This is a genomic window from Christiangramia portivictoriae DSM 23547 (assembly GCF_000423045.1).
GTDB lineage: Bacteria > Bacteroidota > Bacteroidia > Flavobacteriales > Flavobacteriaceae > Christiangramia > Christiangramia portivictoriae.
Genome location: NZ_AUHF01000001.1, coordinates 288,357 through 403,699, shown reverse-complemented (window position 1 = coordinate 403,699; position 115,343 = coordinate 288,357). Strand labels below are relative to the sequence as shown.

Below are 115,343 nucleotides of genomic sequence, written 5' to 3'. Positions count from 1 at the left end.
ATTCCAGATCAAACCTATAAGTGTACCACCCGCTGTTCACAGGATCCGGACCCTGAGATACTGCAAAGAGCAATGCCGCCGGAGAACTGCTCGTACCTCTCGGCGTAAGGTCATCGCTAAACTGCATGACCACAAACCTGTCTGCAGATTCATCATAAAATACGATGGGATCTCCATCTGTCTCATCATTAAAAGCTCCTCCAATACTGGCTAGTGAAGAACCAGGTATTAAAACATTTCCCTGCTTATCCCAGATCGCAAATTCAGAATTCCAGGCATTCACATAATGATTTCGTCCTACGGCGCCCGTAGGATCTGAGGGCGTTGATCTTGTATCGGCTCCATCAAAAGTGAATAATGGCGCTTTTGCAGGAATCTCACCTTTTTTCTTCTGTACGGTGGGATCATCTTTTTTTGGCAATCCTTTTCCTGGTACGATCTTATTGATCCCTCTGTTTCTTGGATTATATAGCTTTTGCTCTTTGGTGGAAGGAATCAGTCGTTTCTTTGAAAGTGCTCCCGATTTAATTACGCTGGCAGAATCTATAAATGCGGGGCCCATTCTTTCTTTCTCCTGGGAAAAAATCTTCAGCTGAAAAAGAAATAAAAGAGGAAGTAATAGTATGTATTTTTTCATCGCGAATGCATCAACTTCAATAATGACTAAAAATAGACATTATCAGATTTAATCAATATAAAAAAGGCAATTAATCGCTTAATTGCCTTTATATCGGGACTATACCAGAATATGAAAGTTCCTATGCGAAATCTTTCATCCAGGTTTTGAAGTCGGTTTCTTTTCTAATTAATGCATCGAGTTCAGAGATTTTCACTCTTTTTTGCTCCATCGTATCGCGAAATCTCACAGTTACCGAATCATCTTCCAGTGAATCATGATCTACTGTGATGCAAAGCGGAGTTCCGGCAGCATCCTGTCTTCTATATCTACGGCCAATGGCATCCTTTTCATCGTACTGCACCCTGAAATCCCATTGTAGTTCATTAATGATCTTATTGGCAAGTTCAGGAAGGCCGTCCTTTTTCACCAGTGGTAATACTGCTGCTTTTGTAGGTGCCAGTACTGCTGGCAGCTTCAATACTGTACGGGTATTCCCGTCTTCCAGCTGCTCTTCCTTCAATGAAGAAGAAAGCACGGCAAGGAACATACGATCAAGACCTATCGAAGTTTCGATCACGTAAGGCACATAATTCTCTTTAAGTTCAGGATCATAGAACCTTAGCTTTTTACCGGAGTGTTCTTCGTGGGCTTTCAGGTCAAAATCTGTTCTTGAATGAATTCCTTCAAGTTCTTTAAATCCAAATGGAAAATCAAATTCTATGTCTGCAGCCGCGTTGGCGTAATGCGCTAATTTTTCATGATCATGGAATCGGTAGTTTTCCTCTCCCAATCCTAATGATCTATGCCAGTTCAATCGTACTTCTTTCCATTTCTCGTACCATTCAAGTTCTTCTCCCGGTCTTACGAAAAACTGCATCTCCATTTGTTCAAATTCCCTCATTCGGAAAATAAACTGCCTGGCAACGATCTCATTTCTGAAAGCTTTACCAATTTGAGCGATCCCGAATGGAATTTTCATTCTCCCTGTTTTCTGAACATTTAGAAAGTTTACAAATATACCCTGGGCAGTTTCAGGTCTCAAGTATAAATTGGTTGCAGAATCTGCTGAAGCTCCCAGTTTAGTTCCAAACATGAGATTGAACTGTCTAACTTCAGTCCAGTTCTTGGAACCGGTATCAGGATCTGCAATTTCAAGTTCTTCTATTAATTTTTTGACATCTGCAAGATCCTCATTGGTAAGCGAGCGAGCGAGTCTTTCCAGGATCTCTTTGCGATCACCCAGGTATCTTTGTACTCGTGGATTGGTTTGCTTATACATTTGTTCATCGAAATCTTCACCAAACCTTTTCTTAGCTTTTACGATCTCCTTTTCTGCCTTCTGAAGAAGCTTTTCAGCATAATCCTCTACCAGAACATCTGCACGATATCTTTTTTTAGAATCCTTATTATCAATAAGTGGATCATTAAAGGCATCTACGTGGCCGGAAGCCTCCCAGGTGGTGGGATGCATTAAAATAGCTGCATCTATCCCAACAATATTCTGGTGTAACTGTGTCATACTTCTCCACCAGTATTCCTTAATGTTTTTCTTCAGCTCTGCTCCATTCTGTCCATAATCGTATACAGCACTCAGCCCGTCATAGATCTCACTGGATTGAAAAATATACCCATACTCCTTGGCATGGGAAATCACGTTCTTAAAAAGGTCTTCTTGTTTTGCCATGGAGCAAAAATAAAAAAACCGCCCTGAATAAGCTTCAAGGCGGTCTGTATTTTATATATTAATCAACTATCTCAGGCTAAAACTTCCATTTGCCAGAAGTACAGCGTCATTATAGACATATACTTTGTAAGTTCCTTCCAGTAGTTTATCCTCATCTGTATTAGAGAGAATACAAACATCGAGTTCATCCTTTTCATAAAATACTTTTGAAGACGCACTGTACACCATGGCTCCACCTTCATGTTGAACTACAATCTGATCACCTACGAGTTCATTCTCAGGGTTGTAAACCTGAACGTACATGGTTTTCTCTCCTGTCTCAGCAAGATCATTGGCAGTTAGCGTAAAACATGTTCTTATCTGGTCAATACGTCCCGTTCTATCATTTTCCACCAGTTTACCGCTATTTCGTACAATCACACCTTCACCTTTTAAACCGGTTATTTTTAATCGTGCCGCCTTATCTACTTTTGTGGAAAGACTCTGGTTGGTATTTCGCAAAGAATCTGAAAATCTGGTTCTTTCCTGTAAAGCCACATTTGTACTATCCAGCGAAGTGCTTAGTTGCTGATTCTGGGCGCTCAAACTATCCACTACGCGGAACAACCTGTCTTTCTCCGCTTTTAAATTGCCAATCTCTCTTCTATATCTCGAGATCATCACCAGGTTTGCTTCATTATCTTTTACTGAGTCGAGTAATCTGGCAATACGATCTCTTGCATTCACCAGGTCTTGGTCCATCACCTCATTCTCATCGATCGCCTCATCATACCTAATGATAAGCTCATTCAATTCATCTTCGATTACTGTTTTTTCCTTCTGAAGGATCTCTTTATTCTCTTTTTCCTCGTTGTAGAATTTGATCGTATAAATACTAAGGGCTATAAGCGCTACGGCCAATACACCGGTAAGAACTTTTAATGCAGTATTGCTCTTATTTTCTGTCATTATGAATGAATTTAGTTTGTAAATTTATATGTTTAACCAAGTCTGGTACAAGCCATTAACAAATGTTTCACGATTTCCTCAATCTCCTTTATCCGCCTTCCTGTCACATCTGCGAGAAGGAGCTTTTAAAAAACGAGCAGATTCTTTGCACCAGCTGCCTGCATGATCTTCCGGTTACCAGATACCATTTATATAACGACAATCCGGTTCAAAAAATTTTCCAGGGCAGGGTAAAGATAGACAAAGCAACGGCATTATTGCATTTCAGAAAAAAATCTGGGGTACAGCAACTTATTCACGATCTAAAGTACCGAGGGCATCAGGAAATCGGAAAGTTTCTTGGTGCCTGGCTGGGCGAAGAACTATCGGGCATCCCTGCTTACAGGGAAATAGAACTTGTTCTTCCCGTTCCTTTGCATAAGTCGAGGTTAAAGGAACGAGGGTACAACCAGGTAGAAGCTTTTGGAATAGAGATCGCCGGAAAACTGGATGCTCAATACAGACCTGATCTTCTTTTAAAAGTAAATGCGATGCAAACTCAAACAAGCAAAGGCAGGATCTCCCGATGGGGCAAAATCGAACAAACGCTTGAAATTCATAGAACAGAAGAACTAAAAGGAAAGAAAGTGCTATTAGTAGATGATCTGGTGACCACAGGAGCGACACTCGAAGCCTGTGCCCATAAATTACTGGAAATCGAAAATATTAATATCTCTATCGCTACCATGGCAATTACCCACTAAGCATTACGTTGTAATTCAAAATAATTGTTTCTTTGCTAAAAGAATTCCTTTTTATTCATGAAGAAAAAAGTACCCGGTTTTATTCTAGTTTTGATACTTCTGTTCTCCACAGTACAGTGTGCAAAGAAAGGGATGCCCGAGGGCGGACCGGTAGATGAAGATCCACCAAAATTCTTAAGAGCAAATCCTGAAAATTTCACCACCAATTTCAACAAAGAGGAAATAAGAATTTACTTTGATGAGTATATTAAGCTGGACAAACCTTCTCAGCAGATCATTATTTCTCCTCCAATGGTCCCAAAACCTAATATCATGCCATTGGGAACCGCTCGAAAAGATATCAAAATAGAAATTACCGATACGCTGGAAGAAAACACGACGTATGCGATCAACTTCGGAAAATCGATCGTAGATAATAATGAGGGAAACCCGTATGAGTATTTCAAATATGTATTTTCAACAGGAGATTATATAGATTCACTGGCCATTTCAGGAACTGTTAAAGACGCTAAGCTGAAGGAACCTGCCGAAGTAATATCTATCATGCTTTATGAAGCTGACACTTCCTATACAGATTCCATAGTTTACAAAAAAACTCCTAGATATATCACCTACTCCCAGGACAGTACATTCAATTTCAGCCTGGAAAATCTGAAGGCTGGAACGTACAGAATGATCGCTTTAATGGATAGCAATGACAATTACCTTTATAATCCAAAAAAAGAAAAGATTGGTTTTGTAGAAGGCGATATCACAATTCCTACTGAAGAAACATTTGAACTCACAGTCTTTAAGGAACAATTGGAGTTTGAGCCTAAGAGACCCAGTCATTTTAAAGGAAACCAGCTCATCTTTGGATTTGAAGGCTATGCAGATCCAGATAGCATTACTATCGATTTGCTTTCTGCCAGGCCTGAAGGTTTTCGCTCTCGAATAATCAAAGACCCTGTAAAGGATACTTTGTATTACTGGTATAATACCAGCCCAGAACTTGATACCCTTATATTTGAAGTGAATTCTCCGGGAACAAGAGATACCCTGATCGCCAGAATGGGCAAACTCGAAAGAGACTCCCTGATGGTCACTACCGAAAATGGAGATTTGATCAAAGACTTTAAATTAAAAGCCAACACACCCATTACAGATTATGCGGCAACCCAGATAAGGATCATGGATATGGACTCTGTAGATGTTCCATTTCAAGCTGAATTTGATCCATTGCTGAATGAAGTACGATTGAAGTTTGAAAAAAAACCTTCAAACACTTACAACATTACCGCATTTCCAGGCGCGATCACAGATCTCTTCGAAGAAACCAATGACACGATTTACAAGAACATTACTACAAAAGATCTTTCAGCATTTGGAACTATGATCATCAATCTTCAGAATATCCAACAATTTCCGGTGATCGTACAACTAACTAATACCAAAGGTGAAGTCCTGGCGGAGCAATATTCAGAAGACCGATCAAATTTCACGTTCAATTATCTCAATCCAGGTGATATCCTGGTGCGTGTCATTTTCGATAGCAATGCAAATCGAAAGTGGGACACCGGTAATTTCCTGAAGAAGCTTCAGCCGGAAAGAATTCAGTATTTAAGAGATACGCTGGAAGTTCGTGCTAACTGGGATCAGCCTTATACGTTTATTCTAGACTAAAGGCATCACGATCCTGCAGGAACTTAAGTTTATCACGGGTTTCCATGAGCGCCTGTTTGGAAAGTTCGAATTCTTCCACGAATTCTTCAGCTCGATCCAGACCTGTTATCGCATTTCCTAAAACATCATAAGCGGCTGAATGTCCATTATATACATACCCGTCTCCATCTTCACCGGTCCTGTTTAGACCTATGCAATAACTCATGTTTTCTATCGCGCGCGCCTTCAGTAGCGCGTCCCAGGCATTCACACGCTTTTCCGGCCAGTTGGCAACGTAGATAAGTACATCATAATCTTCAGTATTTCTGGCCCAAACCGGGAATCTCAGATCGTAACAAACCAGCGGACAAATTTTCCAGCCTTTGTATTCCACGATTAATCGATCTTTTCCGGCAGTATACGTAAGATGTTCCTTTGCCAGAGTAAAGGTGTGTCTTTTGTCATAATTCTTGTAATTCCCATCAGGAAACACAAAAAAGAGTCGGTTATAATATGCACCATTTTCTTTGATGATCACACTTCCGGTGATTGCAGCATTTTTATGCTTAGCCGTTTTGATCATCCAATTCAGGGTCTTACCCTCTGTTTCTTCAGCCAGGTTTTCAGCATTCATACTAAAACCAGTGGTGAACATTTCGGGCAACACAATGAGTTCTGCCTTCTCACTGATCCCTTTGATCTTTTCTGAAAACATTTCCAGGTTTGCATCGATATGTTCCCATTCGAGTTCAGCCTGAATTATCGCGACATTTAATTTTTCATCCATACTCAAAAATATAAAATTCGTGTAAAGCTGTGCCAAAGCGGTGTTAAATCATTGTGCAGCACCCGCGTTATAAATAGTTTTAATCCACAAAAAAATCAAAATCATGAGTGTAGCAAATTTCTTTCAGAAGGATTCATATGTTTCTAACACAAGTCGAAGTGTAATTTCAGGTTTTATTGGTGGTCTTGCCGGGACAGCAGTAAAAACCCTTATCGAGCAGGTATTGCCCGTTAGAGAAATTGACCAGCAATCTTCCCAGATGAAAATCGTGGATGATCTTTCTATAAAAATTACGGGTAGCCCTGTAAGTACACATAATGAAGCACTGGCAGAGCAACTGGTGAATATTCCAATGGGTGGTTCCCTTGGTGCAGCTTATGGTTATGGTAAGAAAAATCGTTTTGGTCTTAAACCTATGGATGGGGTGATTTTTGGCGCCACAACATGGGCTTCCACTCACGAAACTTCGCTACCTATTCTTGGTCTTGAACCAAAACCAACAGATGTTCCAATTAGAATGCAGATCAACGAGCTTTTTGCGCATGTCGCTTTCGGTGTCACTACAGAACTCGTTAGACATTACATCGATAAACAAATGAGAGAGAGCAACTAAACCTCTAATTGCTTCAACATTCTTTTGATCCTATCCTCCAGCTTTTCTGAAGATAATTTTTCACGCATTCTGTCTGTGATAATAGGAAATGAGAAGGGTGTTGGTTTTGCACATTTTTTCCAGACGATCGTTTGCTTAGAAATTCTATCAAGGGAGATTCTTAATCTCCCTTCTTCCAGTTGATGTTCGAATGTCTCCCGAAAGGCTTGTTGATATAACAGGTTATCTTCCTCATAATCCCTGAAAACACTGAACAATAATTGAGAATTTGACTGCAGGTGTTTGCTCTTGATCAGTTTATTGGGATAACCTGTAAATACCAGTCCGGCAATCACAGCGATATCACGAAACTTTCTACGTGCCATTTCTGTAGCATTCAAACTTTTATACAGATCATCCATTAGATAGGCTGCAGAAAAAAGATTATTATCCAGTACCTGCTGCATATCGATCTCCTGGTCTGAAAGTAATTCGAACCCGTAATCATTGAAGGCGATCGAAAAACTGATGGGCACTAGTAAACTAATACGGTATGCCAGCAAACTCCCTAAAGCTTCGTGCACGAACCTGCCATCAAATGGATAGAAAACCGCATGGTAACCTTCCCTGGTTTTAAATGTTTCTATTAGGAATTCATCGGCCTTTGGAATGATCGAATCTCTTTGCTGTCTTTTAAAAATAGGTTTTAATGCTTCAAATTCCGGACTGGTTTTCTCGTCCTGTTCCAAAGCAGAAGCTTCATACATCTCATCCCGCAACAATTCGCTCATTTGAGCCGAGAATGTCATTCTTCCTCCCGACCAGCTGGGAACCTTCGCTGTCTTCTTTTTGGATTTCCTAACCAGCACCTGCATGTTCTTGATACGTACAAGCTCAAGGTTTCTGCCGGCAAAAGTGAAAACATCACCGGGTTTTAATTTGGAAATAAAGAACTCTTCCATAGTTCCTATATAGCCACCCTTGATATATTTTACGCTCAATACCGCATCGCTAACGATCGTTCCAATTTGAAGTCGGTGCCGCATGGCTACACCACGGTTGTTGATCTTAAACCTGCCGTCTTCCTCGATTTCCACTTTTTTATATTCATCGTAAGATTGCAGGCTCTGGCTACCTTTAGTAATAAAATTAAGGATCCAACGCCATTCATCTTCAGTAATTCCCTGGAAGCAAAATGTACTGGCTATTTCAGGAAAAATATCCCTGGGAAAAAATCCGTTGGAAACTGCCAGGGTGTTTAAATACTGTACCAGAACATCAAAACTCATGAGGTAAGGCACCCTATCTTCCACTGCCTTCTTAACCACCGCCTTTTGTAAAGCCGCAGCCTCGATCAATTCTATAGCATGAGTTGGCAGGAAATAGATCAAACTTACTTTTCCCGGCTGGTGGCCGCTTCTCCCCGCTCTCTGTAAAAATCTCGCTACACCTTTGGGGCCGCCAATTTGCACGATCGTTTCCACTGGGGCAAAGTCTACTCCAAGATCCAGACTGGAAGTGCAAACCACCGCCTTCAAACTTTCATTTCTTATCGCCTGCTCAACCCAGAGCCTTGTTTCTTTGTTGATACTACCGTGGTGCATGGCTACTTCCCCGGCAAATTCCGGATATTTACTTAACAATTTCTGAAACCAGAGCTCGCATTGTGAGCGTGTATTGGTAAATAACAACGTGGTTCGGGATTCTTTGATGATGGGCACTACATCATCCAGTAAATGCAGCCCTAAATGTCCACGCCAGGGGAATTTTTCCATTTTCTTCGGAATAATGGAGCGAACATCGATTTTCTTTTTTAAAAATGCTCTTACTAAAACCGAATTTTCTAATGCTGCAGAACCGGGTCCAAGCAGTACTTCTCTTGCCTGATCCAGATTTCCGATAGTTGCTGAAATTCCCCAGATCCTTAAATCACTAGAGATGCTTTTTAATCGGGAAAGAGCCAATTCTATCTGGACACCTCTTTTGGTCCCCAGCAGTTCGTGCCACTCATCGATTACGATGGCCTGCAGATCCCTGAACGTTTTATCATAGTTCTTTGAAGCCAACAGTAATTGCAGGCTTTCAGGAGTTGTAATGAGCAGATCTGGCATGGATCGTTTCTGGGCGGCTCTATCCTTCTGCGAAGTATCACCGGTCCTGATGCCTACCGTGAACTGTGTTCCCATTTCTTCCGCAAAGCGTGAAGCGGCCTGCTCGATCTCAACACTTAAAGCTCTAAGCGGGGTGATCCAGATCGCCTTTAAACCTTTCTTGTGCTTCGTTTTATAGTCTGGGTTTTTACGAATATACTCCAGTACTATTGGCACCCACAATGCGTAAGTTTTACCACTTCCGGTAGGCGCATTTAAGAGTCCGTTTTTCTTCTGAAGATAGGCGGTCCAGGTATCCTTCTGGAATTTAAAAGGTTTCCAGTCCTGTCCCGCAAACCAGTCGTCTGCCAGTCCTATGAGTTCTGCGGGCTTCATGATGGTATGAGCGCTTTTAGATCTTCGAGCGTATTGGCTTCCTCGATCTTTTTATCTAATCTCCAGCGAAGTATCCTGGGAAATCTGGTAGCAACGCCACTTTTATGTCTTTTGGATTCTGCAATTCCTTCAAAAGCAATTTCGAATACATAATGCGGAGTAACACTTCTAACCGGGCCAAAGCGGTCCAGCGTATTTCTTTTGATCCAGGCATCCAGCTTTCTAAATTCTTTATCGGTTAAACCAGAGTAAGCCTTTGCGAAAGTGACCAGCTCCTTTTTTTCGTCATCCCAAAGCCCGAATGTGTAATCTGTAAATAAATTACTTCGCCTTCCATGACCTCGCATAGCATAGGTAAGAACAGCATCTATGGTTAGAGGATCAACTTTCCATTTCCACCAGTCTCCTTTTTTTCTCCCTACGAGGTACGGAGAATCCAGTCTTTTCAGCATTAGTCCTTCCGACTTTACCTCTCTTGAATTTTCGCGCTCCACAGCGGCTTCTTCCCAGGTTTTAAACCGTATACTTTCAGAAAGATGCAGAGGCAGCTCTTCGCTTCGAACTTCGTGATATAGCTTTTCCAGGATCTCACGTCTTTCTCCAAAGGCGGTATTCCGAATATCTTCACCTTCCCATTCCAGAATATCATAAGCTTTTAGAATAACCGGTGTTTTTTCGAGTAGTTTCTTACTAACATTTTTTCGACCTATCCTGGTTTGAAGATCATTAAAAGTTCCAATCTCACCATCTGGAAATGGCAAAATTTCACCGTCGATTACCGTCCCATTGGGAACAACGCCAACCAGCGCTTCAAATTCAGGATATTTATCGGTTACCAGTTCCTCTCCACGCGACCATACAAATAACTGGTCATTTCTAATAATTACCTGCGAACGTATGCCATCCCATTTATGCTCGGCGCTCCATTCTGAAACATCTCCAAGTGCACCAGGTTCATCTTCAATTGCGTAAGCAAGATAGAATGGATAAGGTTTAGAAAGAAAATCTTCTTCATTTTCTTCCAGAATCAGCTTATTATAGGTGATTTTCGAAGGTTCCCAGTTCCCCATCAATTTAAATGCAAGAATATCTTCATCGATATCTGTAGCTTTTGCCAGCGCACGAGTCATTAATTTCTGACTCACTCCTATTCGAAAACTTCCGGTTATAAGTTTGGTAAATACAAAGCGTTCATAATAGTTGAGATTCAACCAATTATCAAAGAGGTATTCTTTCTTGACATCTTCAGGCTTCTTCTTTAATTCGAGAATTTCCTGTAAGAATTGATTCAGACTCTTTTCCGTAGAACTGTCACTCTTCGGAATCACAAGTGCAATGGTTTCAGCGAGATCTCCAACAATATGATAGGATTCTTCAAACAGCCAGAGCGGGATATTCGCTAATTCTGAAGCCCATTCCCGCATAAGTGTAGTATTTACAGGTCGTGGTGGTCTTCTATGACTCAGGATCGCAATGGTCCAGACCTTGTCCTTATCTTCAGCATTTTTAAAATACTCGGTAAGAGCTTCTACTTTGAGGGTAGTTTTATTGGTGCTGTCCAGTGTTTTGATCAAATCTGCAAATGCTCTCATTCTGAATCCTTTTCTTTATCGCTTTCCAGTTGCCCTGTTTCACTTTCATACTGAGTTTCTTCAGTTCGTGCGTCATAACCCTGTTCGCGAAGATATTTTGAAAATATATCTGTATATCCATGGGTACAGATCACTTTTTCGCAACCGGTTTCCTTGATAGACGATAGCAAACCCTGCCAGTCGCAGTGGTCACTCAGTACAAAACCTTTATCGATTGCTCTTCTCCTTCTGGCGCCACGAAAAGTCATCCATCCACTGGCTGATGCGGTGACATAAGGCACCATTTTCCTTATCCAAGTACTGCCATGGGCACTTCCCGGGGCTAGTACGATATTTCCTTTCAGGTCTGCTTTGGTAGTTTCCCTGGTCACTCTTGTCGTCTCATGAAAATCCATTTGTGCACGTAACACTTCAGTCATGTTCTCGATGGCTCCGTGTGTATAAATCTTTCCAATAGATGGATCCAGATGTTTCAATAATCGCTGGGCTTTTCCGAGGGAATAACCAAAGAGTACCGAAGTCCTCCCGTCGGCCTGGTTTTGTGCCCACCAGTTATTTATTTCAGTAAAAACCTGCGCCTGCGGAGTCCATTTAAAAGCGGGTAGTCCAAAGGTACATTCTGTAATGAAAGTATGGCATTTCACGGGCTCGTAAGGTACAGCCACACCATCATCCTCCGTCTTATAATCTCCGGTAAAAACCCAGACTTCACCTTTATATTCCACCCTTATCTGCGAAGAACCAATAATATGACCTGCCGGATGCAACGAAAATTTTACTCCGTTGATCGTAAAGCTCTCATTCCATTTTTTACCGGTCACATTTATTTCTCCAAGCCGGTGGCTAATAATGGGTACGTTGCTGTGATGGGTGATATATTTATTGTGACCATACCTGCTGTGATCTGCATGACCATGAGATATGATCGCCTTATCCACAGGTTTCCAGGGGTCCAGGTATACATCTGCGGCAGCGCAGTAAATTCCTTTGTCGTTAAAAGCCAGTAGCGGTGTTTCCATAAATTCTGAAGAAAATTGAATTTAAATAATACTGTATTCACACCGAAAGGATTAAGAAAAGATTAGCGAACCACAGACAAGAATAATGCTGGCTTTGCATAATTAAAGTGCGGGATAGTTTTATATTTGTAAGACTAAATCATAATACAAATGTCCTTTTCAGATTTATTTGGCTCAGGAGAGCATCTAAGAAACTTAAGTCATTTTGCATCGATCGTAAATCTTGCAGCCATTGATGGCGAGATTAACGATAGAGAAGAGAAATTACTTCAAAGATTTGCCCGTAAACTGGATATTAACGAAGAAGAATATGCCAAGGTGATCGAAAACCCAAAAGCATTTCCTCTTACCGGATCCAATAGTGTGGAAAGAAGATTAGAGCGGCTACACGATCTTTTCAAGATCATCTTTGCAGATAATGAGATCGACGAAGAAGAAACTGAACTTATCAAGCGCTACGCGATTGGTCTTGGTTTTTCCAGCCAGGCTTCTGAAGGTATTATCGAGCGTTCTATCCAGATCTTTAGCGGACAGTTAAATTTCGAAGATTACCGTTATTTGCTTGAAAAGGATAATGACTGAGACTGATCTTTAGTTTCTGCTTTGCGCATGAATTCTTCAGCTTTTTCTACCATTTTTTTGCTTCCGCAGAAGAAAGGTACGCGCTGATGTAGTTCGGTAGGCTTTATGTCCATAATTCTCTGGAAACCATCACTGGCCTTACCACCCGCCTGCTCTGTTAAATACGCGAATGGATTGCACTCGTAAAGCAGTCGTAATTTTCCATTATTGTTTTTTGAGCTTTTTGGATACATAAAGATCCCGCCTTTGATCATGTTGCGGTGAATGTCTGATACCATGGAACCAATGTACCTGGAAGTATAAGGGCGATCTCCCTGCTCCTCCTGGCAGTATTTGATATAATCCTTCACTCCCTGAGGAAAGTGAATATAATTGCCTTCGTTGATCGAATAGATCCTTCCATCTTCAGGAAATTTCATATCTGGATGCGAAAGATACCAGGATCCAAGTGCAGGATTCAAAGTAAACCCATTTACGCCATGCCCTGTAGTGTATACTAACATGGTTGAAGTTCCATAAATAATATATCCCGCCGCCACCTGCATATTGCCGGGCTGAAGAAAATCTTCTTTCTGAACCGGAGTGCCAATGGGTGTTACTCTCTGGTAAATAGAAAAAATGGTTCCTACAGAAACGTTTACGTCTATATTTGAGCTTCCATCCAGTGGATCCATCAATACGACATATTTATTCTTATGATCTCGTTTATGCCCTTCGATCCGGATAAAATCATCATTTTCTTCGGAAGCGATCCCACAAACGATCTCACGATTGGTTAAGGTCTGGATGAACTTATTATTTGCATAAACATCCAGCTTTTGCTGGTCTTCCCCCTGAATATTCGTCTCACCATAAGCGCCAATAATATCCACCAGTCCGGCTTTGTTCACCTCGTGGTTTACTACTTTGGCCGCTAGCCTAATGGAATTGATAAGTCTGGATAATTCTCCGGAAGAACCCGGGAAATCTGACTGGTTTTCAATGATAAATTCTCCGAGTGTTTGATTTGGCTTAGACATGAAGTTGCGTTTCTGGGCGCTAAAGTATTAAAATTTGATCTTACTATAACGATTTCGCTGGCAATGTTACTATTGTTTAAATTTGTATAAAAGTATTTATATGGAAATTAACATTAGAAAAGCGGAAGCCCGGGATATGCAGGACGTTCTTGGTCTTATCAGGGAACTCGCTGTTTTCGAAAAGGAGCCGGACGCCGTAATAATTACTGAAGAGGATCTTATAAGGGATGGTTTTGGTGAGCTGCCTTTGTTTACCTGCTTTGTGGCTGAAGTTGAAGGCAAGATCCATGGAATGGCACTTGTTTATTTCAGGTATTCCACCTGGAAAGGAAAAACTGTTCATCTTGAAGACCTGGTAGTTAGGGAGAGCTATAGAGGTAAAGGTCTGGGATCTGCTCTTTACAGCCGCGTGATCAAATTTGCTTCCGAAGAAAAAGTAAAAAGAATAGAATGGGTGGTACTAAACTGGAATACAAATGCTGCCGATTTCTATCGCAGAACTGGCGCCAATGTCATGCAGGACTGGGATACGGTACAAATGGATGCAGAAGGAATGCATGCCTATCTCCTAAATAAAAACATGCTTTAATACGGCTTTAATATACTTATCGTCTACAATCCCTATTTTTGAGAAAATTAGACTTATGGAATATACAATTAGAGAAGCCAGACGTGAAGACATGCGCGATGTTCTGGAACTTATAAAGGAACTAGCTGCACATGAAAATCATCTGGAAGACGTAGAGGTGGATGTTGCCGCCCTGGAAAAAGAGGGTTTTGAGCACGAAAACTTTAAATGTTTTGTTGCCGATGTATCTGGTAAGATTGAGGGTATGGCGCTGGTATATTTCAGGTTTTCTACCTGGAAAGGAAGAACTGTACATCTGGAAGATCTTATCGTTCGTGAAAGTATGCGTGGAACCGGTCTTGGCGGAGCTTTATACCAACAGGTCGTGAAATATGGCCATGATCATGGCGTTAAACGTATAGAATGGGTCGTTTCAGAAGGAAATAGAAATGCGATCGAATTTTATGAAAACACAGGTGCACAAATCAAGGAGAGCTGGAAAACAGTGCATATGGAAGAAAGTGGCATCCATAAAAATGTAAAAAAATAGTGATCAAAGTATTTAAGTTTGGAGGCGCTTCGGTAAAAAATGCGGAAGGCGTTCGTAATCTCCTGAAGGTTCTTAAAGTTACTGGAACTGCGGAAAAACTGATCGTCATTTCTGCGATGGGGAAAACCACGAATGCTCTGGAACTCGTTGTACAGGAGTATTTACAAAACTCCAAAATCAATAATATCCTGGAAGAAGTGAAAACTTATCATCTGGAGATCATGCAGGAGCTTTTTCCAGATACTAGAGCACACGTTTTTGCTAAAATTCAAAAGCTTTTTACCGAACTTGAGAACTTTTTAGAGCATAACAGGTCCACTCAGTATGATTTCGTGTACGATCAGGTTGTGAGCTTTGGAGAGCTGCTTTCAACCACGATCGTCAGCGAGTATCTTAATAGTATGCAGATCCCTTCACAGTGGCTGGATGCGAGACAATTCATTAAGACAGATAGTACTAACCGCGAGGCACAGGTAAACTGGAGATCAACTCAGGATCTTGTACTTGATCATATCGACACGGCCAAACTCAATATTACACAGGGTTTTATTGCTTCAGACGCGAACAATTTCACGACGACATTAGGCCGGGAAGGTTCAGATTATTCCGCTGCAATACTGGCTTACTGCCTTAATGCTGAAAATGTAACGATCTGGAAAGATGTGGCTGGTGTTTTAAATGCAGATCCACGGTACTTTTCCGAGACACATTTACTCAACCAGATCTCATATGAAGAAGCTATTGAACTGGCGTTTTATGGAGCTTCGGTCATTCATCCTAAAACACTTCAGCCATTACAGCGAAAGGAAATCCCGCTTTATGTTCGATCTTTTATAAATCCATCGGAAGAAGGTACTGCGGTTAGTAAAGGCAGAACTATTTTTCCTGAAGTGCCCTGCTTTATCGTTAAGAAGAACCAGGTCCTCATCTCACTGTCCTCTCTGGATTTCAGCTTTATGGTAGAAGAAAATATTTCAGAAATATTCAAACTTTTCCATAAGTACCAAATGAAGGTGGATCTTATTCAAAATTCAGCCATTAGTTTTAAAGTTTGCGTGGATAATAAATTCAATCAACTGGAAAAACTGATACAGCATCTTAAGGCGAGGTTCAAGGTGGATTATAAAACGGGTGTTTCTCTCTATACCATCAGGCATTTTGATGCTGAAGCGATCGCTAGCCTGGAAAAGGATAAAACCGTACTTTTAAAACAACTGACCCAAAACACCGTTCAACTGGTAGCAGAAGATTGATTTTAGGTCAGAAACTAACCAAACCAGGCAATTATGGGAATCGTAAGTGCAAGAGAAGTAGCCGAAGTGATGAACCTTCGGAAATTTGGCTTTATTGGAGACAGCATAGGCTGGCTAATCCTGAAGACTACGAAACTTTCCCGTATCAATCGTGAGTACGATCAACGAAAAAACCTTAATGGAATAGAATTTATAGACGCTATTCTTAATGAATTTGAGATCGATTTTGATATTCCAGAAAAAGATCTGAAACGAATTCCGAAGGACGGTGCATTTATTACTGTTTCCAATCACCCTCTTGGCGGTATCGATGGAATGATCCTGATGAAACTGGTGCTTCAAAAAAGACCTGATTACAAAGTAATTGCCAATTTTCTTCTACATCGTCTAGATCCACTTAAACCTTATATTCTACCGGTAAATCCTTTTGAAGATCATAAGGAGGCCAGGTCGAGTTTAGGGGGCATGAAAAAATCGATCGCACATCTCAAAGCCGGCAATGCTTTGGGAATTTTTCCTGCAGGGGAAGTTTCAACCAGCAAGGACAATCACCTGATCGTGGATAGACCCTGGGAACCTTCAGCCATGAAGCTTATCCAGAAATCGAAAGTCCCGGTGCTACCAATCTATTTTCATGCGAAAAACAGTTTGTTTTTTTACCGCCTGGCCAGTATGAGCGATGTGCTGCGTACCGCAAAGTTACCCAGTGAAATGCTTTCCCAGAAACGCAGGAAGATCAAGGTTAGAATTGGCCACCCAATTTCAGTAGAAGATCAAAAGGAACACACCAATCTGGAAGCCTATACCGCGTTTTTGCGCCGTAAAACATATATGCTTGCCAATGTTTTCGAAAAGAAAAAATTACTCTCGAAGCTTCCAAGGACATTGAAGATCCCCAGATCTCCAAAAGACGTCGCTGAAGAAACCAATTCTGCATTAATGATCAATGAGGTCGAGAATTGCCGTAAAATGGATAAACGACTTCTGCAGAGCAAAAACTATGAAGTATTCCTGGCCAAACGCGAAGTGATCCCAAATATTCTCAATGAAATTGGCAGACTGAGGGAAATCACCTTTCGGGAAGTAGGAGAAGGCACTAATAAAAGCGTAGATCTGGATAAATTTGACGATCATTACCATCACCTGTTTCTCTGGGATCGTGAAGCCGAAAAGATCGCCGGTGCGTACAGAATGGGAATGGGCAATGAAATCTTTGCTGCACACGGTATTGATGGTTTTTACCTGCAGGACCTGTTTGGTTTTGAACCAGAACTGTATAAGATGATGAGCGAGAGCATCGAAATGGGCCGGGCTTTTATTATTAAAGAATACCAGCTAAAACCAATGCCTTTATTCCTGCTCTGGAAAGGAATTGTGCATTGTACGCTACGTTTTCCTGAGCATAAATACCTTATTGGCGGAGTTACCATTAGCGACAAATTCAGTAATTTTTCAAAATCGCTGATGATCGAATTCATGAAGTCCAATTATTACGATCCTTATGTTGCACAGTATGTGCATCCAAAGAAAGAGTTTAAGGTAAAACTGGTAGACGCAGACAAAGACCTTGTATTTGACGAAAGCGAAGCAGACCTCAACAAATTTGATCGTATCATTGACGAGCTGGAACCCGAAAACTTAAGACTGCCGGTACTTATCAAGAAATATATAAAACAGAATGCCAAGGTAGTTGCCTTCAATGTAGATCCTTTGTTCAATGATGCGGTAGATGGCCTTATGTACATCAGGATCGCAGATCTGCCGGAGAGCACCGTGAGACCGGTTATGGAAGAGTTTCAGAAGGAACTTGAAGAACGAGCAGCAGCAGGCACAAATGAGCAATGAACCGCTGTTAAGATACTGTTATTCTGATGTTTTTACTGGATATTGGAATGCCTGATTCTTAACTTGCAGCTATAAAAGCTAACAACATGGAAAATATTTTAATAGCCGGTGCAACCGGTGCTACAGGAAAAAGAGTGATCGAAATCCTGAATAATTCTGAAAGTTTTAATCCGCTGGCACTTATTAGGAAAGAGGAGCAGAGACAGCAGTTCGAAGATATGGATGTGGAAGCCGTAATGGGAGATCTTGAAGGAGATGTAAGTCACACCATGAAAGGTATCGACAAGGTGATCTTCGCCGCAGGATCTGGTGGTGCGACCAGCGAGGAGAAAACAATCGCTGTAGACCAGGAAGGTGCCAAGAAACTTATAGATGCCGCTAAAAATTCAAGAGTTCAGAAGTTTGTGATGTTAAGCGCGATGGCTGCAGATGATCCTTCGAAAAATGAAGATCTGAAACATTACCTGGAAGCAAAAAAAGAAGCTGATGACTATCTTCGTGCAAGCGGGTTGAATTATACGATCGTTAGACCAGGTGCATTAACCGATGATATAGGACTGGCCAAGGTTGAAGTTGCAGAAGGTTCACTTGGAAAACGAGGTGAGATTTCCAGGGATGATGTGGCATTTCTATTGGTGATGTCACTGGCAGATCCTTTAGTAAAGAATATGACTTTTGAAGCGATCGAAGGACAACAGTCGATCAAAGAAGCTTTACTGGATCTTACCACCAAAGCTTAATAAAATATTGAATTCAGAAAAAAGCCATGCGATGCATGGCTTTTTTTATTGGTTATCTTTTGCTTTCTGATCCAGGAAAACCTGATCTACCGGCTCCCATAATTCAATTTTGTTTCCTTCCGGATCCAGGATCCATCCAAACTTACCATAATCATAGGTTTCCATTTCGCCTACAACTTCTACTCCTTCAGTTTTCAAAACCTTCAGTAATTCTTCCAGGTTTTCTACCCTGAAATTCATCATAAATTGTTTGTCCGAAGGCTTGAAATATTCAGTTTGATGATCCATCGGGCTCCATTGTGTTGAGCAATCATTCCCTTGTTGATCCTTCCACCAGAAAGTACAGCCATATTGATCTGTATCCAAACCCAGATGCTGATGGTACCAGCTCTTTGTAGCATCAGCATCTTTTGTTTTAAAAAAGAAACCTCCCAAACCTGTGACCCTGTTTTTCATAAGGCATTAATTTATATTGGTTGAAAGTGGTAAAGTAAAACGTCTACTGCTCTACTCGACCAAAACTTTCAATGATCTTATCTGCAATTACCGTTGCCAGTTTCTCGTGAGATTCCCGGGTCCATCCCGCTACATGCGGACTCAATAGTGTATGTGGCATGAACATAAGCTCTCTTAAAGCTTCCGGAATAGGATCTGCCGCACTTATGCTTACGTTCTTTTTATTACCAAAAAGACTTTCAAAGCTGGACTTCTCATATTCCAGTACATCCAGCCCTGCACCTAGAATTTTCCCTTCTTTCAAGGCTTCCACAAGATCTTCTGTTATCGCACTTTTCCCTCTGGCTGTATTGATAAACCAGAATGGCTTCTTAAAGTTAGCGATAAATTCCTTATTGATCATTTGATGGGTCTTCTCTGTCAATGGAGTATGCAAACTCACTACATCTGCTTTTTCAAAAAATTCATCGTAGGAAACCTGTCTTGCATTCTCATCTGCAATTCCCTCCTTCAGATCATAGAAAATAACGTCCACATCAAAACCTCTCAATTTTTTCGCAAAACTTTTTCCCATGTTTCCGTAGCCAATCAGGCCAACTGTTTTTCCATCAAGTTCCACACCGCGGTTTTCTTCCCGGTGCCAGAGACCTTCCCGAACTTCACGATCTGCTTTGTTGAGCCTGTTAAACAGGGATAACAGCATTCCAAGGGCGTGTTCTCCTACCGCATTGGCATTTCCTTCTGGCGCAGAGAAAAGTTTGATTCCGCGTTCCTGAGCATATTCCACGTCAATACTTTCGAGTCCGGCACCAACCCGGGCAATAAATTTTAAGTTAGGCGCAGCGTCCATGAATTCCCTGTCGATCTTAAACCGACTTCTTATCACGATACCGTCGTATAAATGTTGATTCTGAAGCGTTTCTTCCCGGCCTTGCTCAAAGCCTTCTATATTGTGATGACCGGCTTCAGCCAGTTTCTTCATTAATATGGGGTGATTGGTATCTGCGTGCAGGATATTCATGTCTTTCTTGTTTGAATTTAGCAATTTTCACACTTTCAGTGATCTACTGAAAATGCCTGCTGCAAAGTTAAGAATGATTTGGCAGAAGCCGTAAAATAGTGCTAGAATCCAAGGATCGCTTTGGCGATAAGAAAATAAGTAAGGATCCCGAAAACATCATTGCTTGTAGTAATAAATGGTCCGGTGGCAACAGCGGGATCGATATTGTTTTTATTCAGAATAATTGGGATGAATGTTCCAATTAAAGCCGCTAATACAATCACAGAGATCAGGGCCACGCCAATACTAATCGATTCCTGGATGCTGGTTCCAAAGAAATAGGAACTAATGGCGAAAACTATCAGTGCGATCGAAGTTCCATTGATAAGAGCCAGGCCAAATTCTTTAAGAAGCCGGGATAAAATATTGCCTCGCAAACTGTCATTCGCCAGTCCCTGTACGATGATCGCACTGGACTGTACTCCCACATTCCCGGCAGTTGCCTGGATAAGCGGCACAAATACAAGTAAATTTGGATAGGTGGTAAGTATGGTTTCAAACCCGGAAATGATACTGGCAGCCCCGAGACCACCGAACATCCCGATCATTAACCAGGGTAATCTCGCCCTTGTTTGCTTGAAAATGTTATCATCGGCCTCCACATCTTCAGAGATACCGGCGGCCATTTGATAATCTTTTTCAGCTTCTTCCCTTACGAAATCAAGAATATCATCTACCGTAATTCTCCCAACCAGCCTGCTCATTTCATCTACGACGGGAATCGCTTCCAGGTCATATTTTTGCATGATCCGCGCTACCTCGTCACCTTCAGTATGCACATTTACATAGTCTACCTGTGGAATATAAACATCGCTGATATTTGCATTGCTTGGTGCGGTTAGCAAATCCTTTAGGGACAGTCTACCCTTTAATTTATTTTTGGAATCAACGACATAAATGGAATGAACACGGGTGACGTTCTCTGCCTGTTTGCGCATCTCGGCCATACAGCCAGTCACACTCCAGTTTTCGTTCACCTTTACAAGTTCCTTTGCCATCAAACCCCCGGCAGAATCTTCGTCGTAACGCAGCAGTTCCACGATATGGTCTGCATGCTCTTCATCCTCAATTTCGGCGATTACATTTTGCTGAAGTTCCGGTGACAGTTCAGAAATAATATCTGCCGCGTCATCGGTATCCATTTCATTCAGCTCTGAGGCGATCTCACTGGGAGAAAGATTTTCAAGAATACGTTCCCGAACATTTTCTTCCAGCTCCATAAGAGCTTCAGCAGTTTTCTCACTATCCAGAAGCCTAACGATATAAGTGGCTTCTTCCAGGTTGATCTCGGTAAGAATTTCAGCAATATCAGCATGATGCACATCTTCAAGATGCAACAACAATTCCTCATCGTTTCCCTGTTCGATGAGGTACTGGATCTTGTCTATTAATTCTTCACTTATTTGAAACTGCATACGGCTCTATTTTTTGCGTCAGTTCAATAAACTGCTGGAAACCGAGTTGTTCCGGTCGAGAGCCAAATATAGTATCTTCCCTTAAATTATCTGGAAGATTAAGACTTTTTAAAGAATTACGAAGTGTTTTTCTACGCTGGTTAAAAGAGGTTTTCACCACGGTGAAAAACAGCTTTTCATTACAGGGAAGACTGTAATTTTCTTTGCGCTTTAAACGTAGCACTCCGCTATCTACTTTAGGAGGCGGATTAAAAACTGTTGGAGGTACGGTAAACAGGTATTCTGCTTCATAAAAGGCCTGTACCAGAACGCTTAGAATTCCATAAGCTTTGCTTCCTTCCTTTTCACAAATTCTTTTAGCGACTTCTTTCTGAAACATTCCAGAAAATTCAGGAATCTGGTCACGCATTTGCAAAACCTTGAAAACGATCTGTGTGGAAATATTATAGGGAAAATTACCAATTACAGCGAACTGTTCCTCTTTAAAAATGCTCCCTAGGTCATGTTTTAAAAAGTCCTTTTCATGAATTCGACCACGCAAATGCAGGTAATGACTTTCCAGATATTCCACACTTTCTGAATCGATTTCGATCACGTGAACTTCAGTATCCTTTTCAAGTAGATATTTTGTAAGCACACCCATCCCCGGTCCTATCTCCAAAGTTTTTTCATACCCGGAATATTGCAGAGTATCAGCGATCTTCCTGGCGATATTCTCATCTGTCAAAAAGTGCTGACCAAGATGTTTTTTAGCCCTTACATCTGTATTGGAATTCTGTCCTGGTGGCCTGTTATTTTTCATAGTTGATTATTCCTGTGAAGTATGTTCACCAATTATTTCAAGTTCAGTTCTAAAAGCCACAAATTTACCTTCGAAGGCTTTGGAACTTGCTCGCATTCTGGTGGCATCCTCATTGTAATAGCGCTCCAGCATTTCCTTACTTTCCGTAGTATACTGTACCGAATAGGTGATGCCACCCATAGGTTCCTGCACCATTACTTTGGTCATCAAGGCCTTGCTGAACTTTCCTGTTTTCAACATTTCCGGGATATGCTCTTTTTGCATCCACTCCATCCACTGGTCATGGATCTCTTCCTGTACGTTCAGGGTCACGTTATAAATAATCATGGGAAAATTTTAATTGATTTATTCCAGTACATCTCCACGAAGCTGCCGGTACTTTTTTCGGGCATCTGTAAAGTAGATACTGTTGGCAAAGTTAAAGATAATTTGCTCGTAAAGCGGCTTTGCTTTCTCTGGATGTTCAAGCTTGTTTACATAGAGCTCGGCCAAGAAATAATGCGCATTATCTGCCAGGATATCATCACCATAGGATTGTATGATCTGCAAATAATTATGTTCTGCCTCGTCATAGATCGATTCCTGTTCAAAAAGCTTTGCCTGTGAATACAATGCCTCATCCTCAATACTTTCACCTTTATGCGTTTCCAGGATGTTGTGGAGCATGGAGATCGCCTCCGGGTTTCGCTTTTGAAAAGCCAGCAGATCTGCCTTTGCATACTTTTTAAGTGCAGTTTGCGTACTATCTTCCTGGCTATTATCACTAATGAGCAGACTTAGTTCCATGGCATCATTGGCGATTAATTGAGAAGTGGATTTTTTAAGAATATCAAGCTGAGTTTTCGCCCATTCAAAATCACCCTTATAATAACTGGTTTTAGCCACCTTGAACCTGGCATCCTGCGCCATGACATCATTTTTCACCAGGTTTTGTATTTGTGAGTAATAGATTAGGGCCTGATCAAATTTTTCCTGAAGTACCAGGATGTCTGCCAGTGCCATTTTTACCTTGGCTTTTTCAAAATTCGATAACTGCAACTCCTGTGCATTGTCCAGCATACTAATCGCCTCCTCTTTTTTATCTCTACGGAAGGCTCTAAAGTTTGCCAGATCGATCTGAAGTTCCAGCGTTTCGTTAGTAACTCCATATTCTTCAAGCAATTGTTCAAATTCCGATTCCAGTTCATCCAAACCTGCTGAAGTTAGCGTTTCGGTTTTTAATTTCAACAATAAATGACGGGCCTGTAAATTGAAAGACGGAGAAGGCGATTCTGTGATCGCGTAGCCCAGGATTTCCTGCGCTTCCTCAAATTTCTTAGCATCCCTTGCCAGCAGTGCAAGATTTAGGATTCCCTGTAAGTTCTTTTCTCCTCTTTTATACATTGCGCGTTCCTGTATAAAAGCCTTGTCGTATTGCTTCTGCTGAACGAATAACCAGCTGAGCATTTGATTATATAATAAGCCTGGATCTTCTTGGGATCTCTTTAGTAGTAATTTTCTAAAATTATTATTGGCTTCCGCAGAAGGATCTTCCGTAATATATCTGCTGAATTCCCGGTTGGCCAGACTATAAAATTTAGAATCATCTTCTATGAGATCGAGGTAATTGGCAAACATTTTCTCAGTGTCTCCCTGTTCTCCGTAAATCCTGGCAAGTTGCAGATTAAAGTTCTGCGCGGGATTGATCTCCATGGCGCGTTCATAAGCTTTTACCGCGTAGTCCAGCAGGCTGTACTTCTCAAAACTACGTGCGATGGAATAGGCGTAATTGGGACGCGATTCCCCGGCCTGCAGCGCCTCCTGGTAAAATTGTTCTGCACGTTCCAGGTTTTGCTGTAATTCATAATTATGTCCAATATCAATAAGGATCGCCGGGTTATTCGCTGAAGCATTCATACGCTCCCGCAAAAGATCTTCCGCAGCTTTGAAATTTTCCAGTTGCTGATAGGAACTTACGAGACCGTTAAAAATGACGGGATTGGAAGGATTATCCTCGTAAATCTCCTTGTAAATTTCAACTGCTTTTTTGTATTCTCCCTGATCGAAGAAATTCCTGGCCAGTTGCTCAGATTGTGCAACCGTTACAGAGTCGGTAAGCAGGAAAAACATGATAAATAAAAAACAGCGCATATGTAAATATAAACATTTGTGCTGTTCCAGTATGGTGAGCCTCAGCTTAATCGATCAAATCGAAACCACAGTAGGGAACCAGGACTTCAGGAACTTTAATTCCGTTTTCAGTCTGGTAATTTTCAAGGATTCCCGCAAGTACTCTAGGCAAAGCAAGGGCACTACCATTTAAAGTATGGGCCAGTTCCTTTTGATTCTCTTTATTCTTGTAACGTAATTTGAGTCGGTTGGCCTGGAAAGTTTCAAAATTCGAAACCGAACTTATTTCCAGCCATCTATCCTGTGCTGTAGAGAAGACTTCAAAATCGTAAGTAAGCGCTGCCGTGAATCCAAGATCGCCACCACAAAGACGCAAAATTCGGTATGGAAGTTTTAGTTCTTTGAGCAGGTTTTTGATATGATCTACCATCCCATCCAAAGCTGTATAAGAGTTTTCCTGAGTTTCCACTCGTACGATCTCCACTTTATCAAATTGATGCAAACGATTTAACCCTCGAACATGTGCTCCATAAGACCCGGCTTCTCTTCTGAAACATGGCGTATAACCGGTACATTTGATTGGAAAATCCTTTTCGGTCATCAAATTATCACGAAACATGTTCGTCATAGGAACCTCAGCCGTTGGGATCAGGTAAAGATCATCTTCGGATACATGATACATCTGCCCTTCTTTATCTGGCAACTGTCCTGTTCCATAACCTGAAGCCTCATTGACCATAAGAGGCAATTGATATTCAGTATAACCTGCCTCAGTTGCTTTATCCAGGAACCAGGTGATAAGCGCACGCTGTAATCGTGCTCCTTTACCTTTATAAACCGGAAATCCTGCACCAGTAATCTTATTTCCCAGCTCGAAATCTATGATATCATATTTTTTTGCAAGTTCCCAGTGAGGCTGAGAGCCTTCAGCCAGTACCGGAATATCACCTTCCTTAAATACTTCTTCATTATCCTCCTCGGTTGCACCAGCTGGAACAGAAGGATGAGGAATGTTCGGGATCGTGTATAACAACTCCTGTAGTTGCGCGATCGTGCTATTTAGTTTTTCAGAAAGCTCCCTGGAGTCTTCCTTTAATTTTCCGGTCTTTTGCTTCAGGACGTTGGCCTTCTGCTGCTCTCCATTTTTGAACATAAGCCCAATTTCCTTTGAAAGCTTGTTGGAGGTCGCCAGGGTATCATCCAGTTGCGCCTGGGTGGACCTTCTGGTTTCGTCGAGATCAAGGATCTTATCGAATACCTGCTCAGCCTCAAAATTTCGCTTTTTGAGAGCCTGAATATATTCGTCTTTATGTTCTGCTATTTTGGAAACCTGTAACATAAGGCCGGAAAATTTTAAATGAATTTGAAATTTTTATAAGCTGCAAATGTAGCAAAAGTAGGTTAGAAAATTAGTCTTCACTGGAAGGTAAAATCCAGTCGTGATGACGAAAATGCTGCCATTCTTCAGCCGCCAGATCTACTTTTGGATCAATCAGTGTTTTGTAAGGCCCACGGTTTACCCTTATTTTTCCTTCAGTGTAAACTTCCACTTCCATGCCTTTATCAGCATATTCCTGCTCAAGCCTTTGAGCAAATTGCCAGATCATGTCTGGTTTGCTTGGTATGGCTCTTAGTTGTTTTGGTGATAAATAATCTTCTTTCTGAACGATAATAGTGTCGCTGGTTCCTTTTTCCACGACTTTAAAAGTGATTCTGCCTCCTTTACCCCGAAGCATCATTCGCCAGCTCAGGCGGTGACCTTCTTCGGTCCAGAGTACATCGTCCTGGAAAAACCAGTGTCGCAACGGCAGGGCGACCTGTATGGCGAACCAGACTGCCAAAGCACCAATAAAGATCTTATTCCAGGATGGCACATGGATTTCATCACCTGTATAAAATTTCTTCTTTCCACGCAAAAATACCTTATTGATAGCTTCCGAAGGAAAAAAGAAGATACAGAAGGCCAGCGACATATAGGGGAAAATACCAATATGAAAAATAAAGCTGTTGAAAAGATGGAAGAAAATAGCGGCTATAAATGCGGTCAATCTTGTTCTCTTCCAGAGAAGTAATGGGATTATCAAAAGATCGAACAGCAGCCCGAAATAAGTGATCGCATAGCGAATCCAGGATTGCTGAAGAAATTCCCCAACCAGCCAGTAATCTTTTTTGGAAGCCATAAGCATTGCCGGGAAACTACCATCCAGCCAGTCTGGATATAATTTCGCTATGGAAGCGTAGGTATACACGATCCATAACTGAAGTACAATGACCACCCAGACCCATCTGGGCATGGAAATCCTGCTAATTTCCGGTTTTCTCCATGCATCTATTGAAAACCAGCGATGTGCCGGTAACAGGCTCATGATAAAACAAAGAAGCATTAGCAGGTAGTAGTGATTATTGTACGAGGATTTCTGCATTAAATAGACCCCTGCCCACATGATCCCGTACAGTACCATGGACATGCGATATTTGAATCCCAGCATGACGAAAATGCCGAAAACACCCATGATCGCGTAATACCAGATCATTCCGTTGCCAGGTAGCGGCTGTAAAAATTCAAATCCTATAAAATTGAACGTAAACTCGGGCTCTATCATGGTACGACGAACCCAGCCTGTAAAAATGGCTCCAAAAGCCTCAATAGTGATCAATAATCCAAATAAAGCACGAAAAACAACGAGTGCTGAATTATCGACCTCTTTGAACAACCACCTATTCAGCATAATTATCCTTGATAAATTGACTTGAAAACGCCTGGTCCTGCTTCATCGCGACCTTTAATTCGTCTACTGAATTGAATTTCTTTTCATCGCGAATTCTTATCAGCATTTCTATGGCAAATTCTTTTCCGTAGAGATCGCGATCAAGATCAAAGAAATAAGTTTCGATGGTTTGCTCCTTACCTCCCACGGTGGGATTGGTCCCAATATTCATCATTCCGAATATAACATCCCCATCCAGAACAGATCTTACCACATAAACACCATTTTTAGGGATAAGTTTGTAGTCTTCAGAAATCTCAAGATTTGCGGTGGGATAGCCCAGATCTTTTCCAATTCCTCTTCCTCTAACCACGGTTCCTTTCAGGGTAAATTTGCTTTGAAGGTAAATATTGGCCTGTTCCACTCTTCCGTTCAGAAGAGCTTTTCGTATTTTAGTAGAACTAACTGCCACCTGCTCCACATCCTGCTGGGAGATCTCTTCCACTTCGAAACCAAATTCTTTTCCAAATTGCCTGAGATCGTTAATATCTGCAGTTCGATTACGTCCAAAGCGATGATCGTAGCCTATAATGATCTTTTTAGCGCGCAGTTTGTTTACGAGAATATCCCGTACAAATTCTAAAGCCGTCAATCTCGAAAACTGATGGGTAAACGGGTGAACAACCAGATGATCAATCCCGGTTTCATCTAATAATTGCCTGCGCTCCTCGATGGTATTGATCAATTTAATATCACTTTCTTTTTGCAATACCATTCTTGGATGAGGAAAAAAGGTAAGCACTACCGAGTCCAGGTTATTGGCCCTCGCAGCGTTCACCAGGCGATCTATGATCTTGCGATGTCCCGCATGAACCCCATCGAAGGTTCCTATGGTCACTACGGTTTGCCGTTCACTATGAAATGAGTTTGCACCTTTATGCTGTTCCAAATCCTGCTATTTTCCGTTAAATGAATTCATGGTATTGGAAACTCCTGCCGTTCCAAAGCTTAGTATTAACTCTGCGGAAGTTTTTAAACGTTCCGGCATCTTTTGAAGTTCATCCTCTTCCCATTCACCAAGTACATAATCTACCTGCTGTCCCTTGGCAAATTCATCACTGATTCCAAATCTAAAGCGATTGTACTTCGTTGTATTTAACTGTGCCTGTATATCCTTAAGACCATTATGGCCTCCATCACTGCCTTTGGTTTTAAGTCGTAAAGTTCCAAACGAAAGGTTGAGATCATCTGTCACGACAAGCAGATTCTCCAGGCTGATCTTTTCCTTCTGCATCCAGTAATTCACTGCTTTTCCGCTAAGATTCATGTATGTGCTGGGTTTGAGCAGCACAAAGGTTCTACCTTTATATTTAAAACTGGCCACATCGCCCAGTTTCTGCGTTTCAAAGCTCACCTCTTTTTCGCTGGCAAGTTCATCAAGGATCTTAAACCCTATGTTATGCCTGGTATTTTCGTATTTCAGACCAATGTTTCCAAGGCCTACGATCAAAAATTTCTTCATGGGATCTATTTGCTTCCCGGTCTCTTTCTTACGTAATATCCTTCCGAAGAATGAAAGCATCCAATTTAGTTTTCGTAAAGATAAAATTTATCAGCTACTTTGAAATTGTATTGCTAAAAACCGAATGATAAAATTCTGCCAATAAAAAAAGCATTCCAAAATGGAATGCTTTTCTATATGATTGAAAGTTAAGACTAGTTGTCTTCTCCTTCTTTTACTGCTGCCACATCATCAGTCTCTGTAGCTGGTACTTCGTCTGGAGCAACATCATCCTCATCATCATCGTCATCAAGAGCGACAATGTTACGAGATGTTCTTACCTGACAGATTACTGTGTTATCTGGATGCTGGATCACATAATCCTCACTAGTAACACCAGTTACGTAAAGTTTCTGACCGATCTTAAGTTTAGATACATTTGCAACAATGTAATCTGGAAGATCTCCTGGTAAACCTCTAACTTTAAGACGACGAAGGTTGTATCTTAGTACACCACCGTTCTTAACCCCTCTTGCAACACCTTCAGTGTGAACAGGAATTTCCATAGTAATTGGTTTATCATCGAAGATCTGGTAGAAATCGATATGAAGGATAGCGTCATTCACCGGGTGAAATTGAATATCCTGTAAAATTGCATCAAAAGATTTTCCGTCTTTCAATTTGATTTTAACTGTATGTACATCTGGAGTGTACACAAGGTCTTTGAATGAGATTTCCTCTGCTGCAAAGTGTAGTGGATCACCTTCTACGCCGTACAATACGCAAGGAACCTGTCCAGCATTACGTAGAGCCTTCGTTGCCTTCTTGCCTACGCTTTCTCTTTTAGATCCGTTGATCGTAATTGATTTCATTGTTGTAATTTAAAGTTATAACAAATGTCGTCGGGTCCGCTTTGGACTGCCTTCATTTGCCAAAATTTTGAGGTTGCAAAAGTAAAGCTTTTTCTGAATCTATAAAACTCTGATTGCTAAAATGTTCTGTATACTTCCCTGTTTTATTTTCAGATGGTTTACATCGCAGAACAGCTTTGAATTGTATAAATTGAAAACTCAAGTAATTCTGAAGTCTATGGAAAATCAAACAGCCGAGTCACATCCTAACAAACGAATCGCCGCGATCGATCTTGGAACCAACTCTTTTCATGCCGTGCTGGTAGACATTTATCCTGATGGTAGCTTTCGTACCATAGATAAACTCAAGGAAATGGTCATCCTCGCTGAAAAAGGCATGGAAAACAAATTGAGCGAAGAAGCCATGCAACGCGGCCTCGATGCCATGAAACGAATTAAATTTCTCTGCGACAGCATGCACGTGGAAGAGATTGTAGCATTTGCCACTTCAGCGATACGGGAAGCCACCAACGGCGGAGATTTTATCCAGCGCATGAAAGCCGAATCTGGGATAAAAGTACGCGCCATTTCAGGTGCGAAAGAAGCTGAACTTATTGGCCTGGCGGTCCAGCACAGCATTGCCCTTTCCGAAGAAATGGTTCTTATAGTGGATATTGGCGGGGGAAGCGTGGAATTCATTCTGGGCAATAATGAAAGATTTATCTATTCTCAAAGTCTGAAACTGGGCGTTGCGCGCATGGCAGCTCGATTTGTTTCCAGCGATCCCATTACCAAAGACGAGATCAAAGCATTGAAGAAACATTACAAACAGGAACTTTCGGAACTTTCAGAAATATTGAAGCAACAGGAGGTAAGAACAATGATTGGAAGTTCTGGCACCATGGAAAACATAGGTGCCATGATCGCCAGCAGGAATTCTCATACCGCCAGTATGAGCCTGAACGAACTTGTTTTTGATGTTTCAGAATTTAAAAAACTGTATAAAGATTTTATTCAGCTGGATTCAGAGCAACGGGAAGATATAAGTGAACTGGACGAAAAAAGAATAGCAATCATCAACCCGGGAATGGTACTGGTGAAATACCTAATCAGGGAATTTGATATGGAGGAAATTAAAATTTCAGAAGCTGCCCTAAGAGACGGCATGATCCTGGATTTTATTAAAAAGGAACGCCCTAAACTTGACCTCGTAGCCAATTATCCCGAACCTCGAAAACGTAGTGTTCATGAATTACTACGGAAATGTCACTGGATGGAAGATCATTCCCGGCACGTGGCTTCCATGAGTCTGCAGTTATTCGATGTTTTCCAGGGTGATCTCCAATTGAAGGAAACAGATCGTGAGCTACTGGAATATGCCGCCCTCATGCACGATATTGGTTATTATATTTCTTACCGAAAACATCACAAACACGCCTTATATATTATTAGACATGCAGACCTGCGTGGTTTTACTGAAGATGAGATCAACATCATGGCACATACCGCCCGTTATCACCGAAGAACTGTTCCTAAAAAGAGACATTATCTGTACAAGCAGTTATCAAAAAAACTACGCAAGAGGATCGAGAAATTAGCTGCTTTACTCCGACTCGCCGACGGCCTGGATCGCAGTCATTATCAAAACGTTCAGGAACTGGAGATCATCAAGGCTTCAGAGAAGATAAGATTACAAATTACCACCCTCGGGGATCCTGAGCTTGAAGTATGGGGAGGATTGAGGAAGGCAGATCTCCTGAAGGACATTACTGGAAAAGAGATCGAGATCATTACCATTCAGAATTCTTCGGCTTAAGAATAGCCATAAAAAACGCCGGCTAGAAACCGGCGTTCAAAATTTATAGTCAGTAGGAATTACATAATGAATTTTTCGCTGATGGATTTATTGTCATTTACACTTTTCATGACATCTGCAAAAAGATTTGCGCAACTTACCACCTTGATTTTCTTGCTTTCCTGTCTCAAAGGAATAGAATCTGTGACGATCAATTCCTCCAGTTTAGATTTTTCAACGCGATTATAAGCTTCTCCGGAAAGCACTGGATGTGTGCAAATCGCACGCACACTCAATGCACCACGTTCCATCATAAGATCTGCAGCTTTGGTCAATGTCCCCGCGGTATCCACCATGTCATCCACCAGAACCACATTCTTTCCGGTAACGTCTCCAATAAGCTCCATATGAGAGATGACATTGGCTTTTGCTCTTTGTTTGTAGCAAATCACCACATCGGTCTCCAAAGCTTTTGAATAAGCATAAGCTCTTTTGGAACCACCCATATCTGGAGATGCGATGGTAAGGTTGTCCAGACCGAGATTTTTTAAATAAGGAAGGAATACTGTGCTGGCATACAGATGATCCACTGGTTTTTCGAAAAATCCCTGGATCTGGTCTGCGTGAAGATCCATGGTTATGATCCTGGTCGCTCCGGCAGTTTCGAGAATACTTGCAATCATTTTTGCCGCAATTGGCACACGAGGTTTATCCTTGCGATCCTGTCTAGCCCACCCAAAGTAAGGCATCACCGCGGTAATATGTCTTGCAGAAGCGCGTTTTGCGGCGTCCAGCATTAAGAGCATTTCCATTAAATGGTCACTGCCCGGATGGGTAGAACCAATGATAAAAACCCTGCTCCCTCTAACAGATTCCTCGAAAGATGGCTGGAATTCCCCATCACTATATGTGGACGTGATCACATTTCCAAGATGAGTCCCATAATGATCGGCGATTTTCTCGGCCAGCTCCCGGCTTTGTGTACAGTTGAAGATTTTAGCTTCCGTAGTCGGCATTTGTTGTGTTGTTTAGTTGTGTATGTTATCGTGGCGTAAATTTAGAAAAACTTCTGCGCGAACAGGTCATAATTTTCAATCTGAATTTCAAAAATGTTTGACCGTATTTGAAAAGTCGATTTCAGCAGTCATAGCCGCCTTCCCCATTCGTCCATGTCGCGCAGGATTTTCTCCAGTGAATAGCCCTTTTCTGTTAATTGATATTCCACTTTTGGCGGCACCACCGGATAGACCTTCCTGGAAATAAGAAAATCCTGCTCCAGTTCACGTACTGTCTGCGTAAACATTTTATTGCTGATCTCAGGAATTCTGGATTTGAGAATTCCAGATCTTTCCGGTCCATCGAGCAAATGGAAAAGCACCAAAGGTTTCCATTTTGTACCAATTAGATTCATGGTCGCATTCAAAGGACAAATATTCTTGGACATAATTTTAGACATAAAACTCTGTAGATGTGCAATTTACTCTTTTAGTTACCTATACCACTTTAAGGTAACTTATTGTATACTAGGCAAATATACCTTAGTTTTGAGGCTCTAAAAATTATAATGATGAAAAAAGAAAACACTTATCCAAGATCATTTTCTCATATTGGAATTACCGTTCCAGACCTTCAAAAGGCTGTAGATTTTTACGCTCAAGTCATGGGATGGTATACGATCATGCCCCCTGCGATGGTAGAGAAAGATCCCGATACTGCTATTGGACAGATGTGTATCGATGTTTTTGGTGATGACTGGAATGAATTTGAGATCGCACATATGTCTACCTCAGATGGTGTGGGAATCGAGTTATTCTCATTTTCTAAAGGTAAAAAAGAAGCACCAGAATTCAACCCGTTTAATACCGGACTGTTTCACTTTTGCGTGCAGGATCCTGATATTGAAGGACTCATTGAAAAGATTGTAGCCAATGGCGGAAAACAGCGAATGCCAATTCGGGAGTATTATCCAGAAGACAAACCTTTTAAAATGTGTTATGTTGAAGATCCATTCGGGATCGTGTTCGAGATCTATACACACAGCTATGAGCTTACCTATTCCTCCGGGGCTTATTCCGAATAGTTGATGGAGCTATAATTTTATACCTTACAATCTGCTTAAACTTTTTAAAAATGTTTAACCGGGCTGTATTCAAGTATTATAAAGAGATTAATCTTTACAATGTGCCGCTGGCGATCTTTACGGGGATCGCTGCCGGACCTTTTTATGCATTGCTTATTTATTGCAGTTTTGGGATATTCGTAGGCATGCTCGCTTTCGATTATTTTAAAAAACACCAATACTATATGTTTGAAAACCTGGGGTACAGCAAATCATTCCTGTTAAGCCGGGTATTTGTTCTTCATGTCCTTGTTGCTGTTCTCTTCGGAATAATCCTGATATTATTTTGAAAGTTCTCAGCGTCCAGAATATCCAAAAAAGCTACGCAACCAGGATTCTGGATAACCTGGAGCTGCAATGGAAAACCGGTGAAATTATCGGAATCTTCGGTAGAAATGGAACTGGGAAATCTACTCTCCTAAAAATTCTCTTCGGAAAAATAAAACCTGAGCAGGGCAGTATTTATCTCAATGACCGGGAACTGACATCATCCTCCATCATTTCAGAAAAACTGGTCGCCTATTTACCTCAGGATAGTTTTCTTCCGAAGAATTCGAAAGTGCAGGATATCATTCCTTTTTTTCATCCGGCAGGAGAGGCGCAGGATCGTATATTCTACGCCAAAGGTGTTGGAGATTTTACCACAAAGAAAATCAAAGAACTGTCCCTTGGCCAGCGAAGGTATCTGGAATTACTTCTGATAGGCAATCTTGATCACCCGTTTTTACTGCTTGATGAACCATTTTCCATGGTAGAGCCTCTTTACAAGGAACATATCATGGATTTTTTAACCAGTCTAAAAGGTACGAAAGGGATCATCATCACAGATCATTACTACCAGGATGTGCTGAAAGTTGCCGCCAAAAGTTTTATTCTGAAAAATGGAAGTCTCAAACGCATTTCTTCTGAAAGCGATTTGCTTTCTGAAGGTTATCTGAAAAGCTAGAAAATCTTTAACTTTTAATAACCTGCAAGCCTGAGCGTCAATAAAGATACTTTGTTAACACTAAAGCAAACAGTTCCAAATATGCAGGAGCGACCATTTGGAAACCATCTAATCTGCAAACCTGTAGGTTGCTTATATAAGCATGCCCTTCATTCAGGAAAACCACCAAAGCTTTATTGATTGAAAAGTTTTACAATCGGTACGATCTTGCTGGCGGCCGTATAGTTCTTAAAATGGTTAGTTTATAATCCTCATTGCAGGGTATTTTTTTGACGGCTCGGCTTTATAAATCTGCAGAAAATCTAATTAACTGAAAGAAATAAAAAAGGGTGGCAAATTGCCACCCTTGTCAAATTGTTCAGATAGATTTTAAGCCTTTAAATCATAACGATCCAGGTTCATCACCTTATTCCAGGCCTTCACGAAATCTTTGACGAATTTCGCCTCTACATCATCTGTTGCATACACCTCAGCCAGTGCTCTTAGTTCTGAATTGGAACCAAAAATAAGGTCTACCCTGCTTCCGGTATATTTCACCTCGCCAGTTTTTCTATCTCTGCCTTCAAAGAATTGATCATCTTCTGAAGTTGCTTTCCAGGTCACTCCAAAATCAAGAATATTCTTAAAGAAATCATTGGTTAGCTGGCCTGGTCGGTCTGTGAATACTCCGTGTTTCGAACCATCATAGTTAGCACCAATGGATCTCATTCCTCCAACCAGAACCGTCATTTCCGGAGCAGTTAGAGTTAGCAGTTGTGCTCTGTCGATCAATAATGCTTCAGCTGAAGCTGAAATATTATCCCTGTTACCGAAGTAATTTCTAAATCCGTCTGCATTAGGCTCCAGTGGTTCGAAAGCCTCTACATCAGTTTTTTCCTGACTTGCATCTGCACGTCCCGGTGTAAATGGCACTTCAACTTCGTGACCTGCGTCTTTTGCTGCTTTCTCCACGGCTGCACAACCGGCAAGCACGATAAGATCTGCTATAGATACTTTTTTAGAATCCTGTGAATCATTGAAATCTGACTGAATTGCTTCCAGCGTCTGGATCACTTTTCCTAGTTGTGGCGGATTGTTTACTTCCCATCCTTTTTGCGGCGCCAAACGTACACGTGCACCATTGGCCCCACCACGTTTATCAGAACCTCTGAATGTGGAAGCCGAAGCCCATGCAGCAGAAACAAGCGCTGCTGTGGAAAGTCCACTATCAAGAATTTTTGATTTCAGTTTTTTTATATCCTCATCATTGATGATCTCGTGCTCTACTTTAGGAATAGGGTCCTGCCATAGCAGTTCTTCCTGAGGCACTTCCGGGCCTAAATATCTCTCGATAGGTCCCATATCACGGTGGGTTAGTTTAAACCATGCACGCGAGTAAGCATCAGCGAATTCTTCAGGATTTTCAAGGAAATGCCTGGAGATCTTTTCATATTCAGGATCCATCTTTAAAGAAAGATCTGTGGTTAGCATAAATGGTGCATGTTTCTTATCAGGATCGTGCGCATCTGGTACAGTTCCCGCTCCGGCATTGTCTTTTGGCTGCCACTGGTATGCTCCACCCGGGCCTTTGATACATTCCCAATCGTACTTAAATAAGTTTTCGAAATAGGTATTACTCCACTTTGTTGGAGTATCTGTCCAGGCTCCTTCGATACCACTGGTAATCGTATCGGCTCCTTTTCCAGTTCCATAAGTATTGTGCCATCCTGTACTTTGCATTTCGATTCCGGCAGCAGCTGGTTCAGCTTCTACATATTTTTCAGGATCTGCAGCACCGTGAGTTTTTCCGAAGGTATGACCACCTGCGATCAATGCAACGGTTTCATAATCGTTCATCGCCATTCTTCCGAAGGTATCCCGGATATAAGAGGCCGATTCTACCGGATCTGGATTCCCGTTGTGTCCTTCAGGGTTTACATAGATCAATCCCATATGGGCCGCTCCAAGCGGACTCTCAAGTTCGCCATCAGCATATCTTTCTTCATTGTCAAGCCATTCACTCTCTGATCCCCAGTATACATCGTTCTCTGGCTCCCATACATCTTCACGACCTCCGGCAAATCCAAACATTGGCAAGCCCATGGATTCATGAGCACAGTTCCCGGCAAGAACCAGTAAATCTGCCCAGGAAATTTTTCTACCATATTTCTTTTTGATGGGCCATAACAGCAACCTGGCTTTATCCAGGTTCGCATTGTCGGGCCAGCTATTTAGCGGTGCAAATCTTTGCTGACCTGATCCAGCACCTCCACGGCCATCTCCAATCCTGTAGGTACCGGCACTATGCCAAGCCATACGAATAAAGAAAGGTCCGTAATGCCCGTAATCTGCAGGCCACCAGTCCTGGGAGTCGGTCATTAGATCATACAGATCCTGCTTTACAGCAGCCAGATCAAGGCTTTTGAATTCTTCAGCATAGTTGAAATCATCATCCATAGGATTTGTTAAGGATGAATGCTGTTTTAATATGTCAAGATTGAGTTGATTTGGCCACCAATCCCTGTTAGATGTCCCGTTACCGGCAGAATTTTTTAAGGCTCCACCCATAAACGGACATTTACTGGACTCATTGACTTCCCAAACCTTGTGATTATCGTCGCTACCAGAATGATTTTTTCCCATTATGCTAAGTTTTAGATTATTTATTGATTTAGACTTCGAAATTACAAAAAGTGATTCGATAATTTTTATCTATTGTTTTTATATAATGATAGATATAATAAATCGACGCATTAGATTAGCTGTAATTTATATAATTAAAGTTTTCACACCTAACCGTTGAAATTTTATTATTTAATATTAATTTTAAGCTTTAATTTAATAAAAAAACTGAACATCTAGAGGCCCTACCCTTGCACTATATCATCTCTAACAATGATGAAGCTGCTAAAATCTATTGACTGGTTAATGATCTTGTTTTTGTTCGTACTTGTAATCATTGTTACAGTCATTATTTCTGAATGGAATACTATGATAGAATTTTTCTTTAGCATATCTTAAAATGATAGATTGCTTTTCCTGAAATTCGATGTTTGAATTACAAAACCTTGCTAAACCTTTATGACAAACAGGTCTGAAAACCCCAACCCAGATACAGATCACAGCCACGATGAATTTGAAGACAATGAAATAACCGCGCTTATCCCTGCCTTATATTCCAAAAGGGTAATTTTTACTTTTTGTCTGCTTTTCTCCACACTTTTTGGAGCGGTCATATTTATGAGTAATCTCAAAAACCTTAAAGAAAACAAGGGAAGATGGCAAGTATTGTTGTTTGCACTCATATACACCATGGGTCATGCCTATACAGTTTTAAACTTTTCGATGACCTATGTTGGCCTGATCCTGAATTTAGCCGGCGCATTGATCCTTACTGAGTATTTCTGGAATAGATATATAGGTATGAATAGAGAATTTATCAGGAAAAGCTGGACGAAACCAGCCATTGTCTCTGCCCTTATTACAGTTCCTCTAATCGTCGCGGCTGTACTTACTACTTAGTAATTGACTGAGTAGGAAAACCACATTATATGTATTTTGATTGTTAGTTCTGGATCAGAATCATTCAGTTTGTATTATATCCAGTTTTGAAAAAAGGGATTTTATGAGAGGTTCTGTGGAAATGATGCTTCTCATTTGCATCTATTATTTGCTCGTTTTTCAAACAGGTCTAAAAATAAAAATGTTAAACAAAACCGATAAGTCTGCTAAATGATCTGACTGCCCCGTGGATTTTTGATATATTTAAATAAAAAGATTAATTATGGCTTCAGAAGGAAAGATCGAAATCGAGACTAAGATCAATGCAAATATAGACCAGGTCTGGGAATACTGGACGCAACCTAAGCATATCACTCAGTGGAACAAAGCCAGTGAAGACTGGTTATGCCCGAATGCTGAAAATGACCTGAAAGAAGGCGGAAAGTTTAAATATAGAATGGAATCTGAAGATGGAAAAGTAGGTTTTGATTTCGCCGGAACCTATAAAGAGGTTAAAGAAAAAGAAAAACTTACATATGAACTTGAAGATGGTCGAAGTGCTGAAGTAACCTTTTCAGAAAATGATGGGACGGTCATGATCAAAGAAACTCTGGATACAGAAAATGAAAATCCGGTAGATCAACAGGAACAGGGCTGGAAATCTATCTTGGAAAGTTTTAAGTCTTATACCGAAAAGCAATCATAGAGATAAAGGCCGGAAAATTTTCCGGCCTTTATATTTTCTTATAATGAACACTATTGATCATCCAGCTGAACAGCATCGGTATCTGCTCCCATATTTTTCAAAGTTTTATTGATCTCCTCTGTCATTTCAGGAGGGCCACAAACATAAAACTGCTTACTAAGATCTGAGATGTTGGTCTTTAAAAATTCTTCATTTAAATAAGCATTCGTGTGCCTGGTATCTTCCTGATCTGTGATGACGTAGGTAGCATTCTTTCCCAACATGCTATCCAGTTCCTCCTTTAGAATGATATCCTTATCGGTTTTGTTACTGAAAAACAAATGCATGCCTTCCAGTTGATCTTTTCTCTTCAGGTCGCGCAGCATGGAAATATAAGGGGTGATCCCGGCTCCTCCGGCAATGATATATCCAGGACCTTTGTATTCGATGGCACCCCAGGTATCTCTTACAATCAATTCATCGCCTTCCTTTAGTTTGGCCAACTGCTCGGTGACACCATCATGACCTGGATAGATTTTAATAGTAAATTCCAGATGATCGTCTTCATTCAAGCTCGTGAAAGTAAAAGGTCTTTTCTCGTTTTTCCAGTCTGTTTGATTAATCGAAATTTCTGTGGCATGTCCCGGTGTAAACTCATAGCCTTCTGGCTTTTCTGTGATAAATCTTTTTACATCATGGGTCACCTGTTCTATTGATTTAATCTTCACTATCTTCTCCATAATCTTTTTATTTTCAAGATAATGGATATGAATGCATAAATCAAATACGACAAGTGTTGCCGACAGTAATTTAACCTTACTTAACGACTGCGCTTCTGCATTTAAGGAAGTTTAGGAATTGATCTCCTGCATCACTTCTGAAAAAATGCGGTAAGACTTAAGCCTGTCTTCCTGGTGATAGATATGAGATGCAACGATCACTTCATCTACCCCGGTATCCTTCAGAAATTCTTCCGTTTTCTGTTTGATATGCTGCCTGTCTCCAACAAATGAATATTTTAGCATGCGCTGTAATGCAGGATTATCGCGAACCTCACGCAGTTCAGCATCCATTTCGACGGGTTTTTGCAAATAATCCAGGTTACCCGTGAGAACACCAACCATCATTCTAAGCGAACTGGTAGAAAGCTTTTCGGCTTCTTCGTTGGTGCCGGCAGCAGTTACGTTAATCCCGGCAATCGTATAAGGCTCTTCGAGATATGCCGAAGGTTGGAATTCTCTATAATAAATTTCCATGGCCTCAAATAATTGTCCTGGAGCGAAATGACTTGCAAATACATACGGAAGTCCTTTTTCTGCTGCCACATGCGCACTATCTATACTTGAACCCAAAACATACATGGGCACATTCACACCTTCAGCAACTGTGGCGCGAACTTTTGTAGTCTTCAGGCTATTATTAAAATATCGCTGAATTTCATCGATCTCATGAGGGAATTTAAAAACAGAATTCATGCGATCACTTCGAATGGCATGCGCGGTAACCTGATCTGTCCCCGGAGCTCTGCCAAGTCCCATATCGATCCTGTCTGGATACAAGGAACCTAAAGTTCCAAATTGTTCGGCAACGATTAATGGAGAATGATTAGGCAGCATGATACCACCACTTCCAATACGAATACGATCGGTTTTAGCCGCAACATGACTCATTAATACGGTAGTTGCAGAACTGGCGATACTTACCATATTGTGATGTTCTGCAAGCCAGAGTCTTTTGTAACCCATTTCCTCTCCCTGCTGCGCAAGTTCTACTGTATTTTTAAATACCTGGGAATGTGATATATCCTGGCCCACCACAGCAAGATCCAGAATAGAGTAATGTATATGTTTGGTCATAATCTTAAATTTTGAAGCCTGTATTTCTACAGGCCGGGATTTGGTCTCGTATTTATCAAAAAACTTACATTGATCTGTGATGACCTGGAATACCGGACAATTCTGAAAGATGGTCAAATATTCATTTGCCACCATTATATCCCGAACAATAGCGTAAATGCGAAGCTCTTACTGAAAACCTAAAGGAAAATGTAAACCTAGAGTTTGACCTAAAGAAAAACCCCTACAGATTTCTGCAAGGGTTTTAAGTACTCGAGTTGGGAATCGAACCCACACTCCCGAAAGAACTGGATTTTGAATTAACCCCCTACATTAATTTAAAAGATAACATACAGTTTTTCGACTAATTAAGAATTTAGATTCTATTTTCATTTCTTACAAATTGGTTCGGCTATTAGCCTCCATTAATTGAATTTTTTACCTGATTGTAACTTATGCTATCTACTTACGAGCCCTTTATATTGAGATCAACAATTAAATTCTGGGCTATTAGTTCGACCAATTTTGTATTAACTGCATTTCCAAGAGTTCCGAATGTCGTTCCCACATTTTCAGGTAAATTTTTATTATCGAAAGATTGAATTTTTTGACCTTCTTTAACTGAAATACACCCTTGTTCCCATCCAATAATAGGCACTTGAGTACTTGTGGTTACTAAATAGGAACAAATAAGTTCAAAAAAAAAGGAACTAAATAGTCCGGTTGAAGCCGTTGCAACGGTTGAAAATTCCGAGCCTAACGTTATGACTAAAACTAAGCTTCGGGAGTTTGGAAAATCGGAAGATGATCAAAATGGAGTAACCAATGGAGTTATTCCGTTGCCAGTTCAGCACAATAATGTAACGAAAAGAATCAATAAGCTAAGAAACGTGGCAGATCGCAGTGAGCAAATAATTCCGGTGTTCTTTGATGTGCCCGGTGAACCTGGGAAATTTCTTCAGGGAGTAGAGCGAAAGGAATAAGAAAGTGTTGTTATTATGAAGTTCGTCCAGCAGGGAGCCGGGAAAACTACCACGCTTTATAAAATCATGGATGCCTTTTCCGCTGAGCAGAACAAGGGTATTTTCTTTTCCCTGGAAGAACACTACACCAGCGCACTTGTCCAGGAAAAAAGGAATAAATATTTAAGTCCGCAAAATAAGGTCTACAGAGATATCATTTCAGACTTAGACAGCAAGCAGGAGTTTTACGAGCTGGTAGAAAATTATGATGTTATATATATAGATAGCTGGCAGAAACTTCTAACGATAGAGGTCAGAACTTTAGGCTGTACGCAGATCTAAGGAAGCGATTTGACGGTAAGGTATTGTGATCATATTTCAACAAACGGTAGATGGAAAAACCAAAGGCGGCTCCCAAATTATTTTTGACGGTAGATATTATTTTGAAAATGATTAAGGAGCCTAAATTTGCTGATAATAACGTCTATTGGAATAAAAACCAATATACTCAGGTTCCTTTGGAAACATTGCGCTTTAATATTGCTGGTGGCTACGTTTATAATCCTGAAGGAGAACCGGAGCCGGAGGAATTTGAATTAAAAACATAAATACCAGCCATCATTTTACAGATATCGGTGGATTTTCAGCGACTCCTATAATATGATAAAGGCTTTCCACTTGGAAAGCCTTTTATATTTTTAGAATCAAAAATTATTTATGGTTTGTTACAACAAGCATATGATGCACCTGAACAGGTAACCCAACATTCACCTTCAATGCCACAACTAGATGCAAATTCGCCTCCGGCATAACAATCAGGATCATTTGTGGGATCATTATCAGTCCATAAATATGCAGATTTGCATCCACATGGTTTATCCTCCATTTTCTTTAAAGCTTCCTCTAAGGATAACTTTGCAAACTTTGAAGAATTAATATATTTTGAAATACCCATTACGGTGAAATGCTTGGAATTTTCGAAGCCATCAAAGTCTGTGTTTTCATCAGTTGAAATATATAAACTCTTATCATCACCTTTAATAATAACGACATTATACAAATGAGCTATTTCGTAAGTCCCTGATTTTAAATCTAATTTTGACAAATTTGAAGACTTTTCAAATTGTAATGCTAAATTATTTGAATAGTTGCCTTTATCCCCATATAAAAGGTATATCTGGTCACCGTTCGCTTTAATATCAATATTACCTTTATAGTAGGTTGCATCAATAGGATGTTCAGTATGATCACGATTAAATTCACCTACTAAGGTTACAAGATCAACATTTTTGTTTTCTTCTAACGCTGGATTTTGCTTTTCAGAACCCGTAGAACAGGAAGAAAAAATAAAAAGACATAAAAAAAATATGCTGTAAAATACTTTCATTTTCACTTTTACAAATTTAGAATTAATAAAATATCAACGAAAGTAGGGTGACGCTGAATTGCATTCTTAAACTAATGAATAACAATCTGTTCGAGGTAATATTAAGAAGGGTTTAACAATGAAAAATATTATCTGGTTGTTCGTTAAATTTCAGTTGTATAAATATATCCGTAGTCTGATGGTATCATTCCCTTCATATCCCGTAAGTAATTTTTTAACCGGCTACGCTTTTGTGCCTTGTGATCGGCATAAGCTCATGAGTGATTTGAAGTTCATTCATGCCGTCAAAAGTAGGACTGTTGTAAAGGTTAATTACGGCAGAATGACTAATGCTGTATAAACTGGAATCTGCACCAAATTCAAGTTCAGTGATTAGTTTATGAAATCGCTTAGAGAAAAAGTTTACTTTAGAGCTGATTTTCTTAGTTTCCCATACTGCCGGTTTTTCGTATTTAGTCAATAGATGGTAAGAACCTGGCGTGTTTTCTAATCTCCATATTTCTTATAAACGGCCGCATTTATCGATAATTCTTGCGTAAGCAAAATCTTCAGTTTTGGTTTGGACCCCTAAAGTACAATCGTTGGTATTAATATTTTTAACCTGTAGACGAACAATTTCAGTAGGTCTCAAAAGTCCGTAGAATATAAATGCTACCACGTTAATTAAATAAGGATCTTTTTTTCTTATAGCAGGAGTTACTCTTAATAATTCTTCTTTTGTAAAAGGTTTATGCTTGGTCGGTCGACTTTTCAGTTTGGGTATTTTGATGAAAATATTATTCTTTATGACTCGTTTTATTTGCAATACTGAAATAAGTGCGAATATGACTCTTTTATAATTATCAATGGATATATTGGAAAGCGTTTGCTGGTTTTTCTTCGTATATTCAAGCTGCAAGAAGTCCATATATGCGTGGGCATGATCAAGGTAAAGCATTAATTGGAAGACCGGCTATATATTTTTCGGTGGGCCAATCTAGAAAAAAATTATAGCGAACATAATAATCGTTCCAACTTCTTTCTTTTAATTCACGCTTTTAGAGTTCATAGGCATAATGTAAAGCTTCGCGGACTGATCTGGATTTTTTCATCGGCTTTATCTTTACCACATCTCGCACGTTCGGCGGTATCCATTCAGAACCTAAAGACAATGAAACAGCTTCTTTAACCGCGTTTCCGACATCTTTTCGCTCTCTAACTATTTTGAGTCTATTTATACCTTCGGAAAACTTTACATTGATATCATATTTATCCGTGTTAGGGTTTAGCCATAAAAACCATACACACCATCGCTTTCCCGGCTTAATACTCGGTCTTTTTTTACCGATGATTTCCTTAGGAACATAAAGTTTAGGATCTGTATACTTTCTTTTTTCCAGGACAATCTTAATTTCAATTGGCTCGTTTAATGGCTCGTTTTGAATTTTGTAGTGCTTTTTCATGGATTTATAAAAGCAGCTAATAACAGAAAAACCCCTGTAATTACAGGGGTTTTCAATTTCAGTACTCGAGGTGGGAATCGAACCCACACTCCCGAAAGAACTGGATTTTGAATCCAGCGCGTCTACCAATTCCGCCACTCGAGCTTGTGGACGGCAAAAATATAAAAAAAATGTAACCACAACTTATAAATTGCAGAAAATATAATGAAACTCACTTGCTTACTCGACACGAAATATCATTATGGAGGATCACCTTGCAACCACCTGTTTATAAGTGGTTTAAAAATTATATAAAATTTTAAACCCGATGTAAAAGCAATCGAATTTTGATATACATTCGCCCGATTTTAAATTATATCATATAAAATGAAAAAACAATTTTTTGGTGCTTTAGCACTTGCTCTTATGGCGGTAACCATCTCTTGTACAGACAAGAAAGAAGATTCTACTGAAACTCCTATTTCTCCGGTAGCAACTCCGGTAGATGCTGAAGCTTCTCTAGAAAAGGATTCTGAGACAACATCTGAAATGATGAGCTCTGAAACCGCGATGGATACTACTGTAGCTCCTGAAGCAACTTCTGAAGTTCCACAAATCTAAGAATATTACTTCCTAAGATTAGAGCCCTGTTTACAGGGCTTTTTTGTTTCTATAAACAGAGTTTTGACTAGTAACCCCATCAAACCGGGGAAATAATTCCGTTGGTAAGACATTTCGCAACAAGCTCAGTAGTGTTGGTACAATCACCTTTTTTCAATAAATTTCTGCGATGGGTCTTGACCGTATGAGGGGAAACACACAGTCGATTGGCAATTTGATCTGCATTTAAACCCTTTGCAAAATATCCTACGATCTCTTTTTCCCGATTGGTAAACAGCTCAGTTAGGTTTTTCGATTTACTTTCGTGAAGATGAGCATCAAAATAGCCGCATTGCACGTCTACGTTCAGGTAATTTCTGCCACCTTCCAGATGTAGAAATGAGACATCTGTGGTGCTCGTCACTTTGAGATGGGAAACATCTGTTTGTATGCACAAAACATGTTCGGGAGTACCAGATTCATGAACGCTCAATGGAATAGCCTGGTACAACATGCTGATAACCTGACCATCTTTGTCTGTCATGCGGTACGTAAACATATTTTTATATTGTAAAACTTCAGCCTTGCTTAAATATCTGGTGTAGAAATCACTAACCACTTTACCTTTCAGCTGAATATGAACCAATTCTTCAGGCAGAACAGTCTTCAGAAGATCTTCGAGCCTGATCTCGCTCACTTTTTTATTTACAAATTGCGCTACAGAATCTGATATAAACTCAAGCTTAAAGTTGTGGAGATTAACTATATACAGGTAAGATCTTCCAGGTGAGAATATGGAAGCAAAACGTTTGAATTCTGCAGAAAGTTCGAAAGGCCTGTATTCATCAATGGATTTCGAGTAGACCTCTCTCCAGTAATCTGAAATTTCCTGAAGATTGCTTTGCATCTGTTTACATTCGAGCACTCAAATATAATCAAATCATTGCCGGTTATTTACCAAACCTGAAAAAGGAAAAGCCTTCGATAAAAACCGAAGGCTATGATACCATTTAACAATTTGCTGCAGAAGCTCGTAATAAACCATTCTGGATTCCCCCTAAGAAATACAGTTTTGCATTTTGACCCTACTCAAAATGCATTTTTGGCTTCAATAACACACAAATTGTTTCACTGCACTAAAATACTCGTGATTGGTCTTCATTAAAATACCACTAAAAGGGTATTTTTTCAGGCTTAAGCCTCAGGCCAAAAGCAAGCTGAGACCTTGGCAATTTTATGAATAAGTCGTACTTTCGAGGCCCTATAACAGCGTATTATGTCACAATTTTGGGTTTATTTCGAGCTTGGTTTGGATCACGTTTTAGACTGGCAGGCTTATGACCATGTTCTTTTTCTGGTTGTTTTGGTAGCTTCTTATGGTTTTACGACCTGGAAAAGAGTCCTTGGCCTGGTAACCTTATTTACAGTTGGACATACTCTCGCGTTATTTCTTTCGGTTTACAAAATTCTTAAAGTAGACCCTAATTATGTAGAGTTTTTAATTCCGGTTACGATCCTCGCCACAGCGATTTTCGATATCGCTACCGCCGGTAAAAAGGTGCGTCACACCAATTATAATCTTCTATATTTCACTACAGCTTTTTTCGGACTCGTTCATGGACTGGGCTTTTCTTCCTATTTTAAAATGATCGCTTCTGGGACCAGCAGTAAGTTCTGGCCGCTGGTAGAGTTCGCTCTTGGGATCGAAGCTGCACAAATACTGGTTGTGCTGGCAGTAATGATCATTGGATTTGTTTGTCAGAATCTACTAAAAGTCTCTAAAAGGGACTGGATCATCGTTACCGCCTCTATCGTAATTGGCGTCATTCTACCAATCCTGCAGGAAACCTATCTGGCATTGTAGATTTAAGCTTACGAATCACAAATTTTCGCAATAATCTTTTAATTTGCAGGTAATTAATAATACAGTGCAAAGAGCTATTGAATTCCTATGAATCAGCAAAAACAACTCAAATTTGATCGCGCTTATCTTCGTATCGCCCGGGAATGGAGTAAACTATCACATTGTAATAGAAAACAGGTTGGCGCGTTAATAGTAAAGGATAGAATGATCATCTCAGATGGTTACAATGGTACCCCAAGTGGATTTGAGAACTTCTGTGAAGATGAGGAAGGATACACCAAATGGTATGTACTGCACGCTGAGGCCAATGCGATCCTGAAGGTAGCTGGCTCTACACAAAGTTGTAAAGATGCTACTTTGTATATCACAATGTCACCTTGCAAAGATTGCAGTAAGCTCATTCATCAATCCGGGATCAAACGCCTGGTGTATCAAATTGACTATAAAGACAACGCCGGGCTGGACTTTCTTCGAAAAGCTGGCGTGGAACTGGAACAGATTACTGAACTGGAGGAACATTGAAAAAAAGAAATAAAATATATACCCCTTTACTGTTAAGTATCGCATGTGCCGCGGGATTGATCCTGGGTGCAAGACTTAATTTTGATCCAGGTGATGAATTGTTCTCTGCCAACCCGAAAAAGCAGAAACTAAACAGGCTCATCGATTATATAGATTATGAATATGTAGACGATGTAAATACCGATAGTATTGTAGATGTGACCGTCAATAAGATTCTGGAAAACCTGGATCCGCATTCTGTCTATATTCCAAAGGATGAATACGCCAGGGTAAGCGAGAATATGAAGGGTGATTTTGTAGGAATTGGCGTAAGCTTTTACCAGGTAAATGATACCATCGTTGTGATACAGGCTCTTGAAGGTGGACCCAGCGCAAAAATCGGGATTCGCGGTGGCGACAGGATTCTTTACGCGAATGGTAAACCCCTATTTAAAAATGATGTCACAGAGGATTCGGTTATCGCACAATTAAAGGGCAAGGAAAACACAAAGGTCGCCTTAAAAGTTCTACGGAAGGGAAACGACGAATTACTCACTTTTAACGTTAGAAGAGGTGTAGTACCCATTAAAAGCGTAGATGCCAGCTATATGCTTACCAAGGACCTCGGCTATATCAAAATCGATCGTTTTTCTGAAACTACCTATGAAGAATTTAGCGAGGCTATCCAGGAACTGAAAGCCAATGGCGCCAGGCAAATTGCCCTCGATCTAAGAGATAATCCCGGGGGTTATTTATCTGAAGCGATCAACATTGCCGACGAATTTATCAAGGACGACAAACTCATTCTATTCACAAAAAACAAAAGCGGATCTATTGAAGAAACCTTTGCACAGAGGGAAGGTTCCTTTGAGAACGGGAAAGTCTTTGTCCTTATCAACGAAAACTCTGCTTCTGCCAGCGAAGTAGTTGCCGGAGCTCTTCAGGATAACGATGTGGGAACCATTGTTGGTCGACGCTCTTATGGGAAAGGACTGGTTCAACGTGAAATGGAACTGGGAGATGGCAGTGCGGTACGACTTACCATTGCCAGGTACTACACCCCTACGGGTCGATCTATCCAGAAACCTTACGATAACGGGAACGAATCTTACTTCAATGATTACATGGAGCGCTATGAAAATGGAGAATTAAGCAGCCGGGATTCGATCGTTACTAATGATAGCTTGCGGTACGTAACTCCAGGCGGAAAAGTTGTTTATGGTGGTGGCGGGATCATTCCAGATATTTTTGTTCCAAAAGACACGAACCTGGAAAAGGAAAAACTTACTCTACTACTAAGAGGCGGCTACATGAGCCGATTCGTCTTCGATCTGCTGGAAAAGGATCGCACATTTTATAACAGTATCACCACAAAAAATTTCCGTGAAAAGATTGAAATTTCAGACAGGATCATTTACGATTTTAATCGCTATCTCAAGTATCAGAACATTGGCCTGGGAAATATAAGTGAAAAACGAAAGCCCATCTTAAAAAAATATCTCAAAGCTGAAATTGCTCAGCAATTGTTTGGAAGCAATGTATTTGAACGGTATTTAAATGAAGATGATCGATTAATCGAGAAAGTGATCCAGTTGTCGATGGAAAAATAATAATTTAGGTCGTTCATGAACGAATTTCTGGAATACCTTTCAGCGATCTGGCCGCTTACTCCATTACTGCTATTTATACTGGCGGTAAGTTTCCGTCTTTTGGATAACAGCACTTCGCTATTTTTACAGAAGGATATCATCGTAAATCACTCCAACGTTTCCAGAAACTTAATGCGGGATGCCATGAAACACAACGAGGATGAGCACTTTAAGCGGAAGCTCAAAACCGCCCTTGTTTTTAGAAATCTGCACCAGGTATTGATGATCCTCGCTGCAATCACGCTCCCTATAAGCCTGATGATCTTCTTTCTACGCTAGCTTATCATGGATTTTGCTATGCTCACCGTTATTCCATTCGGTTAGTATATCTGTAGCTACTGCCGCACCACTTCCTGCAGCGATGGAATATTGACTGCGCCAGCCTGCCAGGGTGCCAGCCACATATAATCCTTTAGCTACAAGATGATCCACATTTCTTAGCTGTATGCGTGCTTTCTCAACTTTTGCCTTTTGATGCGGAATGACGTATTCTTCCATTCCCTTAATTCTAATAGGACTCGTGTAACCAGTAGCGATTACAATCCTTTCTGAAGTGTACACATTCTTATTGGTGGTAAGTTGAAAACCTTCAGCTTGGGAGAGGATTTCCTTTGCCTTCTCTTTCTGAATTAGTTCAACATCGGGATAAAGTTCTTCCAGATGCGTGATGCTTTTCTCCAACAACTCTCTGCCATTGGTTCCGGGAGCTATTCCGAAGGCATTATTAAGCAGAGCCGAATTTAAATGGGAGTTCCTGTGATGTAGCAAAATCCCTACTTTTCGGTTTTCCGCATATGGCTTTTTAAGGGCTGAACCCAGAACCAGGGCACAGGAAATTCCCGCTGCGCCGGCTCCAACAATCATTACATCGTATTGAAAGTTACCCATGTTTTTTAGAAATCGTTCTGGAAACCAGAAGGATCGTCATCAAAATAATGACACAAAGACTTGCAAGAATGACGATGAGCGCATTGGCACTATTTCCTTCAAGAAGTGCATTCAGGTCAAGTGAACCTATGCTCACTCCAATAAATACTACGGCCAGGAAAATGATGAAATAAATAAAATACTTCATTAAAATAAATTCTGAATATTTGCGGCGAACAGCTTAACGGCAATCGCAAGCAGGATCACTCCAAAAACTTTTCTAATTACATTAATACCCTGAGACCCAAGAATCTTCTCGATACGTCCGGAAGCTTTAAGGACCAGGTATACAAATATAATATTGAATATGATAGCGACAATGATATTTATGGTTTCATATTCAGCCTGCAGGGAGACCAAAGTGGTCATTGTTCCCGCCCCGGCTACCAGTGGGAACGCCAGTGGCACGATAGAAGCAGATTCGGGAGCATCATCCTTGTAAAGACTAATTCCCAGGATCATCTCCAATGCCAGGAAAAATAGAATAAAAGAACCGGCAACAGCAAATGAATTCACATCGATTCCAATTAAATTCAGGATCTCTTTTCCAAGGAATAGAAAAATGACCATCAAACAACCAGCAACGATGGATGCTTTTTCACTTTGTATATGACCCACCTTTTTTCGAAGATCGATGATAATAGGAATACTTCCTACGATGTCTATGACCGCAAAAAGAATCATCCCGGCGGTGAATATTTGCTTGAAGTCCAATACTTTAAACATAGCCTAAATCTTTAAAAATAAGCGGCAAAAATAATTCAAGATTTCTGATTGACCATCCATGAGCTGAATAAATTTCAAGCAAATTTGAAGGATATTTTTTTAGGACTGTAAAAGGATAGATCTATCTTTGCAATATGTTTCAATTAGGTAAGACTTTAGTTTCTGAAGAGATCATCAAAAATGATTTTTTGTGTAATCTTTCTGCGTGTAAAGGCGCATGCTGTATCGATGGGGAAGCCGGCGCACCTGTAGAACCAGAAGAGCGTGAGATCATGGAAAAGATCTATCCTAAAGTAAAACAATACCTTCGTCCTGAAGGTATAGAAGCCATCGAACGACAGGGTGTTTACATTACCCGCGAAAATGGCGAAATCGAAACTCCGCTCATTAACGATGCCGATTGTGCTTATGTTACCTTCGATGAAAAAGGAACAGCTCTATGTGGTATCGAAGAAGCCTACAACCAGGGTGATATCGACTGGAAAAAGCCGGTAAGCTGTCATCTTTACCCGGTAAGGATCCAGGAATACACCTCTTTTTCTGCCGTGAACTATCATCGCTGGGAGATTTGTGATGATGCCTGCAGTCTTGGAGCAGAATTACAGGTACCTATCTACAAGTTCGTAAAAGAAGCGCTGGTACGTAAATTTGGCGAAGAATGGTACCAGGAATTAACTGTTATCGCAGACGAAATTCAGAATAAATAAATTAAGATTTACCTTTTCCAGCATTTTTTTTAGAAGCATCGATGCAGTGATCACTTAGCTATTTTGTTTAATCTTTTCTTCGGAAGGTTTTTCAAAACAATTTTTTTCAAATCCTACATCAGCTAGGTTCAGCCAGAAGAAAGCATCAATTTTAGCGCTATTTTCATCTCAGAATATGGTTCAACAAAAGTCGTATTCCCGGAAATTCGCTATTTCTTTTCAAAAACTCTTAACATACATTATATCCCTGTTTTACAATTAGTTGACCCTTCAGTTTAACAGAAATATAAGAATCATAAAATTTTCACCTGTTGAAAACTTTGTTGAAAAGCTTCCTTCCAAATTCTCCTTTTATATGCCTGATTTTTAAATCTTTGTTAGAGAACGAAAGAATAAATTATATCAAAATACCCAAAACCTCCCGTTTATGTCTCAAATAGAACCAATATTACAGGAAAACAAAGATCGATTTGTGATCTTTCCAATCAAACATAACGACATTTGGGACTGGTATAAGAAAATGGAAGCCTGCTTCTGGACTGCGGAAGAAATTGATCTACACCAGGATTTAACCGACTGGTCCAACAAACTGAATGCAGATGAACGCTATTTCATCAAACATATTCTGGCTTTCTTCGCTGCTTCAGACGGCATTGTAAACGAAAATCTGGCCGAAAACTTCGTGAATGAGGTGCAATATTCTGAAGCCAAGTTTTTCTACGGTTTTCAAATCATGATGGAAAATATTCATTCTGAGACCTATTCTCTTTTGATCGACACGTATGTAAAAGATGAAAAGGAAAAGAATCAGTTATTTAAAGCAATCGAGGTATTCCCTGCTATCAAAAGAAAAGCAGACTGGGCGTTGAACTGGATCGAATCAGATTCGTTTGCAGAAAGGCTCATCGCTTTTGCAGCAGTAGAAGGAATATTCTTCAGCGGAGCCTTCTGCTCCATATTCTGGCTTAAAAAACGCGGACTCATGCCCGGGCTTACGTTCTCCAATGAGTTAATTTCAAGGGACGAAGGGATGCATTGCGATTTCGCAGTTCATTTACACAACAATCACCTTGTTAATAAGGTTCCGAAGGAAAAAATACGCAGAATCATCATAGATGCACTTAACATCGAACGTGAATTCGTAACTGAATCACTACCGGTGAGCCTTATCGGGATGAATGCAAAATTAATGACCCAGTATCTTGAATTTGTTACAGATCGACTACTTGTAGAACTGGAATGTGAGAAAGAATTCAATGTTTCAAATCCATTCGATTTCATGGATATGATCAACCTGCAGGGCAAGACGAACTTCTTCGAAAAAAGAGTGAGCGAATACCAGAAAGCAGGAGTGATGAATAAGAATAAAGAATCAGATGAAATCAGCTTTGATGCCGATTTCTAAAGTCCAACTGCGCTGCGTCCCCCAATGCAGCGCTTGTTGAGCTTTTCCATAAACCAATTTAAATTTCAGAATTATTAATCTGGTTGCAAGACCGGGGCAGGATGCTTTTGTCCAGACTTAAGCTCCTGAAAAACAACACTAGCCCATGTATGTAGTAAAAAGAGATGGCCATAAAGAACCTGTAATGTTCGATAAAATCACTGCCAGAGTGAAGAAACTTTGCTATGGTTTAAATGAACTCGTAGATCCTGTAAAAGTTGCCATGCGGGTAATTGAAGGTTTATATGATAATGTTTCTACCAGTGAACTTGATAATCTTGCTGCGGAAATCGCCGCAACGATGACCACCTCTCATCCGGATTACGCAAAACTCGCTGCCAGGATATCAGTTTCCAATCTTCATAAGAACACCAAGAAAAGCTTTTCTGAAGTGATGACAGATCTTTATGAATATGTGAATCCCCGTACCAGTGAAAAGGCAGCATTACTTTCAGACGAAGTGTATGACGTGATTATGGCGAATAAGGAAAAACTGGACTCTACCATCATCTACAACCGGGATTTCAATTATGACTACTTCGGCTTTAAAACTTTGGAAAGATCCTACCTTTTAAAACTGGATGGTAAGATCGTTGAAAGACCTCAGCATATGTTGATGCGTGTTTCTATCGGGATCCATCCTGATGATCTTGATAGCGCAATAGAGACCTATGAGCTTATGTCTAAAAAGTTCTTCACCCACGCTACCCCAACACTTTTTAACTCCGGAACACCAAAACCGCAGATGTCCTCCTGTTTTCTACTAAGTATGATAGACGACAGCATCGATGGAATTTACGACACGCTGAAGCAGACTGCAAAGATCTCTCAATCTGCTGGAGGTATAGGTCTATCTATCCACAATGTGAGAGCAACCGGGTCATATATTTCAGGAACCAATGGTACTTCCAATGGAATTGTTCCTATGCTAAGAGTATTCAATGATACCGCCAGGTACGTGGACCAGGGAGGCGGAAAAAGAAAAGGTTCCTTTGCGATGTATGTGGAACCATGGCATGCAGATATTTTTGATTTCCTGGATCTTAAAAAGAACCATGGAAAAGAAGAAATGCGGGCCCGTGATTTATTCTACGCCATGTGGATCCCAGATCTATTTATGAAAAGGGTACAGGAAAACGGCAGCTGGACGCTTATGTGTCCGCATGAATGTCCTGGTCTCTTTGATACTTACGGAGATGATTTTGAAGCGCTTTACGAAAAGTATGAAGCTGAAAATAAAGGTCGAAGAACCATCAAAGCTCGGGAATTGTGGGAGAAGATCATGGAATCCCAAATTGAGACCGGTACTCCATATATGCTTTACAAGGATGCGGCCAATAGAAAATCCAATCAAAAGAATTTAGGGACGATTCGTTCTTCGAATCTCTGTACAGAAATTCTTGAATATACCAGCAAGGATGAAGTTGCCGTTTGCAACCTTGCCTCCATCGCCTTACCGATGTTCATTAAGAATAATGAATTTGATCACAGGGAACTTTTCAGGATTACGAAAAGAGTGATCAAAAACCTGAATAAGGTCATTGACAGAAATTACTACCCGGTGAAGGAGGCCGAGAATTCCAATATGCGTCACCGTCCTGTTGGTCTTGGAGTGCAGGGACTTGCTGATGCTTTTATTAAACTAAGAATGCCGTTTACCAGCGATGAAGCAAAAAAACTGAATCAGGAGATCTTTGAAACTCTGTATTTCGCTGCGGTTACGGCTTCCATGGAACTCGCAAAAATTGAAGGCCCGTACTCCACGTATGAAGGATCGCCGATTAGCCAGGGCGAATTTCAGTTTAACATGTGGGGAATTAAAGATGAGGAACTAAGCGGCCGCTGGGATTGGGGAAAATTGAGAAAGCAAATTCTGGAAAACGGAGTGCGTAATTCGCTGCTGCTGGCACCTATGCCAACGGCATCTACCTCGCAAATCTTAGGAAATAATGAAGCTTTTGAACCCTATACTTCCAATATTTATACGCGCAGAGTGCTTTCAGGAGAATTTATCGTGGTGAACAAGCATTTACTCGAAGATCTGGTCACACGGGATCTTTGGACAGAAGAAGTGAAAAACGCTATCATGAGAAACAATGGTTCTGTTCAGAATATTGATGTGATCCCACAGGACCTTAAGGAACTTTATAAAACGGTCTGGGAAATGAGCATGAAGGACATCATTGATATGTCAAGGCATCGTGGTTATTTTATCGATCAATCTCAGTCACTGAATCTGTTCATGGAAAATGCGAATTACAGCAAACTTACTTCCATGCATTTCTACGCCTGGAAAAGCGGACTCAAAACAGGAATGTATTACCTGCGAACGAAAGCGGCAGTAGATGCCATTAAATTCACGCTCGAAAAAGAGAAAAAGCAGAAACCAGTTGCGGTCACTTCGGAAGCTCCTATACGAGCTGCTGAAAAACTTCAGGAAAATACACAGCCTGTAGTTTCAGAAAAAACAGAAGCAGAAGGAGCATTGTCTCCCGAAGAACTAAAAGCGCTGATTGCACAATCCAAAGAAGCTGAAGGTGATGATTGCCTGATGTGCGGATCTTAAAGATTTTTGGCTAATTCAAATTTGAATGTGGGAAGGGAGGCAGTTATTGCTTCCCTTTTTTATATTTTTGGACCTCAACAACTGGAAAATCATGACCTGGGATCAACTCTTATCACTTAAACGTTTCGGAGACAAAAATAAAAGACTGCGTATTGAGCAAAATGAAACACGTTTGGGTTTTGAGGTAGATTATGATCGAATCATTTTCTCTTCAGCCTTCAGAAGTCTGCAGGACAAGACGCAGGTGATCCCACTTTCCAAAACAGATTTTGTGCACACCAGGCTTACTCACAGCCTCGAGGTTTCTGTAGTTGGAAGATCGCTGGGAAGATTAACAGGTCAGAAATTATTACAAAAGCATCCGCATTTAAAGGATTCTTCAGGTTACCAGATGAATGATTTTGGGGCCATAGTAGCAGCAGCGGCACTTGCCCATGACATTGGAAACCCACCATTTGGACATTCCGGAGAGAAAGCGATTGGAGAATACTTCAGCCATGGAAACGGTAAAAGATTCAAAGCTTCCCTTACTGAAGCTGAATACCAGGATCTGGTGAAATTTGAAGGAAATGCCAATGGCTTCAGGATTCTTACTGAAAACAGACCAGGAATTATTGGTGGCCTGCGACTATCCTACGCGACCTTAGGTGCTTTTACCAAATATCCCAAAGAATCCCTTCCGCATAAACCAAGCTCCAGGATCGAAGACAAGAAGTTTGGGTTTTTCCAGAGTGAAAAAGAAACTTTTGAGGATATCGCTGAAGAACTGGGATTAAAAATCACGCGTGAAGGCAAACACATTGGATATGCGCGGCATCCTCTGGCCTTCCTGGTTGAAGCAGCAGATGATATTTGTTATACGATCATAGATTTTGAAGACGGTATTAATCTTGGACTTATCGATGAAGATTACGCGCTGGAATACTTCATCAAACTCGTGAAGGACAGTATCAATACTTCGAAATATCATGAGCTTCAAACCACTTCAGACCGGCTTGCATATCTTCGAGCCTTAGCCATAAACACCCTTATTACCGAGGCAGCAGAGATCTTTCTTGAGAATGAAGAGGCTATTCTTAAAGGTGAGTTCCATGAAGCCTTATTCGATAAAAGCAAGTATGAAGCTCAAATTCGGGATATCATCAAGATTAGTGTTGAAAAGATCTATCAAAGCGAAGAAGTGATAGGAAAGGAAATTGCCGGCTTTAAAATGCTTTCTTATTTGCTGGATATTTATACGCAGGCTTTCCTCGCTGATGCTGAAAATGAAGATTCCAACTTTACGAGGCTGGTTAAAAAATCTGTTCCGCAGTTAAGTTATTTGAATGAAGAAGATGCGGTTTATGATAAGTTGATCGCTATCTGCTCTTATATCGCTTCACTTACCGATGGTCTTACCGTAGCGTCCTTTAAACGATTTCAGGGACTGGATGCTTAAAACGTTAAATATTTAACGATTTGTAGCGTTTCATTATCCAGCTCTAAATTAATTTCACATCATCAAGTACTCGCCCTTGAAGGTTTAAGGACCAGGAACTTATAAGTTTGGAATAATGAAGGACATTACCAGAATCTTACAAAAGAATTCTCAGCTCATTATTGAAGAATGGGAAAGACAGGTTTTTGAACTTGTAAAAGCTTCTACATCTGCCAATAGAATAGCTTTGAGAGACCATATTCCCAACATCCTGGATGATATTATCGATATCATGGAGCGGCATGATCAAATCGACTGAAACCTGGAAGACCCAAAAATTTCAATCATAGAATCCAATAGCATTGAACATGGGAGACATCGTGCGAGTTCCGGTAACTTCACAGCAAACGAGATTCTTCGCGAATATATGATCTTCCATAATGTCGTTCTACGGGTGCTCAATATTAACGATATTTAGGATCAGCATGCGCAGCATATCATAAAATGCTGTATCGACAAGTCAATGTTAAAAAGCCTGCAGGCTTTTACGAAGTCCATACAGGAGATGCAAAACAAGCTCATCGCAACTTTAGCACATGATATTAGAAACCCTCTATCTGCAGCGAGGTTGGGAATTGAAATGCTGAACAAAGATCATACAGATGAAAATCGCGCAAAACGAGTTCATAAAATCACCATGAACAGCGTGAACAAAGCGATCCAGATGCTTGAAGGTCTTCTGGACAGTATTACTGTAAAAGCCGGGGAAGGCATGATGCTTACCTTTTCTGAAGTCAATCTTTACGAAGATCTGGAAACAATCTACCAGGAAGTTCGTGATATTTATTCTGAAGAGATCGTATTCATTTGCGAGGATAAAGATCTTACCGGCGTATATGATTCGGTAGCGGTTCGCCAAATGATGGGAAACAGCAGAGAAATCGAAAGCTGAAGAACTGGGGAATAGGTTTAACCTTGGTAAAAATGGTTGCAGAAGCTCATCAGGGAAGGATAGATCTTAAAAGTTCAGAAGAAGAAGGAACTGAGTTTATAATTAAAATTTCCAGTAAGGCGAATAGTGTTGGCAAGACTAGAACCAAACTCAACCTGATTTAAAACTCATAAACAACACCAACCCCCAGCATTTGCTTTAGCTGGATCCTGGCACCAGAAGTTTCCAGTTTACCATCGCCATTGGTATCTTCTTTAAACTTCACATCATCATCATAACGAATATGTGTTCCAACATTGGCTTTCACGAATTCGTTAACTTTCATATTCAATGCCAGTTGCCAGTCCACATCTACATTTCCGAAATTATTGAGATAATCTGAATAGAGACTTAGCTGGTTACTTAGATCGATGTTCTCAAAGACTTCTTTGTTATACTCACTGGTAAAAAGAAAACCGAATTCTGTCCTTAAATTTTCACCTTCCTTGATAATATTTCCAAGCTCATCTGTAACTGCAGGATCCACTCCAAACATTCCTTCATTAGCGAGTCGTTGGTCAAATACAAAAGTTGATTTGAATGTGATTGGCGAAAGATACAGGGTAAGATCTTCTACCGGGTGTGAAAATTCGGTCCCGGCACCCAGAAAAGTATATCCCGGAGCCATGAATTTGGAAATGGGAACTTCAGTATCTGGGTACTTGTAACCGTTAGTAAACTGCGTGTTAAAACTAAATTTTCCCGAATAATACCAGTTCGATGTGCTATCTGTTCTAAAACCAAATGAAGAACTTAGTCTCAATTCATCCTCCGTCTTTCTAATTTCCCTTCCCTCCTGGGCATTGATCCCATATCTAAGCCTGGCCGAATTCTTCCAGATCGTATAATCTTTTTCAAAATCCCTTTCAAAACCAGCATACAACAGAGCCGAAATAGAATTATTCCCCCCGGCATTCCAGTTTACAAAAGCCACTTCACTCAGGTTCATTCCGAAGGTATTTTTCTCGGTCCAGTAGATCAACATAGAATCTGATGCTGTAGTATCCTTCGCCGCCGTTGCAGTAGTATCGTTCGCTCTAACATGCTTAATATGAGCGGCAGAACTGTAGTATGAAGTAAATATGAAGAGGAGGCTTAGTAAATAAAATTTCATCAGAGAAGAGTTACAGAATCGCAAAAATATAAAATCAGTTCAAAGTTTCCAGCTTTTGCCGTATTCCTTCAACGTTTATTCCCGCGATTTCTTGTAATTGATCCATATTTCCATGTTCTATAAATTCATCAGGCACCCCCAAGATCTCAATTTTACCTTTATAATCAAGTTGCATGGCATACTCCAGAACCGCACTTCCAAAACCTCCGGCAATAACACCATCTTCGATTGTAAGTATCGTTTGAAATTTTTGAAAAATTTCCTTCAGCATATTTTGATCCAGCGGTTTGACAAATTTCATATCATAATGCGCAATGCTCGCTAAGCCTTTATAACTTTTAATTGCTTCGGAAGCGTTTGCAGCCATATTTCCAATCGTCAGAATGGCGATATCTTCCCCATGCAGAAGGCATTCCGCTTTACCAGGAGCAGTCTTTTGAAATGGAGTTTTCCATTCCATCTGAAAACCTCTTCCGCGAGGATAACGAATCATCAATGGTTTATCTAAACCAAGCTGAGCCGTGTAGAGAAGGTTTCTGAGCTCTGTTTCATTTCTTGGAGCAGCGATCATAAGATCTGGAATGAGTCGGCAATAAGCGATATCAAAAACACCGTGATGCGTAGCTCCATCTTCGCCTACCAGGCCAGCGCGATCCAGGCAGAATATTACCGGCAGTTTTTGCAAGGCAACATCATGTATTAACTGATCGTATGCACGCTGAAGGAAGGTAGAATAAATAGCACAAAAAACAGTAAATCCCTGGGTGGCCATTCCGGCAGATAAGGTCACGGCGTGCTGCTCTGCAATACCCACATCAAAAGCTCTGTCTGGAAAGGCCTCCATCATATATTTAAGCGAACTACCTGTTGGCATCGCTGGGGTAATCCCAATAATCTTTTTGTTCTTTTTGGCCAGCTCCACCAGCGTTAGACCAAAAACATCCTGAAACTTTATGGGTAAACCTTCGGTTTCATACTTGAGCAATTCGCCAGTTGCAGGTTCAAACTTCCCGGGAGCATGATATTTTACCTGGTCTTCTTCAGCTTTCTTTAAACCCTTCCCTTTTTTGGTTATGACATGCAGAAATTTAGGTCCGCTAATTTCCTTCATCTCCCGCAGAACCTTCAGCAGTCCAGGAAGATCATGACCGTCTACAGGACCAAAATACTGGAAATTAAGCGCCTCAATGATGTTATCGCTGGCAGGTTTATGGCCCACCCTTGCTTTGGTAAGATATTCTTTCAAAGCGCCAACACTGGGATCGATACCAATAGCATTATCATTCAAAATAACCAGTAGGTTCGCTTTAGTTACCCCGGCATGATTTAGACCTTCGAAAGACATTCCGCTGGCGATGGAAGCATCTCCTATCACCGCAATATGTTGTTTTTGATGTTCGCCTTTAAGCTGAGAAGCGATCGCCATTCCGAGCGCTGCTGAGATGGATGTGGAAGAATGTCCTACCCCAAAGGTGTCATATTCACTTTCAGCTCTTTTCGGGAATCCGCTAATTCCGTTTAGCTGTCTGTTGGTATGAAACGTATTTTTTCTGCCCGTTAATATTTTATGACCATAAGCCTGGTGACCAACATCCCATACCAGTAGATCTTCAGGAGTATTAAATATATAATGCAACGAGATACTGAGCTCCACGACACCAAGGCTTGCGCCCAGGTGACCTTCCTTGGTGGCGACGATCTCGATAATGAAGTGCCGCAGTTCCCTGGCCAGCTCTTCAAGTTGTGTTTCCGGAAGCTTTCGCAGATCCTGCGGAAGGTTAATGGTATCTAGTAGTTTTCTGGTCATTTCCAACAAAGTTACGTCATGCAAACTGAATTATAAACCTGAAACGAAAACGGAATTTTCAAAATTGATATCTTGCACAAAAACCCGGAAATGATCAATCCATACGATGACACATACTTTATGCGGAAAGCGCTGGAAGAAGCTGAAGCTGCTTATGAAAAAGGGGAAATTCCCGTGGGAGTGGTCGTGGTCATTAACGACAGGATTATTGCCAAGGGACATAATCTTACAGAAACGCTGAATGATGTCACTGCTCACGCTGAAATGCAGGCTATTACTGCAGCAGCAAGTTTTCTGGGTGGTAAATATCTTAAGGATTGTACCATGTATATTACCCTGGAACCCTGCCAGATGTGTGCCGGTGCTCTCTATTGGAGCCAGATCTCCAAGATCGTTTTTGCTGCTGAAGACAGTACCAGAGGTTATAGAAAAAATGGAGTCCAGCTTCATCCGAAAACCAAAGTAACGACGGGAATTCTGGAAGAAGAGGCTTCCACTTTGCTGAAGCGCTTTTTTATAGAAAAAAGAAATCTGAATTAAAAAAGCCCCGAATTCGGGGCTTTTAATTTAATAATCTTCAGGTAGTTCGGTGACCTTGATATGGTCTACATAGAATTTGTCTGGCAATGCCGACTCATCTATTTCAGCACCACCGAGGTTTCCTCCAACAGCCATATTAATTAGGAAATAGAAATCCTTTTTAAAAGGATACTCTTCCTCGTTATAGTTTTCCGGAGTAAAGCGATATAATTGCTTCCCGTCTACGAAAAATTCAATGTATTCCGGAGTCCACACTGCTTTGTAAGTGTGATAGCCTTCTTCAATATCTGCAATTTTGGTTTTTTTAGTATTGATCGTGTTCCCGTGACTTGCCGGAGTATGCAGGGAGGTAAAAACGATTCCCGGCTCTCTGCCAATATATTCCAGGATATCGATCTCGCCACTGGCAGGCCATCCAACCTCGCTAATGTCTGCACCCAACATCCAGATAGCTGGCCAGAGACCTTTGCCTGTAGCAAGTTTTGCTTTTACTTCAATGACACCGTAAGTAAATTCCACCTTGTCTTTGGAATTGATCTTTCCGGAGTAGTAGGTATCAGCTTTCTTTTCCGCAGTAATCACCAGTTTTCCATCTTCCAGGGCAACATAATCGCGATTGTATATCTGCTTTTCGTTATTCCCCCAACCACAAAGATTTGGACAGCCGTCACCCTCTTCATAATTCCAGACCTCCATATTGAGAGTATCTGAGTTGAAGTCTTCTTCGAAAATTATCTTATCCTGTGCACAGGCCGTAGAAACCATGACCAGGCACAGGATTAAAAAGGAGTAGGGTCTCTTCATTATTTCTGAAAATTAAGCGTTAGGGTTTGCAGGTCTTCTGAATTGGTTCCTACCATCAAACGGAATTCTCCTTCTTCAGCTTCCCATTTTTCCTGAGCGGTATAAAACTGAAGCATCTCTTCTGAAATTTCGAATTCCACAGTTTTAGATTCACCCGCTTCGAGTTCGATCAACTCAAAACCTTTCAATTCCTTTACAGGCCTGCTCGTGCTCGCCACCATATCCCGAACATATAATTGCACTACTTCTTTTCCTTTGGTATCACCAGAATTAGTGACGGCAACACTTAAAGTTGCCGTTTCACCTGAAGTTAATGTAGCTGAACTCAAAGTTGGTTTAGCGTATTCGAAAGCTGTGTAACTAAGACCAAAACCGAATGGAAATAAAGGTCCGTTTTCGATATCTGTATAATGTGAATACGTTACATGCTGCTCACTAAATGGTCTTCCAGTGTTTTTATGGTTGTAATACAATGGTTCCTGTCCTACAGCTCTAGGAAAAGAAACCGGTAATTTCCCGGAAGGATTATACTTTCCAAGAAGTACATCTGCAATTGCATTTCCACTTTCAGAACCAAGCTGCCAGGCTTCAACAATAGCAGGAATATTTTCAGCAGCCCAGCTTATTTCCATAGGTCGTCCATTTATAAGTACCAGCACGATATTCTTATTTACGGCGTATACCTTTTTCAGGAGCTCTAACTGAAGTCCGGCAAGTCCAATATGAGCCTGACTTCTACCTTCTCCAGATTGAAATGCATCTTCACCAAGAACCATAACTACCACTTCAGCGTCTTTGGCATTATTAACTGCCTCACCCATTCCTGTAGTATCGGTTTTATTGATCTTAAGCGGCATTAAAAAGCTGCGCTCTCCCATTCCTAATTTTACTCCTTCAGAATAGACAATATCAGAGTCTGGTAATTGATTTTTCAATCCTTCTACTACAGATACGGCAGAGTTCGCTTCCCCCTGGGCTCTCCAGTTTCCAATTGGCGTGTCCTTGTCGTTAGCCAGCGGACCTATCACCGCGATCTTTCCTGCGGAAGCTGAGATTGGTAAAAGATCGTTCTCATTCTTTAAAAGAACGATGGATTTTCTTGCAATATCACGTGCTGTTTCCAGATGCTCTGCGTAAGGCACATTCTTCTTAACCTCAGCATTGATATAACGATAAGGATCTTCGAAAAGACCCATCATAAATTTCACTCTCAGAATTCTGCGAACGGCGTCATCAATAAGCGCTTCATCCACTTTTCCTTCAGCAACCAATTGCTCGAGACCAGCCTGGTAAGCTCCACCTTCCATATCCATATCGCTTCCTGCTTTTACAGCAATTTCTGCAGCATGAACTTTATCACGGGCAAATCCATGCGGTATCATTTCTGAAATAGAGCCCCAGTCTGACACTATAAATCCATCCCAGTCCCATTCCGTTTTCAACAACTCGCGCTGAAGGCTTTCACTACCAGTCGCAGGAATCCCGTCGATGGTATTAAAGGCATTCATGAAAGTTGCCGCTCCAGCATCTGCCGCGGCTTTAAACGGTGGCAGAATGACATTATGTAGTTCGTTCTTACCAATATTCACGGTGTTATAATCCTTGCCACCTTCAGCAAAACCATATCCGGCAAAATGCTTGGCGGTTGCGGCGATCGTATTGGGATCTGCAAGATCATCTCCCTGGTATCCATTTACTTTTGCGACAGCAACCTGAGCAGTTAAATACGGGTCTTCTCCAGATCCTTCCATGATTCTTCCCCAGCGAGCATCGCGTGATACATCAATCATGGGCGAAAACGTCCAGTTCACACCTTCAGCAACAGATTCTAAAGCGGCAATTCTAGCCGACTCCTCCGCCGCTTCCATGTCCCAACTCGCAGTTTCAGCCAGCGGCACCGGGAAAATAGTCTTATAGCCATGGATCACATCATATCCGAAAATGATCGGAATTTTGATGCGGGAATTTTCCATGTTCATTTTTTGCGCTTTTTCAGTCGCTTCTACTGAAAGTACATTCAGCATCGATCCAACGAGGCCTTTCTTCAGTCTGTCTTCTTTCTGTTTATTGCCAGTTTCCGAAGCAGGTCCTGTAAGATCCCAGCTTCCATTATACTGGATCATCTGGCCTACTTTCTCCTCCAGCGTCATGATGCTTAACACCGAGTCTACTTTAGCCTCGACATTCTTTACTGAACTTTTGAGACCTGATTCCTGGGCATGCAGCCCTATGGTCCCCAGCACAAGAGAAAGGGTACTTAAGAATAAATTTCTCATAATCTTAAAAAATAAATCCCGGAACCTGAAAGATCCCGGGAGTTGTTAGCTAAACAAACTATTTATATACTCTGATGTAATCCACTTCCATAGAAGCTTCGCTAAATTCTGCCGGAATATTACCGCCAAGTGCGCCACCCATTGCCACATTCATGATCAGGAAGAAATCCTTGTTGAAAGGCAGGGAAGAGGCATTGTCGTAAGAAAAGTTCACCTGGTTGTCTACCAGAAACGTGATTTTATCTGCAGTCCATTCTACAGCATATGTATGCCACTCTGTAGATGCATTTTCAATATCGGTTGCTTCGAAAATTGCATTCCCTCCTGAATTTCCAGGGAAATGCAATGCTGAAGAAACTTCATTTGGTTTGTTTCCTACAAATTCCATGATGTCGATCTCACCTGTTGCAGGCCATCCAACCACATCAAAATCGGCTCCAAGCATCCAGATCGCCGGCCATGTTCCACCACCTTCAGGCATCTTGGCACGAGCTTCTACTCTACCGTAAGTCACTTCAAACTTATCCATCGTAGTAATTCTGGCTGAAGTGAAATCGAATCCGCTTTCAGCTTCTCTTCTGGCAGTAATCACAAGACTTCCGTTGGCTACAGATACATTATCTTCAGTATAATACTGTACTTCTCCGTTACCCCAGCCATTGGTTCCATTTCCTGTCTCGTAGTTCCAGATACTGGTATCCAGCGCATCTCCATCGAACTCATCACTCCAGAACAGTTCATCAAATTGAGAAACAAATGCTTCTTCCTCTTCCTCTTCCTCTTCTTCTCCGCCTGCACCAGCCTGTTGCTGCTCAAATGGAGTAGTGGTGAATTTTAAATACCATGCCAGGTCTGGGTTGCTTCCTGGAATTGCTCTTACATACATCGTATTTTCAGTTATACTAAGTACCTCGTAATTGCTTGTACCAATATAGTAGCTCATAAAACCACCGCCACCAAGCTGAATTTCGGTTCCGGTCGTTGCATCTGCAGGTACTCCATTTTCAGCAGGAGCAAGGGTAACCGATTTCTCGCCAGAAGTTTCATAATCGATACATTCATCCTGGCCACCGCCACCGCCAAATTCAGCAACGTAATCCACGTTAAAGAATGTTTGACCCATATTATCCTGGTTGTAGGTAATATTTTCGCCACTTTCAGTAAAAGTAAGCTCATCGGTATAAAAACATGAAGATATTTCATCACCAGCTTTTTCAAAAGGCGCTGCCTGGTAATATTCTGGAAAAGCACTTGCCACACCATCTGCAACAAAGTTTGGTCCTACACCAAGATGACCCGCTTCCACAGCTGCCACATACCAGGTTTTAGAACTTCCACCAGTAAGGAACTGTTTGGTTTCAGGATCATTGAAGTCACTTTCAACCTCAACTTCCAGGGACATAGAACTGCTTACACCGCCTTTACCATAGGCTACAACTGTTACCAGGTAGGTATTAAGCCCGGTTCTTGTAAAACGTTTGGTATAAGTTCCGCTGGGAGCAACAGCTGAGGAACCATCACTGAAATTATATTCATAAGTGATCGCATCGTTGGCAGTAGCATTAAATTCTACCATCCCAGAGCCGTCATCACTAATATTGGTGCTCACCTGAAGATCTGTAGGAACTACAATCGTATCAAGGGTAAGATCATCTTCCTGGCAACTCAGCATAAAAAGAGTTGCTAACAGGAAGCTTATTAATTTAATATATTTCATAGTTTTAATTTTTTTCTAATTGTGGAAATACACATTATCTATGTACACAGTAGCTTCAGCCGTTGGGTTTGCAGAGAATATGTATTGTGCAATATTGGATGTATTATTTAAACCTGTGAAATCTGAAAGTGGAATATCAAGACTAACCCAGGTATACGGAGTTACTGCAAACTCTATCTCGTGTTCTGTATCATCTCCACCACCAAATGCGGCATCAGGACCAAAATCAACCAGTTTAACCCTGAATGCAGTAGCATTTCCAGTCCAGTAATCTACATGAAAGTGAGTCATTGCTGAAGCATCCACCTGATTCGCAACCGTTTCAATTCCCACAAAATTAAGCTGGTCATATAATTTTACATCATTTCCTTCTATCGTAGTTTCAGAATAAGCAGCGTCAGACCAGTCTGTTCTCCAGGTATCTACAGATACATTTGTATAGGCATCGCTGAATAATGAAATTACGTTTGCTTCAGGTTCTGTAGGTGTTGCTGCTACAGAAACTGGTTCTGTTGGTGGTACGAGTACTTCATTAGAAAAATACAGGTTATCTATATAGAAGCTTCCTCCATTATCTGGCTGTACATCAAACTTGAATTGAAATACATCACTAATATCCAGATCCTGACTTGTAAATTCTGTCAAAGGAATTTGAATTGAGTTCCATTGATTAGGAGCTACTTCCAGGTTAACCGATCTCTCACCTGTAGAGCTGATTAAAAAGAACGGAATGGAAGTATAATCTCCAGACCAAACATCAATATTTACAAATTCATAAGCCGTAGCATCCACACTTTCTCCAATATCGATACCCTGATAGTTGGCATTTGCATATTTGATGACATTATCACCATCCAAAGAGATCATCTCGTAAGTAGTAGACTGACCCCAGTTCGGGAAATAATTAACGTTCGCTGGATCTGTATAAGTGTCACTAAAAATAGAGAATACATTTTCCTGGGCTGCTGTGGGTGCATTAGGTGCTACAGTTGGATCTTTCTGAGCTTCTTCTCCTTTTTTGATATCATCGATATAAAAAGTACCAGCGGTAGTACCAGGACCGTCAATGAAAATTACAATTGTTGAATATTGACCAGTTGGAACAAATGGTTCACCAACACCTTGAGATCCATCGATAAAACTTTTAATCGCGTCTGTAGCAAAATCGAAACTCAATACTTCCCATCCTGTACCACCGTGATCTGCAGAAACTTCCGTTTGCCTTTCACCATTAACACCACCTTCAAATTTCAGAAGCACCGGTAAAGCAACATCAGACCAAACCTTCATGGTAATAGTTTTAGAATCTCCACTAAAATCTACCGGTTCACCAAGTGTATAGGCAATACCCTCGAACTGGGCTCCAGAGTTCGTTACCGCAGCAACATTAGTTTCTGAAGTATTTGCACCTGAAAGGTCAGGATTGACCACAACTTCATAACTGGTACCATTGAATGTTCCTGCAGCATAGTTTACTGTTCCCATATCAAAAGTTATAGGTAGCTTTAAAGGATCTGTAGCTTCCGGAACAATGATGATCTCATCTTCTTCCAAAGTAGCTGCACCAGCTCCACGCGCAATAACAGTTAATTCATATACTCCAGGTTCGTAAGTATGCTGAATAGATTCTCCAGGCATAAGTTGTGTAGGCTCTTCATCATCCATATCTCCAAAATACACATCGAATATAGTTGCATTATCTGCAGTTGCAGAAACTGTAATCGTTTTTGGATCGGTTGCAGGTTGATCTACATTGATCACTAAATTTTCAGGAGCTTTGAACGAGATATTCAGCATTTGATTATATTCGCTGGTCAACCCTGTTGAACCAACAGCCACGATCTCTACCATATATTCTCCTTCATCATAAACGGTAGTTACCGACTCACCATTTGCGATTTCTGTAGTCTCACCATTTCCAAGATCAATTTGAAAAGTCTGAGCACCTTCTCCGCTTGGAGTAATAGTAACCGTACCGGTATCATCCTGGCTAATATCAAAATCTGCTGTAACATCTGTTGGAGCAGAGATTTCCTGGAATGCGTAGTTCGTAATTTCATCATCTTCACATCCTGTAAAAAGCAGAAGCGAGATGGTAAGCATTGCTAAAATTTTGAATATTTTCATTTTTATTCGTTTTAATGGTAGTATTTAGTATCCTGGATTTTGCTCCCAGTTGTTACCGGCAAGCTCGATTTCGATCGCCGGGATAGGGAATAATTCATGTTTTCCGGTAATGAAACCGTCAATTTCATCTGCTGCTCTTCCTGTTCTCACCAGGTCGAAAAAGCGATGTCCTTCACCTACAAGTTCCAATCTGCGGTCTTCGTAGATCTGGTTGATCAGGTTATTTCCTGAAAATGAAACATCTTCCAGTCCGGCTCTGTTCCTTACTTGATTTAGGTAAGTCCTGGCACGGTCTTCATTTCCAGATTGGAAATTCGCTTCCGCAGCCATCAACAACACATCTGCCAGACGGATAGCGCGGTAATTGTTCGGGTTTGTAAGGTTTTGATCACCGGTATTCAAATCACCCGCTCTCGCGATATATTTTCTGTTGAAATATCCTGTGTGCTCATATCCTGTCGCATAGCTTGCTCCAGTTGCAGCAGCATGTGCCTCGATATCAAGGATCGCCACCTCTTTACGAAGGTCATCGTCTGAGAATTGATCAACCACTTCCTGTACAGGAACATTAAAGCTGAAACCAGAATCGAAAACTGCATTATCAGGGTTTGGATAAGATATGTTTCTAACCCCATTGAATCCTACCGCAACATTTCCTTCTGAACACTGAAGGCATCCAAAACCAGCACCTTCTTCATCTGTATACTGAACTTCAAAAATTGACTCTGAATTATTCTCACCTTCTGGCTCAAATATGAAGTTATAATCCTGCACGAGGGAATAAGGTCCACTAATTACAGGTTCGAAAGCAGTAGCTGCTTCAGCAAATTTATTCTGAAACAAATAAGCTTTTCCAAGCAATGCCTGGGCTGCTCCTGAAGTTATACGACCTTTTACCTGCTGTACCGCTGGAAGATTTGCTGCTGCGAACATAAGATCCTGCTCGATCTGCGCATAAACTTCAGCCTTTGGAGTTCTGGGAATATCAAATTGCTCTCCAAACTGAATTCTGCTATCTACTGCCAATGGCACATCTCCAAACCATTTTACCAGTTCGAAGTAGTAATACGCTCTTAGAAATCTAGCCTGGGCAATAATTTCAGTTTTGCCTTCAAAATCCAGTGCTTCCTGATATTCCAGTACATAATTCGCTCTGTTCACACCGGCGAACATCCAGCTCCAGATATCTCTTAATTGCTGGTTTACCGGAGTATGCTCCATATTGTCTATTTCCTGTATTCCAGGAACATCATTCGCACTTTCTCCACCTGCCAATGTGTTATCTGAAGCGATCTCGCCAAGCATTACATTAAGATATGTGGACTGGAGCAGATCATATGCTCCTACCAGTGCTAGATCATAATCCTCGGGTGTATTAAAGAAATCTTCAGAATTCTCATCCTGGCTGTCTACATCCACGAAGTCATCGCTACATCCGGACAGCGCCAGCAGTGCAAAGGCGAAAATCCAATTGATTGTATATAATTTCGTTCTCATCTAATTAAAATTTCATATTAATTCCTAACATATAAATTCTTGGTACCGGATAGAATCCCTGATCGATTCCTCCACCAATAGGTGCTCCGTTTGAAGCAGAAGGATCATACCCGCTGTATTCTGTAAGAGTGAAGGCGTTATTTACTGAAGCGTATACTCTAAATTTTTCTACCCCTGTATTGGCGATAAGATCTGAATCCAGTGTATAACCTAGCTGTACATTCTGAAGTCTCAAATATGAACCATCTTCCACGAAGAAATCTGAGAACTGGTTATTTCCGGTAGCACCAACGGTCACTCGTGGGAAACTATCTGTAGTTCCCGGTCCCGTCCATCTACCTAGAAATGCATTGGTCCTGTTCGTATTAGGCTGATTTCTCTCGAAGTTTCTTACGATCTCATTTCCTAAAGAAGCAAAGGCATAAGCGTTGAAATCCCAGTTTTTGAAGGTAAATCCGATATTGGCACCCATGGTAAGGTCTGGAATTGGATCTCCAATATCTGTTCTGTCATCACTGTTAATAACTCCGTCCCCATTTTGATCTACGAAACGAATATCTCCAGGTGCCGCATTGGCCTGTTGTGGAGCAGCATCAATTTCTGCCTGTGTCTGGAAAATTCCATTAGTTTCCAAACCATAGAAATAACCGATTGGTTTTCCTGGTTCCATTCTGGACGGTGGCTCCTGTCCTACTCCAAAAACTCCTCCAGGAATAAATCCACTTTCACTGTTTACATAAAGTACTTCATTCCTAAGAGCTGTAAGATTGTAGTTCAGGTTGAATTTAAAGTTATCGTTCACCACCTGGTTATAGCCAATAGAAAATTCAAGTCCTTCGTTCTCTACTCCACCACCATTTACGAAAGGCGCAGAAGATCCTGGAGCCGCAACTCCTAAAATTCCTGATACCTGCGGAATTACAAGAAGGTCTTCGGTTTTCTTTTTAAAGTAATCGATCGTAACATCAACACTGGAATTAAAGAATCTCGCGTCAAGTCCAATATCAAGTGTCTTCTGTTTTTCCCATTTAATTTCAGGGTTTCCTAGAGCTCCACTAGCTTTTCCGAAGATGATTTCATCATCAAATACATAAGCACCTTCACCATTTAGTAAAGAAGCATATCTAAAAGCCGGAATTCTATCGTTTCCAATAATACCGTAACTACCTCTCAATTTTAGAAAGCTCAACGCGCCATTGTCATTGATAAAATCCTCATCTGAAATTACCCATCCTACGGAAGCAGACGGGAACCATCCAAATTTGTTCTCTGGACCAAAAGCAGTAGAACCATCACGTCTAATCAGGCCGGAGAACAGGTACTTCCCTTCGTAATCATATTGCACTCGCGTGAAGTAAGATAATAATCGGGTATCAAAAGTATCTCCGCCATTTTGATAATTGTCTACCACTTCAGCAGCATTGGAAACTCTTGCCAAACCATATTCATTGGTAGGAAGTTCAAATCCTGTAAGGGAAGCCAGGTCTCCAGTGGTTTTGAAAACAGACATTCCCAGTAACCACTTCAAATTATGATCACCAAAACTATCATTGTAGGTTAGGAAGTTATCCCAGGTATAATCCCTGTAGATCTCAAAATTCTCGGTAACATTGTTACGGTCTACGTTGAAAACCTTTCCTGATCCATAAAAAACCTCCGGTGAGAAATATCTTCCATCCACTTCAGAATAGTTGAACTGGAATTGAGTCTTCGCGGTTAATTTATCCCATATTGTATATTCAAGTCCACCTACACCACTAATCTTATCAACACGTGTATCATTATAAGCATCATTGATTTGTGCCAGCGGGTTGATCACCTCGTTTCCTAAACCTTCAGCCAGCGAGAAATTTCCATTTGCATCACGAACCGGAATATTAGGATTCATGTTCACCGCGTTAAAAAGTACAGACCCCAGAGCATTTTCAGCTAAAGTTTTACGGTTGCTGTTCGTATAGATCCCGGAAAGGTTAATTTTAAGATTGTCTATAATCTCAAGGTTGTAGTTAACCCGTCCTGTAAAACGATCATAATTGGACTTGCTTCCACCAACAATACCATCCTGGTTAAAGTAGGAAGCTCCAAATGAATATTTTGAACGATCGCCACCCCCAGAAATATTCAGGTTCATATCAGACATTGGTGCCGTGGTAAACACCTCATCCTGATAATCTGTTCCTTCTCCAAGGTTTCTGTAATTTGGATACGGAGGGTTTTGTCCATTGGCCGCATATGCCTCGTTTACGATCACCGCGTACTCTGTAGCATTCAGGGTTGGCAACCTTCGCGTGGTTTCCTGTACACCAGTATAGGCATCAAATTCAACCTGAAGCTCTGCATTATAGGAACCGGTTTTCGTGGTAATAAGGATCACCCCGTTGGCAGCTCTAACTCCATAAATACCGGCAGTTGCATCTTTCAGTACATTAATGCTTTCAATATCATTAGGGTTAATGACACTTAGATCTTCGATCACGTTCCCATCAACAAGTATTAATGGACGGTTATCTCCATTAGTACTAATTCCTCGAATGTTAATTGTGGAAGCACTCCCTGGGGAACCTGAAGTAGAGGTAATATTTACACCCGCTACTCTACCCTGCAGGGCCTGTTCCACACGCGCGGGATTCAAATCTTCAATTGTCTCAGAACCCACTACACTTACCGCACCGGTAATTTCCTTTCTGGATTGAGTTCCATACCCAATCACTACTACTTCATTTAATGCTTCGGAATCTGTTTGAAGCGTTACATTGATCGTTTGCTGATCATTTACTGTGATTTCCTGGGTTTGAAAACCTAAATAACTGAACTGAAGTACATCTCCAGAGGAGATATCTTGTACCGTATAGTTTCCATCAAAATCGGTAGTTGTACCTCTTGATTGATTTTTAACGATAACATTTACCCCCAGTAAAGGCATTTTGTTCTCATCGGTGATCGTTCCGTTAACCGAAAACGATTGCGCGTAAGCACCGAAAAACCCGCTTAGAAATACAATCAAAAGACAGGTAAATTTCCTCATGTGTTTTAAAATTAAATTTGCTTTTACAATATATTAACATGAGGTGCGTATGGAGGATTTTCAACCTTTACAAAATATCTACAATTGAGGTTTCCGTAATTTTCAAGCCCGTAAATTTCAGAAATAACAACAAATAAGGGTTATTTAAGCCAACCTTTTATTTTTCAAGCAATGTGTTAAATTTTAGAGACTTAGCGCAATGTAGAGGTAATGTAGAGTTATTTTATATAGTTGTAAAGGTTATAGAGATAGAATATACTCTGTCAAATTTGTTTCGCGATCAAGATTCATCTTTTTACGCAAACGATATCGTTTAATTTCCACACTTTTCACAGAAATATTTAGTAGTGGAGCAATTTCTTTAGAGCTAAGATTCAATCTCAAATAAGCACAAAGTTTGAGATCGTTGGAGGTAAGTTCCGGGTGTCTGGATTTAATCTTTTTAAAGAAATCCTTGTCGGCATTGCTAAAAGCCTTTTTAAAGAATTTCCAGTTGTCCTCTTCACTAATATTCTTGTCTATAGTTTTGATCACAGATTGAACTTTACCCGTCTTTTCGTATTCTTTTAACTCATCCTTTACCTTGGTAAGAAATTCGTTCTTCTTGATAAGGCTCATGGTCGTTACCGCAAGCTCACGGTTCTTTCCCGCCATGTCCTGTTCCAGCTTCTCATTTTGCAGTTTTATGATCTCTTTTTCGGCCTCCAGATTCTTCAGCTTAAGAGCCCGCTCATTTTCAGCTAAATTCTTGCGGTGATGTCTTCTATTCATCAAATGAACTGCATATAGCAATAGAAGAAATATCACTATATAGAAAATAATAGCCGCCGCACTCAGAAACAAAGGCCTTTCTACTTTAAATGTTATGGACGCAGGTGCTGTCTCAAAATTACCAACCTTCGCCTTCACTTCAAATGTATAATCACCAAAATTCAGGTTTTCATAAGAGACTTCGTGCGCCTCGTTCCAGTTACTCCAGTTGGAGGAAAGACCCGTCAACCGGTAACTGTATTTCGCTTTCGTATACTTTTTGAAAACCGGAGCGCTAAACTCAAAATTCAGATTATTTCGCTGGAATGGAAGCACGATCTCTTCCGTAGAATCAAGGGAAACTCCGAGAGAGTCCACAGAACTGGCGGTAATACGGTCGATACTTATCTCAAAGTCCTCAAAATCAGGATCGGTTGCTGAAGCGTCGAAACTTATATATCCATTCGCCACACCCAGTAAATACCTGCGGTTATCTAGTTTAGTGATATTCTCGTAACCCACCGCAATATTTCGATAATCCTGGTCGATAAAAATATATTCAAGCTTATAATCACTGCCGATTCCCTCAGGTTCTATAGAAAAGGTTCCTTCTTCGGAAAAGCCCCATAGCTTATCATCCTGTTCCACGATCATTCGGCCGGAAACCCTGTTTAGATCACTTACCAGTTTATTTAATGCGTTATCCTGCTCAAAGCCATCAGCTTCCTCATTAAATTTAAAAATGCTGCTCAGGCTACTGTAATACAAATGATCATTAAACTGAAATACTCCAGATGTAATACCAGACTCCTCTTCGAATTTATAATTGTTTGTATTAGACACTTTGTTTAAAGACTCATTTAGCTGAAGGTTAAAAACTCCTTTATGCTCGTTGCCAATCCATATGCTAAGATCATCAGCAACCACGATGCTTTTAGAGGAATGCGGAAAATTTTCCAGCATAGGCAGATCCTTAAAACCTGACTGCTCTTTTCTCAGGAAACTGATTCCATTATAATGGCCCTGAATGTAAATATCATCCCTGTACTTCTTCACGATCCAGGTTCCCAGGCGCTCACTGATTTTAGTAGCAGTCGCACCCTCCACCAGGAATGTTCCGTTGTTATGACCACAAAACAAATTGCCATCGATCTCTTCCAGGAACCACACCTGCCCGTTTGTTCCCGGTATAAGCTGAAAATCTTCAGATGGGTTCATTCTTACATACAAACCCTGGTTCGTACCCAGATACAGTGAATTCTTTTTTTCGAACGAATCGTATACAGAACCTACCTTGCCCCGGTTATCTTGAAACGACCTAAAGGATGAACCCAGATCTATAATACTTATTCCGAAATCAAGACCCGCCCAAACATTACCAGATTGATCCAGGTGCAAATCCAGAGTGGTATTATTCTGCAAGATATTATCCTGATCAAATTTGCCAATAATTTCGCCGGCAGGATCGATCTCCAGCACTCCGCTTCCTACTGTACCGAGTACCAGATTTCCGTTTGTAAGATTTAAGGCATCCAGCGCGTTAGGTTTGCCAATGCTCTCGCTCAACTGCTGGTTGAATGGACTTATTTTGCCTGAGCGAAGCCTGTAGAATTCTGAATTCCCGGTGATAAATGAAAGACCATCTTTCTCCTGGTCGTATAAATGCATGATCGCCATATCGCCCAGTTGTTGCCCATCGATGATCTGTCTGGGCTGACCTTTTTCAAATTTATACAGGCCTTCATTAACTAACTGGAAATAAAGTTCGCCTTCAAAATTAAAAATATTGGAAATTGGCATCCCCGATAGATTCTCCATTTTATTGACTTCATCCTGTTCAGGATCATACAGATAAATACCTGCAAAACTTCTGAAGATAACCTGCTCATCGATATATTCTATATCCCAGAATTGTTCACCATCCCTAAGACCGGGAAACTTTTTAATAAGACTTCGGAAAACCAGCTCTCCGGTTTCCGTAGGACTCCAGTATCCCGCTTCCATGTAAGCACCCGTAAAAATCTTATCCTTTACAACCTTTACAGATCTCACGATGGATTTGTTGGGCACCGGGTATAATCTCCAGCGTTCGCCGTTATATTCGAGCAGACCTGTGCTGTTTGCAAAATACAGGTTCTTGTTGGCCGCCTGGGAAATCATCCAGTTCTGGTTACCTGCGGAATAATCGTTAGGACTAAAATTTGTAACCGGCGGCAGTTCCTGCCCAGATACTTGCAGATTACTGCAGATCAGTATGCTTATAAAAAGCAGTTTTAGCATTCCTGAATGCTGAAAATCAAACACGTTAAATTTAAATTGAGGCCTGGACAAAAGCAGATGTTCCTTAATTAGTAAAATATTTAGGAGTGGTTGTTAAAGTATTATAAAGAGCTATGACATCCTAAATTATTTAGATTTTTTTGAAGGTTAATAGCTTACTACTATACTGAATTCAATCAAACTCCTACCATTAATGAGCATAATTACTAAACAAACCCTACACACACAAGCCGGCAAGAAAACTTTATTTTTTGGTTTACTACTGGCAATTCTGGGAACTTGGACCGGAAATTCACAGACAGCATCCAAAGAGGTTATTCACTCTGTTTATGTAACCTCCAATACCGGACTTCGTTCAAATGAAGACAACGCACAGATACTCGATCAAATCGTAAGATCTTCGCAGGAAAATGATTCTAACAGCCTCGTCCTGGTTGGAAACATCGTACCAGAAGGCGGATTTCCAGATAAAGACAATGGTCGCTCGAAGGTGGAAGAGGATTTGAAAAAAAATCTACTGGACAGGATCAAAAGTTTTAACGGTAAAATAATCTTTACCCCTGGTTACAATGAATGGCAGGAAGATGCTCCAGATAATATAGATGACCTGGAATCTTTTTTACAGGATACCATTGAGTCTGATTTCTGGCCTAATGATGGTTGCCCTATTGAGAGTGAAAGTCTTAGCGACGATGTTCAGCTTATCATGATAGATTCCCAATGGTATCTAGAAAACTGGGACGACCATCCATATATTAATAATAAATGTGAGATTAAAACAAGACTGCAGTTCTTGGACGAATTTAATGATGAACTGGAAGACAGCCAGAGAAAAACAGTGCTCGTGGCAGTTCATCATCCGGTTCTTACCCAAACCAAAATAGGATTCTTTGAAAAGATCTTGGGTTCTGGATCGCAAACAAGCAGAAATCCAGACCTAAAGAGATTAATGGGAAGTCTTGAAGCCCTCGCAAGGCAGTATAATGATGTCATCTTCCTTTCCGGAAAAGATAGAAATCTTCAGTTCGTAAATGATGATGGGGTCGAACAGATCATTACAGGTGTTACCAAAGAGATCGCAAAAGCAAGACCAGATAAAGAAGAAGGCGATTTTGTGGATTACAACCTTGGTTATGCGAAGATCAATATTTATAAAAACGGGGCTTCGAACGTAGAATATTTTACGGTCTCTCCTCAGGGTCAGGAACAAATTTATAGCTACGATATCGCTAGGGAACGACCGACTTTAGATGAAGTTGAGTGGCCTGAAACCAGGTTAGGCAAAACTACCACTGCTTCTGTTTATACCAAAGAAGAAACCGATAAAGACGGACTCTATAAAGCTCTGTGGGGAGAACATTACAGATCCCTGTACAGCAAACAATTTGAATTCCCGGTACTTTATTTGGACACCATTCCAGGGAATATGAAAGTATTGGGCGCCGGTGGTGGGCACCAGTCCAGATCGCTTGGGTTCATAGACGACGATGGTCACGAATATACCATGAGAGCTTTGAAAAAGAGTGCACTTCAGTTTTTACAAACTACCGTGATCACCAATCATTACGTAGAAGATTATTTGGAAAACACGGTAGCTGAGCGTTATATACAGGATTTTTATACCACAGCTTTTCCCTACGGAACATTCCCGGCGGGACAATTTATGGATGAACTGGATATCTTTCATCCCAATTCTGAACTTTATTATGTGCCGAAGCAGGAAGCATTGGGCGTGTACAATGAAGAATATGGAGATGAACTCTATATGTTCGAAGCACACATAGGAGACGAAAATAAAGATCTACCCATATTTGATGGCGCCAAAGATATCCTGAACTCTTCAGATCTATTGCTGGAAATGCAGGAGTCCAAAGAAGCTTATGTAGATGAAGAGATCTATATACGCGCGAGGTTACTGGATATGTTCCTGGGAGACTGGGACAGGCATGAAGGACAATACGAATGGGCAGAGTTTGAGGATGAAGATGGTAAGAAGCGCTATCTTCCTATCGCCAAAGATCGTGACCAGGTATTTTCTAAAACCGATGGCTTTATACTTTCCCTGCTTCGGGTAGGTTTCCCTCAAATTCGAGCGATGGAACCTTTTACTGAAACTGTAAAAAGAACAAAATGGTTCAACCACGCAGGATATCCACTGGATAAAGCAGTGATTAGAGAAAATAACTGGGAAACCTGGAAAGAGCAGGCGGAATACCTTCAGAAAACGCTTACAGATGAAGTTATTCAGGAAGCTTTTGACGTACTTCCTGCAGATATTGCCAGCGATGAGTATGTAAAAGACATCAAAAGCACCCTTCAGGTAAGACGTGGCAACATGATGGAGATCGCCCGCGAATACTATGACTACCTCGTGAAATTTGACATTTTCCTGGGAACCGAGGACGATGACGCCTTTCTTATAACTCGTAAACCAGACGGTATTACTCAAATAGATCTTACCAATGAAGATGGCAAGGTGGTAGCACAAAAAACATACAACAGTAACGAAACTAAAGAGGTATGGATCTATGGACTTGACGGCGATGATGAATTCAGGATCGTAGGTGATGGATCTTCCCTGGTAAAGCTTAAAGTTATTGGTGGTGAAGAGAATGATGTTTATGATTTTCAGAATAAACGAAAAGCGAAACTCTACGATTACAAGAGCAAGAATAATACGATCAAAACTCCTGGAGCAAACAAAATGCTTGTTGATTCCTACGATATCAACAATTATGATCCTAAAAAGAGAAAAAGCAACCAGTTTACCTTTTTTCCGAGTGCCGATTTCAATTCAGATCAGGGATTTAGTTTGGGAGTAAAGAACACATTTACAACCTACGGACTGGTGCGAAATCCTTTTACTACTCAACACAATCTTTCTGCAAATTATTACTTCGCAACCCAGGGTTTTGATGTGGGTTACTACGGAGAATTCGCGAATATATTCTATAAATGGAACTTTGGTCTGGATGCTTATTACTCCAGCCCCAATTTTGTAATTAACTATTTTGGAACAGGTAACGATACAGAATATGACGATGATGATGTTTCAAGGGATTATAACCGGGTAAGAATTGAACAATGGAGACTTGCACCATCTTTAATCTATAGAAAGAATAAAAATGTATTCTTTAGCTTAAAGCCGATGATCGAGTCTAAACAGGTTTCTTATGACGCTAATAGAATTGTAGCTGAAACTTTCGATCCTTCAAATGTTGTCTTTGACGAACAATTGTACGCGGGCGCAGAGGTAAATTATAATTACTATAATAAAGACAGAGTCGCATTTCCATCAAGAGGGATCGAGCTCGATCTAACGGCTGGTTATAAAAGTAACATCGACGAGTACGACAATAGGTTCGCATATGTGAGACCAATGCTGTCTTTGAACTATCCTTTACACGAAAGTGGATTTGCAGCGATCGCGACAAAGATTGGTGGTGAGGCTATTCTTGGAGATGAGTATGAGTTCTATCATGCAGCAACGCTTGGTGGTGGTAATAGAAACACCCTAAGAGGTTACCGGAATGAACGTTTCAACGGTAAATATGCATTCTACCAGAATATCGACATTCGCAGCGGAATCGCCCAGTTCAGAACCAATTTTATCCCTATTCGTATGGGAGCAAGTATTGGGTATGATTACGGTAGAGTTTGGGTAGATGAAGATGATAGTGATGAATGGCACTCTAATGTTGGGGGATCCATTTTCATAAATGCTTTCAAAGCCTTTACTGGTAATATTGGATATTATGTTGGAGACGAAGGAGGTCGTTTGAACTTCACCGTGAATTTTGACTTCTAGTCACAACACCTATAATATTAAAGCCACACTTATCGTGTGGCTTTTTTTATAATGCTTTTGCCAGTTCTTTAATTGACTCAACCATAAGATCCGGATCCTTCGCAAGGCGGTATGGGAATTTACCCTGTCTTCGTACAAAAGTCGTTTGTAATCCAGCCCTTCCTGCTCCTGCGATATCCCAGCCATGAGCGGCAACCATCATGCAGTCACTCTTTTTTTCTTCGGAAACATTCACAACATACTGATAGCTATCAAGATGAGGTTTGTATTTCCTCGCACACTCAACGCTTTCAATATGATCGAAGAAATGATCAATTTTTGCAAATTCCAATTGTTTGCGGAGCACTTCTGGTTTACCGTTGCTGTAAGCTATTAATTTAAAGCCAGAACTTTTTAAATCCTTTAAACCTGGCATCACATCAGGATAGGCATTAAGACTGGTAATGGGTTTCAAAGTTTGCTGTAATTCTTCTTCGGAAAGTTCTAAATGATATTTCAGGGCGTTCATTCTCAAAACCTCCTGAGCTATTTCACTAAAGTCGTGGTAGGTATCGCTGACCGTCTCTACTAGGGAATATTGCAATAATTCAGCAAACCAGATCTCGGCTGCAAATTCATTTCCCAGGGTCGTATTGATACTTTCCTTTAAAGGGGATAGATCAAGAAGGGTTTCATTTACATCAAAAATGAGTGCTTTTAGAGTACGTTTCATAATTTTTTTTTAAAAATACGAATCTTACTCCCGAAATTTGAGCTGAGATTTCTATAAGTAAATAGCTATTTTAGTAAGGAGCTGGCGGACTGAGCTTAGGCGACCCACTTACGTTTGATTCCTCATAATTCTGTTTCTGGTTTACTAAGGTAGCATCTGCATACGTACTTGAAGTAATAAGAAACACGAGAAGACTAATTGCGATTAAAAAAAGAACTTTGGTTAGAACAGAGAAATAATGGACCTGTTTGTCGATTTTGATTTCGTCCTGAGGATTCGAAAATACGCTTGATTTCATAGCTAAAATACTATGTAGCAGATAGGGCACTACTGTTTAAAAAATAGTTTACAGGTAGGGCTGCTTCGGGCATTTTAAATTACGAATATAATTTCCTGCTAACAAGGTAATCATAGTCTCATATCATAATGATATAAACAGCTATGGAATAACGCAGGAACCATAAACGCTGCCTTAGAAGCACTTATAAACAATTTAACATTCATCAGAAAACGAACTCCGCATCGAAAAGAGCATATAAATTATTAAAATTCGCTAGGTTGATTACTACCAGAGGCAGCAATGGTCCTTTAAATTTTAAGAGTCGTGGGCCTCTCGCCTGGAATGGCTGATGATCAAAAATTGTAGCCTCACCAGGAATCGAACCTGGATCTAAAGTTTAGGAAACTTCTATTCTATCCATTGAACTATGAGGCCATGAAACGAATTTATAAAATTAGCAGTTGACTTCAGCATTACATATTTCTAAAATTTTCAGTCTTATTCTATATCTTTAGACTTTAAGTTCAACAGGTATGAAAAAATTAGTATTCGCTGTTTTCTCTTTAGTAGTCTTCAGCACTCAGGCTCAGCATATTGGGCATGATAAAAGCGCTTTTGCGCACACGTTTTCCATTGTAGCCAGGGATACTGTTACCGGGGAAATGGCCGTTGGAGTACAAAGTCACTGGTTTTCAGTAGGATCGATCGTTTCCTGGGGAAAATCTGGCGTAGGAGTGGTTGCTACTCAGTCTTTTGTTAACCCGGCCTATGGTCCACAGGGTCTTGAATTAATGGAAAATGGAATGCCAGCAGATATAGCCCTGGCCAAAATGGTGGATGAAGATGAAGGTCGTGCTTTCCGCCAGGTTGCATTTCTGGATGTAAAAGGAACTGTTTCTGCTCACACCGGAGACAAATGTGTTCAGGCTGCAGGAGATATTCAGGGAAATAATTTCTCTGTACAGGCAAACATGATGCTGAATGAAAAGGTGGTTCCTGCGATGGCGAATGCCTATGCTTCCAATGCTCATCTTCCCCTGGCTGAAAGAGTGGTAGCCGTGATGATGGCAGCTCAACAGGCAGGTGGTGACATTCGTGGAAAACAATCTGCCGCGCTTATTGTTGTAGGTCCTGAAAAAACTGATAAAAGCTGGGAAGATAAAAAAGTAGATCTTCGAGTAGATGATCACGAAACTCCAATCCAGGAACTGGAAAGACTTCTGAAGGTTCATCGTGCCTACGAGCATATGAATAAAGGAGACCTTGCCGTGGAAGCAAACGACATGGAAAAAGCCCTGGAAGAATATGGAGCAGCTGAAAAAATGTTTCCCGATAACCTTGAAATGAAGTACTGGAAAGCGGTAGCACTGGCCAACAGCGGCAGGATGGAAGAAGCCAGACCTATATTTGAAAAAGTTTTCGCTGCAGATGAAAACTGGAAAGAAATGACCAGCAGGTTGCCAGCATCGGGACTGCTGAATATTTCAGAAGAAGAATTAGAGACACTCACAAAATAAGATAACCATATGTTTAAGTTAATTAAGATCAGTTTTTTAAGTCTTTTGTTCATAGCATTTACTGCCTGTGACGAGAAGAAGAAAGAAGAAAAACCTTCCGAAGAAAAAGAAACACTAAGCACTGCTAACTCCATGAAGACTAATATGCAAGCGAGCAGTGACCTGAAGTATAATCCCGCCCACGGCGTGGAAGGTCATCGTTGCGAATTGCCCGTAGGAGCTCCGCTCACCAGCGAGGGAAATACTACTGCCCAGCCAATGACCACCAGTCCTGTTAGGATGCAGAGCGCTACTCCAAAAATAAATCCTCCACACGGGCAGCCGGGACATGACTGTTCTGTTGCTGTTGGTGCTGAGCTGAATTAGTTCCGACAATCGAAATTTTTACATATCCATTGCGACAGAAGCTCTATGATGGACAAGGATCGTAATTTCTATACCCAAGTCCCTATTAGTGACCTGGCTATTCATGAACTTTTTCGCGAAAGAAGTAATTTTCAGGAAGTTCCACCTACCTGGCATGTGCTGGTGGCAGATATTCGGGATTCTACTAAAGCAGTCAATGAAGGCAGGCACGAAGAGGTGAACCTTGTTGCAACCGGTTGTGTGATCGCCATTCTTAACCTTTCAATTTCTGAAGGTATTACAGTTCCCTTCTTTTTTGGTGGGGATGGAGCTACATTTCTTATCCCAGACAGTTTGACCACGAAAGCTTTATCGGTTCTGGAAAAGCATAACAGGAATGTCCAGAAGAATTTCAAATTCGAACTTTCACTGGGCACCTATCCCGTTGAAGATCTGTATCGCGATGGTATCGAACTTAAGGTTGCGCGTGTTAGTACCACAGAGTCTCTGGTGATCCCGATCATCATGGGACAGGGTTTACTTATTGCTGAAAAACTCATCAAAGAAAGACCTGAATCCCTGCAAATTGATGAAGATCAAATTTCTCTGAACCTCTCCGGAATGGATTGCAAATGGGATAAGATCAAACCACCCCTTGAAGACCAGGAAGTTTTAAGCTTATTGATAGCCGGGTGTGGAGATGCGAACTACCCGGAGGTTTATTCAGATATTCTGGAAAAGCTCAACGAAATTTATGGTTCCACACAACGCAGGCGACCTATATCTACAGACAAGCTTAAAATGTCCACCAGTCTTGATCGCATTAGCAATGATGTGAAACTCAAATGGGGAAAAAGCAATATCCCAGACTTCCTGAAAGGAGTTTTCATTAGCTTATTCGGGGAACTTTATCTCCGAAATACCAATCTGGGGAAGACGTATCTAAAACGAATGGTGGAATTATCTGATAACCTTAGCCTCGATGGTCGCATTAATACGGTGATCACCGGGAGTGCAGACCAGCGGAAGGAACTTTTCAATTATCTTGACAGTATTGAAGCAAAAGGCCTTATTAAATATGGTTTTCATATTAGTGAAGAGAGCATCATGTCCTGCTATGTGCGCAATATGAAGACTGATGAACATATCCATTTTATTGATGGTGGCAACGGCGGATATACAAAAGCGGCCAATGTGCTCAAAAAGAAATTGGCGAATTGACCGCTTTATATAAATAACTGATTTTTTAATCCTCGTCCAGACCTCCTCTGCGAGTTGCATCTCGCGGCTCTGGCCAGGTCATCTGCTCACCGGTTCTGCGACTTTTAGGCAGGCTAATCTGTTCTCTGGAAGTTTTTTCAGGATCTTCACTAGCCATGTAAGCAAGTACTGCCGTAAGGATCACATTATTTCTTACATCATCAAAAACGATCTTATCGTAAGTATCCCTGTTGGTATGCCAGGTGTAGTTCCAGTAGTTCCAGCTCAAAGAACTTAAGTTAAATGCCGGTGCACCAGCCGCAACGAAAGATGCGTAATCTGATCCTCCTCTTCCCGGAGATCCAGGAAAGTTTGTCTCGATATGAGTAGAAACATTTTCTGGAACTTCATACAACCAGCGTCCTAAGTAATCATAGGCGTGCAGGAATCCGTTACCTGAAATATTTACCACTCTTCCTGTTCCATTGTCCTGGTTAAATAAAGCCTGGGTGTTTTCAACGATTTCAGGATGATCCTTTACAAAGGCTCTGGACCCGTTCAATCCCTGCTCCTCACTGCCCCAATGTCCTACCAGGATCGTTCTTTTTGGGTTAGGATATAATTTTTTTAGAATTCTCATCGCTTCCATCATCACAATGGTTCCGGTTCCATTATCGGTAGCTCCGGTCGCACCATCCCAGCTATCAAAGTGTGCTGAAAGAATAACGTATTCTTCAGGCTTTTCAGAACCTTTGATCTCTGCAATCGTATTAAATGTTGGAACTTCTCCCAGTTCCTGTGATTCTGCCACTACTTTTAACTCAGGTTTGTCTCCATATTCTGCAAGCCTGTACAACATGCCGTAATCTTCCAGGGAAATATCGATGGTTGGAATTTCTTCGGTATAGGCTGAAAAGACTTTGTTCACTCCAAATCCGCCAGACCAGTATGAGGAGATAATCCCAGCTGCTCCTGCTTTTTCAAGTGCCTGCGGCAATTCTCTTCGTGATAGTCCGCTGGCTGAAGTACGTTCTCTCCAAACGTCATTCAAACTGTCGCGATCCTTTTTCATTTTCTCAAAAGACTCTTTCGTAGCCCATTCTTCCCAGTTATCATCTGGTCTTCCCGTTGGCTGGGGCATGGAAATCATCACAAATTTCCCTTTAACCGACTTCAATTTGTTTACAAAATCCATGGAGTCTTTTGCTGCCGGAAGGATCATTACCTCTGCCTGCACGCCTTTTTTACCGGTTGAAGGGCTCCAGGCCAGCTGTCTTGCTTCCAAGCTCTGGATTCTGGGAGAGATAAGATCTACATGCGTGATACCACGTTCCCAGCCTTTCCACTTTCCCCACTCTTCATTCCTGGCTTCAATATCCCAGCTTTTATATTTACTTACCGCCCAGTCGTTGGCCTGTTTCATTTGCGGGGTTCCCACAAGTCTTGGACCTACTACATCCAGTAATTCGTGCGCTAAATTTTCAAGTTCTGAATTGCCATTGGCCTCTTTAACGATCTTCTCTACCATTTCCTGCGTGCTTTGCGCAAAAGCAGCCGAAAAGGAGATAAAAAATAGGAATGCCAGGGATAATTTTTTTGTCATAATGTAAAGATTGGTTGATGTTTTTTACAATATCGTTCTTTTTAGAACAATTACTCTGAGGTTAGACCATAGTGGTTAGAAAACGTTTAATGCAAAGTTAAAATTTGGCTATATTGGCGTTCCAAAATCGTAAATTATCAGCAATGCTTCAAAGATTCGCGTTTCTCGCCATCCTATGCTTACCTTTTTTTCAACTACAAGCCCAGACTTCAGAACTTAGTGTTCAGAAGATCATGCAGGACCCGCAATGGATGGGTAATTTTCCCGATAGAGTTCGTTGGGGAATTCATAGTGAAAATGTTTATTTTCAATACAATCCTGAAGGGAATACTTCAGACAGTCTTTATAAAATTGAGATCGATAATCCCGAAAAGATCTTAAAGGTTTCTGCGGAAGAGTCCAAAGCGATGATCCCAACCTATGGAGACTTCAGTAATGACCGAAAAAAAATGCTGTATACAGATGGTGGAAAACTTATCCTGTATTCTATGGACGAACGTTCCAAAAAGGAACTAATCAGCCTGCCCTTCAGAATAAGTGATCCAGAATTTTCAGCTTCAGAAAATGAAATTCTTTTTAAAGCAGAAGACCATGCATTTAGTTACGACCTTAAAAATGCAACGCTAAAGCAGCTTACGAATATCAAATCTGGAGCAAAAAAAGCTTCCGCAGATAAAAAATTAGATGAGAAGGATCAATGGCTTCAGGATGAAAATCTTAGCCTCTTACAGGTTGTAAGAGAACGAAAGGAGAACAGGGAAGCTTCGAAAAAGTATCGCGAGTCCATTAGCGACCCTGAAGACTTTGCATTTTACCTGGACAATAAGAACATGAGCAATTTCGTCATCTCACCAAATGCCAAATATGCTGCGTTCAGCCTAATCGATCGGGAAAGTGGTAAGAATACCGGTGTTCCAAATTACGTGGACGAAAGTGGTTATACAGAAGATCTTTCTGCCAGAAGCAAGGTAGGAGATCTAAAATATTCCGCAGAACTGGCTCTTTATCAAATTGAGAAGGATACTGTTCTAAAATTCGATTTCAGCGATTTACCGGGAATTTCAAAATTACCCGATTATACTGCAGATTATCCTGACAAGGAATGGAAAGAAGAACCGCGACCAGTCATCCCATCTTCGATGAAGTTTAGTCCGGAAGGCGATAAAGCGGTAGTCAACCTGCGTTCTACAGATAATAAAGATCGCTGGATCGTAGTCATTAACCTTGAACAAGGAACATATGAAACATTAGATCATCAAAGGGATGAAGCATGGCTGGCAGGACCAGGAATTGGTTATACCTATTATGGATATGAAACCATGGGCTGGTTGCCAGACAATAAACATATCTATTTTCAAACTGAAGAGTCAGGTTACTCCCATTTGGTGATTTTAAATACGAAAACAGGCAAAAAGAAAGATCTCACTCCTGGTAATTATGAAGTTTTTGATCCTGTAGTTTCCAATGATGGAAAACATTGGTTCTTCACTTCGTCAAAAGTTCATGCCGGGGAAAGACATTTTTATAAAATGTCACTAATGGGCGGGAACATGGAACAGCTCACTTCCATGACCGGGAACAACGATGTTCAGTTATCTCCAGATGAATCGCATATGGCAATCACCTATTCTTATATGAACAGACCGGAAGAGCTATTCTTAAAAGAAACCTCTGTTGCTGCTGAAACCTTGCAGGTAACCGATGGCAGATCTGAAGCTTTTAAGGCTTATGACTGGCGGGAACCTCAACTAATCGAATTTACTGCACAGGATGGCGCAAAAGTTCCAGCCAGACTATACCTGCCTGAAGAAGATGTGAAAAATGATGCTGCTGTTGTCTTTGTACACGGTGCAGGTTATTTGCAAAATGCTCACAAATGGTGGTCCAGCTATTTTCGCGAATATATGTTCCATAACCTCTTAACTGACCTTGGATACACCGTAATCGATATCGATTACCGTGGAAGTGCTGGTTACGGAAGAGATTGGAGAACTGGAATTTACAGACATATGGGTGGAAAAGACCTGAGCGACCAGGTGGATGGCGTGAAATATCTCATAGATGAGCATGATATCAATCCTGATAAAGTGGGTATTTACGGTGGTAGTTATGGTGGATTCATCACCTTAATGGCTTTATTTACTGAAGCCGATACTTTCCAGGCAGGAGCTGCATTAAGATCTGTTACAGACTGGGCGCATTACAACCACGGCTACACCAGCAATATCCTGAATGAACCTTCCCAGGATCCCATTGCTTACAAGCGCTCCTCACCAATTTATTTTGCTGAAGGACTTAAAGGTGATTTATTGATCGCTCATGGAATGGTAGATGTGAACGTGCATTTTCAGGATGTGGTACGACTTAGTCAGCGGTTGATAGAATTAGGAAAAGAGAACTGGGAGCTTGCCGTATATCCAGTGGAAGACCACGGATTCGTGGAGCCTAGTAGCTGGACAGATGAATACCGAAGAATTCTTGAATTATTTAATGAAAACCTATTGGAAGAATGATGGATATCAAATTTGTAAGAGAACAATTTCCTGCGCTTGAACGGGATTTTGTTTTTATGGACAATGCCGGAGGATCACAGGTTTTAAAGCAGGTCACCAACAAGATCACGGATTATTTGCTTCATTCCAACGTACAACTTGGTGCTTCCTACGCTGTTTCCCAGGAAGCCGGAGAAAGATTAAAACGTTCTACGGAAATTGTTTCAGAGCTTATCAATGCTTCCAGACCTGAGGAGATCGTGATGGGTTCCAGTACGACCATGCTCATGCGAATTCTTAGCCTGAGCATTAGTAAGAACTGGAAAAAGGGAGATGAGATCATTGTCACCAATACAGATCACGAGGCGAATGTTTCTCCATGGACAGATCTTGAAAAATCTGGTATTACAGTCAAAATCTGGCAGGTAAATCCTGAAACCCTTGAGCTTGATATGGAAGATCTCGAAAAGCTTTTATCTGAAAGGACCAAACTGGTCGCGGTAACTCACGCTTCCAACGTACTGGGTACGATCAATCCCATTAAAAAGTATGCAGAAATTATACATAAAGCGGGCGCATTGATTTGTGTAGACGGTGTCGCTTATGCACCACATAGAAAAGTGGACGTACAGGATCTGGATGCCGACTTCTATACGTTTAGCTGGTACAAGACTTACGGGCCGCACCTCGCCATGATGTATGGTAAATACGATCTACTGAAAGAACTGGAAAGTATTAACCATTATTTTATAGACAATGATGTTATCCCATATAAACTGCAACCAGGAAATTTCAATTTCGAACTCACCTATGCGGTTTCCGGAATTACCGATTATTATGCTGAATTGCACGATCATCATTTCGACGGAAAAGATCTTCAGTTCAAGCAAAAACTGGACAAGAGTTACGGGCTCATTTCAGCACATGAAGAAAAGCTGGCCACAAGACTTCTGGATTATCTGAATTCAGTTTCAGAAATAAAGATCATTGGACTATCCAGCGCTGCTGCTGAAAAAAGAGTTCCTACCATATCATTTGTGCATGAAAACTTGCGAAGTGATGAAATCGTGGAGGCAGTAGATCCACATAATATTGGAATCAGGTTTGGCGATTTCTATGCTAAAAAATTAATTCAGGCTCTTCAGCTGGAGGAAATGAATGGCGTGGTAAGAGTGAGCCTGGTCCATTACAACACGCTGGAAGAAGTTGATAAATTAATAGAGGTTTTTAAAACGATCTTCAAGTCTTAGCGGTAATTACCAAAGACACGATTAAAAGGAATTTTGAAGCCCAGTAAAATAGAGTTTCTACGCACCTGATCCTTTACTACTTCCAGTACTTCTGCCTGTGCAGAGATCTCAAAAGTAAATTGATTACGAACCCGGTAAGAAACAGATAATTTTGCCGGGATCGTGATCACCCGGATGTCCTCCTCAAGTACATTGCCATAATCCGGAGCATTTTGAATAAATGACGCTCCAATTCCCGCTCCAAAGAGTACATTTTCGATCTGGTTGAATGGGTCGAAATTAACATAGGGCATAAATGTTAGTGAATTATAATGTTCATTATCGCTAAGATCTGAAGCTGAAGTTCGCTGCCAGTAAAGTTCAGCTCCAAAACCTGCTTTTGGTAACAGGTAATAGATCGCATAAACTCCCACTGCATAGTTGGGTTCAAATCCTGAATTGGTGAAGCTTTCGCTCTCCCCGCTTTCGAAAACATTTTGAGAAAGATACAGGGAGGTATGGGCGTAGCTAAAACTCGGACCCACTTCAAAATCGCGATAACGCTGTGCAACCGACTTTGCCGAAATTAAAAGCAGAACTATTATTAAAAGTTTTTTCACCTACGAAAATTTAATGACCGGAAACTTTTAAAAAATATTCCGGCCATTTGGAATTATAACTTTTTCAGATCTTTTACTTCAGATTTTTCGGCTTCCATGATGCTTATCGCGAAACCACCACCCGGAGCAGATTGCTGTGATAATTTGGATTTGTTATTCACTCTGAATTTTTTGATCTCATATGCCTGCGGATTCGTTTTGTAATGCGCATCTGCAGCATCTGCATAGATCGTGGCGATATAGGTTCTATCCTTGTCCAGGAAGTCAAAAGTAATGTTTGAAGTCCGCGTTTTCTCGCCATTCACATTTCCAACGAACCAGTTATTGGTGCCCTTTGCTTTTCTCGCAACAGTAATATAGTCGCCAGGTTCCGCTTCCAGGTATTCACTTTTATCCCAGTCCAGTGCTACATCTTTAATAAACTGAAAAGCATCTGGGAATCTCATATAATTTTCCGGAAGATCTGCCGCCATTTGTAGTGGGCTGTACATCGTTACATACATCGCCAGTTGATTAGCAAGTGTACTATTTACATGGGAATTGTTATCAGGATTCAGCTTAGAAATATCCATTTCAAAGATTCCGGGAGTATAATCCATAGGTCCGCCAATAAGTCTTGTAAATGGCAATACGGTCACGTGATTTGGTTTGGAACCGCCAAAGGCCTGGAATTCGGTACCACGGGCAGATTCGTTACCTATAAGGTTTGGGTAGGTTCTCCTTAATCCTGTTGGTCTCACCGCTTCGTGAGCATTTACCATGATCTTATAATCTGCTGCTTTGGTAACCGCATATAAGAAATGGTTGATCGCCCACTGCCCGTAATGATGTTCACCACGCGGAATGATATCTCCAACATAACCACTTTTTACTGCCGGATAATCATACTTGTTCATAAACTGGTAGGCCGTGTCCATATGGCGTTCATAGTTCCTGATGGCTCCAGAAGTCTCATGATGCATCATCATTTTAACACCTTTGCTTTGAGCATACTTATGAATGGCTTCCACATCAAAGTCTGGATACGGCGTCACAAAGTCAAATACGTAATCTTTTGATTTACCGAACCAGTCTTCCCAGCCCTCGTTCCAGCCTTCCACAAGGACAGCGTCAAAACCATGCTCAGCGGCGAAATCTATATACTCTTTTACATGCTCTGTGTTGGCAGCATGCTTACCATTTGGAGTAGTTTTGGAATAATCGGTTTTGCCAAGTTGTACAGATGGCAATTCATCTGTGTACGCCCAGGAGCTTTTACCTGTGATCATTTCCCACCATACACCAATATATTTTACCGGTTTGATCCAGCTGGTATCCTCCAGTTTATTTGGTTCATTCAGATTCAGGTTCATATTGGAAGCCAGGATCTCTGTGGCATCGTCACTAACCATGATTGTTCTCCATGGAGATACTGCCGGTGTCTGGATATACCCTTTATTACCAACGGCATCTGGAGTTAACCAGGATTCGAAAACCAGGTTCTCTTCATCAAGATTCAGGTTCATTAGCGAATAGTCAACCAGTGCGGCCTCATGCAGGTTGATGTATAGACCGTCCCTGGATTTCATCATCAGAGATGTCTGCACTCCAGTATTGGAAAACTGTTCCTGTGAAGCATTTCCGGTCACGGCTGTATCGAATTTTGAACTTATTTCTGAAAGTTTTGATTCGGTATAGTCATATTCCTGTGAATCGTAATCACCGGGAAGCCAGAAAGCATTGTGATCTCCGGCCATTGCGAATTGAGAATGCTCCTCTTCAATAACAAAATAGGTTAGATTCTCCTGCTCCGGAAATTCATATCGAAAACCAAGACCTTCGTCGAACATTCTGAAATTAAGGATCAATTTACGATCTGTGTCCTTCTGAACCAGTTCCACCTGAAGTTGATTGTAGTGGTTCCTTATTTCCCTGCTCTCTCCCCAAACCGGTGTCCAGGTATTATCCTCGCTGGTCTCACTGCTATTTTTAATTTCAAAATTGCCTAGCAGGTCTTCAGAATCTTTTAAAGCCAGCCCGAGTTTGCTTTCCTTGATCACAGGCTTTCCCTTGTAAGTTAACTGGTAAACCGGTTCACCTGCTTCGGTCAAACTAAACTTCATCTTAAGTTCTGCATTAGGAGAACTAATCTCCTGGGCAAAACTTAATACTGAAACTAATAAAAGTAATAGAGAGAAAATTGAATTTTTGATCATCATTGTATCTATAAAAGAGCCCGGTAGTAGGCGTTTGAGAAATTAAAATTAATATTATTTATCCAATGGCCTGCTGAAGATCTTCGATTAAGTCATCCACATCTTCAATTCCCACACTAAGCCTGATCAAGGAGTCCACCACCCCGGTTTTCTCCCTTTCTTCCTTCGGAATAGAGGCATGGGTCATACTGGCGGGATGTCCTGCCAGAGATTCTACGCCACCAAGAGATTCTGCCAGCGTAAAGACTTTCAGTTTTTCGACGATCCTACGCGCGCTTTCCAGTGTGTTTTCCTTGGTATTAAAGGAAATCATCCCTCCAAATCCAGTCATTTGGCTTTTAGCGATCTCGTGATTTGGATGGTCTTCAAAGCCTGGCCAGTACACGTCCTTTATTTTGGCGTTGGATCTTAAAAATTTTGCAATGGCTTGTGCATTCTCGCAGTGTCGCTGCATTCTTAGATGTAGGGTTTTAATGCCCCGTAATACCAGGAAACTATCCTGTGGACCACAAATCGCACCACTGGCATTCTGAATAAAATAGAGTTTATCAGCAATTTCTTTGTCCTTCACCACCAGTCCACCCATTACCACATCGCTATGACCACCCAGGTATTTAGTAGCGCTGTGCATTACAATGTCGGCTCCGAGCTCCAAGGGTCTCTGGAGGTAAGGAGTGGCAAAAGTATTATCAACAGCTAAAAGCAGATCATGCTTTTTCGCAAGCTTTGAAACTGCTTTAATATCGATGATGTTCATCATAGGATTGGTAGGAGTTTCCACCCAGATAAGCTTCGTTCTTTCAGTAATATACTGCTCGATCTCTTTCGCAGCCTGCATTCCTACAAATTTGAATTTGATTCCAAGACCTTCAAAAATCTTCGTGAACAAACGATAGGATCCTCCATAAAGGTCGTTGGTAGAGATGATTTCATCCCCGGGTGTAAACAATTTAAGCACCGCATCGATCGCTGCAAGCCCTGATCCAAATGCCAGACCATATTCCCCACTTTCAAGACTGGCGAGGGATTTCTCCAGTGCGTTTCTCGTAGGATTTGCACTTCGGGAATATTCATAACCCTGGTGTTCCCCAGGGGAACGTTGAGAATAGGTAGTGGTTTGGTAGATTGGCGGCATGACTGCACCGTAAGCAGGATCTATATTTTCCTGGCCTCCATGTATCGTTTTGGTATTAAATTTCAAACTGGCAGTTTTGGTAGTGAAACAAAGCGATCTTCATTCTTGAAACTTAGGGTTGCAATTCCTGGAAATCATGATAAACAAATGTAATCAGCTCGTTGAGCATTCACAAAATTCAATTTACCTTTATCCTCTAATTAACACCCAATATCCTTGAAAAAAGCAATTCTTTCAGCTTTTATAAGCCTGACCCTGTTCTCCTGTGCGAATGAGGAGAAAAAACCCGAAATCGAGACCCTGGCATTCGAACAGAAAAACATTGAGAATAGCTACAAAAATTGTGATCCTGAAAAAGGAGACTGCACATTTATCAGCCTTAGCTTCCCGGTAGCCGAGGGCGGTGGAAGAATTTCCCAGAAGATCAATCTGGAGATCGAAAGTTTTATACAGAATACCGTGGATTTTACGGAGTCTGAACGTATACAATCCACGCTGGACCTCGTAGATCAATTTTTACTGAATTACGAAAGAACCGCAAATGATTTCCCCGATTACGAACTTCCTTGGGAAGCCACGATCCTTGGAAAAGTAATTCAGCAGAACGAAAAACTGATTTCGATGGAATTTACCATAGATATGTTTACTGGTGGAGCCCATGGTTACAACAGTATAAATTATCTCAATTTTGATGCTGAAACTGGCAAATTACTGGTCGTGGAAAACCTTTTTTCTTCAGAATTTACAGAAAAAGCCGCTCAGGATTTCAGAGTAAAACAGAATATTCCTGAAGGTGCCAGCATCAATGACACCGGATTCTTTTTTGAAGATGAGAAATTTCACCTTCCGGCAAATATCGGGATCTATCCAGGCAAAATCGTACTGCATTATAATGCTTATGAGATCGCCCCTTATTCCGCTGGAAGCTTTAGGATGACTTATTCGAAAGCAGAAATCTCAGAATATCTCAAATTTTAGAAGGAGTGCCGGTTATAATACAGGATTTTAACGAACTTGCGCTCACAGTATATCCCGAAAACTACTAGCCATGAAAAAAATCTACCATCTTTCCACCTGTGATACCTGTAAACGTATCCTGAAAGAGCTGGATCTTCCCAAGGATTTTGAATTACAGGACATCAAAGCCGAAGCTATTTCTAAGGAACAATTGGAGCAAATGCGTGAATTAGCTGGTTCTTATGAGAGTCTTTTCAGCAAAAGGGCAAGACTATATAAAGACCGGGACTTAAAAAATAAGACCTTAGAGGAAGCCGATTATAAAGAACTTATACTTGAGCATTATACATTCCTGAAGCGACCAGTACTTATTAATGAAGAGGAGATCTTTATTGGTAATTCTAAAAAGACCGTGGAAGCTGCTAAAACATCTGTTCATGGATAACAGCCGGTTACTGGCCATTCTGGCAGCAGTTGGAGCCAGCACGATCTACGGGATCAATCATACGCTGGCGAAAGGTCTTATGCCGTTATATATTGAACCTTTTGGTTTTATTTTATTAAGAGTGACCGGGGCAGCCATACTTTTCTGGAGCATCAGCGTATTTGCACCTAAGGAAAAGATCGCGACTTCCGACTGGCCACGTATTGTTGGCTGTGCTGTCTTCGGGATGGTCATTAACATGCTGTTCTTTTTCAAAGGTCTCAGCCTTTCCACTCCTATCAATAGTTCGGTTATTATCACGCTATCGCCGGTGATGGTTTTGATACTTGCATCGATATTGATCAAAGAACGTATCACGCTGCTAAAAACTATTGGGATCATTATAGGAATGGCCGGCGCGCTGGTGCTGGTGCTTTTTAGCTCAGACCAGAATCAAAATGCTCCAAACATCCCGATGGGAAATGTACTTTTTATCGTCAATGCCTTTTCCTATGGCCTGTATCTAATTCTGGTAAAACCACTTACCAAAAAATACCACGCGATCACCCTGATGAAATGGTTGTTCCTCATTGCCGTATTCATTAATCTTCCTATAACTTATTCTGAATTTGTTGCTGTGGACTGGAACAATTTACCATTCGATGCGATCTGGAAAATGGGATTTGTAGTTCTGGGAACCACCTTTATGACCTATTTACTGAATATTTATGCCCTGAAGCAGCTTTCTGCATCTACCATTAGTGCTTTTATATATTTACAGCCATTGATTGCGATCACATTTGCGATCATGGTTGGTGCAGATTCTCTGAACTGGACTAAAGGAATTGCAGCGACCCTGGTATTTGTGGGAGTGTATATGGTAAGTATGAAAAAGACAAAAGTAAAGGCCTGATATCGCAGCGGGAAGCTACAATACCGGCCTTTTATCTTTGTACTGAATTCTGGATTTTTTTTAAAGTTTCGCCAGCTCTTCGCTGCTCAAATTGTCTGGTCGTTTCCCGTACTTACGGGTATCTTCCTTGGTCAGGATTCTGAATTCCTTAGTTTTAGGGGTATTGTCCAACTGCTGAAAAAGCTCCTCCGGGAGAGTGGTAAGTTTTCGTTCTTCCAGGTCTATCCATGATCCCATCATCTCACAGGTTGCACAATTCCTACCCTTGTGATCATAGATCTTATGAATGAACTCAAAGTACATTCCGTCTTCAGATAGTCCGTTTAACTCGAGACTCACCGTGACCGGTTCCCCGGCAAAGATCTCTTTGAAATAATAGATGTGCTCGTAGAATACGATTGGTCCAAGGTTGTAATGAGCAAGTTGTTTCTGTCCAAATCCATTTTCCATTAAAAAGCCCATTCTGGTATGGCTCATAAAGTTTATATAGGCAGAGTTGGCCAGGTGCCTGTTGGCGTCGAGGTCACTCCATCTTATCTCGAATTTTTTGGTATACATGATCTTACTTTTTATTCAAAACTACCAATAAATAGTATGCATGCATAACAAATTTTGCCTAAGTTTATATTAAATTAGATTCATGCCGCTGCTCACAAGCAACTACCATCCCTCCAGTATTTTCAAGAATGCAGACACCTCCACCATTTACGCCGGCAAACTCCGGAAGGTAGATTTATCCTATACCCGGGAACGTATTACCTTAAGCGATGGAGATTTTATCGATCTGGACTGGAGTCACTGCAAAGGGAATTCAGAATTACTGGTCATCCTGCTTCATGGTCTGGCAGGTAGCGCAAACCGGCCCTATATGCAGGGAATGGCACGAGCTTTCAACGATATGGACTGGGATGCGGTAGCCATGAATTTTCGTGGCTGCAGCGAAGAAATGAACCGCTATTTTCAAAGTTATCATGCCGGTGCCAGCGATGATCTGGCCGAAGTAATAACGCATGTCTTATCCTTAGATAAATATCATAAGATTGCCCTGGTTGGATTTAGCCTGGGTGGAAATCTTCTTATGAAGTATCTTGGTGAAAATCGCAGCAGGCCGGAGCAAATCCTGGGTGCCGCCGGAGTATCGGTTCCATGTGACCTTGCAGGATCTCTTGGCGCAATTAACAGAACACGAAATTTTATCTATAGCAAAAGATTCGAGATCAATTTAAAGCAACACCTCTTAAAGCGTGCGCAAAAATTTCCGGATCACCTGGATCGAAGAAAAATTGCCTCCTGCAAGTCTCTTCGGGATATAGACGAACTTTACACTTCGAGGGCACATGGGTATAAAAATGCTGATGACTATTACGCCCAGGCGAGTGCCCAGAATTTTCTTCAGAACATCGAGGTGCCAACCTTACTTATAAGTGCAAAAAATGATAGTTTCCTATCTGCCGGCTGTTACCCTGTTAAGCTTGCTGAAAATTCAGAGAAAATAAATCTTGATATGCCTGCTTTTGGCGGTCATGTAGGTTTTGTAGATAAAAACAATTGCTATTATCATGAAAAAAGGATCGCTAGCTTTATGAGCGCACTTTTAGATTAGCCGGTATCTGTAAGGCATTCAATTGTACATGCTATAGAATTGATTATCTTTGCGCAAGCTTTTAAAATTCAGGCATGATCCAATCGATGACAGGCTTTGGGAAGAGCGTTACACAAATTCCCACGAAGAAAATCACTGTTGAACTTAAATCCCTCAATAGTAAGAATTTTGACCTGAATGCCCGCATTCCGTCCCAATACCGCGAAAAAGAACTGGACCTTCGGAATATTATTTCCGATTCTCTTGGCCGGGGAAAAGTAGATCTTTCCATTTATGTGGAATCTACAGCAGAACAAACCTCCACAAATGTAAATACTGAAGTAGTACAGATCTATATGGATCAACTTCGGAAGATTGTTGATGCCAGCGAAATCGAGCTGTTGAAAATGGCAGTTAAAATGCCCGATGCGCTTAAAACAGAACGTGAAGAGATCGATGAAGAAGAGTTTGTGGTGATCGAAACCGCGGTAAAAGACGCCCTAAAAGAGATCAACAATTTCAGGACTGATGAAGGCAAGGCGCTGGAGAAAGACCTTCAGCTTCGTATTCATAACATCAAAGCCTTACTGGAAGATGTGATCAGGATCGATCCAGATCGTGTCGAAGCTGTTAGAGAGCGACTTCGGAAGGGCATAGAGGAAATAAAGGAACAGGCCGATGAAAATCGTTTTGAGCAGGAGATCGTATACTATATCGAAAAATTTGATATTACTGAAGAAAAGGTAAGACTGGACAATCATCTGGATTATTTTCAGAAGACCCTGGATTCTTCAGATTCCAATGGACGAAAACTTGCCTTTATTTCCCAGGAAATTGGAAGGGAGATCAATACCATTGGCAGTAAGTCTAATTATGCTCCCATGCAGCAAATGGTGGTGCAGATGAAGGATGAACTTGAAAAGATTAAAGAACAGATCTTAAACGTATTGTAATGGATAACGGTAAATTGATCGTTTTTTCGGCACCTTCAGGCTCAGGAAAGACCACCATCGTAAGACATCTTCTAAAACACGAGGAATTAAAACTTGATTTCTCAATTTCAGCAACCTCCAGGGAAGCAAGAGGTGAAGAAGAACATGGAAAGGATTATTATTTTCTGTCTCTTTCAGATTTCAAACAGAAGATCAAAAATGACGAGTTCCTGGAATGGGAAGAAGTTTATCGCGATAATTTCTACGGAACTTTAAAAAGCGAAGTAGAAAGGATCTGGGCAAAAGGGAAGCATGTTATTTTTGATATAGACGTTGTTGGCGGTTTGGATATCAAACATATCTATCCAGACAGAACGCTGGCGGTATTCGTAAAACCACCAAGTATCGAAGAGTTAAAGATCAGGTTGAAGAAGCGTAAGACTGAAAGCGATGACAAGATCAATATGCGCGTCGCAAAAGCTTCTATTGAACTGGCGACTGCACCTCAATTTGATTTCATTATCGAAAACAATCACCTTGGAACTGCTTTAAAGGAAGCTTATAATCTGGTTTCCAATTATGTTGGCGCAGATAACATAAAGGAATGAACAGGAAAGTAGGTTTATTTTTTGGATCCTTTAACCCTATCCATATTGGCCATTTGATCATAGCCAATCATATGGTGGAATATTCAGATCTTGATGAGGTCTGGCTGGTAGTGACTCCGCATAATCCACACAAGAAAAAAAGCACTTTACTTGATAATCATCACAGGCTCGAGATGGTTTACAAAGCGTGTGAACATTATGAAAATCTCAAACCCAGTAATATTGAATTTGGGCTTGAACAACCAAATTATACCGTAAATACGCTGGCTCACTTACAGGAAAAGTTTCCTACAAATGAGTTCTGCCTGATCATGGGTGAGGATAATTTAAAAAGCTTCCATCGCTGGAAGAATTTTGAAGTTATACTGGAGAATCATCAATTGTACATATATCCCAGAATAGCTGAAGGTATGGTGGCAGATCGATTTAAAGATCACCCCAGCATTATCAGAGTGAATGCTCCCATAATAGAAATATCAGCCACGTTTATTAGAAAATCCATTTCCGAAGAAAAAAATGTCACACCCCTGTTACCTGAGGGGGTTTGGGAATATATAGATCAAATGAATTTCTATAAATAAGTAAAGACTGTTTAAAAATCCGTTTTTGAATATACTGGTTTGCTGATTGAACCTACTTTTTTCATTGTGGAACTACAAGCATAAGAACGTCGACTGCTCTCAATTTAATATTCTCAGGACTTTTAAACAGTCTTTGAAATCTATCTTTTACTATCCATTGGGGGTATTCTTAGAACCTGCCCCGGATAAATTTTATCTGGATCATCCAGCATAGGCTTGTTTGCCTCAAAGATCAATGGATACTGGTTTGGATCTCCATAATGTTTTTTAGAAATCTTACTCAGGGTATCCCCTCTTTCTACTGTATGAAAAGTAGCTTCAGGTTCCTTGTTTTCAACATCCATTCGATCGTCTACCTGCGCGATTCCTTCAGAGTTACCTACAACCAGTACGATCTTTTCGCGAGTTGCCTGGTCTAAAGCAGTTCCGGTGATCGTTGCCATATCATGTTCAATATTGATATGAAGATTATCAGCTTTAAGATTTAGATCTCGAATGGTTTCTTCCAGATTCCTGGAAACTCTTTCGTTTTCCTTCTTCTCTTTTAACTGGTTATCTGTTGTACTTACTTCATTGTTCTTCGGTTTATCTGCACCAAAGATCTTTTTTCCTGCATTCTTAATGAACGAAAATAATCCCATTATTGTGATTTATAGTTAGTTATTTAAATGTACAAAAGCCTTGCAGATTGGTTTCTCTTGTCCATCCTAAAGTTTTCTCAAAATTGAGTAGCATAAAAAAAACCGCTCCTTTCGAAACGGTTTTTTTCAACTAAATAACCAACCAAAAAAACTAAGAATGTTACTTTACTAAATGAATGTAAAGCACATTGTTAGAACGATCACAGATGCATCAAATTGTACTATTGCCTAATTTTTAAATGTTAATCTTTAGACAGCTCCATTATGGCATTCTCAATAATAGGACTGAAATGCCAAACAATTCTTTCAATACTTTTAAAATTGACTATTTTTGAAGAAGAGAATGTAATTATATGGATAAAGCTCCGAGTTTTGGTGTTATTGGTGGAGGTAGCTGGGCAACGGCTATTGTAAAGATGTTATGTGAGAATCTGGATAATGTTAACTGGTATATGCGCAGTGTATACGCCGTGGAACACATTAGAAAACAGGATCATAATCCTAATTATCTGAGTTCAGTAGAATTCAATAACGACCAGCTTACGCTTAGCAACGACATCAACGAGGTCGTGAAAGCATCAGAATTCATCATTTTCGCGATTCCTTCCGCATTCCTGAAAAGGGAGCTGGATGCCCTTACAATTCCCCTGCATGATAAAATTGTTTTTTCTGCGATCAAAGGAATTGTTCCCGAAACGAGTCTTATAGTAGGTGAGCATTTTAACCAGTATTTTGATGTTCCAATGGAATGTATTGGAGTACTTACCGGACCCTGTCACGCAGAGGAGGTTGCGCTGGAAAGACTATCCTATCTTACTGTGGCCTGCCAGGATGAGCAAAAAGCCCAGCTGGTGGCAGGTTATCTTGGCAGTGATTACATCACCTGTAAAACTACAGATGACGTCATAGGCACAGAATATGCCGCTGTTTTAAAGAATATCTACGCGATCGCAGCAGGAATTGCTCATGGCCTGGGGTATGGAGATAATTTCCAGAGCGTGCTTATGAGTAACGCCATCAGAGAAATGAAGAAGTTCATCAAGAAAGTACATAAAATGAAGCGCAATATCAATGACAGCGCTTACCTGGGCGACCTGCTGGTTACCGGTTACTCCGTATTCAGCCGTAACCGGATGTTCGGGAATATGATCGGGAAAGGTTATACCGTAAAAAGCGCACAGATGGAGATGAGCATGGTTGCTGAAGGTTATTATGCCACCGAGAGTGCTTATAAGATCAACAAGGAGAAAGGAGCAAAAACTCCCATTATCAACGCTGTGTACGCCATACTTTATGAAGGCAAGAATCCTAAAAAGGTCTTTAATAAACTGGTAGATAAACTGGATTAATTATAGGTTTTTTCTTACATAGCGATTTATAAATCCCTGTGCAGCAAACTTTTCAGCGATTTATTTACGCTATTATCATCTTATATATTACTTTTACTCCACCAAATCTTTTTAAACCAAAAATTATCATGAACAAAAAATTACTTTTTCTCGGCTTAGGACTTGGCCTATTCCTAACCGGGTGTGAGACCGATGCTGTTTCTGAGGATATTACTTCAGAAACTAATTCCGCGGTAAAAGAGTCTAAAACTGCTGTAACTAAAATCCATGAGCCAGTATTCCTGAATGGTATACATGAGCCGGTATTCCTAAAGAACGGTTTCGAGGATTGTGATACTTTCCCAATCTATGACGGTCCAAAGGATCTTCATGTTGGCAAAGGTGACGTTATGGACTTCAGTGATCACACTCATCTGGAAAATCTTCGTGTTGCCGGTGAACTGAATATTTGTGGTGAGATTGAAACAGAAAAAAATACTGTTATTAGACGTAACGGTGAGATGACTACTGTTGGTCTTGCTATTATAGGATCTGAAGAAGAACCTAAAGATCTTGTGATTAACTATGGAGGGCATTTCAATATAAACGGAGCCCTTATAGTTACAGGTGATTTGATTCTAAATACCGGAGCAACCCTACAGTTCCTTAATGATGATTTGGAGCACAACTGGTTATGGGTGATGGGAGATATTAGAACTGCCGATTACTCCTTTATCTACGGTATGTACAATACCTACGAAGGTGAGGAAGACCACGAACACTAGAAAATTCATTATTTCGTTATATTGAGAAAGTCGGCTATCTGCCGGCTTTTTTCATTATAAGTAATTTCTTATCCGTTAATTCTTACACTTTATCGAAAAAGCCTGTAGTTCAACTAGTTTGGTTTTTATAACTCGGTTTAATTACTATTTTTACCTGCCCAAATACTTTAACTAACCTATTTACCATGAATAAAAGACTATTCGGATTAAGCCTAAGTGCTATCCTATTATTTGCATCCTGCGAAAAGAGCAGTATTACAGACGAACCTTCTCAGGAATCTGATTTCAGTATTGCAGATGCTTCAGAACTTAGCTCCGCGATCAATTTTAACGAAACTGGTGTTATTGGTTTTGCCTCTGTTAGCAACAATAGAAATTCAGATGCTTCTACCGTTTTTGGTATCGAGCAGATCGCTTCGCTGGAAGCTCCTGAAGTTGATGGTGTAAAATTAAGAGCTACACATGTAGATGTAAAAGGTAATTTCGCCTATGTTTCTTATAACAAAGAAGGCGCAACTTATCTTGGAGCTGTAGATGTAATCGACATCCAGGACAAATACAATCCTGTTTTAGTTAATAGAATGACCACTACGATTGCAGATATCAACTCATTATTTGTAGATAGTAATAATGTTCTTGTACTAACTGGGGCTTCAGCAAAAGAGAATCGCGGAACAGGAAATCGCACGATGATGGCGTATTTCAACCTTGAAAACGGTAATTTACCTTCCACTCTCGTTCAGGAAGTAGATGACATTCGAGTAGAAGTTAACTATAATCTTGATTTCGGGAATTCTGGAAATGCAGGTGTTCATGTGCTGCCTATAGATGGCGAAGCTATCGCAATTAGTGGAGATGCAGGTGCGATCACAAGATTTGAATATCCTGGAATGATTACTGCTTTTGAAGGAATCTCTACAGAAGAAATTGGAGACCTTAGATATGCTGCACTCAAAAACAACACGTTGGCTGTTTTAAGTGGCGTTGACGGACTCATGAACTTCAACGTTGCTGATGGGTTTGTGCTTGATTCTCAAATAAGCACCGCTCCATTAACTGCAGAATCAAAAAGAACGATTGCCTGGTATGGAGACAATATCCTAGTTTCTGAAGGTACAGATGGTGCCGGGATCTATAGTTTTGAGACGAATTCCAAAGTAGGCAACCTCCCACTTCAAATGCATCCCGATGCTGCTACTGTTTCTATTGAAGATGCTGTGACTAACGCAGTTTCTACTGATGGAAATTTTGTATATATGGCTAATGGAGGTGCAGGACTTGATATCTTAAAGCTTGGTGAGGATTTAAATCCTCTTGCTGAAGGGATAGCAGAAATTGAAGGTAGTGCCAACTTCGTACAGGCGAAAGGGGAATATATTTATGTTGCTTCTGGAAAAGGTTTGAAAATTCTTCGTATCATTTCTGCGGAAGATACTCCGAACAATAGCCCGGAAGAATTTCTAAGCTGTTCAGATTACCCGGTATTTGACGGAGACAAAAATCTTACCATCACGCCTTCTGCTTCAGAGTCATACTCCGGAGTTATGAACGTAAAAAATCTAAATGTTAATGGTACGCTTAATTTCTGCGGAACCATGTTCATTGAAAAAAGTGCTAATCTAAGTAGTGGCGGAGAAATGAATGTTTCCGGTGCTATGTATCTTGGTAATAACAGATCTGCTGAAAATCTTACGATCACTTCGGGAAGTACACTTAGAGTAAACGGACTGGTTGAAATTCACGGAGACCTGAATATCCAGAGCAATGGAAAGCTGGAATTTGTTGGTGAAGGTTCAAAGATCTATGTTGGAGGAACAGTAAAAGTTGATGATGGTGCTGCTCTTGAAGGAGAATTCAAAGACCTTAATGACAGATTCTAAAAGATCTTGACTTATAAAGAATTAAAAAAGCCTCCAAACGGAGGCTTTTTTTGTGCTATAATTGAGTCATTATTTCGCGAGAATTCCTTTTTCCGGAATCACCGGGATTTCCACCCGTGCATTTTCCCGAATGCTATTTGCCTTAAAAACAAAAGTCTTCTCATACATTTTATTATTCTGGAAGAATGTGACCTTGAACTCATTGTTCAGTTTAAGCACATCTTGCTGAAGAAATTCGATCTTAGCGAAATTCTTCGCGGGCAATACTTCGATCTTGTGTCGCATGGTAGAAGTTTCCTTCTTCTTATCATAACCTCTGGATACGATAAGAGCCATTTCCAAAGCTTCAGAAGAAGCATTGATCAAATAGGCATTCCATTCATAGGTCTCAAACTGTTCGTTTAATACATAGACCGCAGCGAGGTATACCTCTTCCACTTCCGGAATATCAATATCTTTTCTCAAAATGTATCTTCAGCTTTATGTTTGATCTTGATCCATAGCCCGTATAAAATAGCTGCAGCAACAGCCAGCAGGATCAATCCCAGCGTGATCTTTATGACCGCGATCACAAAGGTTACATATATAATGATTCCCAAAATAATGGCACCAATAATAAGGATCGCATACTTTTTCATTACAGGGCAGATTTAAATTGCTCAAGAAATCTTAGGTCATTCTCGTAGAACATCCTGATATCCTCGATCTGGTAAAGTAGCATGGCGATTCTTTCTATTCCCATCCCGAATGCAAATCCAGAATATTCCTGTGGATCTATATTGCAGTTTCGTAGAACATTGGGATCAACCATTCCGCAGCCCATGATCTCGAGCCAGCCGGTTCCTTTGGTGATTCGGTAATCGGTTTCCGTTTCGAGTCCCCAGTAAACATCAACTTCGGCGCTTGGCTCTGTAAATGGAAAATAAGAAGGTCTCAGGCGTATTTTAGATTTTCCGAAGAGTTGCTCTGTAAAATACAGGATCGTTTGTTTCATATCTGCAAAAGACACGTCCTTATCGATGTATAATCCTTCTACCTGGTGAAAAATACAATGTGATCTTGCCGAAATCGCTTCATTTCTGAAAACTCTTCCCGGAGAGATCGTTCTAATTGGCGGTTTATTCTCCTCCATGTAGCGAACCTGAACAGAAGACGTATGCGTTCTAAGCAAAATATCAGGATCTGTCTGTATAAAAAACGTATCCTGCATGTCTCTTGCCGGGTGGTACTCGGGAAGGTTCAATGCCGTAAAATTATGCCAGTCATCTTCCATCTCTGGTCCCTCGGAAACATTGAAACCAATATTGCTGAAGATCTCGGTGATCTGATTCTTTACAATAGAAATTGGATGCCTGGAACCTATTTCAACCGGTTCTCCCGGTCTGCTAAGATCACCATACACTCCTTTTTCCTCCTGACTGTTCTCCAGACTTTCCCTTAAAGAATTTACTCGCTGGGTAGCGGCATTTTTAAGCTGATTGATCACCTGCCCAAATTCTTTCTTCTGCTCATTAGGAACATTCTTGAATTCAGCGAAATAGTCATTCAGAATCCCTTTTTTTCCAAGGTATTTGATTCGGAAAGTTTCTATTTCTTCATTCGTAGCAGCATTAAAGCTTTCAACATCTGCAATATGCCCTTTAATCTTATCAATCATTGGTCTAGTCTTTTCAGAAGCGCAAATTTAGTAAAATTAATACCGAAAATCCTTCGCTTTAAATGCTTATTCTGAAGTGGCCACTTCCGAAGAAAGAGACTTCACCAGCAACCGGTCCCGGTAAATAAAGGTCATCAGGAAAAATACGGAAAGCGCTCCGAAACTATGCCATAACCAATGTGTCCCCATTGGAATCAGGTACATAAATCCATCCAGTACTCTAAAGCTAATGGCGAACCCAAAACTGAGAAATGCAAGTAAGATATAAATCCAGTTCTTAGACCTTGTGGTTAGGAAATAGGTGATCACCGGCAGTAAAAGTCCCAAAGCGGTACCAACATATCCGGCAGAGGTTTGCATGCTATCATCCCAGGGAAGCGCCCGTACTCCAAACACGAGCAGTAAAATTAAAGCGATAAGCCAAATTCTCTTACGGTTGTTCACTTCCAGTTTGACCGTGTAATATACCGAAACTGCCAGGCATAAAATGATGATGGGCAGCCAGTCCAGGTACATCCAAAAATCGTGACTACGGGTAGCATGATATACTGTGCCTCCAACAAAGCCCAGAAATAGTACGGGAAGGCTCCATGCCAGGAACCTGTGATGCCGATAGTCATTGTAGACCTTCAGGGAAAAGTAAATGATGATAAGTAAAAAAAAGACGTTGCTAAAAGTATTAAACGGTTCTACCGGTAATCTTCCGGCCATAGTTTCCTGATAAATGGGACCACTATCGTTGGGAAACACATCCATACTTAGCAAAGGCATCATTTAAGAAATATACTTTTTTTCGATGAAATAATGAACGATTGCTTCCTTCATTAAAATCGACTGCTCACCGGCTTTCAAACTTGGCAGCTGCTCCTTGACCTTGAAATGTGGCCAGCTGTCTTCATCAAAATAATCGAATTCGTAATAGCCATAGGGTTCCAGCAAGGTACATATGGCGATATGCATCAAATCCAGTTTATGGTCTTTTTTAAATTTCCGGTGAACCTGACCCAGTTCCTGTACCCCGATTAAGTAAATAATAGCATCCAGTTCCAACGTATCTCCATCTGCAAATTGCTGGGATAACTTGGTTTGCAATTCCTGCCAGCGCTCCTTTAATTGTTCATCTCTTGCCATATTGCAAAGATATCATCTAAGATTTTATAATTATTATATTTGGTGCATGAATACAGTGGATATAATCCTGGGAATTTTCGTGCTTTATGGATTGGTACGTGGTTTTTTCAGGGGGTTTTTAACCGAGCTTGCTTCGCTGGTAGGACTTGTAGCTGGGATCTATGGTGCTATTCACTTTTCATATTACGCCGGCGAATTTCTTTCGCAACATGTAGACTGGGATATCGAAATCATCAATCTCGCGAGCCTGGCCATCACTTTCCTGATTATCATTTTCGTAGTTTCCCTGGTTGGTAAGATGCTTACCAAAGTAGCCGATTTTGCTGCACTGGGTATCGTAAACAAATTATTGGGAGCGGCATTTGGATTACTGAAATCTGCTTTTATCGCCAGCGTGATCATCATGTTTTTTATGAGCAGTATTAAAACACTTGAATTCGTAGAAACTGAAACCCTAGAAGAATCTGTACTTTATGAACCGGTAGCGGTCATCGCCCCGATCATATTACCATCTATCATCAAACAGGTAAAAGAAAGAGACCTTTGGGACACTGAGGAGGAAGCTGAATAAAAAAATCCGGAACCACCTGTTCAGCGATCCCGGATTTTAATTTTGTCTCTTACTAATTAACTTATAGCAAGCTCACTTTTCCATTAGAGATTGAATATACTCCTCCAACGATTTTAATCTCACCATTATCTTCCATTTCCTTAAGGATCGGGCTCTTTTCCCTGATTCTATCCATGGTAAGTTTTACGTTATTTTCAACTACGCCAGCTACGAAGTCAGAATTACTGGAGTTTCTTTCGCCACTGGTTTCAGTAGCTTTTACGGCTGGCTTTATATTGCTTAGTAAATGTGTGATATTTCCAAGTTCCACATCATCACAGGCCGCTTTCACCGCACCACAGGCTTCATGTCCAAGTACCATTACCAGTTTACTTCCGGCTACCTTGCAGGAATATTCCAGGCTTCCCAGGATATCGGTATTTTCAAAATTTCCGGCCACCCTCGCAGAGAATATATCACCCACTCCCTGGTCAAAAATAGTTTCCAGTGGCACTCTTGAGTCTATGCAACCAAGTACGACCGCCTGTGGCCATTGACCACCTTTTGTTAGTTCTACCTGGGAGGCATAATCCCTCTGGTGCATTTTTGCGTTGGAAAAACGTTCATTTCCTTCCATTAGATCCTTCAGCACGGCATCGGGGCTCAATTGGGTTTGTTTTTCCTTATTGATAATATCTTTAATCATAATTTGTTTTTTAGGTGTAGGTTCTATTGAACTACTGGTTTAACTAATCTTCTTCTGTGCAAAAAACTCCTGATAACTATCTGGATTCTCCACTGTGCCTCTTTCAGAAATGATTTTTATATCTATATTCTTTTCCGCAGCTTTTACTCTGAAATCATCAAGAATTTCAATAATATCGTTATCTAAGTACCTGCTTTTCCGCACATCCATAATCAGGTTGGAATTCTCTTTCAATTTATTCAGTTCCTTGATGATCGCTCCTTTATTGATAAAAGTAACCTCTTCAGCAAGAGTCATTTTCACAGTCTTGTTCTCGGCAGTTTCATTTTCAATATGAAGAAAATAAGAATTCTGGTAGGATTTGATAAGAATGACCACGATTCCAACAGCAAGTCCCAGACCAATTCCAATCAATAGATCTCCGAACACGATCCCTACGATAGTGACGATGAATGGGATAAACTGCTTCCATCCTTTTAAATACATTTCCCTGAACAATGCTGGTTTTGCAAGTTTATATCCAACTAAAAACAGGATCGCTGCAAGTACAGAAAGCGGTATATAGTTAAGAATATTCGGAATAATAATGATCGAAATAAGCAATAAGAAACCATGCAAAATCGCTGCCATTTTAGTCTGTCCTCCAGACTGTATGTTGGCAGAACTTCTTACGATCACCTGTGTAATTGGTAATCCTCCAATCATACCTGAAAGCATGTTTCCTGTTCCCTGTGCGAAAAGTTCCCTGTTGGTTGGAGTTGTTCTCTTGTGAGGATCCAGCTTATCGGTCGCTTCCACACAAAGTAATGTCTCCAGGCTGGCAACCAGAGCGATGGTAAAACCAGTGATCCAGATCTGTAACGTCCCGATCATTTCAAAGGATGGTAAGGTAAATTGACCAATAAAGGAATCAAAGCTATCCGGCACAGGAACATTTACCAGGTGCTCTTTGGAAATTCCCAGGGTATCGTCGCCCTGTGTTAAGAGATAGAAAATGATTCCCGCAGCTACCGCCACCAAAGGCCCCTGTACGAGTTTAAAGAATTTGCCTTTTTTGCTAAGCACAGTTTCCCATAAAACAAGGATGATCATAGCTATGACTGCAATTATGGTAGCTCCGGGGCTAATCCCGTTTACCATATTAAATATCTCAGAAAAGGTATTCTCGCCATCTACCTGGAAAAACGCCCAGTCTCCCTGCGGGTCATCGTCATAACCAAAGAAATGAGGAATCTGTTTCAGGATAATGATGATCCCGATACCTGTAAGCATTCCTTTGATTACTGAATTCGGAAAATAATATCCTATGATACCGGCCTTCAGGAGCCCAAACCCAATCTGGATCGCCCCTCCAATTACTACTGCCAGTAATAAATTCTCATAACCAAGGTTTGTGATCGCTGCCAGGACTATGGCTGCAAGACCGGCTGCCGGACCACTAACTCCTAAGCTCGAACCGCTTATGGCACCAACTACAATACCACCAATGATTCCGGCAATTAATCCGGAAAATAGCGGAGCACCACTGGCAAGAGCAATCCCAAGACATAACGGGATCGCGACAAAAAACACGACAATACTTGCCGGAAAATCTTTATTTAAATGCTTAAACATATATAATGTATTATTTCAGGATAAATCCTGTAATCTTAAAATTGAAAATTAGAAAAGGCTCACGAAAAGTTGTGTGAAAATGATATTGGAATACTATGCCTGTTTTGGCGGAGGAGAAGTGATGGAAAGAAAAACCTTGTAACGGCTCTCTTTATACCAATGACCTTCCTGAGTTCTATTTTGAAGATATTGTATGCTATGATAATTGGATTCCTGCTGTTCCAGGGTATATTCCAGGCTAATCTGATTCTTGGAAGAACTTTCTTCTTCATTTACATCGTAGGCAATGGAAATATCAACATTTCTGTCTATCAACGCAATAATGCTGGGAGTGCACAGAAATGCTGTAAATACTAAAGCCAGGATAAGAGTGGTCTTCTTCACAATGGTAAAACTAAGTCAAATTTCAGAACAATAGCGGTAACTATAATACTGAATTGCGAAGACTTTATCAAAATTATCTACAGTTTCCTGATGTTTTGTGTCTGGACCCATCCCTGCGCGCCGTTAGAAAGCTGTATTCTGGACCACTCCTGGAAATTCTCGAGAACCTTTGCCTTGGTACCTTCATGAAGCTCATAACTGGCTTCACCTCGCAAATTTGGTTCATCACGCACCTCTACAACTTCTTCGAAAATGATCGCATATCTGTTATTCTCGACAAAGGTCTCCTGTTGAAAAGCAAAAACTACAGTGATGATACACGCCAATAAACTAAGGCTAGCTAATCCCAGGAAGACTCTTTTTTTGAGCGAGTTTCTGGATATATAATACAATAAGAATAAAATCACGAAAATTACCGAAAATGCGATAGCAAAAACTGCCCATCCTGAAGCCGAATAGTTCGCGATCATTCGGTCGAAAGAAGCTGATAGTCCAGTTTCCTCCACCTCATCAATATCATCGATGGCCATATTTCTCGCAAACTCAATATTGTTGAGAATATCCTCATCCTTTGGTTCAAGCTGAAGCGCTTTCTCAAAATAATAGATACTTGGTGCGACATTATTTAATTTATAATGCGCGTTCCCCAGATTATAGTAAAGCTCGGCAGAAGCCTCACCATCCTTAAGGATCTTTTCATAACTGGAAATGGCAGCTTCAAACTCCCCATTTTGGTATGCAAGGTTTGCTATTTCAAATAATTCCTGGTTCTGGGAAAACCCGGAAAGGGAAACCAATAGAAAGATAAGAACGAATACCTGTCTCATATTATAATTGTTTATCCAAGGTTGAAATTACTCTTACAGCTTTGTCATAATCCTGCTGCATAGCGTCTGATGAAGCAGGGGTATAGCGGGCAAATTCACAACTGGACAAAAGAGCGAGAAACTCTGTCGTGGTTTGCTCATCCACCTGCTTTTCGCTGAGTATCTGCTGAATTCTGTCCTTACTCATTTCGCTGGTCGTGATACCCAGTTTTGCTTTCAGATAATTATGCATGGACCTTTCCAGGGCAAGATAGAATTCCTTTTGATTACCTAAATTTCGTTTTGCTTCTGAAAGATATTTCCGGGCAAGTTTATCTGCCTTCCGGAGTCGGTTTCCTGTATCATCAGCCGCTCTTTTATCTCTTTTTCTTCCGAAGAGAATAAATAAAGGAATTGCCGCCAACGGTAGCACTAAAGCTGTCCAGAAACCTGCTGAACCGAAGAATCCTGTATCGTCCAGAGATCTTAAAGAAGTATTCAGCTTTATGAATCTAAACTGACTGTCATTAAACGCGACCGGTTGTTTGTTCACTCCGGGACTGCTCATATTACTGGAACCCGCAAGGGGTCCGCTATCCACGCTAATTAGCATTTCGTCTGAAGTGTGGGTGATATAAGTCTCGCTCTTTGGATCAAAATATGAAAAAGACAATGCCGGGATTGGATATTTTCCTTTTCTCGTTGGCACAATGGTATAGGAATTCGAAATACTTCCCTGCATGCCATTCAGGTTCGTATTTACATTTTCCCGACGTTCTGGATCATACATTTCCAGCGAGGACGGAGCAGTTAACTCAGGCAGATCAAATAACTTGAGATTTCCATTCCCTTTTACCTCCACTTTAGCTTCCAGGCTTTCCCCGGCGTTCAATTCTTTTTTGTTACTGCTAACGCTGAAATCAAATTTTCCAACAGCACCGGTAAAGTTCTCAGGGGCGTTTGAAGGCAATGATTTCACATTGATCTTCTTATTATCTGCTGCCACGGTTTTGTTGACCGTTTTATAGATCCTGCTTCCAAAAATATCCCGGCGTTCACTGGGAACATCGACCGCCACAGATAATGTAAGCGGTTCAATATTTAATTCACCGGTTTTTTGAGGATATAAAATCGTTTTTCTGAGAACCACATAACGATAAGGCTCTCCGCGATATTCTCCATTTTCTACCCGAAGCTGTTTGATATCAACACTCTGACTCCAGAAATCATTAAATTTTGGGTTATCCAGCTCTCTCCAGTTGCTTACGCTAATTCGCGGACTCACATACAGCTTGTAAACCACGGTGATCGCTTCATTTAGGTAAGGATTCGCTTTTGAGACTTCTGCGACGAGATGCAGATTGTCTTCGGCAATCAATTCAGTATTATTCCCATCAGTAGGTTTGTCGACCGCCGCGGTCACTTCTATATCTATGGGTGAAGTTTTATAGACCTTGTCATCGATAACGATTTCTGCCTGTCCAACGGTGAGTGTTCCTCGCTTTTTCGGCTGCAGATAAAAACTGTAGGTCTTGGAATAAGCCATTTTCCCGTTCAGGATGCTCGTACTAATCTTTTGATTAGGTCCACCAACCACGGTAAAGTCTGAAAAGGTAGGAGCATTAAAATTGTCTCCATCTTCGTTCATTTCGAAATCAACCCGAAGCCGTTCATTAATTCCCAGCTTCTCCCTGCTTACCTTCGCTTCAAAACGCACCTGCGCCTGGAGCAAACCTCCGGTAAACATCAAAAAACTTAAAATCAATAATTTTGTTTTCATCATTATCTGTATCAACGCAATTTTTAGTCAGAAATTTTAAAGAATCTTACCAGTCTTTTTCGGCTTTAACTTTCACGCCCTTAGCTTTCTGGGCATTGATTTTATCCTGAACCTTCTTTTCTTCATTGTTCATGGCTTCTAACAGGCTTTGTATTTGCTGAGGAGAAAGCTTTCCCTGCGCTGGCTTTGGCTTTTGCTGTTGCTTTTCATCACCCTTGCCTTTATCATCTTTATTCTCGTCCCCGTCCTGCTTGTCCTTATCTTCGTTCTGGTCGCCCTCTTTCTTATCTTTTTCGTTCTCTCCCTCGTCCTTAGGCTTTTGATCCTGCTTTTCGTCGTCACCACCTTCCCCATCATTATTCTGATCTTTCTGATCCTGGTTCTGGTCTTTATTTTCCTTGTTATCCTGCTTATCCTGATTCTGCTCGTCGTTTTGATCTGGATTTTGTTTTTCCTCTTCCAGTTTCTTTTTAGCTAATGCCAGATTATAACGAGTTTCGTCATCGGCAGGATTATTCCGTAGGGCATTTTTATAAGCATTTACAGCTTCCTGATAATTCTTTTGCTGCATGTAAGAATTACCAAGATTATGAAAGATCTGATGTTTTTCTTCCTTGGTTTCAGCGATTTCGGCTGCCTCTTTTAAACGTTGTTCTGCATTCAGGGATTTTTCTTTGGCATAATACAGATTTCCCATATTATACTTTGCCTTCATATTGGAAGGATCCTTGGCAATGACTTTTCTATAAGATGCTTCCGCATTCGCAAATTTATTTTCTGAAAGTGCCTCCTGCGCCTCTACAATATATTCATTGGATTCCTGCTGAAGCTTCTCCTGGTCCTTTTGTGCGAAAACGCCGATGATTCCGAAGTGGAACAATAGAATACTAAGTATGATCTTAAAACCGGTATTATGCTGCATCGTTCTTCTCCTTTTTTCTGCCACCTTCATTAAAAAGATTCAATTTTCTTAACCAGGCGGTACTTTTCTCCAATACAAAAATATCTAGAAAAAATAATGCCAAAGCTATTCCCAGAAACCACTGAAATTGAGATTCATAGTCGGCAAACTGCTTGGCTTCAAATTCTGTTTTTTCTATATTCTGAAGCTGACTCAAAACTTCATCCACAACATCTCCGGTAACATTGCCTTCGATATAAGCACCTTCAGTAGCATCTGCAATCTCCTGAAGGGTTTGAGAATTCAACTTTGTGATAACGGTTTGATTCTGGTTATTTTTCTTATAATTCTGTATAATACCGTTACGTTTAATAGGAATTGGCCCACCTTTCTCGGTTCCTACTCCAATGGTAAAGATGCGTATTCCATCTTCCGCAGCCTTTTCAGCGATATCCTCCACATTGCCTTCATGATCCTCTCCATCACTAATGATGAACAGCACCCGATTGGTTTGCTGGGCATCGTCATAATACGTGGTCGCCAGTTCTATCGCATCGCTTATAGCCGTTCCCTGCGAAGAGATCATATCTGTGTTCAAAGCCTGCAGGAACATTTTAGCGGAAGAATAATCGGTCGTAATTGGCAATTGCGGAAACGCACCACCGGCATACGCGATAATCCCAACGCGGTCACTTCCGAGATTGTTTAAAATCTGACTTACCAGTTGTTTTGACTTCTCAATTCTACTTGGCGCAATATCTTCGGCCTCCATGCTTTTGGATACATCTATGGCAAAAACGATATCAACCCCTTCCCGCTTGACAGTTTCCATTTTAGAACCTATTTTAGGATTCACCAGCGCTACAACCAACGCAGCGATCCCAAGCAGGATCAATAAAAGTTTTAGAAAAGGTTTACTTCTGGACCGATCGGGAACAAGACTTTTTAAAAGGTGGCTATCTGCAAATTTTCGCCGTGTTCTTCTCTGCCAGAATACCAGTAGAAGATACAGCAAGATCACTAGTGGGATCACCAGCAACAACCAAAACCATATTTTTTCTTCTAACATCATATCAAACAAAGCTTCTAAAAACCGTCATTCGTAATAGCACTTCCAGCAAAAGCAAACCACCGGCAAGCAGCACCAATGGTCTGTATTTTTCGTCATAATTATAGTATCGAAATTCTTCAATGTCTGTCTTTTCCAGAGCGTCAATTTCCTCGTAAATAGCTTCCAGTTTTTCGTTATCGGTCGCTCTAAAATATTTTCCTCCAGTTGTGGAAGCGATCTGGTTAAGTAATTCTTCGTCAATTTCTACCGGCACATTTCCATACTGAAACCTTCGGTTAGGTAAAATGGCCGTTGGAGATAAAGCGGTACCGTTACTACCAACGCCAATAGTATAAACCCTGATCCCAAATTCCAATGCCAGCTCACTGGCGGTATTAGGATCTATAAACCCGGAGTTGTTCACCCCATCGGTAAGTAGAATGATCACTTTACTTTCAGCATCGCTGTCTTTTATTCTATTTACTGCTGTAGCCAGTCCGGAACCTATTGCGGTTCCATTTTCCAGTACATTATTATATTCTATATCTTCCAGTGCGTCCAACACGATAGACTTATCACTGGTAATTGGAGTTTTGGTAAAACTTTCTCCGGCATAAACCACCAGACCAATTCTATCTGCAGGACGACCTTTTATAAATTCTTCTGCCACATTTTTAGTAGCCTCTAAACGGGTGGGTTGTAAATCTCTCGCCAACATACTGGCCGAAACATCTATTGCCATAACAATGTCGATTCCCTGTGTACTACTGGACTGCGTCGAAACATCAACCGTTCTTGGTCGCGCCATGGCCGTAATGATCAAGGCCAGTGTAAGTAATCTTAATACAAAAAGTACCGGTCGAAATTTAGGAAGCAGGCCAGATTTCCCCTTGAATCCTTTAGTTGTAGAAATCTTAAGTGCAGCAGTTTGCTTGTTTCGCTTCCAGATATACCAGCCTATTGCCAGCGGAAGCAGCAACAGTAACCAGAAAAACTCCGGATTCTCGAAATTAAAATTTGCAAACATTATTCTTTCAGGTTATTTATTTCAACTGAATTGATGATCCTTTGCGAGATTTCTTCAGCATAGTTATCATCTTCATTGAAGATGACAATAATCTGTTCAAAACCACCCTTTTCAGCAAAATTCAGAATTACATATTCATTTGGGATCGCCTCTCCGGTAACAGGATTCTGAGCCTGGAGCGTTCCAAAAACCTTAAGACCTTTGGCGCCGTTCAGCGTCGTAAATTCCTCCTGCTTCATGACGATATTCGTTGCACCCTGCGCTTCCAGGTTGGTGTAAATTCCATCAACAGCTTTTTGCAGATCAAATTGCACTTCTCCATGGAATTTAATAGTGGTCACTGCGGAATAGAAATTACTTAGCAAGCTTCCGTAGATAAAAGTTTCAGAGCCTACCATCATGCGCTGCACATCTTCCGGCATTTCGATCTCACCTCGAAC

111 protein-coding genes and 2 tRNA genes (2 of these 113 cut by a window edge) are annotated in these 115,343 nt (G+C 40.8%); 48 read left to right on the top strand and 65 right to left on the bottom strand.

Features of this window, described 5'->3' with window-relative positions:
• The 3 genes from G529_RS0101940 to G529_RS0101930 form a co-directional block, all read right to left on the bottom strand.
• Nucleotides 1-637, bottom strand: the start of a protein-coding gene (locus G529_RS0101940) for a GEVED domain-containing protein (RefSeq protein ID WP_026913925.1). It extends 2,360 nt beyond the left edge of the window; the window shows 637 of its 2,997 coding nt (coding positions 1-637); the start codon lies at nucleotides 635-637; the stop codon falls past the left edge of the window.
• Nucleotides 638-758: 121 nt separating this feature from the next.
• Complete coding sequence (locus G529_RS0101935; RefSeq protein ID WP_026913924.1) at nucleotides 759-2,303, bottom strand: glycine--tRNA ligase; 1,545 nt, start codon at nucleotides 2,301-2,303, stop codon at nucleotides 759-761.
• A 66-nt stretch (nucleotides 2,304-2,369) separates the two neighbouring features.
• Nucleotides 2,370-3,251 (bottom strand): hypothetical protein, encoded by an 882-nt coding sequence (locus G529_RS0101930; RefSeq protein ID WP_035695395.1) that lies wholly within the window; start codon nucleotides 3,249-3,251, stop codon nucleotides 2,370-2,372.
• A 62-nt stretch (nucleotides 3,252-3,313) separates the two neighbouring features.
• Between G529_RS0101930 and G529_RS0101925 the strand changes: the two genes are divergently transcribed.
• The gene (locus G529_RS0101925; protein ID WP_026913922.1) at nucleotides 3,314-3,994 is read left to right on the top strand and encodes a ComF family protein; all 681 of its coding nucleotides are present in this window, start codon (nucleotides 3,314-3,316) and stop codon (nucleotides 3,992-3,994) included.
• 57 nt (nucleotides 3,995-4,051) lie between these two features.
• Nucleotides 4,052-5,656, top strand: coding sequence for an Ig-like domain-containing domain (locus G529_RS0101920; protein ID WP_026913921.1), 1,605 nt, complete (start codon nucleotides 4,052-4,054; stop codon nucleotides 5,654-5,656).
• Here G529_RS0101920 and G529_RS0101915 read toward each other — a convergent pair.
• The gene (locus tag G529_RS0101915) at nucleotides 5,643-6,422 is read right to left on the bottom strand and encodes an amidohydrolase (protein ID WP_026913920.1); all 780 of its coding nucleotides are present in this window, start codon (nucleotides 6,420-6,422) and stop codon (nucleotides 5,643-5,645) included. The two genes, G529_RS0101920 and G529_RS0101915, sit on opposite strands and share 14 nt — an antisense overlap.
• Nucleotides 6,423-6,525: 103 nt before the next feature.
• Between G529_RS0101915 and G529_RS0101910 the strand changes: the two genes are divergently transcribed.
• Nucleotides 6,526-7,035 (top strand): DUF1440 domain-containing protein, encoded by a 510-nt coding sequence (locus G529_RS0101910; protein ID WP_026913919.1) that lies wholly within the window; start codon nucleotides 6,526-6,528, stop codon nucleotides 7,033-7,035.
• On the opposite strand, the gene G529_RS0101905 is transcribed toward G529_RS0101910, so the two are convergent.
• Genes G529_RS0101905 through G529_RS0101895 form a run of 3 tightly spaced genes read right to left on the bottom strand, consistent with a single transcriptional unit; the run spans nucleotide 7,032 to nucleotide 12,111 of the window.
• Nucleotides 7,032-9,500, bottom strand: a complete 2,469-nt coding sequence (locus G529_RS0101905; protein ID WP_026913918.1) for a ligase-associated DNA damage response DEXH box helicase — start codon at nucleotides 9,498-9,500, stop codon at nucleotides 7,032-7,034. The genes G529_RS0101910 and G529_RS0101905 overlap by 4 nt on opposite strands.
• Nucleotides 9,497-11,092: an ATP-dependent DNA ligase gene (locus G529_RS0101900; RefSeq protein WP_026913917.1), complete on the bottom strand. Its 1,596-nt coding sequence runs from the start codon at nucleotides 11,090-11,092 to the stop codon at nucleotides 9,497-9,499. Before G529_RS0101900 ends, G529_RS0101905 begins: the two co-directional genes overlap by 4 nt.
• Complete coding sequence (locus G529_RS0101895) at nucleotides 11,089-12,111, bottom strand: ligase-associated DNA damage response exonuclease (protein WP_026913916.1); 1,023 nt, start codon at nucleotides 12,109-12,111, stop codon at nucleotides 11,089-11,091. The genes G529_RS0101900 and G529_RS0101895 overlap by 4 nt, the downstream gene beginning before the upstream one ends.
• A 150-nt stretch (nucleotides 12,112-12,261) precedes the next feature.
• Between G529_RS0101895 and G529_RS0101890 the strand changes: the two genes are divergently transcribed.
• Complete coding sequence (locus G529_RS0101890; RefSeq protein WP_026913915.1) at nucleotides 12,262-12,693, top strand: tellurite resistance TerB family protein; 432 nt, start codon at nucleotides 12,262-12,264, stop codon at nucleotides 12,691-12,693.
• Here G529_RS0101890 and fbp read toward each other — a convergent pair.
• Complete coding sequence (gene fbp, locus G529_RS0101885) at nucleotides 12,666-13,712, bottom strand: class 1 fructose-bisphosphatase (RefSeq protein ID WP_026913914.1); 1,047 nt, start codon at nucleotides 13,710-13,712, stop codon at nucleotides 12,666-12,668. The two genes, G529_RS0101890 and fbp, sit on opposite strands and share 28 nt — an antisense overlap.
• A gap of 100 nt (nucleotides 13,713-13,812) precedes the next feature.
• On the opposite strand from fbp, the gene G529_RS0101880 reads away from it, so the two are divergent.
• The 5 genes from G529_RS0101880 to G529_RS0101860 all read left to right on the top strand — a co-directional run bounded on the left by G529_RS0101880 (nucleotide 13,813) and on the right by G529_RS0101860 (nucleotide 18,668).
• Nucleotides 13,813-14,301, top strand: a complete 489-nt coding sequence (locus G529_RS0101880) for a GNAT family N-acetyltransferase (protein ID WP_035695393.1) — start codon at nucleotides 13,813-13,815, stop codon at nucleotides 14,299-14,301.
• 55 nt (nucleotides 14,302-14,356) lie between these two features.
• Nucleotides 14,357-14,830 carry a GNAT family N-acetyltransferase gene (locus tag G529_RS0101875; protein WP_026913912.1) on the top strand — a complete coding sequence of 158 codons (474 nt, stop codon included), beginning with the start codon at nucleotides 14,357-14,359 and terminating at the stop codon, nucleotides 14,828-14,830.
• A gap of 2 nt (nucleotides 14,831-14,832) precedes the next feature.
• Nucleotides 14,833-16,083, top strand: coding sequence for an aspartate kinase (locus G529_RS0101870; protein WP_026913911.1), 1,251 nt, complete (start codon nucleotides 14,833-14,835; stop codon nucleotides 16,081-16,083).
• Between the two features lie 33 nt (nucleotides 16,084-16,116).
• Complete coding sequence (locus G529_RS0101865) at nucleotides 16,117-17,928, top strand: GNAT family N-acyltransferase (protein ID WP_026913910.1); 1,812 nt, start codon at nucleotides 16,117-16,119, stop codon at nucleotides 17,926-17,928.
• An 86-nt stretch (nucleotides 17,929-18,014) separates the two neighbouring features.
• Nucleotides 18,015-18,668, top strand: coding sequence for an SDR family oxidoreductase (locus G529_RS0101860; protein WP_026913909.1), 654 nt, complete (start codon nucleotides 18,015-18,017; stop codon nucleotides 18,666-18,668).
• 45 nt (nucleotides 18,669-18,713) lie between these two features.
• Here the strand turns inward: G529_RS0101860 and G529_RS0101855 are convergent, their stop codons facing one another.
• The 11 genes from G529_RS0101855 to G529_RS0101805 form a co-directional block, all read right to left on the bottom strand.
• On the bottom strand, nucleotides 18,714-19,124 hold the full coding sequence (locus G529_RS0101855) for a VOC family protein (RefSeq protein WP_026913908.1): 411 nt from the start codon (nucleotides 19,122-19,124) through the stop codon (nucleotides 18,714-18,716).
• 43 nt (nucleotides 19,125-19,167) lie between these two features.
• Nucleotides 19,168-20,145, bottom strand: coding sequence for a 2-hydroxyacid dehydrogenase (locus G529_RS0101850; protein ID WP_026913907.1), 978 nt, complete (start codon nucleotides 20,143-20,145; stop codon nucleotides 19,168-19,170).
• 101 nt (nucleotides 20,146-20,246) lie between these two features.
• Entirely contained in the window at nucleotides 20,247-21,599 is a 1,353-nt protein-coding gene (gene mgtE / locus G529_RS0101845; protein WP_026913906.1) for a magnesium transporter, read from the bottom strand.
• On the bottom strand, nucleotides 21,580-22,401 hold the full coding sequence (gene rsmA / locus G529_RS0101840; protein WP_026913905.1) for a 16S rRNA (adenine(1518)-N(6)/adenine(1519)-N(6))-dimethyltransferase RsmA: 822 nt from the start codon (nucleotides 22,399-22,401) through the stop codon (nucleotides 21,580-21,582). The genes mgtE and rsmA overlap by 20 nt, the downstream gene beginning before the upstream one ends.
• 6 nt (nucleotides 22,402-22,407) lie before the next feature.
• On the bottom strand, nucleotides 22,408-22,728 hold the full coding sequence (locus G529_RS0101835; protein ID WP_026913904.1) for a DUF4286 family protein: 321 nt from the start codon (nucleotides 22,726-22,728) through the stop codon (nucleotides 22,408-22,410).
• An 18-nt stretch (nucleotides 22,729-22,746) separates the two neighbouring features.
• Complete coding sequence (locus tag G529_RS0101830) at nucleotides 22,747-24,531, bottom strand: tetratricopeptide repeat protein (RefSeq protein WP_026913903.1); 1,785 nt, start codon at nucleotides 24,529-24,531, stop codon at nucleotides 22,747-22,749.
• Nucleotides 24,532-24,577: 46 nt separating this feature from the next.
• Entirely contained in the window at nucleotides 24,578-25,849 is a 1,272-nt protein-coding gene (gene serS, locus G529_RS0101825; RefSeq protein WP_026913902.1) for a serine--tRNA ligase, read from the bottom strand.
• 70 nt (nucleotides 25,850-25,919) lie between these two features.
• Nucleotides 25,920-27,239 carry an HTTM domain-containing protein gene (locus tag G529_RS0101820; protein WP_026913901.1) on the bottom strand — a complete coding sequence of 440 codons (1,320 nt, stop codon included), beginning with the start codon at nucleotides 27,237-27,239 and terminating at the stop codon, nucleotides 25,920-25,922.
• Complete coding sequence (locus G529_RS0101815; protein WP_026913900.1) at nucleotides 27,229-28,167, bottom strand: bifunctional riboflavin kinase/FAD synthetase; 939 nt, start codon at nucleotides 28,165-28,167, stop codon at nucleotides 27,229-27,231. Before G529_RS0101815 ends, G529_RS0101820 begins: the two co-directional genes overlap by 11 nt.
• A 6-nt stretch (nucleotides 28,168-28,173) precedes the next feature.
• Nucleotides 28,174-28,800, bottom strand: a complete 627-nt coding sequence (gene pth / locus G529_RS0101810) for an aminoacyl-tRNA hydrolase (RefSeq protein WP_026913899.1) — start codon at nucleotides 28,798-28,800, stop codon at nucleotides 28,174-28,176.
• 134 nt (nucleotides 28,801-28,934) lie between these two features.
• Nucleotides 28,935-29,591: a 50S ribosomal protein L25/general stress protein Ctc gene (locus tag G529_RS0101805; protein WP_026913898.1), complete on the bottom strand. Its 657-nt coding sequence runs from the start codon at nucleotides 29,589-29,591 to the stop codon at nucleotides 28,935-28,937.
• A gap of 217 nt (nucleotides 29,592-29,808) precedes the next feature.
• Between G529_RS0101805 and G529_RS0101800 the strand changes: the two genes are divergently transcribed.
• Nucleotides 29,809-31,386 carry a Ppx/GppA phosphatase family protein gene (locus tag G529_RS0101800; protein ID WP_026913897.1) on the top strand — a complete coding sequence of 526 codons (1,578 nt, stop codon included), beginning with the start codon at nucleotides 29,809-29,811 and terminating at the stop codon, nucleotides 31,384-31,386.
• A gap of 59 nt (nucleotides 31,387-31,445) precedes the next feature.
• Here G529_RS0101800 and G529_RS0101795 read toward each other — a convergent pair whose 3' ends face one another.
• Nucleotides 31,446-32,381 (bottom strand): ribose-phosphate pyrophosphokinase, encoded by a 936-nt coding sequence (locus tag G529_RS0101795; RefSeq protein ID WP_026913896.1) that lies wholly within the window; start codon nucleotides 32,379-32,381, stop codon nucleotides 31,446-31,448.
• A 128-nt stretch (nucleotides 32,382-32,509) separates the two neighbouring features.
• Complete coding sequence (locus G529_RS0101790) at nucleotides 32,510-32,809, bottom strand: winged helix-turn-helix transcriptional regulator (protein ID WP_026913895.1); 300 nt, start codon at nucleotides 32,807-32,809, stop codon at nucleotides 32,510-32,512.
• 123 nt (nucleotides 32,810-32,932) lie between these two features.
• On the opposite strand from G529_RS0101790, the gene G529_RS0101785 reads away from it, so the two are divergent.
• The 3 genes from G529_RS0101785 to G529_RS0101775 are packed head-to-tail and all read left to right on the top strand — an operon-like array spanning nucleotide 32,933 to nucleotide 34,430.
• Nucleotides 32,933-33,445: a lactoylglutathione lyase family protein gene (locus tag G529_RS0101785; RefSeq protein ID WP_026913894.1), complete on the top strand. Its 513-nt coding sequence runs from the start codon at nucleotides 32,933-32,935 to the stop codon at nucleotides 33,443-33,445.
• 50 nt (nucleotides 33,446-33,495) lie between these two features.
• Nucleotides 33,496-33,774, top strand: a complete 279-nt coding sequence (locus G529_RS0101780; RefSeq protein ID WP_026913893.1) for a hypothetical protein — start codon at nucleotides 33,496-33,498, stop codon at nucleotides 33,772-33,774.
• Nucleotides 33,771-34,430, top strand: a complete 660-nt coding sequence (locus tag G529_RS0101775) for an ATP-binding cassette domain-containing protein (protein ID WP_026913892.1) — start codon at nucleotides 33,771-33,773, stop codon at nucleotides 34,428-34,430. Before G529_RS0101780 ends, G529_RS0101775 begins: the two co-directional genes overlap by 4 nt.
• 369 nt (nucleotides 34,431-34,799) lie before the next feature.
• On the opposite strand, the gene katG is transcribed toward G529_RS0101775, so the two are convergent.
• A complete protein-coding gene (gene katG, locus G529_RS0101770; protein WP_026913891.1) occupies nucleotides 34,800-37,052 on the bottom strand; it encodes a catalase/peroxidase HPI in 2,253 nt (750 codons plus the stop codon).
• Nucleotides 37,053-37,490: 438 nt separating this feature from the next.
• Between katG and G529_RS0101765 the strand changes: the two genes are divergently transcribed.
• Nucleotides 37,491-37,931 carry a hypothetical protein gene (locus tag G529_RS0101765; RefSeq protein ID WP_026913890.1) on the top strand — a complete coding sequence of 147 codons (441 nt, stop codon included), beginning with the start codon at nucleotides 37,491-37,493 and terminating at the stop codon, nucleotides 37,929-37,931.
• A gap of 262 nt (nucleotides 37,932-38,193) precedes the next feature.
• The gene (locus G529_RS0101755; RefSeq protein WP_026913889.1) at nucleotides 38,194-38,616 is read left to right on the top strand and encodes an SRPBCC domain-containing protein; all 423 of its coding nucleotides are present in this window, start codon (nucleotides 38,194-38,196) and stop codon (nucleotides 38,614-38,616) included.
• 50 nt (nucleotides 38,617-38,666) lie between these two features.
• Here the strand turns inward: G529_RS0101755 and G529_RS0101750 are convergent, their stop codons facing one another.
• Both G529_RS0101750 and G529_RS0101745 read right to left on the bottom strand, forming a co-directional pair.
• Nucleotides 38,667-39,335 (bottom strand): FAD-binding oxidoreductase, encoded by a 669-nt coding sequence (locus tag G529_RS0101750; protein WP_035695390.1) that lies wholly within the window; start codon nucleotides 39,333-39,335, stop codon nucleotides 38,667-38,669.
• Between the two features lie 111 nt (nucleotides 39,336-39,446).
• Nucleotides 39,447-40,454 (bottom strand): LLM class flavin-dependent oxidoreductase, encoded by a 1,008-nt coding sequence (locus G529_RS0101745; protein ID WP_026913887.1) that lies wholly within the window; start codon nucleotides 40,452-40,454, stop codon nucleotides 39,447-39,449.
• Between the two features lie 740 nt (nucleotides 40,455-41,194).
• Here G529_RS0101745 and G529_RS0101735 point away from each other — a divergent pair.
• From G529_RS0101735 to G529_RS0101725, 3 genes are read left to right on the top strand one after another with little or no spacing between them, the layout of a single operon-like run.
• On the top strand, nucleotides 41,195-41,413 hold the full coding sequence (locus G529_RS0101735) for a hypothetical protein (protein WP_026913885.1): 219 nt from the start codon (nucleotides 41,195-41,197) through the stop codon (nucleotides 41,411-41,413).
• A 15-nt stretch (nucleotides 41,414-41,428) separates the two neighbouring features.
• Nucleotides 41,429-41,734 (top strand): hypothetical protein, encoded by a 306-nt coding sequence (locus G529_RS0101730; RefSeq protein ID WP_026913884.1) that lies wholly within the window; start codon nucleotides 41,429-41,431, stop codon nucleotides 41,732-41,734.
• 50 nt (nucleotides 41,735-41,784) lie between these two features.
• Nucleotides 41,785-42,000 carry a hypothetical protein gene (locus tag G529_RS0101725; protein WP_026913883.1) on the top strand — a complete coding sequence of 72 codons (216 nt, stop codon included), beginning with the start codon at nucleotides 41,785-41,787 and terminating at the stop codon, nucleotides 41,998-42,000.
• A 107-nt stretch (nucleotides 42,001-42,107) separates the two neighbouring features.
• Here the strand turns inward: G529_RS0101725 and G529_RS0101720 are convergent, their stop codons facing one another.
• From G529_RS0101720 to G529_RS0101700, 5 genes are all read right to left on the bottom strand, one after another.
• Complete coding sequence (locus tag G529_RS0101720) at nucleotides 42,108-42,779, bottom strand: hypothetical protein (protein WP_026913882.1); 672 nt, start codon at nucleotides 42,777-42,779, stop codon at nucleotides 42,108-42,110.
• 214 nt (nucleotides 42,780-42,993) lie between these two features.
• Nucleotides 42,994-43,239 (bottom strand): hypothetical protein, encoded by a 246-nt coding sequence (locus tag G529_RS0101715; RefSeq protein ID WP_026913881.1) that lies wholly within the window; start codon nucleotides 43,237-43,239, stop codon nucleotides 42,994-42,996.
• Between the two features lie 42 nt (nucleotides 43,240-43,281).
• Nucleotides 43,282-43,716, bottom strand: coding sequence for a hypothetical protein (locus G529_RS0101710; protein ID WP_026913880.1), 435 nt, complete (start codon nucleotides 43,714-43,716; stop codon nucleotides 43,282-43,284).
• Nucleotides 43,717-43,816: 100 nt separating this feature from the next.
• Nucleotides 43,817-44,221, bottom strand: coding sequence for a hypothetical protein (locus G529_RS0101705; RefSeq protein ID WP_026913879.1), 405 nt, complete (start codon nucleotides 44,219-44,221; stop codon nucleotides 43,817-43,819).
• Between the two features lie 62 nt (nucleotides 44,222-44,283).
• A tRNA-Leu gene (locus G529_RS0101700) sits at nucleotides 44,284-44,365 on the bottom strand.
• Between the two features lie 222 nt (nucleotides 44,366-44,587).
• Between G529_RS0101700 and G529_RS0101695 the strand changes: the two genes are divergently transcribed.
• Entirely contained in the window at nucleotides 44,588-44,821 is a 234-nt protein-coding gene (locus G529_RS0101695; RefSeq protein ID WP_026913878.1) for a hypothetical protein, read from the top strand.
• Between the two features lie 79 nt (nucleotides 44,822-44,900).
• Here the strand turns inward: G529_RS0101695 and G529_RS0101690 are convergent, their stop codons facing one another.
• Complete coding sequence (locus G529_RS0101690) at nucleotides 44,901-45,707, bottom strand: LuxR C-terminal-related transcriptional regulator (RefSeq protein WP_026913877.1); 807 nt, start codon at nucleotides 45,705-45,707, stop codon at nucleotides 44,901-44,903.
• 369 nt (nucleotides 45,708-46,076) lie between these two features.
• On the opposite strand from G529_RS0101690, the gene G529_RS0101685 reads away from it, so the two are divergent.
• The 4 genes from G529_RS0101685 (at nucleotide 46,077) to G529_RS0101670 (ending at nucleotide 49,093) form a co-directional block, all read left to right on the top strand.
• The gene (locus G529_RS0101685) at nucleotides 46,077-46,664 is read left to right on the top strand and encodes a HupE/UreJ family protein (RefSeq protein ID WP_026913876.1); all 588 of its coding nucleotides are present in this window, start codon (nucleotides 46,077-46,079) and stop codon (nucleotides 46,662-46,664) included.
• A gap of 87 nt (nucleotides 46,665-46,751) precedes the next feature.
• Nucleotides 46,752-47,186 carry a deoxycytidylate deaminase gene (locus G529_RS0101680; RefSeq protein ID WP_026913875.1) on the top strand — a complete coding sequence of 145 codons (435 nt, stop codon included), beginning with the start codon at nucleotides 46,752-46,754 and terminating at the stop codon, nucleotides 47,184-47,186.
• Nucleotides 47,183-48,775 carry a S41 family peptidase gene (locus G529_RS0101675; RefSeq protein WP_026913874.1) on the top strand — a complete coding sequence of 531 codons (1,593 nt, stop codon included), beginning with the start codon at nucleotides 47,183-47,185 and terminating at the stop codon, nucleotides 48,773-48,775. The genes G529_RS0101680 and G529_RS0101675 overlap by 4 nt, the downstream gene beginning before the upstream one ends.
• A 15-nt stretch (nucleotides 48,776-48,790) precedes the next feature.
• The gene (locus G529_RS0101670; RefSeq protein ID WP_026913873.1) at nucleotides 48,791-49,093 is read left to right on the top strand and encodes a hypothetical protein; all 303 of its coding nucleotides are present in this window, start codon (nucleotides 48,791-48,793) and stop codon (nucleotides 49,091-49,093) included.
• Here G529_RS0101670 and G529_RS0101665 read toward each other — a convergent pair.
• From G529_RS0101665 to G529_RS0101655, 3 genes are read right to left on the bottom strand one after another with little or no spacing between them, the layout of a single operon-like run.
• Entirely contained in the window at nucleotides 49,085-49,702 is a 618-nt protein-coding gene (locus G529_RS0101665; RefSeq protein ID WP_026913872.1) for an FAD-dependent oxidoreductase, read from the bottom strand. The two genes, G529_RS0101670 and G529_RS0101665, sit on opposite strands and share 9 nt — an antisense overlap.
• Nucleotides 49,695-49,889, bottom strand: coding sequence for a hypothetical protein (locus G529_RS0101660; protein ID WP_026913871.1), 195 nt, complete (start codon nucleotides 49,887-49,889; stop codon nucleotides 49,695-49,697). The genes G529_RS0101665 and G529_RS0101660 overlap by 8 nt, the downstream gene beginning before the upstream one ends.
• Nucleotides 49,889-50,467 (bottom strand): MarC family protein, encoded by a 579-nt coding sequence (locus G529_RS0101655; protein WP_026913870.1) that lies wholly within the window; start codon nucleotides 50,465-50,467, stop codon nucleotides 49,889-49,891. The genes G529_RS0101660 and G529_RS0101655 overlap by 1 nt, the downstream gene beginning before the upstream one ends.
• Before the next feature lie 134 nt (nucleotides 50,468-50,601).
• On the opposite strand from G529_RS0101655, the gene G529_RS0101650 reads away from it, so the two are divergent.
• The 7 genes from G529_RS0101650 (at nucleotide 50,602) to G529_RS16825 (ending at nucleotide 57,717) form a co-directional block, all read left to right on the top strand.
• The gene (locus G529_RS0101650; RefSeq protein ID WP_026913869.1) at nucleotides 50,602-51,174 is read left to right on the top strand and encodes a DUF3109 family protein; all 573 of its coding nucleotides are present in this window, start codon (nucleotides 50,602-50,604) and stop codon (nucleotides 51,172-51,174) included.
• 427 nt (nucleotides 51,175-51,601) lie between these two features.
• Nucleotides 51,602-52,579: a ribonucleotide-diphosphate reductase subunit beta gene (locus tag G529_RS0101645; RefSeq protein WP_026913868.1), complete on the top strand. Its 978-nt coding sequence runs from the start codon at nucleotides 51,602-51,604 to the stop codon at nucleotides 52,577-52,579.
• 145 nt (nucleotides 52,580-52,724) lie between these two features.
• Nucleotides 52,725-55,184, top strand: a complete 2,460-nt coding sequence (locus tag G529_RS0101640; RefSeq protein WP_026913867.1) for a ribonucleoside-diphosphate reductase subunit alpha — start codon at nucleotides 52,725-52,727, stop codon at nucleotides 55,182-55,184.
• Between the two features lie 91 nt (nucleotides 55,185-55,275).
• Nucleotides 55,276-56,622, top strand: a complete 1,347-nt coding sequence (gene dgt / locus G529_RS0101635) for a dGTP triphosphohydrolase (RefSeq protein WP_035695480.1) — start codon at nucleotides 55,276-55,278, stop codon at nucleotides 56,620-56,622.
• A gap of 115 nt (nucleotides 56,623-56,737) precedes the next feature.
• Nucleotides 56,738-56,920: a hypothetical protein gene (locus G529_RS0101630; protein WP_026913865.1), complete on the top strand. Its 183-nt coding sequence runs from the start codon at nucleotides 56,738-56,740 to the stop codon at nucleotides 56,918-56,920.
• 204 nt (nucleotides 56,921-57,124) lie between these two features.
• Nucleotides 57,125-57,553: a histidine kinase dimerization/phospho-acceptor domain-containing protein gene (locus G529_RS0101625; RefSeq protein WP_026913864.1), complete on the top strand. Its 429-nt coding sequence runs from the start codon at nucleotides 57,125-57,127 to the stop codon at nucleotides 57,551-57,553.
• 32 nt (nucleotides 57,554-57,585) lie between these two features.
• Nucleotides 57,586-57,717, top strand: coding sequence for a hypothetical protein (locus tag G529_RS16825; protein ID WP_422678720.1), 132 nt, complete (start codon nucleotides 57,586-57,588; stop codon nucleotides 57,715-57,717).
• On the opposite strand, the gene G529_RS0101615 is transcribed toward G529_RS16825, so the two are convergent.
• Nucleotides 57,714-58,706: a DUF3078 domain-containing protein gene (locus tag G529_RS0101615; protein ID WP_026913863.1), complete on the bottom strand. Its 993-nt coding sequence runs from the start codon at nucleotides 58,704-58,706 to the stop codon at nucleotides 57,714-57,716. The two genes, G529_RS16825 and G529_RS0101615, sit on opposite strands and share 4 nt — an antisense overlap.
• Before the next feature lie 34 nt (nucleotides 58,707-58,740).
• Entirely contained in the window at nucleotides 58,741-60,513 is a 1,773-nt protein-coding gene (locus G529_RS0101610) for a 1-deoxy-D-xylulose-5-phosphate synthase (RefSeq protein WP_026913862.1), read from the bottom strand.
• 90 nt (nucleotides 60,514-60,603) lie between these two features.
• Between G529_RS0101610 and G529_RS0101605 the strand changes: the two genes are divergently transcribed.
• Nucleotides 60,604-61,053, top strand: coding sequence for a nucleoside deaminase (locus G529_RS0101605; protein WP_026913861.1), 450 nt, complete (start codon nucleotides 60,604-60,606; stop codon nucleotides 61,051-61,053).
• Between the two features lie 27 nt (nucleotides 61,054-61,080).
• Here G529_RS0101605 and G529_RS0101600 read toward each other — a convergent pair whose 3' ends face one another.
• The 7 genes from G529_RS0101600 to G529_RS0101570 all read right to left on the bottom strand — a co-directional run bounded on the left by G529_RS0101600 (nucleotide 61,081) and on the right by G529_RS0101570 (nucleotide 75,529).
• Nucleotides 61,081-61,857: a glycoside hydrolase family 16 protein gene (locus G529_RS0101600; protein WP_026913860.1), complete on the bottom strand. Its 777-nt coding sequence runs from the start codon at nucleotides 61,855-61,857 to the stop codon at nucleotides 61,081-61,083.
• Nucleotides 61,857-64,133, bottom strand: a complete 2,277-nt coding sequence (gene bglX / locus G529_RS0101595; RefSeq protein ID WP_026913859.1) for a beta-glucosidase BglX — start codon at nucleotides 64,131-64,133, stop codon at nucleotides 61,857-61,859. Before bglX ends, G529_RS0101600 begins: the two co-directional genes overlap by 1 nt.
• A 58-nt stretch (nucleotides 64,134-64,191) precedes the next feature.
• The gene (locus tag G529_RS0101590; RefSeq protein WP_035695385.1) at nucleotides 64,192-65,850 is read right to left on the bottom strand and encodes a family 16 glycosylhydrolase; all 1,659 of its coding nucleotides are present in this window, start codon (nucleotides 65,848-65,850) and stop codon (nucleotides 64,192-64,194) included.
• Nucleotides 65,851-65,865: 15 nt separating this feature from the next.
• Nucleotides 65,866-67,977 carry a hypothetical protein gene (locus G529_RS16080; RefSeq protein ID WP_157514515.1) on the bottom strand — a complete coding sequence of 704 codons (2,112 nt, stop codon included), beginning with the start codon at nucleotides 67,975-67,977 and terminating at the stop codon, nucleotides 65,866-65,868.
• Nucleotides 67,978-68,001: 24 nt separating this feature from the next.
• Nucleotides 68,002-69,474 carry a RagB/SusD family nutrient uptake outer membrane protein gene (locus G529_RS0101580; protein WP_026913856.1) on the bottom strand — a complete coding sequence of 491 codons (1,473 nt, stop codon included), beginning with the start codon at nucleotides 69,472-69,474 and terminating at the stop codon, nucleotides 68,002-68,004.
• 4 nt (nucleotides 69,475-69,478) lie between these two features.
• On the bottom strand, nucleotides 69,479-72,499 hold the full coding sequence (locus G529_RS0101575; RefSeq protein ID WP_026913855.1) for a SusC/RagA family TonB-linked outer membrane protein: 3,021 nt from the start codon (nucleotides 72,497-72,499) through the stop codon (nucleotides 69,479-69,481).
• Between the two features lie 240 nt (nucleotides 72,500-72,739).
• The gene (locus tag G529_RS0101570) at nucleotides 72,740-75,529 is read right to left on the bottom strand and encodes a helix-turn-helix and ligand-binding sensor domain-containing protein (protein WP_026913854.1); all 2,790 of its coding nucleotides are present in this window, start codon (nucleotides 75,527-75,529) and stop codon (nucleotides 72,740-72,742) included.
• A 193-nt stretch (nucleotides 75,530-75,722) separates the two neighbouring features.
• Here G529_RS0101570 and G529_RS0101565 point away from each other — a divergent pair, with 193 nt between their 5' ends.
• Nucleotides 75,723-79,337, top strand: coding sequence for a bifunctional metallophosphoesterase/BamA family protein (locus G529_RS0101565; RefSeq protein ID WP_026913853.1), 3,615 nt, complete (start codon nucleotides 75,723-75,725; stop codon nucleotides 79,335-79,337).
• A 46-nt stretch (nucleotides 79,338-79,383) separates the two neighbouring features.
• Here G529_RS0101565 and G529_RS0101560 read toward each other — a convergent pair whose 3' ends face one another.
• The 3 genes from G529_RS0101560 to G529_RS0101550 all read right to left on the bottom strand — a co-directional run bounded on the left by G529_RS0101560 (nucleotide 79,384) and on the right by G529_RS0101550 (nucleotide 80,764).
• Nucleotides 79,384-80,049, bottom strand: a complete 666-nt coding sequence (locus G529_RS0101560; RefSeq protein WP_026913852.1) for a haloacid dehalogenase type II — start codon at nucleotides 80,047-80,049, stop codon at nucleotides 79,384-79,386.
• 70 nt (nucleotides 80,050-80,119) lie between these two features.
• Nucleotides 80,120-80,347 (bottom strand): hypothetical protein, encoded by a 228-nt coding sequence (locus G529_RS0101555; RefSeq protein ID WP_026913851.1) that lies wholly within the window; start codon nucleotides 80,345-80,347, stop codon nucleotides 80,120-80,122.
• Nucleotides 80,348-80,692: 345 nt separating this feature from the next.
• Nucleotides 80,693-80,764: transfer RNA gene (locus tag G529_RS0101550), tRNA-Arg, on the bottom strand.
• Nucleotides 80,765-80,862: 98 nt separating this feature from the next.
• Here G529_RS0101550 and G529_RS0101545 point away from each other — a divergent pair.
• Genes G529_RS0101545 through G529_RS0101535 form a run of 3 tightly spaced genes read left to right on the top strand, consistent with a single transcriptional unit; the run spans nucleotide 80,863 to nucleotide 83,412 of the window.
• On the top strand, nucleotides 80,863-81,846 hold the full coding sequence (locus G529_RS0101545; protein ID WP_026913850.1) for a DUF1028 domain-containing protein: 984 nt from the start codon (nucleotides 80,863-80,865) through the stop codon (nucleotides 81,844-81,846).
• Between the two features lie 9 nt (nucleotides 81,847-81,855).
• A complete protein-coding gene (locus tag G529_RS0101540; protein WP_051201314.1) occupies nucleotides 81,856-82,212 on the top strand; it encodes a hypothetical protein in 357 nt (118 codons plus the stop codon).
• Between the two features lie 45 nt (nucleotides 82,213-82,257).
• Nucleotides 82,258-83,412 (top strand): DUF3095 family protein, encoded by a 1,155-nt coding sequence (locus tag G529_RS0101535; protein WP_026913848.1) that lies wholly within the window; start codon nucleotides 82,258-82,260, stop codon nucleotides 83,410-83,412.
• A gap of 25 nt (nucleotides 83,413-83,437) precedes the next feature.
• On the opposite strand, the gene G529_RS0101530 is transcribed toward G529_RS0101535, so the two are convergent.
• Nucleotides 83,438-84,994, bottom strand: coding sequence for a M20/M25/M40 family metallo-hydrolase (locus G529_RS0101530; protein ID WP_026913847.1), 1,557 nt, complete (start codon nucleotides 84,992-84,994; stop codon nucleotides 83,438-83,440).
• Between the two features lie 143 nt (nucleotides 84,995-85,137).
• Between G529_RS0101530 and G529_RS0101525 the strand changes: the two genes are divergently transcribed.
• Complete coding sequence (locus G529_RS0101525; protein WP_026913846.1) at nucleotides 85,138-87,507, top strand: S9 family peptidase; 2,370 nt, start codon at nucleotides 85,138-85,140, stop codon at nucleotides 87,505-87,507.
• The gene (locus G529_RS0101520) at nucleotides 87,504-88,736 is read left to right on the top strand and encodes a cysteine desulfurase-like protein (protein WP_035695382.1); all 1,233 of its coding nucleotides are present in this window, start codon (nucleotides 87,504-87,506) and stop codon (nucleotides 88,734-88,736) included. Before G529_RS0101525 ends, G529_RS0101520 begins: the two co-directional genes overlap by 4 nt.
• On the opposite strand, the gene G529_RS0101515 is transcribed toward G529_RS0101520, so the two are convergent.
• The 3 genes from G529_RS0101515 to G529_RS0101505 are packed head-to-tail and all read right to left on the bottom strand — an operon-like array spanning nucleotide 88,733 to nucleotide 92,731.
• Entirely contained in the window at nucleotides 88,733-89,335 is a 603-nt protein-coding gene (locus tag G529_RS0101515; RefSeq protein ID WP_026913844.1) for an outer membrane beta-barrel protein, read from the bottom strand. The two genes, G529_RS0101520 and G529_RS0101515, sit on opposite strands and share 4 nt — an antisense overlap.
• 53 nt (nucleotides 89,336-89,388) lie before the next feature.
• Nucleotides 89,389-91,533: a glycoside hydrolase family 97 protein gene (locus tag G529_RS0101510; RefSeq protein ID WP_422678719.1), complete on the bottom strand. Its 2,145-nt coding sequence runs from the start codon at nucleotides 91,531-91,533 to the stop codon at nucleotides 89,389-89,391.
• Nucleotides 91,534-91,588: 55 nt separating this feature from the next.
• Nucleotides 91,589-92,731: a cystathionine gamma-synthase gene (locus G529_RS0101505; RefSeq protein ID WP_026913842.1), complete on the bottom strand. Its 1,143-nt coding sequence runs from the start codon at nucleotides 92,729-92,731 to the stop codon at nucleotides 91,589-91,591.
• A 150-nt stretch (nucleotides 92,732-92,881) separates the two neighbouring features.
• Between G529_RS0101505 and G529_RS0101500 the strand changes: the two genes are divergently transcribed.
• The 3 genes from G529_RS0101500 to G529_RS0101490 all read left to right on the top strand — a co-directional run bounded on the left by G529_RS0101500 (nucleotide 92,882) and on the right by G529_RS0101490 (nucleotide 94,959).
• The gene (locus tag G529_RS0101500) at nucleotides 92,882-93,643 is read left to right on the top strand and encodes a DUF3298 and DUF4163 domain-containing protein (protein WP_051201313.1); all 762 of its coding nucleotides are present in this window, start codon (nucleotides 92,882-92,884) and stop codon (nucleotides 93,641-93,643) included.
• 70 nt (nucleotides 93,644-93,713) lie between these two features.
• The gene (locus G529_RS0101495; protein WP_026913840.1) at nucleotides 93,714-94,067 is read left to right on the top strand and encodes an arsenate reductase family protein; all 354 of its coding nucleotides are present in this window, start codon (nucleotides 93,714-93,716) and stop codon (nucleotides 94,065-94,067) included.
• On the top strand, nucleotides 94,060-94,959 hold the full coding sequence (locus tag G529_RS0101490) for a DMT family transporter (RefSeq protein WP_026913839.1): 900 nt from the start codon (nucleotides 94,060-94,062) through the stop codon (nucleotides 94,957-94,959). Before G529_RS0101495 ends, G529_RS0101490 begins: the two co-directional genes overlap by 8 nt.
• 60 nt (nucleotides 94,960-95,019) lie before the next feature.
• Here the strand turns inward: G529_RS0101490 and G529_RS0101485 are convergent, their stop codons facing one another.
• Nucleotides 95,020-95,517, bottom strand: coding sequence for an acyl-CoA thioesterase (locus G529_RS0101485; RefSeq protein WP_026913838.1), 498 nt, complete (start codon nucleotides 95,515-95,517; stop codon nucleotides 95,020-95,022).
• A gap of 82 nt (nucleotides 95,518-95,599) precedes the next feature.
• Between G529_RS0101485 and G529_RS0101480 the strand changes: the two genes are divergently transcribed.
• From G529_RS0101480 to nadD, 4 genes are all read left to right on the top strand, one after another.
• Nucleotides 95,600-96,562 (top strand): YheT family hydrolase, encoded by a 963-nt coding sequence (locus tag G529_RS0101480; RefSeq protein WP_026913837.1) that lies wholly within the window; start codon nucleotides 95,600-95,602, stop codon nucleotides 96,560-96,562.
• Nucleotides 96,563-96,636: 74 nt separating this feature from the next.
• Nucleotides 96,637-97,494 carry a YicC/YloC family endoribonuclease gene (locus G529_RS0101475; protein ID WP_026913836.1) on the top strand — a complete coding sequence of 286 codons (858 nt, stop codon included), beginning with the start codon at nucleotides 96,637-96,639 and terminating at the stop codon, nucleotides 97,492-97,494.
• Nucleotides 97,494-98,081 (top strand): guanylate kinase, encoded by a 588-nt coding sequence (gene gmk / locus G529_RS0101470; RefSeq protein ID WP_026913835.1) that lies wholly within the window; start codon nucleotides 97,494-97,496, stop codon nucleotides 98,079-98,081. Before G529_RS0101475 ends, gmk begins: the two co-directional genes overlap by 1 nt.
• Entirely contained in the window at nucleotides 98,078-98,662 is a 585-nt protein-coding gene (nadD, locus tag G529_RS0101465) for a nicotinate (nicotinamide) nucleotide adenylyltransferase (protein WP_026913834.1), read from the top strand. Before gmk ends, nadD begins: the two co-directional genes overlap by 4 nt.
• Before the next feature lie 140 nt (nucleotides 98,663-98,802).
• Here nadD and lysM read toward each other — a convergent pair whose 3' ends face one another.
• Nucleotides 98,803-99,303 (bottom strand): peptidoglycan-binding protein LysM, encoded by a 501-nt coding sequence (gene lysM, locus G529_RS0101460; RefSeq protein ID WP_026913833.1) that lies wholly within the window; start codon nucleotides 99,301-99,303, stop codon nucleotides 98,803-98,805.
• A gap of 353 nt (nucleotides 99,304-99,656) precedes the next feature.
• Here lysM and G529_RS0101455 point away from each other — a divergent pair, with 353 nt between their 5' ends.
• The 3 genes from G529_RS0101455 to G529_RS0101445 all read left to right on the top strand — a co-directional run bounded on the left by G529_RS0101455 (nucleotide 99,657) and on the right by G529_RS0101445 (nucleotide 103,296).
• Nucleotides 99,657-100,652, top strand: a complete 996-nt coding sequence (locus G529_RS0101455) for an NAD(P)H-dependent glycerol-3-phosphate dehydrogenase (RefSeq protein ID WP_026913832.1) — start codon at nucleotides 99,657-99,659, stop codon at nucleotides 100,650-100,652.
• Between the two features lie 128 nt (nucleotides 100,653-100,780).
• Nucleotides 100,781-101,416, top strand: a complete 636-nt coding sequence (locus G529_RS0101450) for a hypothetical protein (protein ID WP_157514514.1) — start codon at nucleotides 100,781-100,783, stop codon at nucleotides 101,414-101,416.
• A gap of 185 nt (nucleotides 101,417-101,601) precedes the next feature.
• Nucleotides 101,602-103,296 carry an LVIVD repeat-containing protein gene (locus tag G529_RS0101445; protein ID WP_026913830.1) on the top strand — a complete coding sequence of 565 codons (1,695 nt, stop codon included), beginning with the start codon at nucleotides 101,602-101,604 and terminating at the stop codon, nucleotides 103,294-103,296.
• Nucleotides 103,297-103,365: 69 nt separating this feature from the next.
• Here the strand turns inward: G529_RS0101445 and G529_RS0101440 are convergent, their stop codons facing one another.
• The 5 genes from G529_RS0101440 to G529_RS0101420 form a co-directional block, all read right to left on the bottom strand.
• On the bottom strand, nucleotides 103,366-103,761 hold the full coding sequence (locus G529_RS0101440; RefSeq protein ID WP_026913829.1) for a hypothetical protein: 396 nt from the start codon (nucleotides 103,759-103,761) through the stop codon (nucleotides 103,366-103,368).
• Nucleotides 103,758-103,934: a hypothetical protein gene (locus G529_RS16580; RefSeq protein WP_169513770.1), complete on the bottom strand. Its 177-nt coding sequence runs from the start codon at nucleotides 103,932-103,934 to the stop codon at nucleotides 103,758-103,760. Before G529_RS16580 ends, G529_RS0101440 begins: the two co-directional genes overlap by 4 nt.
• The gene (gene pheS / locus G529_RS0101430; protein ID WP_026913828.1) at nucleotides 103,934-104,953 is read right to left on the bottom strand and encodes a phenylalanine--tRNA ligase subunit alpha; all 1,020 of its coding nucleotides are present in this window, start codon (nucleotides 104,951-104,953) and stop codon (nucleotides 103,934-103,936) included. The genes G529_RS16580 and pheS overlap by 1 nt, the downstream gene beginning before the upstream one ends.
• A gap of 66 nt (nucleotides 104,954-105,019) precedes the next feature.
• Complete coding sequence (locus G529_RS0101425; protein WP_026913827.1) at nucleotides 105,020-105,727, bottom strand: membrane protein; 708 nt, start codon at nucleotides 105,725-105,727, stop codon at nucleotides 105,020-105,022.
• Entirely contained in the window at nucleotides 105,728-106,084 is a 357-nt protein-coding gene (locus G529_RS0101420; RefSeq protein ID WP_026913826.1) for a hypothetical protein, read from the bottom strand. It abuts the gene before it with no gap.
• 46 nt (nucleotides 106,085-106,130) lie between these two features.
• Between G529_RS0101420 and G529_RS0101415 the strand changes: the two genes are divergently transcribed.
• Nucleotides 106,131-106,655 carry a CvpA family protein gene (locus tag G529_RS0101415; protein ID WP_026913825.1) on the top strand — a complete coding sequence of 175 codons (525 nt, stop codon included), beginning with the start codon at nucleotides 106,131-106,133 and terminating at the stop codon, nucleotides 106,653-106,655.
• A gap of 61 nt (nucleotides 106,656-106,716) precedes the next feature.
• On the opposite strand, the gene G529_RS0101410 is transcribed toward G529_RS0101415, so the two are convergent.
• The 9 genes from G529_RS0101410 to G529_RS0101370 all read right to left on the bottom strand — a co-directional run.
• Complete coding sequence (locus tag G529_RS0101410) at nucleotides 106,717-107,340, bottom strand: carbonic anhydrase family protein (RefSeq protein ID WP_026913824.1); 624 nt, start codon at nucleotides 107,338-107,340, stop codon at nucleotides 106,717-106,719.
• A gap of 39 nt (nucleotides 107,341-107,379) precedes the next feature.
• Nucleotides 107,380-108,954 (bottom strand): SulP family inorganic anion transporter, encoded by a 1,575-nt coding sequence (locus G529_RS0101405; protein ID WP_026913823.1) that lies wholly within the window; start codon nucleotides 108,952-108,954, stop codon nucleotides 107,380-107,382.
• A 93-nt stretch (nucleotides 108,955-109,047) separates the two neighbouring features.
• Nucleotides 109,048-109,338, bottom strand: a complete 291-nt coding sequence (locus G529_RS0101400) for a hypothetical protein (RefSeq protein ID WP_026913822.1) — start codon at nucleotides 109,336-109,338, stop codon at nucleotides 109,048-109,050.
• Nucleotides 109,339-109,415: 77 nt separating this feature from the next.
• Entirely contained in the window at nucleotides 109,416-110,165 is a 750-nt protein-coding gene (locus G529_RS0101395; protein WP_026913821.1) for an SH3 domain-containing protein, read from the bottom strand.
• A gap of 1 nt (nucleotide 110,166) precedes the next feature.
• The gene (locus G529_RS0101390; RefSeq protein ID WP_026913820.1) at nucleotides 110,167-111,924 is read right to left on the bottom strand and encodes a BatD family protein; all 1,758 of its coding nucleotides are present in this window, start codon (nucleotides 111,922-111,924) and stop codon (nucleotides 110,167-110,169) included.
• 46 nt (nucleotides 111,925-111,970) lie between these two features.
• Nucleotides 111,971-112,846 (bottom strand): tetratricopeptide repeat protein, encoded by an 876-nt coding sequence (locus G529_RS0101385; protein WP_026913819.1) that lies wholly within the window; start codon nucleotides 112,844-112,846, stop codon nucleotides 111,971-111,973.
• Nucleotides 112,836-113,897: a VWA domain-containing protein gene (locus tag G529_RS0101380; protein WP_035695379.1), complete on the bottom strand. Its 1,062-nt coding sequence runs from the start codon at nucleotides 113,895-113,897 to the stop codon at nucleotides 112,836-112,838. Before G529_RS0101380 ends, G529_RS0101385 begins: the two co-directional genes overlap by 11 nt.
• Nucleotide 113,898: 1 nt before the next feature.
• Nucleotides 113,899-114,903, bottom strand: a complete 1,005-nt coding sequence (locus G529_RS0101375) for a vWA domain-containing protein (protein WP_026913817.1) — start codon at nucleotides 114,901-114,903, stop codon at nucleotides 113,899-113,901.
• A protein-coding gene (locus G529_RS0101370; protein ID WP_026913816.1) for a BatD family protein crosses the window boundary here: on the bottom strand, nucleotides 114,903-115,343 show its final stretch. 1,194 nt of this gene lie beyond the right edge of the window; only the last 441 of its 1,635 coding nucleotides appear in the window; its start codon lies beyond the right edge, outside the window; its stop codon occupies nucleotides 114,903-114,905. The genes G529_RS0101375 and G529_RS0101370 overlap by 1 nt, the downstream gene beginning before the upstream one ends.

Bases quoted from the DNA above. Each gene is read 5' to 3' on its own strand.
- G529_RS0101935 (WP_026913924.1), bottom strand. From the start codon at position 2,303: ATGGCAAAACAAGAAGACCTTTTTAAGAACGTGATTTCCCATGCCAAG.
- G529_RS0101720 (WP_026913882.1), bottom strand. From the start codon at position 42,779: ATGAAAGTATTTTACAGCATATTTTTTTTATGTCTTTTTATTTTTTCT.
- G529_RS0101735 (WP_026913885.1), top strand. From the start codon at position 41,195: ATGACTAAAACTAAGCTTCGGGAGTTTGGAAAATCGGAAGATGATCAA.
- G529_RS0101455 (WP_026913832.1), top strand. From the start codon at position 99,657: ATGGATAAAGCTCCGAGTTTTGGTGTTATTGGTGGAGGTAGCTGGGCA.
- G529_RS0101600 (WP_026913860.1), bottom strand. From the start codon at position 61,857: ATGAAGAGACCCTACTCCTTTTTAATCCTGTGCCTGGTCATGGTTTCT.
- pheS (WP_026913828.1), bottom strand. From the start codon at position 104,953: ATGATTGATAAGATTAAAGGGCATATTGCAGATGTTGAAAGCTTTAAT.
- G529_RS0101895 (WP_026913916.1), bottom strand. From the start codon at position 12,111: ATGGAAACACCGCTACTGGCTTTTAACGACAAAGGAATTTACTGCGCT.
- G529_RS0101395 (WP_026913821.1), bottom strand. From the start codon at position 110,165: ATGAGACAGGTATTCGTTCTTATCTTTCTATTGGTTTCCCTTTCCGGG.
- G529_RS0101450 (WP_157514514.1), top strand. From the start codon at position 100,781: ATGAACAAAAAATTACTTTTTCTCGGCTTAGGACTTGGCCTATTCCTA.
- nadD (WP_026913834.1), top strand. From the start codon at position 98,078: ATGAACAGGAAAGTAGGTTTATTTTTTGGATCCTTTAACCCTATCCAT.
- rsmA (WP_026913905.1), bottom strand. From the start codon at position 22,401: ATGAAAAATAACAGGCCACCAGGACAGAATTCCAATACAGATGTAAGG.
- G529_RS0101725 (WP_026913883.1), top strand. From the start codon at position 41,785: ATGGAAAAACCAAAGGCGGCTCCCAAATTATTTTTGACGGTAGATATT.
- G529_RS0101530 (WP_026913847.1), bottom strand. From the start codon at position 84,994: ATGACAAAAAAATTATCCCTGGCATTCCTATTTTTTATCTCCTTTTCG.
- G529_RS0101540 (WP_051201314.1), top strand. From the start codon at position 81,856: ATGTTTAAGTTAATTAAGATCAGTTTTTTAAGTCTTTTGTTCATAGCA.
- gmk (WP_026913835.1), top strand. From the start codon at position 97,494: ATGGATAACGGTAAATTGATCGTTTTTTCGGCACCTTCAGGCTCAGGA.
- G529_RS0101780 (WP_026913893.1), top strand. From the start codon at position 33,496: ATGTTTAACCGGGCTGTATTCAAGTATTATAAAGAGATTAATCTTTAC.
- G529_RS0101765 (WP_026913890.1), top strand. From the start codon at position 37,491: ATGACAAACAGGTCTGAAAACCCCAACCCAGATACAGATCACAGCCAC.
- G529_RS16580 (WP_169513770.1), bottom strand. From the start codon at position 103,934: ATGAAAAAGTATGCGATCCTTATTATTGGTGCCATTATTTTGGGAATC.
- G529_RS0101905 (WP_026913918.1), bottom strand. From the start codon at position 9,500: ATGAAGCCCGCAGAACTCATAGGACTGGCAGACGACTGGTTTGCGGGA.
- G529_RS0101425 (WP_026913827.1), bottom strand. From the start codon at position 105,727: ATGATGCCTTTGCTAAGTATGGATGTGTTTCCCAACGATAGTGGTCCC.
- G529_RS0101590 (WP_035695385.1), bottom strand. From the start codon at position 65,850: ATGAAATATATTAAATTAATAAGCTTCCTGTTAGCAACTCTTTTTATG.
- G529_RS0101420 (WP_026913826.1), bottom strand. From the start codon at position 106,084: ATGGCAAGAGATGAACAATTAAAGGAGCGCTGGCAGGAATTGCAAACC.
- G529_RS0101565 (WP_026913853.1), top strand. From the start codon at position 75,723: ATGAGCATAATTACTAAACAAACCCTACACACACAAGCCGGCAAGAAA.
- G529_RS0101750 (WP_035695390.1), bottom strand. From the start codon at position 39,335: ATGGAGAAGATAGTGAAGATTAAATCAATAGAACAGGTGACCCATGAT.
- G529_RS0101545 (WP_026913850.1), top strand. From the start codon at position 80,863: ATGAAAAAATTAGTATTCGCTGTTTTCTCTTTAGTAGTCTTCAGCACT.
- G529_RS0101480 (WP_026913837.1), top strand. From the start codon at position 95,600: ATGCCGCTGCTCACAAGCAACTACCATCCCTCCAGTATTTTCAAGAAT.
- G529_RS0101670 (WP_026913873.1), top strand. From the start codon at position 48,791: ATGAACGAATTTCTGGAATACCTTTCAGCGATCTGGCCGCTTACTCCA.
- G529_RS0101820 (WP_026913901.1), bottom strand. From the start codon at position 27,239: ATGCTGAATAGGTGGTTGTTCAAAGAGGTCGATAATTCAGCACTCGTT.
- G529_RS0101380 (WP_035695379.1), bottom strand. From the start codon at position 113,897: ATGATGTTAGAAGAAAAAATATGGTTTTGGTTGTTGCTGGTGATCCCA.
- G529_RS0101535 (WP_026913848.1), top strand. From the start codon at position 82,258: ATGATGGACAAGGATCGTAATTTCTATACCCAAGTCCCTATTAGTGAC.
- mgtE (WP_026913906.1), bottom strand. From the start codon at position 21,599: ATGCAGTTTCAAATAAGTGAAGAATTAATAGACAAGATCCAGTACCTC.
- G529_RS0101575 (WP_026913855.1), bottom strand. From the start codon at position 72,499: ATGAGGAAATTTACCTGTCTTTTGATTGTATTTCTAAGCGGGTTTTTC.
- G529_RS0101805 (WP_026913898.1), bottom strand. From the start codon at position 29,591: ATGAAATCAATTACGATCAACGGATCTAAAAGAGAAAGCGTAGGCAAG.
- G529_RS0101920 (WP_026913921.1), top strand. From the start codon at position 4,052: ATGAAGAAAAAAGTACCCGGTTTTATTCTAGTTTTGATACTTCTGTTC.
- G529_RS0101860 (WP_026913909.1), top strand. From the start codon at position 18,015: ATGGAAAATATTTTAATAGCCGGTGCAACCGGTGCTACAGGAAAAAGA.
- G529_RS0101485 (WP_026913838.1), bottom strand. From the start codon at position 95,517: ATGTATACCAAAAAATTCGAGATAAGATGGAGTGACCTCGACGCCAAC.
- G529_RS0101855 (WP_026913908.1), bottom strand. From the start codon at position 19,124: ATGAAAAACAGGGTCACAGGTTTGGGAGGTTTCTTTTTTAAAACAAAA.
- G529_RS16825 (WP_422678720.1), top strand. From the start codon at position 57,586: ATGGTTGCAGAAGCTCATCAGGGAAGGATAGATCTTAAAAGTTCAGAA.
- G529_RS0101660 (WP_026913871.1), bottom strand. From the start codon at position 49,889: ATGAAGTATTTTATTTATTTCATCATTTTCCTGGCCGTAGTATTTATT.
- G529_RS0101690 (WP_026913877.1), bottom strand. From the start codon at position 45,707: ATGCAAAGCAATCTTCAGGAAATTTCAGATTACTGGAGAGAGGTCTAC.
- G529_RS0101610 (WP_026913862.1), bottom strand. From the start codon at position 60,513: ATGACCAGAAAACTACTAGATACCATTAACCTTCCGCAGGATCTGCGA.
- G529_RS16080 (WP_157514515.1), bottom strand. From the start codon at position 67,977: ATGAAAATATTCAAAATTTTAGCAATGCTTACCATCTCGCTTCTGCTT.
- G529_RS0101790 (WP_026913895.1), bottom strand. From the start codon at position 32,809: ATGTCCAAGAATATTTGTCCTTTGAATGCGACCATGAATCTAATTGGT.
- G529_RS0101560 (WP_026913852.1), bottom strand. From the start codon at position 80,049: ATGAAACGTACTCTAAAAGCACTCATTTTTGATGTAAATGAAACCCTT.
- G529_RS0101785 (WP_026913894.1), top strand. From the start codon at position 32,933: ATGAAAAAAGAAAACACTTATCCAAGATCATTTTCTCATATTGGAATT.
- G529_RS0101865 (WP_026913910.1), top strand. From the start codon at position 16,117: ATGGGAATCGTAAGTGCAAGAGAAGTAGCCGAAGTGATGAACCTTCGG.
- G529_RS0101495 (WP_026913840.1), top strand. From the start codon at position 93,714: ATGAAAAAAATCTACCATCTTTCCACCTGTGATACCTGTAAACGTATC.
- G529_RS0101915 (WP_026913920.1), bottom strand. From the start codon at position 6,422: ATGGATGAAAAATTAAATGTCGCGATAATTCAGGCTGAACTCGAATGG.
- G529_RS0101910 (WP_026913919.1), top strand. From the start codon at position 6,526: ATGAGTGTAGCAAATTTCTTTCAGAAGGATTCATATGTTTCTAACACA.
- G529_RS0101520 (WP_035695382.1), top strand. From the start codon at position 87,504: ATGATGGATATCAAATTTGTAAGAGAACAATTTCCTGCGCTTGAACGG.
- G529_RS0101390 (WP_026913820.1), bottom strand. From the start codon at position 111,924: ATGAAAACAAAATTATTGATTTTAAGTTTTTTGATGTTTACCGGAGGT.
- G529_RS0101875 (WP_026913912.1), top strand. From the start codon at position 14,357: ATGGAATATACAATTAGAGAAGCCAGACGTGAAGACATGCGCGATGTT.
- G529_RS0101795 (WP_026913896.1), bottom strand. From the start codon at position 32,381: ATGCCGACTACGGAAGCTAAAATCTTCAACTGTACACAAAGCCGGGAG.
- G529_RS0101800 (WP_026913897.1), top strand. From the start codon at position 29,809: ATGGAAAATCAAACAGCCGAGTCACATCCTAACAAACGAATCGCCGCG.
- G529_RS0101405 (WP_026913823.1), bottom strand. From the start codon at position 108,954: ATGTTTAAGCATTTAAATAAAGATTTTCCGGCAAGTATTGTCGTGTTT.
- G529_RS0101685 (WP_026913876.1), top strand. From the start codon at position 46,077: ATGTCACAATTTTGGGTTTATTTCGAGCTTGGTTTGGATCACGTTTTA.
- dgt (WP_035695480.1), top strand. From the start codon at position 55,276: ATGACCTGGGATCAACTCTTATCACTTAAACGTTTCGGAGACAAAAAT.
- G529_RS0101615 (WP_026913863.1), bottom strand. From the start codon at position 58,706: ATGAAATTTTATTTACTAAGCCTCCTCTTCATATTTACTTCATACTAC.
- G529_RS0101835 (WP_026913904.1), bottom strand. From the start codon at position 22,728: ATGATTATTTATAACGTGACCCTGAACGTACAGGAAGAGATCCATGAC.
- G529_RS0101625 (WP_026913864.1), top strand. From the start codon at position 57,125: ATGTTAAAAAGCCTGCAGGCTTTTACGAAGTCCATACAGGAGATGCAA.
- G529_RS0101555 (WP_026913851.1), bottom strand. From the start codon at position 80,347: ATGAAATCAAGCGTATTTTCGAATCCTCAGGACGAAATCAAAATCGAC.
- G529_RS0101930 (WP_035695395.1), bottom strand. From the start codon at position 3,251: ATGACAGAAAATAAGAGCAATACTGCATTAAAAGTTCTTACCGGTGTA.
- G529_RS0101510 (WP_422678719.1), bottom strand. From the start codon at position 91,533: ATGATGATCAAAAATTCAATTTTCTCTCTATTACTTTTATTAGTTTCA.
- G529_RS0101650 (WP_026913869.1), top strand. From the start codon at position 50,602: ATGTTTCAATTAGGTAAGACTTTAGTTTCTGAAGAGATCATCAAAAAT.
- pth (WP_026913899.1), bottom strand. From the start codon at position 28,800: ATGCTTTCATTCTTCGGAAGGATATTACGTAAGAAAGAGACCGGGAAG.
- bglX (WP_026913859.1), bottom strand. From the start codon at position 64,133: ATGAGAAATTTATTCTTAAGTACCCTTTCTCTTGTGCTGGGGACCATA.
- G529_RS0101665 (WP_026913872.1), bottom strand. From the start codon at position 49,702: ATGGGTAACTTTCAATACGATGTAATGATTGTTGGAGCCGGCGCAGCG.
- G529_RS0101890 (WP_026913915.1), top strand. From the start codon at position 12,262: ATGTCCTTTTCAGATTTATTTGGCTCAGGAGAGCATCTAAGAAACTTA.
- serS (WP_026913902.1), bottom strand. From the start codon at position 25,849: ATGTTACAGGTTTCCAAAATAGCAGAACATAAAGACGAATATATTCAG.
- G529_RS0101680 (WP_026913875.1), top strand. From the start codon at position 46,752: ATGAATCAGCAAAAACAACTCAAATTTGATCGCGCTTATCTTCGTATC.
- G529_RS0101570 (WP_026913854.1), bottom strand. From the start codon at position 75,529: ATGCTAAAACTGCTTTTTATAAGCATACTGATCTGCAGTAATCTGCAA.
- lysM (WP_026913833.1), bottom strand. From the start codon at position 99,303: ATGGGATTATTTTCGTTCATTAAGAATGCAGGAAAAAAGATCTTTGGT.
- G529_RS0101580 (WP_026913856.1), bottom strand. From the start codon at position 69,474: ATGAGAACGAAATTATATACAATCAATTGGATTTTCGCCTTTGCACTG.
- G529_RS0101830 (WP_026913903.1), bottom strand. From the start codon at position 24,531: ATGCGCTGTTTTTTATTTATCATGTTTTTCCTGCTTACCGACTCTGTA.
- G529_RS0101645 (WP_026913868.1), top strand. From the start codon at position 51,602: ATGTCTCAAATAGAACCAATATTACAGGAAAACAAAGATCGATTTGTG.
- G529_RS0101410 (WP_026913824.1), bottom strand. From the start codon at position 107,340: ATGATTAAAGATATTATCAATAAGGAAAAACAAACCCAATTGAGCCCC.
- G529_RS0101640 (WP_026913867.1), top strand. From the start codon at position 52,725: ATGTATGTAGTAAAAAGAGATGGCCATAAAGAACCTGTAATGTTCGAT.
- G529_RS0101705 (WP_026913879.1), bottom strand. From the start codon at position 44,221: ATGAAAAAGCACTACAAAATTCAAAACGAGCCATTAAACGAGCCAATT.
- G529_RS0101695 (WP_026913878.1), top strand. From the start codon at position 44,588: ATGAAAAAACAATTTTTTGGTGCTTTAGCACTTGCTCTTATGGCGGTA.
- G529_RS0101880 (WP_035695393.1), top strand. From the start codon at position 13,813: ATGGAAATTAACATTAGAAAAGCGGAAGCCCGGGATATGCAGGACGTT.
- G529_RS0101710 (WP_026913880.1), bottom strand. From the start codon at position 43,716: ATGCTTTACCTTGATCATGCCCACGCATATATGGACTTCTTGCAGCTT.
- G529_RS0101655 (WP_026913870.1), bottom strand. From the start codon at position 50,467: ATGTTTAAAGTATTGGACTTCAAGCAAATATTCACCGCCGGGATGATT.
- G529_RS0101490 (WP_026913839.1), top strand. From the start codon at position 94,060: ATGGATAACAGCCGGTTACTGGCCATTCTGGCAGCAGTTGGAGCCAGC.
- G529_RS0101525 (WP_026913846.1), top strand. From the start codon at position 85,138: ATGCTTCAAAGATTCGCGTTTCTCGCCATCCTATGCTTACCTTTTTTT.
- G529_RS0101755 (WP_026913889.1), top strand. From the start codon at position 38,194: ATGGCTTCAGAAGGAAAGATCGAAATCGAGACTAAGATCAATGCAAAT.
- G529_RS0101445 (WP_026913830.1), top strand. From the start codon at position 101,602: ATGAATAAAAGACTATTCGGATTAAGCCTAAGTGCTATCCTATTATTT.
- G529_RS0101385 (WP_026913819.1), bottom strand. From the start codon at position 112,846: ATGCAGCATAATACCGGTTTTAAGATCATACTTAGTATTCTATTGTTC.
- G529_RS0101375 (WP_026913817.1), bottom strand. From the start codon at position 114,903: ATGTTTGCAAATTTTAATTTCGAGAATCCGGAGTTTTTCTGGTTACTG.
- fbp (WP_026913914.1), bottom strand. From the start codon at position 13,712: ATGTCTAAGCCAAATCAAACACTCGGAGAATTTATCATTGAAAACCAG.
- G529_RS0101850 (WP_026913907.1), bottom strand. From the start codon at position 20,145: ATGAATATCCTGCACGCAGATACCAATCACCCCATATTAATGAAGAAA.
- G529_RS0101475 (WP_026913836.1), top strand. From the start codon at position 96,637: ATGATCCAATCGATGACAGGCTTTGGGAAGAGCGTTACACAAATTCCC.
- G529_RS0101925 (WP_026913922.1), top strand. From the start codon at position 3,314: ATGTTTCACGATTTCCTCAATCTCCTTTATCCGCCTTCCTGTCACATC.
- G529_RS0101605 (WP_026913861.1), top strand. From the start codon at position 60,604: ATGATCAATCCATACGATGACACATACTTTATGCGGAAAGCGCTGGAA.
- katG (WP_026913891.1), bottom strand. From the start codon at position 37,052: ATGGGAAAAAATCATTCTGGTAGCGACGATAATCACAAGGTTTGGGAA.
- G529_RS0101415 (WP_026913825.1), top strand. From the start codon at position 106,131: ATGAATACAGTGGATATAATCCTGGGAATTTTCGTGCTTTATGGATTG.
- G529_RS0101730 (WP_026913884.1), top strand. From the start codon at position 41,429: ATGAAGTTCGTCCAGCAGGGAGCCGGGAAAACTACCACGCTTTATAAA.
- G529_RS0101630 (WP_026913865.1), top strand. From the start codon at position 56,738: ATGAAGGACATTACCAGAATCTTACAAAAGAATTCTCAGCTCATTATT.
- G529_RS0101900 (WP_026913917.1), bottom strand. From the start codon at position 11,092: ATGAGAGCATTTGCAGATTTGATCAAAACACTGGACAGCACCAATAAA.